This is a genomic window from Pedobacter polaris, from assembly GCF_005116505.1.
Taxonomy (GTDB): domain Bacteria; phylum Bacteroidota; class Bacteroidia; order Sphingobacteriales; family Sphingobacteriaceae; genus Pedobacter; species Pedobacter polaris.
Genome location: NZ_SWBR01000001.1, coordinates 403,698 through 519,040, shown reverse-complemented (window position 1 = coordinate 519,040; position 115,343 = coordinate 403,698). Strand labels below are relative to the sequence as shown.

Below are 115,343 nucleotides of genomic sequence, written 5' to 3'. Positions count from 1 at the left end.
AACGCACGGGAATTATTTCGGAATTTAAAAGACGTTCGCCATCTAAAGGTTTGATCAATGGTACAGCAGATGTAGCAGAAGTAACACAAGCTTACAATTTAGCTGGCGCTTCTGCACTTTCTGTTTTAACGGATACAGATTTTTTTGGTGGTAAGGCTGAAGATTTGTTTCGAGCAAGGGCAGTTAATCAAATCCCAATTTTACGGAAAGACTTTATGATTGATGAATATCAAATCTTGGAGGCTAAATCTTGGGGAGCAGATATCATTTTATTAATTGCTTCTATTTTAACACCACAACAAATTATAGATTTTGGTAAATTGGCTCAAAGCTTAGGTTTAAATGTTTTATTGGAAGTTCACAATTTGGAAGAATTAGAAAGGTCTATTTGCCCGCATTTAGATGCCATTGGAGTTAACAATCGAAACCTAGGCGATTTTACTGTAAATATTCAAACATCGTTCGATTTAGTGGACAAAATTCCAAGTGAGTTTTTGAAAATATCTGAAAGTGCAATTGATAATCCGGCTGTAATCAAGGAGCTCAGAGCTGTAGGGTATGATGGATTTTTAATAGGAGAAAATTTTATGAAAACTGATAATCCAGGGCAGGCAATTATCGATTTCGTTAATAAATTATAGTTTAAGTTAAGTTTGTTAACTACCTGATTAAAAGTGTTTTACGTGTTAGTGTTGGCATAATTTTTGTTTTTAAGTTGTTGTCATTTAAATAACTTAATTACAAAACTTATGAAAAATTTAGTAAAAGTACTTTCCTTATCGTTTGCTGTTTTAAGCGCAACTCTTCTTTTTTCTTGTAAAAAAGATAAAACATCATCTCACGTTGTAGAATACAAAGTTTCCGTTTCTTCTGGAACTTTAAGCACAGTAGTTCATACGAACAGCCAAGGTAATTCGACGACAATAACAGGTGTAGGTAATACAACATGGTCAAGTGGGCAGATTACAATCCCATCATCTGTACAGGTGGTTAATATAGCTGCTGATGGAAATTCATCTAGTGCGGCAGCAGCAATGACGGTGCAAATTATTGTAGATGGAGTATTGAAAAAGGAAAATACTACGATAGGTTCAGTTATGTCGTCACAAAGTAGCTATCAGTTCTAACATTTATCTACTAATTTTAAAAGTCGCTCTTATCAGCGACTTTTTTGTTTAAAATCAAACTTTAATCTCTATGTAAGGTTTTATAGGTAAAAAAGAAACGAGATTAGAATTTGTATCTTTGTACTTATACATGGGAAAACAGAAAACTTATGATACTGCCCTTAAGCAAGAACGTGCTGTACTTGTTGGGGTGATTACACCTGGTGAAAAGCCAGAACAAACTAAAGAATACTTAGACGAATTGGCTTTTTTAGTCGATACGGCTGGTGGTAAAGTAGAAAAAAACTTTACTCAAAAAATGTTAAAGCCTGATAGAGCAACATTTGTTGGGACTGGTAAATTAGAAGAAATACAGGCTTACGTTAAGGCAGAAGAAATTGATATGGTAGTTTTTGATGACGAATTATCGCCATCGCAACTGCGTAATATTGAACGAGAATTACAAGTTAAAATCTTAGATAGAAGTAACTTAATTCTCGATATTTTTGCTGGTAGAGCACAAACTGCACAAGCAAAAACACAAGTAGAATTAGCACAATTACAATATTTGCTGCCTCGTTTAACACGTTTATGGACTCACTTGGAGCGTCAAAAAGGTGGTATCGGGATGCGTGGTCCAGGTGAGACACAAATTGAAAGTGATAGAAGGATGATATTAGAAAAAATCTCCTTGTTAAAAGAACGCTTGAAATTAATTGATCGTCAGAACGAAACGCAACGTAAAAATAGAAGCGCGTTAATTCGTGTGGCTTTAGTGGGCTATACCAACGTTGGTAAATCTACCATCATGAATATGTTGGCAAAATCTGATGTGTTTGCAGAAAATAAACTATTCGCTACACTAGATACCACAGTTAGAAAAGTGGTAATAGAGAATTTGCCTTTTTTACTTTCAGATACAGTTGGATTCATTAGAAAACTGCCCCATCATTTAGTAGAATGTTTTAAATCTACTTTGGATGAAGTTAGAGAAGCCGATATTTTAGTTCACGTAGTGGACGTATCTCATCCAAATTTTGAAGATCAGATACACACAGTAAATGAAACTTTAAATGATTTGGGCGCTAGAGATAAAGATACAATCATGATTTTTAACAAGATTGATGCGTATGTTACACCAGAAAAAGATGAGTTTAATTTAGAAGAAGAGGTTGCTCCTTTAACTTTAGCAGATTTTAAGAAAAGTTGGATGGCTCATAATAATGCTCCCGCAATTTTTATTTCGGCAACACAAAAAGAAAACGTAGAAGAGTTTAAGGAATTGTTGTATGAAAAAGTAAAAGCAATTCATGTTAACCGTTTTCCATACGATAAGTTATTATATTAGCTAAACAAATCCCTGTAGTGATGAAGCACCTCCTTTTGCTAAGTGTTTTTTGTACTTTATTTTTTACTGCTAATGCTCAAATTGTAAGTTTAAATAAAGCTGAATTAACTAAATTAAAAAGTTTAGTTAAAACTGATGATGCTAAAATGCACTGGGAAAGCCTGCTGAAAGATGCTAATGAAGCGTTAAATTCAGCTCCAAATCCAGCTGATACGATTTTAACTGAAGGTATTTTACAGGGCGATCCGCGTAAAATTAAAACCTGGAAATCTTTAGAGGATATGCAAAAGGTGTATGCACTGGCTTTTGCATACAAAATTACCGGAAACCAAAAATACTTGGTTAAACTTAGTGAGTTTTTATTGGCTTGGGCAAAGAGAAATCAACCACAAGGCAACCCAATTAATGATACCAATTTAGACCGCATCATTTTTGCTTATGATTTAGTGAAAAATGATTTAACTACTGATTTAAGTTTAACCACAAGTGCCTGGTTATTGAAAGTGGGTTTACAAGAAATAAAATCTTTTAACAAAGCAGAAAAAGGTGGAAGTTTAACCTATATGAATAATTGGAACTCGCACAGAATTAAAGAAGTGGCTGCGGTTGCTTGGGCAATTAATAACGATAGTTTAAAAAATTGGAGCATTGATGCCTATAAAAAACAAATCGCAAAAAATTTAAAGCCTGATGGAAGCAGCTTCGATTTTCATGAAAGAGATGCTTTGCATTATCATATTTATGATGTAGACCCATTAATGGTAGCAGCAACTATTTTGAAAAGAGATGGTAAGTTTGGCGATAACCCTTATAGCTATAAATCTGCTGAAGGAAGTTCGTTAAAAGGTTCTGTAGATTGGTTGGTTCCGTTTTTTACGGGCGAAAAAACACATGCAGAATGGGTAAACTCTAAGTCAGCTTTTGACAAAAAGAGAGCAGCCAATGGTGAAAAAGGTTATATTGCAGGAACACTATTTAAACCACAAGAAGCTAGAACAAGCATTGCATTGGCAAATTATTGGGATAAAGGAATGTTGACAATTTATCAGCAACAAGCTGAAACTAAATCAAAATATCCCACTTGGCAATTCGTTTTAAACGAGGTAAAAAAATAAAATAACACCTTGAAGTGTCCTTCGACTACGTTCAGGATGACAATACAATACAATAAATTATGGAAAGTAAAAGACAACAGAAGTTTGCAGGATTATTACAGGAAGAGCTTGCTGCTATTTTTCAACGGGAAGGATCGGCATATTTGCCAAATACCTTAGTTACCATTACCAAGGTTCGCGTTTCGCCTGATTTAGCAGTTGCTAAAGTATACTTAAGTTTTTTTAACACGAATAATACAAGTTTATCATTAGCTACTGTAAACTCACACTCTAGTGAAATTAGATATAAATTAGGTTCGCGTATTCGCCATCAGGCAAGAGTTATACCAACACTTTCATTTTTTGTAGATGATACGAATGAATATGTTGAGCACATGGATAAAATCTTCGATAAAATAGCTAGAGAACGCAAAGACACAGACGAAGAAACCGATGAGCAACAATAGGTATATCAGAGAACCTGGAAACTTTATTACTCACCTTGTTCCTGCGCTTTTAGCAATCCCAGCGTTATACCTGCTGTTGCAAAAAGCAACCTCTATAATTGAATATAATGCAGCTTATATATACGGAATTGGAATCATAGTTCTCTTTGGTGTAAGTGCAATTTATCACAGTGTGCCTAAAACGGATTATGGCATTAGGTTTTGGCAAAAATTTGATCATTGCTGTATTTATTTAATGATTGCTGGCTCATTTACACCAACAGCTTTATTGGTTTTTGATGGATCGTTACGTTGGGTGCTATTTGGTGCAGTTTGGTTAATCGCATTAATAGGTTGCTTGTTAAAAATCTTTAACCGATTAAAAAACCAAGCTGTTTCTACTGGATTATACATTGCAATGGGCTGTTTGGTTATTCCATTTTTGCAAAAGATGTTGCAAACATTACCAATAGCAGCCATAGCTTGGTTAATTTTGGGTGGTTTATTTTATGTTGGTGGAACCTACTATTACGCAAAAGATAAACAGATGAATAGGTTTTTTCACAGTCACGAGTTATGGCATGTGTTTGTGAACTTTGGTGCGTTATCGCATTTCATCTATAATTATGTTTACATTTTTAATGCCTGATGTCATCAAGAGCAAAGCTAAGGATCTAACACAGCAGATTCCTCCAAAGTCGGAATGACAATTGTAGGACTTAAAATATTTCGAGATGAACTCACTCCAAAAACTTCAAAATTTCTTAGTAAATAACGTCATAAGTAAAGTTGTTGACTTCAATCCTTCAACTGACAAGTTATTACCTTTAGACTTTACTTCAAATAATACAGAATTAACTACTGAAGTTTTAGCAGACACTGAAATTTTCTCCCATTGGGTAAATAAAAAATTGACAGTTAACAGCTCTAAATATGGCATTGGGGGCTATAATGAACACCGAACAATTTACAGCAGAAGTGAACATTTTGATACGGTAGAAGAACCTAGAAGATTACATTTAGGAATAGATATTTGGGGTCCTGCGGAAACGCTTATTTATAATTTTTATGAAGCTACAGTGCACAGCTTTAAATTCAATGATAATTTTGGAGATTATGGTGCAACAATTATTTTGCAATATCAATTTGATGATTTAACTCTATACGCACTTTACGGACATTTAAGTTTAGCTTCTTTAGCAGGGTTAGCAGAAGGACAAATCATCCCCGCTGGAAAACAATTTGCAAGCTTTGGCGTTAAAGAAGAAAATGGTTATTGGCCTCCGCATCTCCATTTTCAATTGATGTTTGATGTAGAAGGAATGAAAGGCGATTATCCAGGTGTATGTCAATTTTCCAAAAGAAATCGTTATTTAGAGAACTGCCCTGATCCAGCATTAATTTTAAAACACACCTTTACATCGGCTTTGTCATAAAATGCGTAAATTTAATAATGTACAAATTAGCAACGGCACTTCTAATCTTAATTTCTTTATCGGCTAGGGCACAACAGCCAGAACTGAAAGGAGGGCTAATGACGTTTGTAAAAAATAATACCATTTATCCAGCCTATTCCTTACATAATTGCATACAAGGTATTGTAAATATTGGCTTTAAATTAAATGATAGAGGAGAAATCTATTACTCTACCATTACTTCTGGTGTAGGAACTGATTTAGATGATGAGGCTTTACGTCTAATTAGAATGAGCAGTAAAAAATGGACCGTTCCAAATGACCATGATACTACAACCCTATTGGTTGTTCCTATAAATTTTTCTTTAAGTGGTTATGATTGTGATAGGAAAAGCAAAGGCGATATTGCTTTGGCTATTAAAGCATATAAAGATAATGAGGAATTAACTAAAGTAATTACTAATTTTTACCAGAATAAAGAAAAAGGAAACTTTAAACCTGAAGATGAAGCTAAAATAGCCCAGATTAAAAGCCAACTCGGAATTGATGATGAATATTTAGATGAAATGGTAAATAATGGCTTAAAAAAAATAAAACAGGGTGATAGACAAGGTGCCTGCGAAGATTTTATATTTGTAAAATATATGGGCTCTGATAAAGCCAATGATTGGCTTACCAAATACTGTAAATAATATGCGCTTAATGCTACGCTCTTTTGCCATTTTAGATTTAATTTCTTTAGTTTTTATGGGCATGCAATTATGGCAAATTTCTCACCATTTTAGCGAAATAGTTAAACAATCTGAAAAGCTAGAAGCAGTGTTAATGTTCCCTATGTTTTTATTGCTACTAATTGGGGCAATTGGTTTATGGCTTTCGAAAAAAATTGGATTTATTCTTTATTACATCCAATTCCCATTTAGACTTTATTTGTGGGTTTTTACCTTAGGGTTTATCACTTTGCTGCCAGAAGCCTTTAATCATTATGAAGATAATTGGTTTGATATTTTACTAAAAGTGTGTATAGTAGCAGAATTTATAAGGTTATACCTAACAATTAGAGTTAATCTAACTATCTCAAAAAAACGTCAGCCTGAATTTATTAAAGATTTTTATAAGGAATAACTAGAAAGATGCTGAATTAAATTTAGCATGACTATTATACGATTACGGTTATTGCCTGCGGCATAATTTTAGCTTCAACAGTACTCACTTTTCCTTGATATTCTCCATCAACTTGAAAATGTGCTTTATGTTTAGTTGTTATTTTTAAGTTCGAAGACTGAAATCTTTCAATCTTTTTTGGGTTCCAAGGTAATTTGCTAATCCATATTTTAATGATTTCCATCACTGCATATTCTTTGACAATAATCACTTCAAACAATTCATCATCTAGTTTCCCATCGGGATTTATTTCAAAACCTGTTCCATATTGTTTGGCATTCGCAATCGCAACCATCGCAGCCTTTTCTTTAATTGTCTTATTACCGATTTTAAACTCCACATCCATTTTTCGATGGTACCAGAATGCATGCCAAGCTGCTTTGGCATAAGTTACCATTCCTCTTGTAGATAGTTCGTCAAACTTTTTAACGAGATAAGCATTAAAGCCGATATCAGCCAAATGAATACATAATTCATCATTAATTAATACCGTATGGATTTGCTTTAGTTTACCAGTAATTGTCAATTCTAAAGCCTTATTTAATTCTTGTGGAATACCTAATTCTTTAGCCATCCCGTTTGCAGAACCAGCTGGGATAATTCCTATAGGTATGTTAGTTTCTAGTAAGCATTCTGCAACTAATTTTAACGTTCCATCTCCACCAACAGCAATTACTCTATCCGCTCCAGATTTTTCTATTATTGATTTAATTTTAGTAAGGGAACAGTTTTCAGACAATTGGTAAATCTCTAGTTGTTCATCTTTTGATTTAAAAAATGATTCGATTTCTTTCTTATAATCAACATCCTTACTTCCCGAATTTGGATTTACAATGAAGAGCAGTTTTTGTATTTTTAATTTCACAGACAGTTATTTGTTCTATCTTACAAACAACTGAGGGGTAACTCTGTTTTAAATATATCATGAGTAATGCAACAAGTGTAAAAGTATATCATGGCTATGGGCATACGCACAATTTGGTTGTTTATGGGCATGTTTTTAGATTTAAGGCAAAAACTACCCAAAATTTTAGCACTAATCTATTCGTAAACATAGTTCACCTTTTTAAGCTTTTTGTGGTTAAACCAGCCCCGTTCGCAAAGGTTAGGTTATTGTTTTACAATCAGACTATTTATCAGCAAACTGAATATGATGGTTTCTTTAAGTTTGAATGGAAAGCAGAAAGTGAGGTAAGTGCAGGATGGCACGATGTGAAGGTAGAAGCATTAAATGAACAAAATGAAGCCATTGTAACTGGAGAGGGGAAAATTTATGTGCCTCATAAAACCCAGTTCGCTTTTATTTCTGATATTGATGATACTGTAATGATTTCTCATTCAGCCAAAGTTTACAAAAGGTTCCGGCAGCTTTTCATTAAAAATCCTAGAACTAGAAAAACCTTTCCTTCTGTAAAAAACCACTATCAATTACTGGCAAATGCACATACCAAAAGTGATCAGCCAAATCCATTTTTCTATGTTTCTAGTAGTGAGTGGAATTTATACGATTATTTAGTAGAAACTTTCAGATTTAAAGAATTACCAGAGGGAACTTTTTTATTAAACCAGCTTAAACGGTGGAAAAGTTTATTTAAAACAGGTAAAACTGGGCATGAAGGAAAATTATTAAGGGTAATGAGAATTATCGATGCATTTCCAAATCAAAAATTTATCTTTTTTGGCGATAACTCACAACAAGATCCTTCTATTTATCACGCCATAGCAGAAAAGCATCCAGCTAATATTGTTGCGGTTTACATTAGAAATGTAAGGCTATCAAGAAAAGAACATACGGAAGAATTATTAAACAAAATAGAACAAAAGCAAATTGCAACCTGTTTATTTACGCATAGCAGCGAAGCAATTGCTCATTCAAAAAAAATCGGATTGATTATTTAAATTTAATATTATGAAAAAATTAGTTTTAGGAGTTTTCCTTATTGTAGTTATACAGGCATGCTCACAAAAAATAGGTGTGGCTACAGTTGCAAATACGAAATGGATTTTAACAGAGTGGCCCGGAAAAGCTTTGCCAACAACAGTAAAAGCAACTTTAAACTTTGATGCTGAAGGGAAAATTGGTGGTAATTCATTTTGCAACGGCTATGGTGGAAATACAACTTTTGAAAATGGGGGTATTAAATTTAGCCAAATTTTTGGAACTAAAATGTACTGTGAACAAGTTGGAGATGCAGAAAATAAATACACCACGGATTTAGAAGCCGTAAATGGAGCAAAACTTGTTGGTGAAAAGCTACAATTGTTAAAAGATGATCAAGTTTTAATGATCTTTACTAAAGCTGAGTAATTCTAAATTTGGATGGTTAACTAATTGACTTACCAAAAGGAGAAAAAGCCAAATTCATCAGTTTAAAATGTTGTAAGCCAAAAGGGATACCTACAATGGTTAGGCAAAATAATAAACCAAAAACAAGATGAGTTAATACAATCCAAATTCCTCCGAAAATCAACCAAATGATATTCATAATGGTTGATAGGCACCCAACATTTGAAGAAGTATCAGTTATTTTAACACCGAAGGGAGCTAAACCTACTATAGCAAATTTAAAGCATTGAATACCAAAGGGAATGCCTACAATGGTTAAGCACAAAACCAATCCACCAAAAATATATTGGAAGAAAATAAATATCCCACCAAAAATAACCCAGATTACGTTACCTATAAAACTCATATCCTTTTTATTTTAAGAGTTTTTGTTTGCTCAATTGTTACATGAAAAATTAGCTTTAAAATTTTAATGAATTAGGTAAAAATTGTAATTTGCTTTACACACAAAAAACCTAAAAGAATGAAAAAGTTAATTGTTTTTTCGGCTATTGCCGTATGCCTTACTTTGTCTAAAGTTAAGGCCCAAACTGTAAATGGAGTTAGATTAAGTGAAATTCGTTCGGAATACATTGAAGTTTCCGAATTCAGGCGTTACCTAAGTGACAAAATATTTATTAAGCTAGAGTATGGGCAGAAAGTTGAAGACTTTAGAAAAGATGCTGTTATTAAAGATGATGATGGGAAAGACTTAGAGTTTAATTCTTTAATAGATTGCGTTAACAAACTGAAAAGTTATGGCTACGAGCTTTTTCAGGCCTATACCCAAAAGTTTGAAGAAAATAACGCAATAAAGATTTACATCCTTAAGAAGAAATAAAATTGAGTTTTTTAATGCTTAACAAAACGTATAGTTAAACCACATAGGTACATAGTATACAAAGTAACACTAATAAAGCTTATGGTTTTCTATGTGCCTATGTGGTAAAAGCTATCATGTAATTTTCCTTAATGCGCTACCTTCAGCCTTAAATAAAGTCCATAGTTTGAAAACGCTTATTTAAAATTTTTTGGTTATTTACATCTAACCATTTATCTAATATAGTTCCATAAACCTCCCTAAAATCAACTTGATATTTTAAATCGCCATTATCTAAATTGACTAAATTTGGTGCTTCATTATAAATGCCTTGTTTATTTAGTTTTCCACCAAATAAAAACATATTATTTGCAGTTCCATGATCTGTTCCATTACTCGCATTTTGCTCAACCCTACGGCCAAATTCAGAGAAAGTGATTACTAGAGTGTCTTCAAGTTTGTTATGCGCCTTAAGGTCTTTTAAAAACGCTGAAATGCCTTCTGCATACTGCTTTAATAAATTTCCTTGTTGCTGGATTTGATTTACATGTGTGTCAAAACCACTTAATGAAACATAATAGACTTTAGTTTTTAAACCAGATGAAATAAATTTTGAAACTGTTTTCAGTTGATTTGAAAAACCTGTATTTGGATAAGTAGCTTTACTTTCGTAAACTTTAGAAGTTTGCTGAATGTAGTTTGCAGATGATGAAGTTTCAATCATTGTCTTGTACAAATAACCTAAATTGTTCTCATCTAAATGATCTTTGCTTTGGTTAACCATTTGTTTAAAAAATGCCTCATTTGTATTTCTGAATAAAGTAGCAGGATCTTTTAGTGCAATTCCTTTTTTTGTACCTCCTTTTAATGCTAAAGATAAACTGTCATCAACCTCAATTGCAGTATATGGAAAATTACATGTTTCACAATTCGAATCTAAGTATCGGCCTATCCATCCAGTAGAAAGAAATTGATTGCTGTCACTTCCGGTTTGCCAGATATCCATTGAACGAAAATGAGAACGATCTGGATTAGGGTAACCAACATCATTAATAATGGTCATCCAACCTTGGTCGTAAATCTCGCGTAAAGCAGATAAATTAGGATTTAACCCCTGCATGTCGTTTAATTTCATCACATCTTCAGGTTTAATGGCTATGTTTTTTCTTTTTTGATAATAAATGTCGTTTCCAAATGGCACAACTGTGTTTAAACCATCATTACCACCAGAAAGCTGTATTACAACTAGGTTTTTATATAAACTCAATTCATCTAATGCCAAAGCCTCGAAAGGTTTCATAAATGCAGGAACAAAAATAGTTCCAGCAGCACCAAGGGCAGAATTTCTTAAAAAATCTCTTCTTTTCATCTTATTTCATTTTGGTGAAAACTATTATCTAGCTAGCAAAGTTGATACTCTGGCAAACTTGTTACTTCTATAGCAGTGCTCTTTAAACCTTGATTGTTAGCTACCATGTCTATAATCTTTTGATTTAATGTAGGCTGTAACAAAAATTTTGCTAGCTCTAACGGTTTAATGTCTTTTGGTAAGCCAGTTAAAAATTTAGTCCAATTGCTTTGCGCATCAACATAAGATTTTGGTTTAGGTTTAGCGTTTGCCGGCTTATTTAATGCAATTACAGCTTCATCTTCCGGATCGGCCTTTCCACTAAAATCAATCTGTCCATCATTTAAAACCATCGATGGTATTTTCATTCGCAACATTAACGAAGAACTGTCAATCCAACTTTTCCCCCCTGGCCAGCCAGCTACATTTGGAGGGTTAAATAGATATTGGCCTAAGCTACTTTGCAATTGAATTAGCACTTGTGGTTTGTTGTAAGTAACAAAAAATTCCCTGCTTAAATTTACCAAAAACTCGGCAGGGGATTTAATTTTTGTACCCACATTTGTTGCTGCATAAAACCAATCTGAGGTAAACATCTTTCGCAGCACAGCGGATATATCATATTTTTGAGCATAAAAATAATCTGCTAATTCTTTTACATGAACTTCATTTGGTATTTCATGTACAAAAAAGGTATAAAGTTTTCTCGAAATAAAAGTTGCAGTTTTAGGGTTTTCTAAAATCATATCGATAATAGATTCCCCATCAAAATTACCTGTTTTACCAAAAAAGGTTTTATTTCCTTCATCATGAAAGGCGGGTCTTAATTGGAATTGTCCATTTTTATCATACGTCCAACCTGTAAATGATCTAGCAGATTCTTTAATATCTTGTTCCGTATAATTACCAATTCCTAAGGTAAAAAGCTCCATTAGTTCTCGAGCAAAATTCTCATTCGGCCTACCTTTTCTATTTTGCTGGTTGTTTAAATATTGTAGCATTGCCGGAGATTTAGAAACCTCAACCAATAGCGTTCTAAAACTGCCGAGCGAGTGTTGTCTTTGAATATTGTTAAGCTGTTGGGCAAACATTGGATTATTAGATCTGCAAGCAAAATGCCCATGCCAAAATAGGGTAACCTTTTCTCTTAGTGGCGCTGATGTATTAATCATACGCATTAGCCAATCTATATTTAAAGTTCTACTTCGCTCATTTTGAAGCCTTGTAATCTCTTGCCTTTGATCTTTTTCTTCTTGTGTTAGTTCTTTTTTAGCACCAAGAGTAGCTTGCAAAGCCATTTGTTGCCGGATCTCATTTTCATCAACACTTTTTAAATCATCGATTTTTAATGAACTTTTAAAAAGTCCATCTACCACTTTACTGATGTTTTTCTTGCTTAAATTTTTAAGATTTGGATAAGAAATTCCAAACGCGGCACGGCTGTATAAATGCTTTACGGAATTAAAAATGTCTTTTTTTTCCATGGCAATAAGATTTGTGAATTAGATAATTATAAAACGTATGGGTTTAACTATTGTTTTGTTTGCTATAATTGTACATGGTTTTTAGGCTATTAGAAAAGGAACTCATTTTTCCAAATACTGCTTTGGCAGAGCCAGATGGCTTATTGGCTATTGGTGGCGATTTAAGTGTAGAAAGATTACTTTTAGCTTACGAGAACGGCATTTTTCCATGGTTTAGTGAGGGTGATCCTCTTCTTTGGTATTCCCCACACGAAAGATGTGTAATTTTTCCTGATGGTATTAAAATCAGCAAAAGCATGCAGAAAATATTACAGAAAAATGTTTTTGAAGTAACAGAAAATCAGGTATTTGAAAAAGTTATTGAGCATTGCGCAAAAACACCAAGAGTTGGACAAGACGGAACTTGGATTACTAATGAAATGCAGGAAGCTTACGTAAAAATGCACCAAAAAGGCTTAGCTCATAGTGTGGAGGTATGGCTGGATAAACAATTGGTTGGCGGTTTATACGGCATTAAAATTAACAATGTCTTTTGTGGTGAAAGTATGTTTAGCCTAGTAAGTAATGCTTCTAAAATTGCCTTAATTCATTTGAGTAAGAATATGGGATTTGATATGGTTGATTGCCAATTACCAAATGATCATTTAATGAGTTTGGGTGCGGAGATGATAAGTAGGGAGAGATATTTGGAGATCCTAAACCCCTAAATCCCCTAAAGGGGACTTGCCGTGTAATTGCTTAAACTTTAATGCCTAAAGGGCTATCCATAGTGCTTTGGATTTATTCTAGGTTAAGGATTCAAAATTTTATCAACTTCATCTCTAGTCATCCCAGGTTTAATAGCTTGCAAGTACAAAGCAGAGATAATATGGATATCAAAATCTTCAATTTTATAGTTATCGCTTTTAGTATTGAATATGCTATTTGGTGCAAGTTTCGAATCATTTTCAAAGCCCAAACCTTTAATGATGTTTTTCTTAACAGCATTTTTAATATTTATTCTATCTCTAAATTTTTTAGTATTAATTAAACTATGTGCCCGTTTTATTTCTGAGTTGGAAGTAACTCTTTTTCTATAGGACGCTGCCGCTTCTAATGGTGCTTTAGATAGGGTATATTCTTTAAAATCGCCTGGTTTTGTTCCGAAAACAATAGTAAAATTCTCTTCATCCGCATTATCTGTTTTTTTAATGTCATAGGATGTGATTTTCTTTATCAAATTAAAGAATGAATCAACTTCTTTTACAAGATAAGAAGAAGTATCTCCATAGATTTTATACCTAATAGGTATTGCCCACTTAGACAATGTCTCATATTCCCCAACCTTTTTTCTTTTGTAAACAATTTCATCGAAAACTGTTTTTTCATTTTCTGTTAATTTTTGCGCATAAGCATCAATGCTTATTGCAACAAACAAAAATAAAATGAGCTTTAGTTTTAACGTATCTAATAGTTTTATAATAACTAAAAGTCCCCTTTAGGGGATTTAGAGGTTAGTTTAACAATTCTCTAATATCGTCCTTGCTCAACGATTTAAAGAAACTTTCTTCAGTTGTAATCAAAGAATTTGCTAAAGATTTTTTACGTCTTTGTAAAGCCAATATCTTCTCTTCAACTGTATCTTTTGAAATGAATTTGTAAATAAAAACCTTTTTATCTTGTCCAATTCTGTGCGTTCTATCTATCGCTTGTTGTTCTACTGCTGGGTTCCACCAAGGATCTAAAATAAACACGTAGTCTGCCTGCGTTAAATTTAAACCAACTCCACCGGCTTTAATTGAAATTAGAAATACTTTTAAATCCTTATTTTCTTGAAATTCAGCTACAATTTCCCCGCGATTTTTTGTTCCACCATCTAGATAAGCAAATGGAATGGCTTGTTTTTCGAAACAAGCTTTAAATATGCTAAGGTGTTTTACAAATTGAGAGAAAATCAAAACTTTATGACCGCCTTTTAATACGTTATCCAAAGTGTGCATTACGTTTTTAAATTTTCCAGAATCTGAAGTGTAATTTTCGTCAATCATCACAGGGTGATTGGCCAATTGCCTTAGTGCTGTTAAACCCTGTAATAACTGTACTTGCTTTTTAGCATAAGTACCATTATCCATACTAGTTAACAAATCATTTCTATAAGCTGATTTAGTCTTTTCATATTCTGCAGCCTGATCTTCGCTCATATCGCAATAATAGATCTGCTCTGTTTTAGGTGGTAACTCTGCAGCAACCTGCTCTTTCGTTCTACGCAGTACAAAAGGTTTTATAATTGCCTGTAATTTCTTAGCTTTTTCTTCGTCTTTACGTTTCTCTATAGCTTGTACATATTCTTCATTAAAGAAGGATTGTGTGCCCAATAAACCTGGATTTAAGAAAGTTAGTTGGGTCCATAAATCGCCAACAGAGTTCTCTACTGGCGTACCGCTCAATACCAATTTGTGCCTAGATTTGAGCATTCTAACGGCCTTAAAAGATTTAGAAGATGGATTTTTTATATTCTGACTTTCATCTAATATGATATAGTTGAAGTAGAATTTACTAATAATTTCTGAATCTACACGGGTTATCCCATAGGTCGTAATTACCAAATCGTATTTATCAAAAAGACTGATGTCTTTATTACGGAAAGTTCCGGTATGTGCGTGAATTTTTAGTTTGGGTGTAAACTTTTTAGCTTCATTTAACCAGTTATAAATTAATGAAGTTGGCATAATAATAAGCGAAGTACTGTGCGTTCCGTTTAATTCATCTTCTTCTTTAAGCTTCTGCAACATAGCCAAAGTCTGGATGGTTTTACCCAAACCCATATCATCTGCAAGGCAGCCACCAAAATTATATTCACGTAAAAAACTAAACCAATTGTAACCTGCTTTCTGGTAATGACGTAAATCTCCTTTAAAGTTAACAGGCATTGCTGTATCAGCTATATCTTCAAAATCATTTAGTCTTTGTAACTTCCTATCTAAGGTTACATTAGCTAAACTATCGTCGGCTAAATCATTTATTAAGCCGATGTGGTGTTTTTTCAGTTTTAGGTTTTTAGTTCCATCTGCTAAACTGAATATGCTACTGTATTGTGTAAACCACTTTTCTGGAATAATAGCAATATCGCCATCAGGTAAAATAAATTCTCTTTTTTTATGAAGGATATGCTGTTTTAAGGCGATAAATGGAATTGGATGAATACCAAAATAAACAATTGCATTGATGTCAAACCAATCATTATCTGCTGTAATTTCGAAATCGATTTTATTTGCACCGAATACAAAACGTTTGCTACTGCTGGCTTGTTCAATTTCAAAACTCTGTGCTTGCAAAGTTTCAATGTGCTCATTTACCCAAGTAATAATTGCATAAGATGGATTATCATTTTCACCTAAGTTTGGCAATTCTAAGTGATGAAAAAGTGCACTGATTTTTTTCAAGCCTAGGCTTTGTAAGAAGGCGAATTTCTCTTTTTCCCAGTCACTATTTCTTTTGATACGAGTAAATGTGTAATTGTCCTCATCTTTACTTAAGCGCACAGTAACTTTATTCTCATTACCCATTGCAAAAGCATAATTGCCATATTTAAAATAGAGTTGAATTTGAGAAACACCACCATCAACAAAGATAACTTTGATTACAGGAGTGGCTTCGTGTTTTTCTGTTTTGATTTCGAAACCTTCGGCGTAAACATGATGCTTTTCTATCAGCGGTGCTACAAATTTCTCGAAATAAGTTTCTTCTGTTGCTTTGGAGATTGCGATGTATCGCTTATTTAAAAACGGAACAAATTTCTTACCCTCAATATCACCTTCAAAGAAATAAAGCACATCGTTTAATAACATCCAAGCTGGTTGATTGCAAACTACTTGGGCATCCTTAAACATAAAATCGATGCGTAAGCCTTGATACTTTATAGTTGGGAAATACCTGGTTTCAGTTTCGCTTCTTCTAAAATGGAAAAGCACAGTTGCCGGCTCAGTTGCTAGTTCAATTTTTCGCTCTGCTGGCCAGCCATCTTTGTCCATTAAATATAAACCATCTTTTACCTTAAGTATTTCTAAAACTTCGGCTAATTTCTTTTCAATTTTAGGGCGAACATTGTCATAAAATTTCTCATCATAAAACTTGCTGAAGAATTCAAACGGTCTTATTGCTTTTTTATGGTACTTTTTGATGATGTAATCTTGTTCAGTTTCATCTAAAATTTTGATGAGCTTAAAATCAACATCGGTTAAATGTTTGGTAAATTCTTTGGCAGTATGTGTAAATAAACGTTGATAAGTTAAAGAAAAATCGCCCTGTGGATTAAGTTGGACAATATGCGGTTCAATTAAATAGCCTAGAAACTCATGCTTACATAAGGAGTATACAATTTTACATGGTTTGGAACTATCTACGCGTAACATTGGTTAAGGGCTAAAAGAAAGAAAAGATAAGCATCTAAAAATTTCTAAACTTACATTATTTCAATTTCTAATCAAACTGAAAGAACATATTATTTGAAATTTTATTTGTTTATTGGCTCATTTCTTCATTAGATAGGGTACGGAATAGCAAGGTTTGATTAACTAATCCACAGGACTAATGACCAATGAACAAATTTCCCATCCCCGTTCGTCGAAAAATTACAGCCGTTCGTCGTGAGTTACCTACTCATGGTCTAAAAGGAGGGAATTCGCTGCAACCTTTTGCCCTTAATGTAGTCTTATTAACGAAACCTACCAGCAAGGAGCTAGCAGGAAAACAAAACAAAAAACAATTATAAATAACAGATTAACAATCACATAAAATATTAAAGTTATGAAAACTTCTATTAAAAACTTATTCGCAGCAACATTAACACTAGTAGTATTAACAAGTTCTGCATTCGCATCAACAGATGTAAAACAAAACAATGTAACTGTTCTAAATCAAGTAAAAAACACCAACAAAGTTGTAGTTAATGGCAACGTTGAAGTTATCTTAGTACAAGCACCGGTAGAAAGTGTAAAAGTGTATGACAGCTATTATTCAAAAAATGCTTTAGTACAACAACAAGAAGGTGTTTTACGCATCAGCTCTTTCCAAAAAGAAACTTTAACTGTTGTAGTTTATGTGCGTAACCTTTCTACAATTGAAGCAGGAGATAATTCAAGTGTAAAAACATCAGGAAAAATGAACTTCTTAAGCTTAGATGTAATTTTAAATGGTAATTCAAAAGCCGACATTAATGCAAACACTGTTAACCTAACAACTTCAGTAAAAGACAGCGCAAGCTTAAAATTAGGTGGTTCTACTACAGATTTTTATGCAACATTAGGCACTCAAGCAAAAATAAACATGGATCAGTTTACTGCAGATTGCTTAAGCTTAAATTCTATCTCACCAGTTTATGCAAAAGCAACAACAGTTAAAAAACCAACTTTAGAAAGTATAGTATTAACAGATGAGTTAGCTAAGTAAGTTTAAAGAACAAAAATTATAACTCTATCATATATCTAAAAAAGAGTGCCGATTTTAATCGGCACTCTTTTTTTTAAACTTGTCATTCAGAGCGCAGCGTCTACTTGTCAACTCTTCAAACAAATTCCTAACAAGTTTCAGAATGACAAAAAATTTAGGGGTTATAAATCAAACTTAATACCTTGTGCTAAAGGCAAAGTGTTTGCATAATTGATTGTATTTGTTTGCCTACGCATGTAAGCTTTCCAAGCATCAGATCCACTTTCTCTACCCCCACCTGTTTCTTTTTCACCACCAAAAGCACCACCAATTTCAGCGCCAGAAGTGCCAATATTAACGTTTGCAATACCACAATCAGAACCTTGAGCAGATAAAAACTGTTCTGCTTCTCTTAAGTTCAAAGTCATAATTGCAGAAGATAATCCTTGTGGAACTCCATTTTGTAAAGCAATTGCTTCATCTAATGCTGTATACTTGATTAAATATAAAATTGGTGCAAAAGTTTCATGTTGAACTATTTTGTAATCGTTTTTAACTTCGGCAATACAAGGTTTTACATAACAGCCAGACGTATAATCTGCACCACTTAAAACGCCACCTTCAACTATAAATTTTCCACCTTCAGCTTTGCATTTTTCTATTGAATCTAAATAGCTTGCAACAGCATCTTTGTCAATTAATGGACCAACATGATTATGCTGATCTAAAGGATCACCAATTCTCAATTGCCCATAAGCTTTAACTAGCTTAGCCACAAAATTATCGTATACACTTTCATGGATAATTAACCTTCTTGTTGTAGTACAACGTTGTCCGGCAGTACCAACAGCACCAAATACAGCACCAATAATAGACATGTCTAGATCTGCATCTTTTGAAATGATAATAGCATTGTTACCTCCCAATTCCAATAGGCTTTTGCCTAAACGAGCACCAACTGCTGCACCAACTGCTTTTCCCATCCTAGTAGAACCAGTTGCCGAAACTAAAGGAACACGACCATCATTGCTCATTAATTCGCCAACAATTCGATCGCCAATAATTAAATTACATACACCTTCTGGAACTTCATTAGCGATTAATACTTTTTCTATAATATGTTGGCAAGCGATTGCCGTTAATGGTGTTTTTTCTGATGGTTTCCAAATGCAAACATTACCACAAACCCATGCTAGAGCAGTATTCCATGCCCAAACAGCAACTGGAAAATTAAATGCAGAGATAATACCAACAATTCCTAGCGGATGCCATTGTTCATACATTCTATGATTGGGTCTTTCGCTATGCATAGTTAGTCCATACAACTGACGTGATAAACCCACTGCAAAATCGCAGATATCAATCATTTCCTGCACTTCTCCGAAACCTTCTTGCAAACTTTTGCCCATTTCATAAGAAACTAAGGTGCCTAAGGCTTCCTTGTTTATTCTCAGAGCTTCACCAAATTGGCGTACCATTTCCCCACGTTTTGGGGCCGGAACTTTGCGCCATTCTAAAAATGCTTTTTGTGCAGTTTCAACCACAAAATTATAGTCTTTCTCTGCTGCAACTTGAACCGATGCAATCTTTTTTCCATCAACTGGAGATTGACTTTCTATGGCTTTTTCACTATTAGTTTTACCCCAATTACTTCCTGTACTATAAGCTGGGTTAATCTCCTCAATTCCTAATTGTTTTAATACAGCATTGATATTTGTTTTCATAAGATTGTGCAATTCGATTTTTACAAAACAACAAAAAATTAAGCAGTAAAGCCAAACTTATATATTCAAGATAAGTTTGTAGCTTTATACAACACTGTGTAACTTTTTTTTACCAGATAGTATCAAATACAAAAATATAACTATGAAGAAAAAATTAATAATTGGGTTGTTTAGCTTAACAATCTTAGCAGGTATTTCTACAGTTAATGCTCAAGAAGCAAAAGTAAATCCTACTTATAGGGTCACAGCTCAAAAAGTAAATGATTTAGTACATACTAAACTCGATGTAAGTTTCGATTACGCTAAGCGATATTTGTATGGGAAAGAGTGGGTAACACTAAAACCTCATTTCTATGCAACAGATACTTTAACTCTTGATGCTAAAGGCATGGATATAAAAACTGTTGCAATGGTTGGCGCAAAAGCAAATATACCTTTAAAGTTTACCTACGACAATGAAAAATTGTTCATACAACTGAATAAAAAGTATGTGAAGGATGAAAAATATACTGTTTACATTGCTTACACAGCAAAACCAAATGAACTAGTAATTAAAGGAAGTGCAGCAATCACAGACGCAAAAGGCTTGTACTTTGTAAATCCTGATGGAACTGAAAAAAATAAACCAACACAAATCTGGACGCAAGGGGAAACGGAAGCATCCTCTGCATGGTTCCCAACAATTGATAAACCAAATCAAAAAACAACATCAGAAATTTCGATGACTGTACTGTCAAAGTACACTACATTATCTAATGGTAAGCTAACTTCTCAAAAGGCTAATGCAAATGGAACTAGAACTGATACCTGGATAATGGAACTACCACATTCACCATATTTATTTATGATGGCTGTTGGAGATTTTAAAATCACAAAAGAATTATGGAAAGGGAAAGAAGTAAGCTATTATTTGGAACCAAAATACGCAGCCTATGCGAAAGCTATCTTTGGTAAAACTCCAAAAATGCTAGATTTTTTCTCTCAAGTTACTGGGGTGCAATATCCATGGAATAAATATTCACAAATTGTTGTTCGTGATTATGTGTCTGGAGCTATGGAAAATACCACTGCCACTTTACATGGCGAAAGCGTACAAGCAACAGATAGAGAATTATTAGATGGTAGTGGCGAAAGCACAATTGCACACGAATTATTTCACCAATGGTTTGGAGATTACGTAACAGCAGAATCATGGTCAAACATTACAGTTAACGAGTCATTTGCAGCTTTCTCAGAAATTATATGGAAACAACATGATGTAAATAAAGATGCAGGTGATAGAACTAGATATGAAAAGTTGAATACATATTTAAACTCAACTCAAAAAGGCCAAAGCCCAATTTTAGTGCGCTTCAATTACAATGATAAGGAAGATGTTTTTGATAATATTAGTTATCCAAAAGGTGCGGTAATTTTATATGCACTTAAGAACCAAATGGGTGATGATGCCTTTTTTAAATCTCTAAATCGTTACTTAACAGCCAATGCTTTTAAAAATGGTGAAGCTCAACAATTACGCTTAGCTTTTGAAGAAGTTACTGGTAAAGATTGGTCGCAATATTTTAACCAGTGGTATTATGCCGGCGGTCACCCAATTTTAGATGTTAAATATGATTATAAAGATGGCAATGCAACAATTGATGTTAAACAAATTCAAGATGCATCTGTACAGACCTTTACATTGCCTTTAAAAGTAACAATTCATGCAGGTGGGCAAAAAATAGCGAAAGATATTTTAATCAATAATAGAGAGCAGAGTTTTAGTTTTCCAGTTTCGGCAAAACCAGATTTAATTGATTTTGATACAGATAAAATTTTAGTTGGAGAGGTTAAGGACAATAAAACCTTAGAGAATTTTATTTATCAATATAACAATGCCCCATCTTTTGCGAACAGAATTAAAGCGGTAGAATTTGCAGTTTCAAAAAATAAAGAAGCAAGTGGTCAACAGTTTTTATTAACCGCTTTAAAAGATCAAGATGATGCAATTAGAGCTGCTGCTGCAAAAGGATTTAACTTAAAAGATGATGCAGTAAAAGCGATGGTTGGTTCTACTTTAGCAAATATGGCTAAGCAAGATAAAGTTTCTAATGTTAGAGCAGTTGCATTGGCAAGATTAGCAATGTCTGGTGATAAAACATACCTTCCTATTGCACAAGAGGCATTAAAAGATCGCTCTTATAAAGTAATTGGCGCTGCGGTTCAAAGTATAAATATGCTTGAGCCAACATCACTACCTGGTGTAGTTGCTAGATTGGATGAAGATACAAAAGCGCATATCCCATCTCAATTGGCACAAGTTTACGCGGCTTTAGGCAATGATGAGTACAACGATTTTTATTTAAACATTATTAACCATGCAGACATTAATAAACTTGCTCAAGTAGTTGGTGGTTATGCTACTTATTTAGCTAAAAATACAAATCCTAAAATTACCCAAGCTGGTTTGCAAGCTATCATTTCCAATATGGATAGAACTAAATTGACCCAATATTATGGCAAGCAATTCGCTACAGTATTTACAGGTTCAGAGCAGGCAAAGTTAAAGGCAGCAGAAAGTGCAGCAACAGGAACAGTAAAAGATGACTTAATAAAACAAGCCGCTTATTTTAAAGCAGCAGCTGATGATTTAGCTAAAAAGTAAAACCAATTCTCCTCCTTAGGAGTGTCAGCTTTGCTAGCAGAGTTATTAATTAAGCCACAGATTCGAAGAGTGTCATCCTGAGTGTAGTCGAAGGAAATCTACGAATCTGTGGCTTTCTTTATTTTATAAGGAAGCTAGTTTAATTACAATTATCTTTCCTTCTGGTATCGATAAGGTAGATAATTTTCCAACCATCTTCCCCTTTAAAAAGCTGAAATGAATTCACTCCACAATGACTAAACTTATCACCAACATAGAACTTGTAATCAGTCCAAACGCTAGCTAGGTTGGCATCTATTAAAATTTTTGTAAAAACTATCCTTTCATCGTATTTCTCGGTATGAGGTGTTCCAACACTTTTAATAAAATTGTTTAGGTTTTCCGTACGCACAACAAATTTTCCATCTTTTGTTTTTGCGATGGTTTCCATGGTATTTTTTCCTGCAAAAGCCTTTCTTAACATTGTTGTATCAGCATTTCTCATGCCATCAAATAATAAATTAATTGTTGCTTTTACGGCTTCTTCTTCGCTTTTTGCTTGTGCAAAGCTTTGGTTAAAACTTAAAACAATAAGTAGTAATAAAAGGGAAATCTGTTTCATGACGTGAATTTTACTGATTTTAACTTAAATATATGCTATTTTTGTAAACAATAAAAAGAACAACATCTCTATAGACTAACAAGCCTAGCGGCCATCTTCAGCTAACACCTCTAAATCTTTTATTACTAGTTAATTACCTCATTTAAGTGTGTGTATGTTGAAAATTATTTTCGTTACTCGCTTTATAAATATTTAAACTTATAAGGATTTTAAAATAATAGGGTTGTTCTTTAAATATTTAATACATGGAAGAAGAATTTGAATTTGGTTTTAATAGTGATGCGCAACACTCTGTAGAACGTTACGAAGAAATGATCCGAAACCAGGATCAATATTTTTTCGATGCGCAAGCATTTGAATACATCATAGATAATTACATAGAAAAGAACGATCCAGTTAAGGCATTACAAGTTGTAGAATATGCTTTAAATCAACACCCTTATGCTGCGGTATTTTTAATTAAACAGGCACAATTACTGCTATTTACTAATCAAGTAGATAAAGCTTTTGCTGCTTTAGAAAAAGCAGAAATGTTAGAGGCCTCAGAAGCTGATATTTATGTCTTGCGTGGTAATATCTATCAAAATTTGGATCGTCATGCGGAAGCTTTAGAGAATTTTGAAAAAGCTTTAGGATTAGCAGAAACTACTGATGAGATTTTATTGCAGATGGCTTATGTATATCAAAATATGCATGATTATGAAACAGCAATTGTTTACATCAAGCGAAGCTTAGAACAAAACATGGAAAATAAGGATGGTTTGTATGAATTAGCTTTTTGTTATGATATTTTAGATAAACAAGAAGAAAGTATTCAGTTTTACCAAGAATATATAGACAATGATCCATATTCTTACGCTGCATGGTATAATTTGGCAAATTCTTATCATAAGTTAGATTTGTTCGAAAAAGCTATCGATGCTTATGACTACGCTATTTTAATTAAAGAAAACTTTGCTTCTGCTTATTATAACAAAGGCAATGCTTTGGTACAATTAGATAAATACCAAGAAGCAATTGACGTTTACAAACAAACTTTTGAGTACGAACCACCTAATGCTGATACTTATTGTGCCATAGGTGAATGCTATGAGAAGCTTGAAAAAATGGATGAAGCACGTTCTTACTATAAAAAATCAGTAAAAATGGATTCTAAAATGGCTGATGCCTGGTTTGGAATTGGTGTTACTTTGAATTTTGAAGAACGATTTTTTGAATCTTTACATTTTTATAAAAAAGCTTTAGAATTAGACGAAGAAAATCCAGACTTCTGGTTTGCAATGGCTGATGCTTATTACAAGCTTGGTCAAATCGAAGAATCTGTTGAAGCTTATTATAAAGTTTTAGAGTATAATCCTTTGGATATAGAGGCATGGTTAGATTTTTCTACCGTATTATATGAACAAGGAAAATTGATAGAGGCTTCTGAAACAATGGCCGATGCGATTAAAAACAATCCAGATGCCGCAGAATTGTATTATAGAATGGTAGCTTATTTATTTGCATTAGGGCAAACAAATGATGCACTTGCCTATTTAGAAACAGCTTTAGTTACCGATCCAGAAAAGCATTACATCCTTTTCGAATATTTACCTCAATTACAAGATAACGGACTAATTATTGATGTAATTAACAGGTACATTAAATAAGTGATATCACGCATTTATAACTAAAATTTAAAAAATAGCAGAGTTTTTTTAACCTTTGCATCCTATATGAATTACAAATTAAATGATATTCCAGAGCGTCCTGCAAAACCTCGTCAAAGTGGTTTAACGATGGTGATGGATAAAGGCCTGAGCCTTAGACAAGTTGAAGATTTTATCGAGGTAGCAGGCGTACATACAGATATTGTTAAATTAGGTTGGGCTACATCATATGTAACGCCTAATTTGAAAGAAAAATTAGCACTTTATCGCAGTGCAGGCATACCAACATATTTTGGCGGAACATTATTTGAGGCTTTTGCCATTCGTAATCAGTTTGATGATTACCGTAGAGTTTTAGAAGAATTTGGGATGGAATATGCTGAAGTTTCTGATGGCTCTATGGATATTGAACATGATCAAAAATGTGAATTTATCCGAAAATTATCAACCCAAGTAACTGTGATTTCTGAAGTAGGCTCTAAAGATGCCGCTAAAATATTTGCACCGTATAAATGGATTGCTTTAATGAAAGCAGAAATAGAAGCGGGTTCTTGGAAGGTAATTGCAGAAGCCCGTGAAGGTGGAAATGTTGGTATTTATCGTGGTACAGGTGAGGTGAGAGAAGGGTTAGTAGATGAGATTTTAACTCAAATACCAGAAGAAACCATTATTTGGGAAGCACCACAAAAAGAACAACAGGTTTGGTTTATTAAGTTAATAGGTACAAATGTAAATTTAGGTAACATTGCACCTGCAGAAGTTATTCCTTTAGAAACCATTCGTTTAGGGTTAAGAGGAGATACTTTTGATTATTTCTTAAACAAAGGAAAATAAATATATAACACTCGTCATTGCGAGCGTAGCGAAGCAATCTTTTTAACAAGAAGGATTGCTTCGTCGTTTACTCCTCACAATGATGCAATAATTTACTATGAGAACATTCGGATTAATTGGCTTTCCATTATCACATTCATTTTCAAAAAAATTCTTTTCAGAAAAGTTTACGAAAGAACAAATTACTGATTGTAAATATGAATTATTACCGATAGAAAGAGCTGATGAAATGGTGGAGTTAATTGCAAAAAGACCATCACTCTGTGGGTTAAATGTTACTATACCACACAAATTAAATGTAATCCCTTTTTTAAATGAGATTGATGTTGCTGCTAAAGAAATTGGTGCTGTAAATTGTATTTCAATTCAGCAAAAAGGTAAAGTGCCTTTTCTTAAAGGATACAATACTGATGCTTATGGTTTTGCTGAATCGCTAAAACCATTATTAGAAAAACAACATCAAAAAGCATTGATATTTGGAGACGGAGGAGCCGCCAAAGCAGTAAAGTATGTATTAAAGCAATTGCAAATTCCTTATTTAGTAGTGGTTAGAAATCCAGTAGAAAATGCAATTTTATATTCTGCAATTAATGAAGAGTTGTTAGATGAATATAAATTATTGATCAATACTACACCACTTGGAATGTTGCCAAATTTAAACTCATATCCAGTATTTCCATACCAGTACTTAACGCCTCAACATTTGGTGTATGATTTAGTATATAATCCAGAAGAAACGGTATTTTTAGCTAAAGCAAAAGAGCAGGGAGCTAAAATTAAAAACGGATTAGAGATGTTATACTTACAGGCAGAACGTTCTTGGTATATTTGGAATTCGTAATGCATCAGATACGTCACTCTGAATTTATTTCAGGGTCTTTGTAGCAGGAAAAATGCTGAAATGAATTCAGCATGACGGGAAGGTTTATAGAGAATATTAAAGAAGTATTTTATTTTAAGATATCAATCATACAGATGAGAAGATTTATTATTCTTTTGGCTGCTTTTATTATAATTGCTATTGCTTCCTGTACAAGTGAAAACACATTTGCTCCAAAGCCAAAAGGATATTTTAGAATAAAATTCCCTAAAAAAGCATATCAAACTTACAATTCAGCTTGTCCTTTTACATTTGAATACCCAGTTTATGCTCAAATGGTTATCGATAGTGATAAAAATGCACAGCCATGTTGGAATAATTTAAATTTTCCGCAATTTAACGGCCAGCTCCATCTTACGTATCATGGCGTTTTTTCGGCTAAGGGATATAATAAAATGACAGAATTGGCAAGAGAGTTGGCTATGAAACATACCATTAAGGCAAGTTCAATCGATCAAAAAGTAATTAATTATCCTGATAAGAAAGTATATGGAATTTATTATGCTATTGAGGGAAATACAGCATCATCAGTTCAGTTTTTTTTAACAGATAGTGCTAAACATTATTTCCGTGGCGCTTTGTATTTTAATGAACGCCCACAGTACGATTCTATTCAGCCTGTTGTTAAATTTATTAAAAAAGACATAGACAGATTAATTGAAACTTTTAGGTGGAAGAATTAATGAGCTCGCCAATTGTTAAATTCCGAAATTGTTTTACTTTTAATATTACAGTCGTTTAAACCGTTATTTATAACCATAGTCTATGATCAGTCTCAAGAAATTTACCTTCAATCCCTACCAAGAAAATACTTACGTTTTATATGATGAAACTGGGGCATGTGTAATTATAGATCCAGGCATGTATGATGGAGCTGAGCAAAATCAGTTGGTAAACTTCATTAAAGAAAATCAGCTTAAGCCAGAACTTTTACTAAATACACATTGCCATATTGATCATGTTTTAGGTAATAAATTTGTTTTTGACAATTGGTCTTTAAAGCCTCAATTTCATAAAGGAGAATTGTACATTTTGCAAGCAGTAGCAGGTTATGCGCCACAAATGGGCATGCATTATGAACTTTCTCCAGAACCTGAAATTTTTTTAGAAGAAACAGGGGTTATTACTTTTGGCAATAGTAAATTAGAATTGGTTTTTGCACCTGGACATTCACCAGCTCATTTATGCTTTTATGCAAAAGATGAGAATTTTTTAATTGGAGGAGATGTTTTATTTTACCGTAGCATAGGTAGAACAGATCTACCTGGCGGAAATCATCAACAATTGATCAACAGTATCAAAGAGAAGGTATTTAATTTGCCAGATGACTGCGAAGTCCTTCCAGGTCATGGGTCTTCTACAACCATCGGTTTTGAGAAAATAAATAATCCTTTTTTAACGTAGATGAAGAACGTTTAGATTGATGTTTTAACACCATCTTCAGTTTAGCTCTTACATTTTCCCTATCTTTATAGCGTGAATACTGCACTTTACATCGCCAAAAGATATCTTTTTGCAAAGAAATCAACTAATGCTATCAATATCATTTCGGCAATTTCTATGCTAGGTGTTTTTGTTGGGAGTACGGCTTTAATCATCATCTTATCAGTATTTAATGGCTTTGAAGAGGTGGTACTCAAAATGTTTAATACCATTACTCCTCAAATCATTATTCAGCCTTTACAAGGCAAAACATTTAACCCTAATACGGTATATTTTAATGAACTGAGAACAAACAAGTCTGTTTATTCATTTACAGAAGTACTCTCAGAAAATGCCTTAATTTGGTATAACAATAAACAAATGCCTGCAATGGTTAAAGGCGTAAGTAAAGATTTCGTTAAAAACCAATCTTTAGATACCATTATTATTGAAGGTCATTTTATTTTACAGAATAAGAATGGCCCGGCTGCGGTTATTGGCTCTGCACTGCAAGCTTACTTAGGTGTAAATTCTGCAGATCCTTTTGAGCAGTTGCAAATTTATTCTCCAAAAAAGGGAGTTCAAGCAAGTTCAATAAATCCGATGGACGACTTTACTGTCCTAAATATTCCTCCTTCTGGAGTATTTGAAGTGCAGCAAGAGTTTGATAATATTGTAATTGTGCCAATTGAATTTGCTCGACAACTTTTAGGTGAAGAGAAAAATGTGTCTGCTATTGAGATAAATGTAAACGATGGGATAGACGCAGAAAAGCTTAAGGATGAAATTGGTAAGACATTAGGAACTAATTTTGTGGTTAAGAACAGAATTCAGCAAAATCAAGCATTGTATAATGTTTTAGGATCAGAGAAATGGATGGTTTACATCATTCTAACCTTCATTTTAATTATTGCTATATTTAATATCATCGGTTCCCTAACTATGCTTGTAATAGATAAATTAAAAGATATCTCAATTCTACATAGTCTAGGAGCAGGGAAAAAATTAATCAAAAGAATATTTTTGGTAGAAGGCATGATGATAACGCTAGCAGGTTGTATATTTGGATTAATAATAGGATTTGTTTTCTGTTTATTGCAACAACGTTATGGCTGGTTTAAGATGGGCGAATCTAATTTATTAATCTCCAATGCCTATCCCATAGCTTTAAAATGGCAAGATTTTATACTCGTTTTCGTAACAGTTAGTATTTTTTCTCTCATCGCTTCAGCTTTGGCATCAAATTTAAGTGTAAAGAAAATAGACCATCTAAATAAAGATCTTTAATTATGAATAGCTATAAAAAATCAATCTTTACCTTATTTGCAGCTATGCTTATGTTATCGGCTTGCAATGACGATAAAAAAACTGACGACAACAATAAGCCTGTTGTAGTAAAAGGTCTTTATAGCTTTGGGCCTGAGGTGAAATCTTTCACTAATTGTGAAGATAGTAGAGAATATTGGGTTATAGACAGCGCTAAAACATTAGAGCTTGCTTATAGTGACCTAGGTTTCGAGAAGCCATATACCCCAGTTTATATTGAAGTGGAAAGTCATTTTGTGAAATCAGATACAACTGCTGTTAATGGCGATTACGACTCTACAATGGTGGTAACAAAGTTGCTAAAAATTAGCAAACAAATTCCCGACGGACCTTGCTCACAATAAAAGATGCCATTTAATTGAGACGTGTTGAAAATTAATCATCCTGCTTTAATAAACTTTTGCAACAAGCATATTAGGCAGAGAAGGCCGCAGCCTTTGCATATATCGGCAATGTTAAAACTGAAGTAGAAAAATTAACTATAACGAACGTATAAATCTTCTTTGAAATTAGGAATGACTTTATTTTTAGTTGCCATATCAAATAAGGTATCAATTGCTTTTTTACCTTCTTCTCCTAAATCAATAGAATATTTGTTAACGTACAACTCTATGTGTTTGTACATTACAGCTTCATCCATTTCTTGAGCATGTTCCTTAATAAAATCTAAACCAGATTTTGGGTTTGCAAAAGCAAATTCAACAGACTTTCGTACCAATCGATTTACTTTCTGTTGAACCTCCACTGGTAACTTTCTATTGATAACTATACCACCCAAAGGAATAGCACAGCCTGTTAGTTCTTCCCAATAACTTCCTAGGTCAACAACTTTATGTAAGCCCTTATCCTGGTAAGTAAAACGATTCTCATGGATGATTAAACCTAAATCGATTTCTTCATTTAACAAGGCATTTTCAATTTCAGAAAACACCATCTCTTTTTTACTGGTTAATTGAGGATAAGCAACACCTAGCAAAAAGTTAGCAGTTGTGTATTTGCCTGGAATACCTACTTTAAGTTGAGGGTTTGGATTTAAGAGTTGAGCGCTAATTTTATCGATGTTTTCCTTTTTGCAGATTAATAGTGGCCCAACGCCAAAGCCTAAAGCACTACCAGCATTTAAGAGTGCATATTTTTCAACTACATAAGCAAAAGCATGGAAACTCAATTTGGTAATGTCTAATTCCCCACGCATTGCCTTTTGATTCAGTGTTTCTACATCGTCAAAAGAAACAGCGAACGATAAACCTTCAGTATCAATTTTACCATGAATTAGGGCGTCGAAAATAAAAGTATCGTTTGGACAAGGGGAAAAGCCAAGTGTAAGTTTCATGGTGTAAAATTAAGGCTAAAAGTTATTCCAATCGTCATTTTTACCTCATTTGATTTTCTGAGTAATGAAATCAATAACCCAATCATTCAAGTTTTTTATAGCCAAGCCAATTTCCCAGGTTTCCTTCGCCCTTGGTGTAACATAATTAGAAATACTCCTTATTTGTAAGCAAGGAATACTGAGCTGCTCGCAAGCGTAAAATACAGCAGCCCCTTCCATACTTTCTACTTGTGGCTGAAACCTTTTTGTTATCGTTTCAATGCTTTTAGAATTGCCATGAACCTTATTAACTGTAATGCCTTTAACCTTTGGTAAATTGTTAATTTCATAATTAGATTGGAAAGTATTTTTTCCAAAACCAAGTTCATCTATAGTTAAGAAATTATTATTATCTTCTGCGCCAAGTTCAGCAAAGGTATCCTTGTAAATATTTACTAAACCACCTAATGGGATATTTTTATCAAAACTTCCAGCTATGCCAACATTTAAAACTAAATCATAGCTTTTATCAAGTCGCTGTCCTAATGAAAATGCAGTAGTAGTCATGCCAACTCCAGTAATCAAAATGTCAAAGTTTGGAGTTTTAATAAAATCCTGCTCTGCTAAGTCAAAATGCTCGTAAACCTTTGTTAACTCTTTTTGGGTTGCAGCAACAACTAGTAATTTCATTCTTCTAAATTAAAAATTATGATTGAGAATTTACGTTTTTAGCTTTTAGCTTTTTTCTTTAGTCTTTTAGCATGAACCTTATCCGTATATTTGCTTTTTATTTGATGAATAATGATTTATATTACAAGAAGGGAAAGTTTTAATGCTGCTCATAAATTATCGAGAACAGATTGGAGCTTAGAAAAAAATATTGAGGTTTACGGTAAATGTGCAAATCCAAATTGGCACGGACACAACTATCAATTGTATGTAACTGTTAAGGGAGAAGTTAACCCAGAAACTGGATTTTTGGTTGACCTGAAATGGCTGAAAGAGATTATCAATACAAATATTGTTGATAAAATAGACCATAGAAACCTTAATTTAGATGTAGATTTTATGAAAGATAAACTGGCTTCTACAGAGAACTTGGCTATAGCAATTTGGGACATTTTATACCCTCTCGTTCAAGTAGATGGAGCACAATTACATTGCATAAAAATTTATGAAACTGAAAACAATTTTGTAGAATATTTCGGCTAATCAATTATAAATGGAAAACGATAAATACAATCATGACGACGAAGTTTTGGGCTACCAGAAAATCGACAGATATGATGATGAAAAAATTAGTTCTGTAGCTATACACTATAAAGATATTTTAACTCAATTAGGTGAAAATCCAGAACGCGAGGGTTTATTGAAAACACCAGAGCGTGTGGCTAAGGCATTGCAATACCTTACGCATGGGTATGATGTAGATCCTTCAGAAATCCTTCGTTCGGCAATGTTTAAGGAAGATTATAGCCAAATGGTAGTGGTAAAAGACATTGAGATTTTTTCAATGTGCGAGCACCACATGCTGCCTTTTTTTGGTAAGGCACACATCGCTTATATTCCAAACGGACATATTGTAGGGTTAAGTAAAATACCAAGAGTTGTAGATGCATTCGCTCGCAGATTACAGGTTCAAGAGCGTTTAACAAATGAAATTAGAGATTGTATTCAAGATACATTACAACCAGCTGGTGTAGCAGTTGTTATGGAATGCAAACACTTGTGCATGGCTATGCGTGGAGTGCAAAAACAAAACTCTGTTACTACAACGTCGGCATTTACAGGTGGATTTTTAAGTAACGACAAAACAAGAGCAGAGTTTTTAAGGTTAATAACTGCAAACCTACATTAACCCCAAACCCCTAAAGGGGCTTTGGATAATTGGACAAATTTTTAACAAATATAAATTTCCCCTTTAGGGGATTAAGGGGTATGAAAGCATATATTTTTCCAGGGCAAGGAGCCCAATTTGTAGGAATGGGTAAAGATCTTTATGAAAATCCATTAGCAAAAGAATTATTTGAAAAAGCAAATGACATTATTGGGTTTCGCATAAGTGATATCATGTTTAGTGGAACTGATGAAGAGCTAAAACAAACTAATGTAACACAACCAGCTATATTCTTACATTCAGTAATTTTAGCTAAAGTTTTAGGTGATGATTTTAAACCAGAAATGGTTGCTGGACACTCTTTAGGAGAGTTTTCTGCTTTAGTAGCTGCTAATGCTTTATCTTTTGAAGACGGTTTAAAATTAGTAATCACCCGTGCTAATGCAATGCAAAAAGCTTGTGAGTTGCAACCTTCTACAATGGCCGCTATTTTAGGCTTGGCAGATGAAGTAGTTGAAGAAGTTTGTGCTGGTATTGATGCAATTGTGGTTCCAGCCAATTATAATTGCCCTGGACAACTTGTTATTTCAGGTAGCATTGAAGGCATTGATGAAGCATGTGAAAAATTAACTGCTGCCGGAGCGAAAAGAGCATTAAAGTTAAATGTTGGTGGTGCTTTTCACTCACCATTAATGGAGCCAGCAAGAAGGGAGTTGCAGGCAGCTATTGAATCAACTGCTATTTCTTCACCAGTTTGTCCAATTTATCAAAATATAAATGCAAAGCCAACAACAGACCCATCAACAATTAAAGAGAATTTAATTGCACAATTAACAGGGGCAGTAAGGTGGACACAAACTGCTACAAATATGATCGCAGATGGCGCAAATGAATTTGTAGAAGTTGGACCTGGAAACGTTCTTCAAGGTTTAGTAAAAAAGGTGAGCAGAGAAGTGCAAACAAGTAGTGCGACTATTTAATATTATTAAGTTTATAAAATAGGTTCAATGTGGGTATAGGAGGTAAAATAAGGTTTCTTTTATTGCTTTTAGGCATTTGTTGTATTGCTACAGCTTTGTCTTTAAATAATTCAATTACCCAAAAAGATCTCCTAGTACACGAAGCCAAAACCCTCCAACAAAATTTAGCGATAAAGGAACGTATTGTTCAAAGTTTTCTTTCTAATCCTGATAAGTTAAAGGAGTTAAAGGGATTTGATAAGAATGAGCAACAATCTTTAAATTTCATTAATACCTATAGGGATAATGGAATTAACGTATTAGTTTATAAAGATCAAAAACTTCATTTTTGGAGCTCTGCTATTGCTTTCCCTCAAAATATTAGCCGCTTAAAAGAAGGTCCTTCATTTCAACAATTACCAAATGGTTATTATGAAGTAATAAAGAAGACTTCAGATGATTATGTTGTTATTTTTTTAATAGGTGTAAAGACACAGTTTGGCATTGAAAATCAGTACCTTAAGAATAGAATTGTGCCAGAGCTTTTTCCAAACAATAGTTTAGATTTAGCCTCATTTACCGATAAGGATACTAAAGAGATTTTCAACATCAATAAAGAATATCTTTTTCCTGTTAAGTTAAGTGAAGAATATTCGAAGAATATCTACGCAACAGTGCAATTATGGCTATGGATTGTTGGACTATTTAGTATTTGTTTATTTGTAAACTCCTATTGCAAGTGGCTAGCCAATAGGGGCTTTATATATTCTGCTACGTTAGTGCTAACTGTCTTTTTCTTTGCATTCAGATTGTCTGATTTGCAGTTCTTTTGGTTTAATCACCAGTTTAACCTCGAGATTTTCAGCCCCTCTATATATGCGCAGAGTGAATTTTTACCCTCATTAGGAGATTTATTATTACATGTAATTTGCCTTACATGGATTACGCTTTTCATTTATGTACATCGAGGTAAGTATGTTTTACCAAAGTGGATAGTAAATAATAGACTTGCTGGAATTTTATTACATATAATTTTATTGTTAATTATATCAAGTTTTGCATTTATAATTGATGATGTATTTCATGGATTGATTAACAATTCGAAAATAAATTTTGATATCACCAACATTATAAATTTAGGGTGGATTAGTTGGATCAGCATTTTGATACTTTGCTTGGCATGGTTTAATGTTTACCTAATTACAAACATCTTTATTGAAATTACTAAACAGTTAAACTTTAGTAATAAGGATAGATTAATACTCTTTATTCTACTGTTAACAGGATATTTCATATATAAGCTAATAGACGATTTTAACGTGTTCTTTTTGGTTTATGCACTTTTATTATTTGTAATTGGATGGAATAATTATGTTCAGAAACGTCAGTTTTCTATTGGTGTATTTGCTATACTTTTCTTGTGTATTGCATTTCTAACCTCTCTTAAATATATAAAGTTTATTGACTTAAAAGAACGGAACAATAGAGGGGGGATAGCCCGAAAGCTAGAAAATTCAGATGATCCAAAGGTGATCAATTCAATTAGCAGTTTTGAATTACGCATTCCATCTGATTCGATGATCGTAAAATATTTCAAAGACCCTAAACTTATTAAAACTTTTAACTTTAATAATTATGTCACAAAAAAATATTTAGACGGTTATTTATCCCGCTTTGAGTATAAAATTTTTGCTTACAATAGCCAAGATTCTGTTTTAAAGCAAGAGGAAAGTGTTCCGATTTCTAAGTATAAAGATTTGGTTAAATCGGGTGCATTTAAAACGCCTGAAACGATTTATTCCTATCGAATTAATGACACTTTCGGTTACCAAGATTATTTTGGCATCATCCCGATTTTTGATGATAAAGATTTATTAGGGACATTAGTTATTGATTTAAAATCTCAATCTTATGATTACAATAGTCACTTTCCTGAACTATTAATTGAAGGGAAATTAAAAAGTGATGAAGATTTTAGCGAATATTCTTTCGCGTTTTATAAAGACAATAAGCTATCAATTCAATCGGGTAAATTTACTTATCCGATGATGAATACTGAGTTTAAAGGAGTGGTAGATAAAGTTGAATTTAAAAATGAAGAGACAAATGATTACAGTTATAACCATGCCATTTATAAAGCTAATAATTCGAAGTTAATTGTAATTAGCAAAGAAAAAATGCCTTATGTAGTTAGGTTAGCTACTTTATCATTTTTCTTTTTGGTGTTCATTTTATTTGGGATAGCTGTTTACATTATGCTTTGGCTGGCCAAAAATATAGAAGATACTAATGCCGGATGGTTTAGGATTAATCGGTACCTCATGATTAATGCCAACAAAATTCTATACAAAACACGTATTCAAGTTTCTGTAGTGCTATCTGTTGTGGCAACTTTATTAATTGTGGGCTGGACAACTTTTTCTTACATTAAGGAGGAGTACTTAAAGCAACAAAAAGATTCGATTCGAGAGAAGGTTAGGAAGGTACAGCTCTCTTATGAAAAACAAATTTTGAATACCGGAGCTATAAAAACAGATGATGAGGCTGAATTTGAATTCAATAAATTTGCAGATATAAATGCGGCTTATTTAAATCTTTACGACATCAAAGGAAATTTGGTGCTAACATCCTTACGTAAAATGTATGATTACGGAATTGTAGGGAAACAAATGAGTTCAGATGCATTTATTAATTTAAGTCTAATGCAACGGTCAGAGTTCTTAAATCCTACAGAAAAAGTTGGAGAATTTACCTATGCCGCTGCTTATGCGCCAATACGTAATGGACAAAATCAAACAGTTGCGTATATAGGGTTGCCTTATTATGCGAATGAAATTGATTATCAAGAAAAGATAGGGTTGTTCATAAATACACTGATTAACATATATGCCCTCGTATTTGTGCTTATAGGTGTGCTAGCTGTGTTTTTAGCTAATCAGATAACTAATCCCTTAACTTTCATACAAGAAAGCATCAGGCGCACCAAATTAGGGCAAAAAAACCAACCAATTATTTGGCATAGGCAAGATGAGATTGGTTTGTTAATTAAAGAGTATAATAAAATGATTGCTGCGCTCGAAATAAGTGCCGCAAAACTAGCTCGATCTGAAAGGGAAAGTGCATGGAGGGAAATGGCAAAACAGGTTGCGCACGAGATTAAGAATCCGCTTACACCATTAAAACTCGGAGTGCAATTGCTAGAGAAATCTTGGAAGGAAAATGATCCAAATTTTGAGAAGAAATTTGCAAGTTTTAATAAGTCTTTTATCGAGCAAATTGATAGTTTAGCTACCATAGCATCGGAGTTTTCGAATTTTGCAAAAATGCCTGATACCAAGCTTGAAAAATTAGAACTATTGCCTGTTATTGAACAAGCTATCGCAGTATTTAATTCTTCAGAAAATGTGGAGATTATAGTACTTAATCGAACCAATACAAAAGTTATGGTATTAGGAGATAAAGATCAGTTACTACGTACATTTAACAACTTGCTTAAAAATGCAATAGAAGCAAGTGAATACAAAGATAAGTGTGCAATTAGGATAGGAATTATAAATGATGAGAGGCAAGTTTATGTTGAGGTGGAGGATAATGGAAAGGGTATTGATGAAGCACTAAAAGACAAGATTTTTGTTCCGAATTTTACTACAAAATCTTCTGGTACTGGATTAGGTTTAGCCTTTGTTAAACAGGCAGTAGAAAATGCAGGTGGAACGATAGAATTTACATCAAAAATTGGTCAGGGAACTACATTTTATTTTACTTTTCCTCTTATATAATTTCTTCTACCTGAGAGAGATTTGGCTTTTCCCCATTACATAGCCGTCAGCATATAAAATAATTGAGTAGACGCCTTTCATAAATTCTTTTGGGTTAGTCCAATCTATCTTATATTCAGTCTCATCATCGTTATAATAGAATTCTATAGCACTGCTATATTGCATTTGTTGACCATCAATTTCAAATAAGTTACTCTCATCTGCTATTAAATTTCCAGCAGGGTCAAAAACTCTTAAAAATACTTTGTGGTAATTTTTATTTGCTAATGGATTGGATACGATCGCAAACTTTACTGTTAATTTATTTGTAGTACTTGCTCTGGTAACTAAAATGTTCTTACCGCTGCTTTTAACCTTATATGCTTGAATATCAATGTTTGATGCCTTTAGTGCTGCGCCAACTTTAACTTTGGCATTAAGGTTTTGATTTTCTTTTTCTAGAGTTTCAGTTTTTTCACTATAAGAATTTACAGTTGTTTTTAAGCTATCACGTTCTGTTTTTAAGTAAGAATTTTCCTTCTCTAAACGTATAATCTGATCGTTATAGTTTTTAACAAATTCTCTTAGCTCTTTAATCTGATCTTGCGCTTCATCTAAATCACCCTGTGTAAGTTTCCCTTTCTGTAAATCAAGTTTTAATTCGGCAATTTTCTCTCTTGCAAGTTTTTCCTCTTGAGCTAATTTATCACTTAAATTAACATTAAGTAAGGTTACTTTATCAAGTTCTGCCTCTATTTTTTCAACTTCTAAATTTAATCGTTCTTTTTCAGTACTTACAGTTACAAATCTACTGCTTTGTTGCTTGTCCTTAACATACAAATAGGCATTTATGCCTAAAAGTGCTGCTATAACTACAATTAAAAAATAAACTTTATTTCTATCAACCTTATTGACAGGGTCTTGTTCTTGCATATGTATTAAAATTTTCCTTTTACCATATTTTAAGGTCAAAGAATTAGATCTTACAGGACAGCTAACATAATATAAAAAAACGAAAAGTGTTAAATTTGTAGCACTTTTGTATCAAAATTCTTAAAATTTACGTTTAACGTAATTGATTAGAATTACTTGTGCATTAAAAACTACAAATCAAAAAGAACAAAATCCCTTATACTAAAATCATATAATGAATAAAAGCTACATCTACGCACTTTTACTCTCACTAGCTGTTCCACTTTTCTCAATTGCCCAAAACACCACAAAAATTGCTCCAAAACGTGAGTTTAGAGGTGTTTGGATTGCCTCAGTAACCAATATAGATTGGCCGTCAAGACCCGGGCTTTCTGTAGATAAACAAAAGCAAGAATTGATTGGTATTTTAGAACAGCATAAAAAAAGTGGTATTAACGCTATTATGCTTCAAATAAGACCAACCGCAGATGCTTTATATGCTAAATCTAGAGAGCCTTGGAGCCATTGGTTAATGGGTAAACAAGGGCTAGCACCTGCTGCAGGATATGACCCTTTGGAATTTGCAATTAAGGAAGCTCATTTTAGAGGAATGGAACTACATGCATGGTTTAATCCTTACAGAGCAACAATGTCTGCTGGTCAACTTACAAGTTCTGAACATATCACAAAAAAAAGACCTGAATTATTCTATAGATATGGAGGTCAGATTCTTTTCGATCCAGGTTTGCCTGAGGTTAGGGAATATATAACTCAAGTTATTTTAGATGTGGTTAAAGAATATGATATTGATGGTGTTCACTTTGATGATTATTTCTATCCTTATCGTATTGCTGGGCAAACTATAAAAGATAACACCACTTTTACCAAGTATGCTAATGGTTTTACCAATATTAACGATTGGCGTAGAAATAATGTTGATATGCTTGTTAAAATGGTAAATGACAGTGTTCACCATTATAAAAAACACGTAAAATTTGGAGTTAGTCCTTTTGGTATTTGGAGAAACTTTAGAGAAGATACTTTAGGATCCAGAACAAATGGTTTATCTAATTATGAAGAGCTTTATGCAGATTCGAGAAAGTGGATTAAAGAAGGATGGGTAGATTACATTAATCCCCAAATTTATTTTACTTTCAAAAGAGCAGCAGCACCTTTTGGTACCTTACTAGATTGGTGGGGTAATAATACTTTTGGAAGACATCTTTACATAGGTCAGGCTGCTTATTTAGTAAATACACCAACAAAAGTAGATCCAACGTGGATGAAAATAAATGAAATTCCTAATCAGATCAGGTATTTAAGGGCAAATAATCGTGTGCAGGGAAGTATTTTTTTTAGTTCAAAATCACTTTCTACAAATGCAAAATCATTAACAGATACGCTAAGAAATGACTTGTATAAATATCCTGCCCTGCCTCCCCAAATGCCTTGGTTAGATGATGTAATGCCAAACACTCCTCAAAATTTAACTGCAGACGCACTAAACGATGGGATAAATATAAAGTGGGTTAAACCTTTAAAAGCTGTGGATGGTGAAACCGCCTCTGGCTATGTTGTCTATCGCTTTAAAGAAGGTGAAAAGATTGGGATTCTTGATGCAAAGAACATACTTCATATCAGCTTTGAAGACTTTACATTCTATTTAGATACAGATGTTGAAAAAGGTAAAAGATATAATTACTTAGTTACAGCGTTAGATAGGTTGAAGAATGAAAGTGAACCTAGTGGGCCAATTGGTGTACAGGCTAAGTAAAAGCAAAATCTTTACTGATAAACCCTTTTTTTTGAATTTCGTTTAAGGCAAGATCTAACTGCAAATCTCCAAGGCCAAAGATGCTTTCTTGCGCCCAGAATTTCTCGTATATTTCAGATTTGTTTGTCATTCCGGCGTTAATGAATCCTAGTAATACCTCATGAATATGATTTAAACCATTTGATTTTTCAGACCTCATCAAATGTGCTGCTAAGGCTTTTTTTAGCAATGCTAGCTTACCAAAATCTCCTTTTAAAAAGGTTGTGATTCTTGTTGAATCATTTTCTATATATAAATCCCAAGCTTTTGCTGCTAAATCTAAATCTACTAAGCTTAACTTTATCTTTGTTGGCAATAGTTTCTTTAATTGTGTTGGTGATAGCTCACCTAATCCCCTAAAATTTGGTAATCCATCAAATTTATCTGGGCAAATTAAATAAATAGGAATTTCATAATTGATATTTTTTAATGTAGCAAGAACGAAAATCAAATTAATCTGGCAAACTAAATCATATTCAAACCATAAAATGATTTGATCATATTCAGTTAAAGAATTGAGTTTATTTACTTCATTAATTACTTTTTCTTTATAACTATCATAATTTTCTCCAAAAGTCTCATAAATCCACTTGGAACGCAATTGAAATAGGCTATTCTTAGTGACTGGTCCTTCGGATAGTATTTCTCTCCAAATAAGAATATCACCACTTATTTCTGTTTCTTTAAAAACATTCATAGTGGCATCACCATTTAAAACATGTAGTGTTTTAGAATTCATGCATGTTAAATTAATTAAAAAACCCATCTAAAAATAATTAGATGGGTTTCTAAAGTAATACTTTTAATTACTTCTCTGGCACTAATACTACACGAATATAGTTTTCTCCGTTTAAATATTTTTGTGCGGCAGCCTTACTGGTTGCAACGGTTACACCGTTAATTCTATCTTTATTTCCTAATAATTGTTCAACATCATCACCATACTTTAAGCGATTGGCTAAATAATTTACCCAATATCCATTTTCTCTGAGGCTTAATTCTTCCTGACGAATTTCTTCAGATTTAAATTTCTTTAGGTCATCTTCGGTTGCGCCGTTTTGTTTAAAAGAATTAACTTCTTCTAGGGCAGCTGCAATTAGTTTTTCTACGTTAGCTTTTGAGCAGTTAAAAGAGATAGTAAAGTAGTAGTGTGCAGATGGATATTTCTCTACACTTAAACTAACTCCTGGGCTATAAACCCCACTTTCTTTTTCACGTAAACGCTCTAGTATTTTTATTTCCAAGGCACTTTTTAAAGCATCTAATTGTACATTGTTGGCTGCATTATATTCGTAGTCATCATGGAAAAATAATTGCACCGTAGCTTTGTCTTCCAAACCTTTATAAACAGTCTTGCTTACTTTGCCTTTGGGTGGACGAACGCCATTGTCTACAAAAGTTTCATTTTTATTTAAAGCTGGTAGGCTAGCTAAATATGTAGTTAAAAAAGGTTTTATTTTTTCAACTTCAAAATTACCTACAAAAACAAAAGTTTGTCCACTAGCATCGGCAAAACGATCCTTATAAAAACTGTAAGCTTTATCTAGAGATATTTTATCAATGTCTGATAAATTTATCGGCATGCCTCGTTTGTGATAATTTGCTAATACGGCTTGTAAAGTATCTGCATAAACACTATTTGGATTGCTATTTTTGTTAGCGGTAATTACCTTATAATCGCTTATGTTTTTGTTAAAAATTTCTACATCCTTGCGTGGGTTTGTTGCGTAGGCATAAATTAATTGAAATGCAGTTTCCAAATCTTTTGGAGATGCACTGCCAGAGAAACCTTGGTATTCTGAATCTATGTAAGAACGAGCAGTAGCAGTTTTGCCAGCTAAATATTTACTTAACTGAGTAGGGTTAAAATCACCTACTCCAAATTGTGCAATTAAACTTGAATTTTCTGCTGATAGATAATCATCATTACTAGCTATTGATGTACCGCCTTTACCAAAAGAAGTGAAGATAACTTGGTCGTTTTTAAAATTTGTTGGTTTGAGCACTACTTTTATACCATTACTTAAAGTTAAAGTTGTGATATCTAATTTCTCATTCTTACTTTCGTTAATAATTTTACCTGCTATTGGCATTGTAGCAATTAATGGTTTGTTAACGGTATTGTCTATGTATGGAGTAATGCCATTACCTGCGGTTTTTAATGCGCTAAGCAATTGTGCCTCTTTTGGTAAATCTGCAGCTTCCTTTTCTGGTGCTTGTACAATTATGGTGATGTTGTTTTTGGTAATTAAGGTTTTAGCTACTGCATTTACCTCATTTAAAGTAACAGTTTGGAGCAATTTTTTAAACTCGGCGTAATTATAATCTGCAGACTGAATACTCGAACCCACTAAAAAATGATCTAAATAATCTTGCACATAAACGGCAGATTTTGTTTTGTCTTTCTCTTTGTATTGTTTTTCTACACCTGCTTCAAGTTTCTTTTTAATAGTTTCGAACTCACCTGTTGTAAAACCAAATTTTACCATACGCTCATTTTCTGCAAGTGCAGCAATAAGAGCTTTCTCCAAATCTTTTGCTGATTTAGCCACAGCAACAGTCTGTAAAGCACTTTCACCCCAAACTAAACCTCCTTGATATGGTGAGTATGAACTTTGTGCGAATAAAAATGGAGCAGTTCCTTTTTGAGTAAGTTCTTGTATGCGAGAAGCTAACATGCTATTGATCATAGATTCGATTGCATTTCTTCTAAAATCTGCATCTGTTTTTACAGGGCTAGATTTTTGTCTATAAATAACCTGTGCAACATTGTATGGCTGTTCCTTATCAGTTACAATTTTAACATTAGGGGTTATATTATCTGGCAAGGTATAGTTAAGACGAGGCTTAGGGTTGGCAGGGTTTTTTAGACCTGAGAAATTTTGCTTAATCAATTGTTCAACTTCTTTAACATCAAAATCTCCTACTGCAATAACAGTTTGTAAATTAGGTCGATACCAATCTTTATAAAAGTTACGAATTTTGTCGTGTGTGAAGCTTGTTAATACTTCTATTTTACCTATCGGGATACGTTTTGCATATTGCGAATTACTCAACAAGAAAGGTAAGAGCTGATTGCTCATTCGTTGCTGTGCATTTTTTCCTCGTTGACGATCTTCTTCAACAATAACTCCACGCTCATTGTCAATTTCCTTACCTTCCATGGTAACTTTTCCGGCCCAGTTAGCTAAAATTTTAAATCCAGTTTTAAATACCTCTACGCTATCTGTAGGTATGGGTAGCTGATAAACAGTTTGGTTAAAGCCTGTATAAGCGTTTAAATCTGCACCAAAACGAACCCCCGCTTTTTGCAGGTAATTGATCATTTCGTTTTTTGGAAAGTCTGTGCTGCCATTAAATGCCATGTGCTCTGTAAAGTGAGCCAAGCCTAACTGCTCTTCAGTTTCCATTAAGGAGCCAATTTTGTTGCCTAGGTATAATTCTGCCCTATTTTTTGGCTCTGTATTTTTACGAATATAATAGGTTAGTCCGTTAGGTAGTTTACCAATAATAACGTCTGGATCATTGGGGATTAATTTAGCGACAACAGCTTTGGTTGAAGCTTTAGTTGTGGTGGCTTTTTTTTGTGCTAAAACAGGTTGAATAAACAAACCTGTTGAAAGTACAACAATTAGAAAGTGTTTTTTCATAGATGTAATGATGTTAGTATTGATTTATTAAACCTTAATAATGATGTTCTTCTTATACATTAACCAAAGTATGACAAAGAAAAACAAAATAAAGACAATTGCGTAAGCTAACGAAGCATTTATTGGAGAAAAATAAGGAACAAAAAATGTCTGATAAAACCAACTCAATGCTCCAGTTTCACTGCCATCTGGTTGTTTAATTTTTATCATATTTAACAATCGAGGCATCAAGCCAGATACAAAAAAAACTGTTATAGCATTTACGCCATAAATTACAAAGGGTTTTGTAAAACGATTGTATTTATTTACATCAATTATCCAATACGAAAGCGCTAAAACAATTGTAGCCAAGCCACCGGTATAAAGTACATAAGAACTTGTCCATAAAGCTTTATTAATAGGGAATTCCAAATCCCATAATAAACCGGCCAATGTTGTAAAAACGCCTACAGAAAATAGCCAAGCAATTTTTGTTGCGGGTTCAACATCTTTTCGCTTCAAATAAACTCCTACCAAAACTCCAAATAATCCTGTTGCAACAGCTGGTAAGGTGCTTAAAATACCTTCTGGATCCCAAGTTTTGGCAGATTTCCATAAATGTGCTTCCGTTAAAATCGTTCTATCTAACCATGCTCCTAGGTTTGTCTCTTTTTCTAGGTTTGCGTAGCCAACTTCTGGAACAGGGACAAACATCATTAATGCCCAATAAGTAAACAGGATAATAATGATAATCCTGAAAATTGTTTTTTCAGATGACTTTAAAAAAATAACAGAAGAAATAAAAAATACTACTCCAATTCGTTGTAAAACGCCTGGTATACGGATATTTTTAAGAGATTCTACAAAGTCAAAAGTGCTAAAATTTCTAGGGAAAATTGCTAGGAGAAGACCTAATCCAAATAAGATAAGTGCTCTTTTAAATGCTTTAAGAATCGTTTTATTATGGCTCGCAGAATCTAGTTTTTTATTACTCATTGCATAAGCAATGGAAACACCAACTATGAATAAGAAAAAGGGGAAAACAAGGTCGGTTGGGGTACAGCCGTTCCATTCAGCGTGTTCTAATGGGGTATAGATATGGCCCCAGCTTCCTGGATTGTTTACCAAAATCATCGCGGCTACTGTTAGTCCGCGAAAAAAATCTAGGGATAATAAGCGTTGAGGTTTAGATTCCATTTTAAGCTAAAAAATTATCTGCTATAAACTTTATCTCCAATTTAATAAGGAGATTTAAGAACTAATATATAGAAGAAAATCTAAAAAGCTTTATAGAAAACCAATGAAGTTTGCTTAGGTGTTCTAATGCAAACTTCATTGGCAATTTTTTAGAATTTATAACGAACAAAAGCTTCCATTGCTTCGTAGTTTGCTAAACCCAAACTATCGTAAGCTTTTGCTGTTTCTCTATTCCGATCTTCAGCTCTTTGCCAAAATTCTCTAGCATCATCGCCTGGAAAAACAGCTCTATCTTTTTGAGATTGATGCTTGAAGATAGCAAACTTTTTACGTTCAACTTCTTGTGGACTAAGTGGTACTGCCATCTCTATTTCATGAGTTTCAAATTCAAGCCATGCACCACGATACATCCATAACCAACAATCTTTTACCCAAGTTTCTGTTTTTGCTAATCTTTTTAAAGATTCTAAAATAATATTAAAACAAACAATGTGTGTGCCATGAGGGTCCTCAAAATCTCCTGCTGCAAAAACCTGTTGTGGTTTTATTTTTTGAAGCAGCTCCATGGTTAATAATACATCAGCTTCTGTTACTGGATTTTTTTGATTTTTACCGCTTTCATAAAAAGGTAAAGCCATAAAATGGATATGATCGTCTTCTAAACCACAATAACGAGCACCAGCAATTGCTTCTCCTTTTCTTATCAATCCTTTAACGGTTTGTATTTCTGGGGTATCAACTTGGTTAGGTTTTTTATGCTCAATAAATTGGCGCATTTTATTGTAGGTCTCAGACATTTCTGGATTTGCCACTCCCATCTTTTCTGCAAAATCCATGTTAAACTCAACAAAACGCAAAACATCATCGTCCCAAACTGCTGTGTTACCAGAAGTTTGATAAGCAACATGTACATCGTGCTTTTGGTCTACTAATCGGATAAATGTACCACCCATAGAAATTACATCATCATCAGGGTGAGGAGAGAAAATTAAGACACGTTTTTTGTCTGGAGTTGCTCTTTCTGGTCTTTGGGTATCATCTGCATTCGGCTTGCCTCCAGGCCAACCTGTAATGGTGTGTTGAAGTTTATTAAATATATGAATGTTAATATTGTAAACCGGACCTTTTTCAAGTGCCAGCTGAGCCATACCATTATTGTTGAAATCGTCTTCGGTTAATTTTAAAATTGGTTTATTTAAAGTTGTAGCTAACCATATTACCGCTTTCCTAATTAATTTATCTGTCCAAATGCAATCTTTTACTAGCCAAGGAGTATCGTATCTTGTTAATAATGAAGCAGCATCCTCGTCTAAAATAAATTCAACATTTTCAGATAATTGCAAATAAGTAGCTGGTACATCACTAGACATTTCACCTTCAACAGCTTTTTTAATGATGGATGCCTTCTTTGTATTCCAAGCCATTAAAACAATTTCTCTGGCTTTAAAGATGGTGCCAATTCCCATTGTAATTGCCTTAGTAGGCACAAAAGACTTTCCTCCAAAATCACGAGCAGCATCCCTACGTGTAAGGTCATCTAGAGTTACTAAACGTGTTCCCGAGTTTGGCGCAGAACCAGGTTCATTAAAACCAATGTGACCAGTTCTACCAATACCTAAAATCTGCATGTCTAAACCACCATATTCTTCTATTTTGCGCTCATAAGCTAAGCAGAATGCAGGAATGTCTTCAAGTTTAAGTGTCCCATCTGGGATATGGACATTTGCTTTGTCGATGTCAATGTGGTCGAACAAATTTTCATTCATAAATGAAACATAACTCTGAGCAGCGGTTGGCAGCATCGGATAATATTCATCTAAGTTAAATGTAACCACGTTTTTAAAGCTTAGACCTTCTTCTTTGTGTAGTCTAACTAATTCTGAATAAACTGCTATAGGCGTTGCACCTGTAGCTAAACCTAAAACTGCTTTTAGGTTATTTTCTTGTTTGGTTTTAATAATTTTCGCAATTCGATGCGCTACGTTAATAGAAGCTTCTTTTGGATTTTTAAAAACAGTAACTGGGAGTTTTTCGAACCTCGTTTCTTCTAATAGATTTAATCTTGCCATTAATTCTGTTATTATTTAGTGAACGGAGCGGTAAATATAGAGAGTAATGCTTAGTTTTTACCAATTGTTATTTACTTTTATTGAAAGTATTTTTAGAGATTGCGTTACAGCATTAAATCAAACGTTTGTTTTACAATATTAAATTTTTATGAACAATTCTGTACAAAACCTTTATGCTATTGCAAGTAAAAGGGAGAGATTAATTATTGGATTAATGTCTGGTACTTCAATGGATGGATTAGATATCGCGCTGTGTCTTTGTACAAACAGTGGAAGTGAAACAGAAATAAAATTGCTAAACTTTATTACCATTCCTTATCAGGATGATTTTAGAGCAGATGTAAAAAGCATATTTTCTCGCAGAGATGCAGATCTAGAAAAAGTGTGTTTATTGAATGAGTTAATAGGGATAAAACATGCAGAATTAATTTTAGAAGCATTAACAACATGGGGCATTAACTCAAACGAAATTGATATCATTGCAAGCCACGGACAAACAATTTTTCATGCGCCAAAATCCTTACACGGGAAAAAAGGCTACCCAAATGCAACATTACAGATTGGAGATGGAGATCATATTGCAGTAAAAACAGGAATTATAACTATTGCCGATTTTAGGCAAAAACACTTGGCTGCAGGGGGTGAAGGAGCTCCACTTGCTGTTTATGGAGACTATTTAGTTTTTTCTAAAAAGGACGAGGATAGGATAATGTTGAATATTGGAGGTATAGCTAACTTTACATTTCTGCCAGGAAGTAAAGATGCTTCAAAAGTTTTTTCAACAGATGTTGGCCCAGGCAACACCTTAATGGATCAGTTTATACAGCTGCATTATCCGGGTATATATTATGATAAAGATGCCCTAAAGGCAAAGTCAGGGAACCTCAGTGATAACTTATTGAAAGCCTTATTGAATAATGAGTTCTTTAAGATCGATTTCCCAAAAACAACTGGTCCTGAATTATTTAATCTTACCTATTTGCAAAAAGCCCAAGAGCAAAGCAAAACAATAGATTTAGCGAATGAAGATGTGCTGGCAACCCTATGTCACTTTTCTGCACATGGAATTATTGAAGCCATAAAAAGAACAGTCAAATCTTCATCAATGCCAAAAATATTTATGAGCGGCGGTGGTATGCATAATCCTTTATTAGTTACGCTTTTAAAAGCGGCATTACCTAATGCTACTTTTAGCACAACCAATGAATTAGAAATTAACCCAGACGCAAAAGAAGCCGTGCTTTTTGCACTCTTAGCTAATGAAGCTTTAGCTGGAAATCCCATCAATTTTGGAGACCGAGAAGGTGTGCCATCCGTATGTATGGGCAAAATCAGTTTGCCTAACTAAATGTTAGTTTGTTTATAAGTTTTATTAAAGTTTAGACAAAACATTTCGTCATCTTTAATAGGTTTTTCGATTCAGTTAATGTTTTGAAAAATAATTAATCAGCTTTGCTGTATTTCTAACCAATTTAAATTTTTAAGTATGATGAGATTTTACACATTACGGTGTTCAAAACTGCTTTTATTGTTTTTAACACCAATCTTTTTGTTGCTCCTGTTTTCATCAGCAAGCGCACAAACAAACCGTTATATAATTAATGGTAAAGTAATAGAGGAAACAACTATGTCTCCAATTCCAGGTGCTGGCATTAAAGTGCAAGGAACTAACTTTGCTGTGGCTGCTAATAATGATGGTACCTATTCCCTTATAGCAAACCTTGCTCCGGGAAACTATCAACTTTCAGTTACATATATCGGTTATAAAACTATCACCAAACAAATTACCTTGGGTAGTAACAATAATGTAACTGTCGATTTTTCTTTATCACAAGATGCAATGGGTTTAGATGAAGTTATTGTAACAGGTACTTCACAAGGAACTACCAGAAAACAACTTGGTAACTACATTACATCAGTTAAAGGAGATGATCTAAATAAAGCACCTAGTGGAAACGTACTTTCGTCAATGCAAGGTAAAGTTGCAGGAGCTCAGATTAGTCAAAACTCTGGCGACCCAGCTGGCGGAATGTCAGTAAAGTTACGTGGGATTAGCTCTGCAAATTCATCAACAGAACCTTTATATATAATCGATGGGGTTATTGTTAATAATTCAACTTCTAGAGTAACAAATACTTCCACTAATTATGATGGTGGTAATTTTGTTGGTGCAATTGGGCAAAACAGAATGGTTGATATTAACCCTGCCGATATAGAAAGGGTAGAAGTGCTTAATGGCGCATCTGCGGCAGCAATTTATGGTTCAAGGGCTAATGCTGGAGTTATTCAGATTTTTACTAAAAAAGGTGTAGCTGGCAGAACACAAGTTAGTTTTAATACTAATTTTATGATAAGTGAGTTGAGAAAAAAGATAGAAGTTAATCAATCGCCAGTTAAATTTGGAGGTAGTGTAGATGCATTTACACAAGATGTGATTCAAACAACCGGCACTCCGCCAGCGCTTTTAACAAACACAACTCCTGTAACTCGTTACGATTATCAGGATTATATCTTTAGAACGGGATATGGTACAGATAACAACTTGTCTATTTCTGGGGGTAGTGAAAACACAAAAGTTTATTCTTCTTTTGGTTATTTTAGCAATCAAGGTATTATCAAAAATACCAATTTCAGGAAATACAATTTTAGAACCAACTTAGATCAAAAAATAAACAACTGGGCTAGTTTATCAGCTGGCTTAAATTACATTAAGAGTGCAGCTAACGAAAAACCGGATGGAAACTCGTTTTTCTCGCCTATGAACTCAGTAACAATTCTTGGTAACTTTCATGATATTTTTAGGAGAGATGCAAGTGGGAATCTAATGGCTGTAGGAGAAAGAGGTCGTGTAAATCCAGTTTCTGTAATTGAGGATATTAAGCAAAGACAAGAGGTAGATAGAATTATTGCCAATTCAACTTTGAAATTAAGTCCGATTAAAAATCTAACAGTAGATTTAACTTTAGGTGTGGATAATTCGTCGCAAAACGGGACAACTTATATCCCTCCATATACTTATAATGTAAATCCGGATTTTTTTGGTGGCGGAACTACCATAAATGCAACTCAAAATGGTTACGCTAGTGCAGGAAGTAACAAAGTGTTTATGTTTAATAATGAAATCAATGCTACATATCAGGCAAAAATTTCTGATTTATTAACCTCTGTTACACAGGTTGGATATTCTTATCAATATGAAAAAGGTCAGTATGGGTTATTACAGGGCAGAGGACTTGCGCCAAAAATCACTACAGTAAATGGTGCATCTACACCTTTGCCGAGTGTTGATATAAGAACTGAACTTTCTATTAGTGGGGCTTATATTCAACAAAATTTTAAATATAAAGATCATTTGTTTGTAACGGGAGCCTTGCGTATGGATGAATCATCCGTATTTGGTAAGGATAATAGAAATCAAGTGTATGTTAAAGCAAGTTTAAGTTATGTTTTGTCTTCAGTAGATTATTGGAAAAAGACAAACTTATCATCGTGGTGGGATACATTTAAGCTAAGAGGCGCTTATGGACAATCAGGTAACTTAACCGGTATTGGTCCATACGATCGTATTAATGGTTACAATGGACAGGCATTTTTAGGCTATACATCTTTGTTTAGCAGTTTCCAGTTAGCTAATGAAAATGTGAAACCTGAGCGTCAGGATGAGCTTGAAGTAGGTACTGATTTAGGTTTTATGAAGAATAGATTAACCTTAAGTGTAAACTATTACAACAAAAAAGTAAAAGACTTATTATTGGCTCAAGTTATTGCGCCTACAGAAGGTTATACTAGTTTCTTAAACAACATCGGCTCTTTAAAAAATACAGGTATTGAGGTTGTGTTGGGAGGTACGCCAATTAAAACCGATAATTTTGCATGGACCGCATCAGCAATTTTTAACAGAAATAGAAACGAGGCATACAATATTGGCGCTATGAGACTGTTAAGTACAAACCCAGGTGCACCTGTAGCAATTATTGATGGCGAGCCATTAGGTGTTTTTTATGGTACTTATTTCGCAAGAAATACTGATGGTAGTTTAGTGACTAATGCCTCAGGTATACCCCAACAAGCAAGAGATGGTGCTGGAAATCCGTTAAGAAAAGTACTTGGAGATCCTAATCCAGATTATAATTGGTCTCTTGTAAATGATTTTAACTATAAAAAATTTGGTTTACGCATTCAGCTTGATGGAGTACAGGGTGGTGATGTATGGAATGCAGATTGGAGAACTAGGCAAGGTGTAGGAGGTGGTAAGGTGGCTGAGCAGGAGCAAATGGGATTATTACCTAGAGGATATGTTGCTGGTGTTTATGCCATAGAAGAATGGAGAATTGACGATGGTTCTTTTGTGAAGTTGAGAGAAGTTTCATTAAGTTACAACATTGGAAAGGTTAAATCTATCAGTAATTTAACAGTTGTATTAAGTGGAAGAAACTTGATTTCTTGGGATAATTATAAAGGTTATGACCCAGAGTTAAATTCTGCAGGTCAATCTACCATTCTAAGAAATATAGATTTTGGTTCGGTGCCAATTCCAAGAACATTTAGTTTAGGCCTACAAGTTAAATTCTAACAGTTTAATAAAATAGATGATGAAAAATTTTAAAATAAAATCAATATATATAGCTTGCGGTTTGTTAACGTTCGCAAGCAGTATTTCATCTTGCAAGAAAGATTTTGAAGATCCTTCTAGGGCAAGTGTAGATGTTGCGCTAGGCTCTAGTCAAGCTTTATCTGCTGTAGCAGTAGGTATTCAGCGTACATATACATTAAATAGAACGGGTGTTCTTTTTAATTCAATTACAGCATCTGGTTTTTCTGGCAATGAATTAAAGCTGTTAAATTCTGGTAATATTCCTGAGTTACAGTTGAGTACTGGCGGCAATGCTGTTGATGGAACGAATACTATATTGTTCAATATGTGGGCTTCATCTTTTAAGGTGATAGACGAGAGTAATAAAGTAATTGCTGGTGCTGAAGCACTTGGCGATAAAGCTTATGCTTCTGGATTGATAGGTTATGTAACTATCTTTAAGGCACTTTCCTTGGGTACCATATCTACATTTTGGCAACAAGTACCAGTAACGATAGGAAAAAATGTGCCATTTGTGAATAGAACTGATGGGTATAAAACTGCAATTGCAGCGATAGACAATGCCTTGGCTAAGATTGCAGCTAATCCAATTTCAACTCAATTTTCTGGTACAGTCCCAAACCTGAATATAGAGAATACCTTGCATGCTTTAAAAGCTAGATATGCACTTTTCAGTGGGCAATATGCTTTAGCGCTTACCGAGGCAGGATTAGTTTCGCTAAGTAGCGGTTCATCCTTCACATTTGACAATGCGAATATTAATATTCTAAACTCGGTTATTGCTTCAAACAACGTTTTTCAACCAATAGATGCTAATTTGGGTTTAGGAGGCGCTTTTGCTCCTGATGTAACGGATAAACGCCTTGTATTTTACACTAAGATGGAAGGTTCTCCAGCTACAATTAGAATGAATGGTTTTGCCGCAACAACTACAACGCCTATTCCTATTTTCTTGCCAGGAGAAATGATTTTAATTAAAGCGGAAGCTTATGCTAGGCAAACTACGCCAGATTTAAATAATTCGTTAATTGAATTGAACAAAGTTGTAACAAAAACAACTGATATCTTTGGTGTTACAGCAAGTTTACCTGCACTAGTAGGGCCTTATACTCAAGCTCAACTGTTAGATTTAATCTATAAGCACAGAAGTATTGAGTTATATGCATCAGGGTTAAAATTAGAAGATATGCGAAGATTTGGGCGGCCGGTTTCAGAAATGAAACGAAGCTTTATGCCTTATCCTTTTCAAGAGAGAGATAATAATACCAATACACCAGCAAATCCAACATTTTAATTAAAGAAAGGGAGAACGTGAGTTCTCCCTTTCTTTAATAATAAGCAGCAAAAATTGTAAGCAGTTTAAAAAAGCTTCAAACCTTTAACTTGGTAATCATCTAATTTTTGATCTGTTGGATCTAATTCGGTAATTAGATAATTAATATTTTCAAGTGACGCAACCTTCAATCGTAATGAAATATTCAGCTTTTCAGAAATACATAATACAGCTGATTTTCTAGAGGAATTCATCATGGTCTTTTTTAGCTGGTTAATTTCCCAATCTGTATCTGTCAAACCATCAACGGGGTGAAGTGCGCTTGTGCCCAATAAACATAAGTCAGCGTTTATCTCAGAAAGCTGACTGATCACATGACCACCATAAGTTATTTGTGAATTTTTAGAAAATAAGCCACCAATCAAAATTACTTCAACCTTCCTATATTTTGCAAGTTCTACAGCAACAAGTGGACTTATGGTAAAGAATGTAGCTTGTAAATTTTCAGGTAATTGTTTTACAAGTTCTATAATTGTTGTTCCGCCACCAGTTAAAACAACCATTCCGTCTTTTATTAAAGGAATAGTTTTTTTTGCAATAATTATTTTTGCATCCTTAGCATAAACCGTACTATCATCAAAGGTAGAATGGTAAGACTTCGAAAGGGCGCCGCCATGAACCTTGTATAAAAGGTTGGCGTCAGACATCTCTTGAAGATCTCTTCTAATGGTATCTTCAGAAACATTTAATAGCTGGACTAAATCTGAAGTCAACACTCTGTTATGCAGGTTTATCTGACGCATAACTATATCATGTCTTTCTTTTTTTAACATATTTTATAGCTGTTGGGAGTACTAATATATAAAAAATAAAATATAATGCGGGTTTTTGCGGGTTTATGCAACAATAATTTGCCATTGCTTATCAAATTAGTTAAATAAATTTCTTTAAACTAAAAAATATTTATGATATTTACTTGTTAGTTATTATTATGCGTGATTATGCGTGTTTAATAACAGCCAAGATATAAACAAAACAAAACTTAAATTATTAACCAAATTCACGTTTATGAAAAAAAAATTACTCATGCTGTTTTTGGGCACGTTTCTGTTGGCTATCCAAGCGATAGCTCAGCAAGTTACGGTAACTGGTAAAATTACTTCCGCAGAAGATGGATTGCCCATTCCAGGTGCTTCTGTAAAAATTAAAGGAACCGACATCGCTGTGCAAACGAGCCCTGCTGGTTTTTATTCAATCAAAACTAAGCAAGGAGACGTGCTTCAGTTTATCTATTTGGGAATGGCTACAAAAGAACAAACTGTAGGCACTACCACAGTATTGAACATTGTTCTTAGTACAGATTCTAAATCATTAAATGAAGTAGTGGTAACTGCTTTAGGTGAGAAAGTCCAAAAAAGATCTTTAGGAAATTCTCAACAAGAGGTTAAAGGTGCAGACATTGCTGGTACGCAAAGAGAGAATTTTATCAATGCTTTACAGGGTAGAGTTGCAGGTGTAGAGGTAACCAATACTACTGGTGTTCCTGGTGCATCAACATCAATTACAATTAGAGGCGTAAGTTCTATAAGTGGAAGTAACCAACCTTTGTTTATAGTAGATGGTTTGCCAATTGATAACAAAACGCTGAACACTTCTGCTTTCGTTTCTGATAATAGTGCAACCACAGCATTATCTAATAGAGGTGTAGATTTTACAAATCGTGCTGCCGATATTAATCCAGAAGATATTGAAAGCTTAGTGGTGCTAAAAGGTCCAGAAGCTGCAGCTTTGTATGGTATCGAGGCTGCAAATGGTGCAATTGTAATAACTACAAAAAGAGGAAAAGCGGGTAAAGGATCTATCAATTATGGAAATAGCTTTAGGGTAGAAAAAACAGGAAGGCTTCCAGAGGTTCAAGGAGTCTATGGAATTGGTTCTGGTGGTGTCGCAGCTACAGGATCACTGAGTTATTTTGGTCCCCAATATGCCCCTAATATACAACTCTATGATAATATTGATGGGTTTTTTAGAACTGCTTTTACGCAAAAGCATAATCTTTCTATGGATGGTGGTAGCCAAGATGTATCCTATCGTGTTTCTACTTCTTATACCAATCAGAATGGTGTAGTACCAAACTCAAACTTGGAGAAACTAACTTTAAATGGCTCAATAAACGGTAAATTGAACGACTGGTTTAAAATAGATTTATCCTTAACTTATGCTTATGCATTAAACAATCAACCACGCAATGGTGCTGGCGGCCCTCTATTAGGCTTATTACTTTGGCCTCGAGAAGATGATGCTAAAAATTATTTGACCCCAGCGGGTACTAGAAGAAGATTTACTACTGCAACAGATTTAACATCAGAATTAGAAAACCCATATTTTAGTGTAAATAAGAATAGACTAAACTCCATTAATAACAGAATTACTTCAAACTTTGGCTTTACAATTACCCCAGCCAAATGGGTTAATTTTAAATCAAATATTGGTATTGATGCTTACAATAATAGGAATCTATTGTTAAGCCACCCAGAAAGTTCAAGAGGTTTAAATCGTAACGGAATACTAGATATTGCGAATGACAATACTAGAAACATTAATGTTCAGAATTTATTGAGCTTTACCAAGCAGAACATTACAAAAGATTTAACTTTTGATGCAACCTTGGGTAACGCTATTTCTTCTGCAAAGTCTGCGATTGATTCACAATATGGCGAGGGATTTTTAGATCCAAATTTCGAGTCAATTAACAACACAACTACAACATTAAGGAATGCAAAATCAACAGTATTCCAAAAAAGAGTTTTTAGTTTCTTCGGACGTGCAACATTAGCGTATAAAAATTATCTTTATTTAACAGCGACAGGTAGAAATGACTGGACTTCAACTATTCCTGATGGTGCGAATTCTTTCTTCTATCCCTCGGTTTCAACAAGCTTTGTTTTTACGGATGTTCCAGCATTTAAAGGCTTGCAGAATATATTCACGTCTGGTAGATTAAGAGCAGCTTTTGCACAGGTTGGTAGAGACGCAAGGCCTTATGCTTACATTCCAGCTTTGGAAAGTAAAGCAACTACTGGAGGTGGATTCGGATATGGTTTTACTGGGCCTAACTTAGCATTGGTGCCAGAATTTGCTAGTTCTTATGAAGTAGGTGCAGACTTAGCTTTCTTAAATGATAGGTTAGGAGTAGATGTTGCATTGTATCGCAAAATCACTTCAGAGCAGATTATAAACGACATTAGAGGTAGTTATGCAACTGGTTATGTTTTGTTTAATCTAAATGGTGGTAAAACACGTAACCAAGGTATTGAGTTAACAGTTAGAGGTAACCCAATTAAGAGTAAAAACTTTTCTTGGAATGTTTTGGCTAACTTCGAGTCTGCAAGAGGTACTGTATTAGAACTTCCTAATTCATTACCAGAAACTTATGTTTCAGATACTTGGTTATATGGTAATGTAAGAAACGGAAATAGTATCGGTTATTCTACAAGATCATTAACAGGTTATTTTTATTTAAGAAATAATGCTGGTGAAATTTTAATTAATCCAGCAACAGGTTTACCTGTAAGATCAAATATCTTTATTCAAGGTTATGGAGAAGGCTATGATAGACAGCCAGATTTTACAGTCGGTTTAACAAATACATTTACGTATAAAAACTTCTCATTATCGTTCTTACTAGATATGAGAAAAGGTGGTGATGTATTAAATGGTACTGAAAACTTCTTAGTTCAAAGAGGATTGAGCCCTAGAACTTTAGATAGGTTAGAACCTCGAATTGTAAAAGGTGTATTCCAAGATGGTTTAGAAAATACAGCTAATCCTACAGCTAATAACATATCGGTAACACCATTCTATCAAAATGCCTATTACACTAGCCAAAGTGAAGAGTTATACATCGAAAAAGATATCAATTGGATTAGAATGAAAGACGTGACTCTACAATATAAGTTATCTCAAACATTACTATCTAAACAGAAGTTCTTAAAAAGTGCGAGTGTATTCGTAACCGCTACAGATTTATTTATCATTACAAATTATTCTGGATTGGATCCAGTAGTAAATGGAAATACTGCCGCTGTAGGTGGATCTGGTGGCGCTGGTATTGACTATGGTAATTTCCCAATGCCTATTGGAATTAACTTTGGAATTAAAATTGGATTATAACAGGAGAGATTGAACATGAAAAAATTATTTATAACATTTTTGGCATTTGGTCTTATTTCCTTAAGTGGATGTAAGAAGTTTTTGGATGTAAATACCAATCCAAATGCACCACAAGTAGTGGAAGCCAACTTATATTTATCCCCAATGCTACACTGGATGGCCACTGGTCCTCAAGTTGATGGGATAGTAATAGCAAGATATAACCAAAATTGGGCAATTAATGCTAATCTTGATAATTGGGATAGGATGGGCCACGCTCAAAATACAACCGCACCAGATAATGGAGGACAATTATGGAGGACTGTTTATTTTGATTTTGGTCAGAATTTGGTTGATATGACTAAAAAGGCAGAAGCAGAGCAACGTTGGGATTTATTGGGTGTTGCAGAAGTTCTAAAGGCTTGGGGCTGGTTACAGTTAACTACAGTTAATGGTGAAATTATCATCAAAGAAGCTATAGATGCAAGCAAAACTAAATTTAGTTATGATACTCAAGAATTTGCTTATCAAGAAGTTTTTAGGCTTTTGAATTCAGCAATTACCAATTTAGCAAGAACCGATGGTGCAGTTAATGCAGGTTATTTAGGAAAAACAGATATACTATATAAAGGAAATAGAGCGGCTTGGACAAAATTTGCTTATGGCTTAAAAGCAATGGCTTTGAATCATTTTAGCAATAAAACAGGGGTTTATAAACCAGATGATGTAATTGCTGCTGTTGACTTATCTTTTTCAAGTAATGCTGATGACCCATTGCTAGCATATACTGGAACCGCGAATGATGATATCAATTATTTAGCAGGAGCTAGAAATAACATTGCTTCTGTTAGACAAACAAGGTTCGCTTTGGGGCTAATGGATGGTACACAGTTTCCTGGAGCGGTTGACCCTAGGTTAACAAGGATGCTAGCACCTTCGCCTGATGGAGTTTATAGAGGTATAGATCCAGTAACAGGGGTAACTGGATTAACAGCTGCACAACAACCAAATAATCTTTGGGGATATACAACACAAGTAGCTGCGGTTAGAACACCAGCTAGATATATTTTCTCTACAAAAAGTAAAATGCCAATAATCACCTATGCGCAATTACAGTTTGTAAAAGCAGAAGCTGCTTATAAGAAGGGGGATAAAACGACAGCTTTAAATGCCTATAAAAATGGTATTTCTGCAAGTATCGATTTTGTAAATGCAAGGAATACTGATGACGGGCAAGTTCCAACCCAGATTACAGCTACAGAAAAAGCAACGTTTTTAGCATCAACTTCAATAGTTCCAGCTACGGCGAATGCGCTTACATTATCTCAAATCATGTGTCAAAAGTTTATTGCACAATGGGGATGGGGTCATTTAGAGCAATGGATGGACATGAGAAGGTACCATTATATTGATGTAGATCCTGTTACAGCTAAACAAGTGTTTTTAGGATTTGCACCACCAACAAACCTATTTCCAGATAATTTGAACAAATACGTGTATCGCATCAGACCTCGTTATAATTCAGAATACGTATGGAACAGAGATGCATTAAACGTAATAGGTGGTTTGGATATTGACTATCAAACAGATGAAATGTGGATTACTAAACCTTAATAGTTCAACAGATGAAAAGAAAACATATTATTTTAGCAGTAATTCTGCTTTCAACCATAATTTACTCTTGTAAAAAGAATGCAGTACAAGAGATCTCTGGTCCTGTATCCGGTGCGCAAGTTAAGTTCTTTAATTTTGCATTAAATGGACCTTCTGTAAATTTTTACGCAAATAATTTAAAAATTTCTGCAGTAACATCCGCAACAGGAGTAGAATTTGCCTCAGGCACAAATTATTCACTTGTATTTCCTGCAACAAATAACTATGCAGTGATTGCTCCTGGTACTTATAATTTAAAATCGGTAACGCCAACCACAGCAGCTGTTAATCCTAATACCATCATCTCTAGTTTGAGTAAAAATATAGAAGATGGTAAGTTTTACTCGTTGTATACTTGTGGTTTGTATAATACAACTGCGAAAACTTCGGATGCTTTTATTTTAGATGATGCTTTGCCTCCTATTGATACTTCAACAGCTTATGTTCGTTTTGTACATGTTTCTTATAATGCCAATCCTTTTGATTTTATTATGAAAAATACAACAACACTTGTTGAAACCACAGTAGCAACCAACGTTGCCTTTAAAACAGGATCAGCTTACGCAAAGGTGCCTTCTGGAGTTTATGATTTGATTTTGAGATATCCAAATACTACAACGCCTATCGTAATTAGAACGGCAGTTGGTTTAGTTAAGGCAAATACTTACTCCTTTAGTTTAAGGGGGGATATTACAATACCCTATACTGCAGCTGCAACTGTTGTAAATAGACCTTTCATAGATAATACGCCAAATAGGTAACTATTATGCGACTATAATGCTTATTTATTGCTGCAAATGAGAAAAAGCCCGTTTAGATTTTCTAAACGGGTTTTTTTGTTTTCTGTTATTCCTAACCAAAATCAGCTTTAAATTTTATACTTTTGTAGCAAAGAATTAAACAATGGCAAGCTTTACACTTACTCCTGAAACCTGGGAAAGGGTTAAAATTAAATTTTTAAGAAAATACCGCGATTTAACTCAAGCTAATCTTTCTTTTTCTCCCGGACAAGAAGATCAGTTGGTGCAACAACTAATGACTTTAGTTAAAAGAGACCAAAAATATATCGAATTTACTATCCTTAAGGCCTTAGCAGACCCAGAAGGCAACCGATTATAATACAGCTTTTAAATCATATTGCTTTTTTGTAAGTTTACCCTTATATAATATAAGGTAAATGAAGAAAGCTAGATTTGGTATTTTAATAGCGGCAATTGGTTTAGGGTCAATCACTCTTGCTTTTAGAGAAGACTTATTCCTTGTCTCTAAAAACCTAGATATTTTCGCATCCTTATATAAGGAGATTAATATCAACTATGTAGAAGAAACTAGCCCTGGCGATTTAATGCGAACCAGCATTGATGCAATGCTAGAGGGGCTGGATCCTTACACCGAGTACATTCCAGAATCTGAAATTGAAGACTATAAATTAAAATATGTAAGTACACAATACGGCGGTATTGGAGCTGGCACCTTATTTATTGATGGTAAATTATTTGTAAACGAAGTAAGTGAAGGCAATCCGGCTAATAAACAAGATGTTAAGCCTGGAGATCAAATCTTAAAAATTAATGGTATTGATGTTAATGGAAAAGACCGTAACCAAATTAGTCAGTTGTTGCGTGGACCAAAAGGATCATCATTAACGCTCGCATTATTAAGAGATGCAGCAGTAATTAATAAAACATTAGTTAGAGAAGAAATTAAGCAGCCAAATGTATCTTATTCAGGAATGATTGATGGTCAGATAGGATATATTAAATTAGATAAATTCCTCGAGAATTCTGGCAAAGAAGTTAAGGATGCCTTAGAGTTGATCAACAAAGAAAAACCAAAGGGAATTATCCTTGATCTACGTAATAATGGGGGAGGTATTTTACAAGAAGCAGTAAAAATTGTTAATTTATTTGTTCAAAAGGGGATTTTGGTTGTGGTTCAAAAAGGGAGAAATCCTGAGAAGACCATTTCTTATGAAACTTTAAATCAGCCCATCTCTCCTCAAATACCTTTAACCGTATTGATCAATGGATCTTCTGCTTCTGCATCAGAAATTGTAGCGGGTGCATTACAAGATTTAGATAGGGCAGTTGTAATAGGCCAACGTAGTTACGGTAAAGGACTTGTGCAGCAAACATTCAATCTTCCTTATAATAGCTTGGTTAAAGTTACTGTAGCTAAATATTATACACCTTCTGGAAGATGCATACAGGCATTAGACTATGCACATAAGGATAAAAACGGAGAGGCTGAGAAATTCGCTGATTCTGTAATGACGCCTTATAATACCAAAGCAGGGCGTACAGTTTATAATGGTAACGGAGTTTTTCCAGATGTTTTTGTTGAGCCTATTAAGTATAGCCCCATTACAATCTCTTTAGCGGGCAAAAACCTTTTCTTTGATTATGCAAACACCTATAAGAAAGTAAATGCAGCAATTCCAAATGTTAAAACTTTTCAATTAAGCGATGCAGATTACACCAAATTTGTAAATTCAATGGCAAATAAAGACTACAGTTACGTATCACGTACTGAGCGATTATTAGCTGAACTAAAAATTGAAGCAGAAAAAGAAAATAAAGCATCAGCAGTAAAAGTAGATTTAGAAGAATTGAAAGCAAAAATGTTAAGCGCTAAGAAAACAGATCTAGTTACACACAAGGATGAGATTAAAAAAATACTAGAAACTCAAATTATTAGCAGATACTACTTCGAAAAAGGAAAGATTGAGCAAGCCTTCCAGTACGATAAGGAAATCGCGCAAGCTAAACTTATCTTTAATAATCAAAACCAAATGATGGCTATTTTAAATGGCACTGGGAATTACAAAATTATAGGTAGCCCTATCAAATCTTCAAATAATTAAGCCTTAAATTATTCTTCAGCTATAAAAAAGTTGCCTTAGTGTTAATATTTCTTTAACTAAAAATTAAGTTATATTTATATTTCTCAATTAAATTAACTAAAACAAAACATATCAAGCAATTGTTAAAATATGTTAAAATTTAACTACTTAGTTTTCAGATAGTTAAGTTTTTATGGATTTTTTTTAACGGTCTAAAATTTTGATTCTTATATAGTTATTGCCATATTTAAAGATTAATTAACTATTAACTAACCTAAATTTTATTAATTTATGAAAAAACTTGTACTAAGTTTATTCATCTTGTGTACACTAACTGTGGCTGCATTCGCTCAAGAACGCACAATAACAGGTACAGTAAAAGCAAGTGAAGACGGATTGCCAATCCCAGGTGTATCTGTAAAAGTAAGAGAGGCTACAAATGTTGGCGGAACAACAGGTGTAGATGGTAAGTTTTCATTAAAAGTTCCAGCTACGGCTAAAACTTTAGAGATTTCTTACTTAGGGTATTCTACTCAAGTAGTATCTATTCCTTCAAACAATGTTTTAAATGTGTCTTTAGTGCTAGACTCTAAAGTGCTAGACCAAGTTGTAATTACGGCGGGTGGTGTTACGATTAAACGTCGTGAGCAAGGTAACCAGTCTACTACAGTTGGTGCACAGCAATTAACTCAAGCAAAAGCATTCAACGTAGCTAGTGCACTTTCTGGTAAAGTAGCTGGTTTACAGGTAAATGCTGTTAGTTCAGGTGTTAATCCAAGTGTTCGTTTGGTATTACGTGGTAACCGTTCGTTATTAGGAAACAACACTGCTTTAGTTGTTGTTGATAACGTAATTGTTCCATCTAGTATCTTGGGTAACTTAAACCCTGAGGATGTTGAAAATATCCAAGTTCTAAATGGTGCTGGTGCTGCTGCTCTTTATGGTTCTGATGCATCGAATGGAGCACTAATTATCACTACTAAAACTGGTAAAAGAGGTGTAACTCAAATTAAAGTTGGCCATACGACAAGTTTAGAGCAAATTTCTTATTTGCCTAAATTGCAACAAACATATGGTTCTGGTACTGGCCCGGATGATGTCCCGACCTATACTGCATATGAAAATCAGCAATATGGCCCTGCTTTTGATGGTTCAATGAGAGTAATTGGTAAACCACTTGTAGATGGTTCTATACAAACTGTTCCTTATGAGTGGAATACAACTGAAGGAAAACAACAATTCTGGGAAACTGGTGTAAACAATCAGACAGACTTTAGCTTGTCATCAGGTGATGAGAAAGGTTCTTATTATTTATCATCTCAGTATTTTGACCAAACTGGTACAGTTCCTGGTGATAAATATAACCGTTTCACTATTCGTTTAAATGGTGCTAAAGATTTAATGAAAGGCGTAAGTTTTGCATTTAATGCTAACTATGTTCAAAACAGATTTAATTTAGGAGACTCTAATAATGCATTTAACAACGTATTAATGTCTCCAGGTCAAATTCCTTTGACCCGTTATTCTGATTGGAGAAATGATGCATTTTCTAATCCAAATGGTTATTATAATGAATATTTTGATAATCCTTATTTTACCTTAGATAATAACAGGACTTTAACAAGTAACGATTATTTAACTGGTAATGCTCAGATTAAATACAATCCATTTCCTGAACTATCATTATTGTTCAGAGTATCTATGTCTAATAGAAATGTTAGAACTAAAGCTTGGTCTGATAAATTCACTTTCTCAGCTTATAGATTTGGATTAAGTGGTGCTGCAATCGCTGCTCCTAGAGTTGGTAGTGTTTCTGACGGGGCAACTACTGAGACTCAAATTAACCCTGAGTTCCAAGCACAATATATTAAACAAATAAGCTCAGATTTCTCTTTAAATGCAATCTTAGGATCTAGTGTACGTGATAACTATACTAAATCAGTAAATGCATCATCTTCAGCGATGGTAATCCCTGGCTTATATAATGTTAGCAACACTACTGGTAACACAGCGGGTAGCGAATCAAATACAAGAGTTCGCCAAATTGGTGTGTATGCTGATGCTCGTTTGGGCTATAAAAGCTATTTGTACTTACACTTAACAGCAAGAAATGATTGGAGATCAGTATTGGCACAAGAATTCCGTTCTTTATTCTATCCTGCTGCTGATATTTCATTCATCGCTTCTGATGCAATTCCTTTCTTAAAAGAATCTAAAACTATTAATAGTTTAAAATTAAGAGGTGGTGTATCTAAAGTAGGTTTGGTAAACTTAGGAGCTTATAGATTACAACCAACATTTGGCCAACAAGCTGGTTATCCATATGCTGGTGTTCCAGGATTTGGATTTAGTAACGCTCTTGTATCTCCTAGTATTAAACCAGAGGTTACAACTTCTTATGAAGGTGGTTTTGATTTAGAAATGTTCCAATCAAGAGTTAACCTTACTGTTACAGCTTATAAATCAAATACAGTAGACCAAACAGTATCAGTAGGTATTCCTTCTTCTACAGGTTATACAGGGTATTTAACAAATACTGGTGAGGTTGAAAACGAAGGTTTCGAAACTTCATTACGTTTGGTGCCTGTTCGTACTTCGTATGGTTTAGAAGTTTCAGTTGGCGGTAACTATACTTATAATCAGAATAAAGTACTTTCGATTTCTACTGATCAAACATTTATCAGCTTAGGAACTTTCGGCACTGCTAACTTGGTTGCGGAAGTAGGAAGTTCATTCCCGTTGTTGAAAGGTACAACTTATAATAAAGATTCTCAAGGTAGAATCATTGTTGATCGTGTTACTGGTATGCCAAGTGCAACTACGTTAACTTCTGGTTTAGGAACTACAGAACCAAAACATCGTTTAGGTTTAGATATGTCAGTAGACTATAAAGGTTTCCGTTTAGCAACAGTATTTGAATACCGCACAGGTAACGTAATTTTTACGGGTGCTAGCACAGGTTTCGATTTCTCTGGTGCAGGTATCAGAACTACTTATTTCAATAGAGAACGTTTTGTTGTGCCTAACTCTTCTTATTTAGATCCAGTTACTAATACGTACGTAGCTAACACAAATATTACTACTAGAACTGGTGGTGTAGATTTCTGGACAAATGGTCCTTCAAATACTGCAGTTAATGCAAACTATACTTATTCTGCAGCTTTCTGGAAAATGCGTGAATTATCGTTGTCTTATGATTTACCAAAATCAGTATTCAGTAATATTAAATTTGTAAAGGGTGCTACTGTAAGTGTACAAGGACGTAATTTGTTCTTGTGGGCACCTAAGACTAACATTTATACAGATCCTGAATATAGTGCTTTTGATTCACAAAGTAATGCGATAGGATTCACTTCATTGAGTCAAACTCCTCCTGGAAGATTTTACGGATTAAGTTTATCAGTAACTTTATAAAAATAACAGATATGAAAAAAATATTTAAATATATATTGATGGGTGCGGTTGTTATTGGAGTAAGTTCTTGTAAAAAGTACTTAGATATCAATACCAATCCAAATAACTTTACTTCATCAACTCCTGCTCTCGTTTTGCCTCAGGCAATTGTAGCAGCAGCGGCTAGTAATGTTTCATTTAGCCAAACATTGGCGGATATTTCTGGAGCTAGAGCAAATGCTGGTGGATTCGGTGGATTCGGTGATGTAGTAACATATGACTTTAATACTAGTACTTTCGCTGGACTATGGACACAGAGTTACGATAATGCAAACGATTTTCAATACGTAATTAATGAAACCTCGGCTGATCCAACTGCAGTATTTTCTACTTCAATTGCAAGAATTATGAAAGCATTGGTGTTTGAGCGTTTGGTTAATCAATTTAACGACGTTCCTTATAGCGATGCATTGAAAGGTGTAGCTAGTTTACAACCAAAATATGATAAAGGACCTGATATCTATAAAGCTTCTATTGCTGATTTAGATAAAGCAATTGCAGATATCATTGCTGGCCAAGCCGCAGGTACTTCTAAAATTACTGCAATTCCGGCCACTGCTGATCCATTATTTGGGGGTACAACTGTAACAGCAGGTGTAAATGGTATGGACAGATGGAAACAATTTGCACAAACTATTAAATTGCGCATGCTAATTAAAATGGCTGGTGTACCTGCACATAGTGCTTATGCAACTGCTGAGTTTGCTAAACTTAGTGCGTCAATTGGCTTCCTTACCGCTGATGCTGTAGTGCAACCAGGTTATGTACAAAGAGATAGACCTAGCCCTGTTTACAGTGCTTTAGGTTTCAGCGCTACCGGTACTAACGTTTTAACTAGCAGAATTCCTTCTAAATGGATATTTTCTTTCTATAGTGGAGCGAAGATTATTGATCCAGGAAGAGGTTCGGTTATCTATAGAAACTTTAGCTCTACCACAGCTCCTACACCAATTAACCAATTAGGTGATGAGTCTGCAGGTGTTCCTCAAGTTCTTGCGGCAGGCTCAACTTGGAATACTTCTACGGCTAACACTAATACTATAGGTATTGCTAAAAGCCCAACACAAGCTACACCAATGTTGTTGTTAACAGAAAGTAAGTTTTTGCAGGCTGAAGCTGTTTTACGTGGTTACATTACTACAGCTTTAACAGGTGGTTCTAGCGCAGAAGCACTTTATTCACAAGGAATAACAGCATCATTTAACTATTTGTATAAAGACGGTACTGGTGCTGTACCTTCTACTAAGAATCCAACTACTGATGCTGCTACTTATTTAACTGCTAACTCTGTAGCAGGAAATATAATAGGAAACAACTTGACTAACTGGAACGAACAAAGGACACAAAATCCTACTACCTCTGTAATTACTACAGCAGTACCTACAACAGAGCAAAGAATTGAGCGTATCATTACTCAGAAATACATTGCTTTAAACAGTATTGCTAATGACGAAAACTACAATGAATTTAGACGTACAGGATACCCTGCAGTTGTAAATAATGCTGCAAACGATCCATTGTCTACTTTTGCTTCCAGACAATCAGTCTCTACGCACTCAGATAAATTACCTACTAGAGTTTTATATCCTCAGGAAGAGTACAACTTGAATCCTGTGAATGCACCTGCAGGTATCAACAAATTTTCAAGTCTTATTTTTTGGGACCTAAATTAATTATAGAAGATGAAAAAGATATTTAATAGAACTTTGGCAATGTTAGTTGCTGTTACAGCATTAACATCTTGCCTAAAAGACGATTCAACGGTATTAGATCCAGATAAATCAGTAGGAAATGTGATTGAATTCGCTAACCCTAAAGATATATCTGTGCATGGTAGTACTACAGCAGCTTACATTTTCAGCTACGATAACGTGCCTACACCAACAAATCAAACCATTTCCGTGAGCTATTCGGGACCAGAAGCTGTGGCTCCTAAAGATATAGAAGTTGAAATTGGTCTAGGTCCTCAAAGTGTAATTACTCAGTATAACACCGAACAAAATGGTTCAATGATCATGATGCCTTCTGATAAGTATGTCATCAATGCAACTAAAGTAGTGATCCCTAAAGGCAAAAGGACTGCCTCTTTCACCATTTCTTTCAAAACGAGTACTTTTGTTGTAGGTGATTTATATGCATTGCCATTGCAGATCAAATCTGCATCTCATGGTATAATCAGCGGGAACTTCAGCAACATCATCTTAAATGTAATTCCAAAAAATCTTTGGGATGGTATTTATTCTGTTGAGGCAGGTACGATTACCAGATACACCAATCCTACTACTCCAGCTAACGACGCATTGAGCGGAAGTATGGCTGGTAACCCTGATGTAACTTTGCAGACCAAAACCGCTAATAGCGTAACAGTTGTTGGTTTGAATTGGGCTAATAAAGGTGGTGGTGTCGGTGGTGTTGATCCAATTACAATGACGATCAACGCTAATAATACACTTTCGTTCTCGTCAGGAGTAACTACTACCTTGCTTAAGGAAACGACGGGTAGAACAAATACTTATGATCCTGCTACCAAAACATTTACCATCAATTTCGATTGGAATCCAGCCGGAGCAAAAAGGGAAGTGGTAGGTCTGGTACTTAAGTACAAAGCTTCAAGACCATAATAGATTAAGCTATCTAATTTAAAAAAGGGATGTCTTTCATTAGACATCCCTTTTTTATTGAAGTTTTAAACAGGTAATTGTTACTGTAGTTTATATTATATTTTGTTGGGCATTTGAATTGCATTTCATTTTCCAGCCTCTCACTCGATTAAGTCGATGAAAGAGTTGGCAAATAAAAAATGGGCTACTTGTAGGTAGCCCATTTATCATAACACCAATTGAAAGGAGATTAATCCATCGCATGTAAACGAACCTTAAGGCCGTCCATAACTGGGCTTAATTGCAATTGGCAAGCTAATCTAGAATTTGGCAATAGATCTGGTAAAGTGTCAAGCATGGCATACTCATCGTCTGTCATTTCATTTAGCTTTTCTTCGCCTTCCATTACATCTACACAACAAGTAGCACATAAGGCCATACCACCACACGTAGCTAAAATATCATATTCGCTCGCTTTTAAAAACTCCATTAAGCTTAAGCCCATGTCAGTTGGAGCAGTTAATGTGCTCACATTTCCTTGGCGGTCTTCAACTTCTATTGTAATGTCTATTGCTTCCATTATTAAAATTCTGTTACACCATTAACTGTAGTATATTTCATGGTATACTTAATACCAGGGTTCATGTATTGATAAGCGCTATGGCTCATTAATGCTGCCTCATGAAAACCACACAATATTAACTTTAATTTATTGGTATAAGTATTAATATCTCCAATTGCGTAAATACCTGGGATATTTGTGCTGTAATCATCTGTATTAACTTCGATAGCACTCTTGCTTATATTTAAATTCCACTGCTCTATAGGGCCTAATTTTGGGCTTAAACCAAATAGGGGAATTAGATGGTCTGCTTCATAGGTAGTAGTTTCCATGGTACGGTTATGAATTACTTCTACTTTCTCTAATTTACCCTCTCCCGTAACAGAATTTAAGTTGCTATTTAAAACAAGGTTGATTTTACCACTTTCTGCCAATTCCATTACTTTATTTACTGAATCTGGAGCACCACGGAAACTTTCGCTACGGTGAACCAAAGTTAATTCTGAAACAACATCTGCTAAGAAAATAGTCCAGTCTAAGGCAGAATCTCCACCCCCAGCAATTACCATTTTTTGACCACGGTATTTCTCTGGGTCTAAAATCATGTAATTTACACCACGGCCATTTTCAAATTGCTCTAAGCCAGCTACTGCAGGTTTACGAGGTTCAAAACACCCTAAACCCCCAGCAATTACCACAACTTTAGCCTCAATAATGGTTCCCATGTTTGTAGTGAGCACAAAATCTGCTTCACCGCGTTTTTCTAAACCTTCAATTCTTTCTCCTAAAGTATAGCCAGGATGAAATGGTTTAGCTTGTTCAACCAAATTATCTATTAATTCTTGGGCTAAAACAGTAGGATAACCTGGAATATCATAAATTGGTTTTTTAGGGTATATTTCTGAAAGTTGACCACCAACTTGAGGTAGATAATCAATTAAATGACAACGCATTTTTAATAAACCTGCTTCGAAGATGGCAAACAAGCCAACCGGTCCAGCGCCAATTATGGCTATATCAGTAGAGATCATGCAAAAAAATTTGATGCAAAGTTACAAAATCAGACACACTATTTAGACATATTCCAGATTATTTTGATAAAATCTATTAATTTGGTAGTTTATGGTTTCTCAGCTAAATAATCAGCCTTTTTAATTCTGTGTTAATAGGTAATTCCCAAATTCTGAAATACAAAACTCCAAACATCTGCAGCTTCTTCAATCATTTTTGTAGTAGGTTTACCTGCTCCATGGCCGGCCTTAGTCTCAATTCTAATTAACATTGGGTTTTTACCTTTATATTTTTCTTGTAAAGTCGCCGCAAATTTAAAAGAGTGTGCAGGCACAACACGGTCATCATGATCAGCTGTTGTAATTAATGTTGCCGGATAATTTACACCTGCTTTAATGTTATGCAACGGAGAGTACTTAATTAAATAATCAAAGTCTGTTTGGTTATCACTACTTCCATATTCTACAGCCCAGCCCCAGCCTACTGTAAATTTATGATAGCGCAACATATCTAAAACCCCAACTGCAGGCAAAGCAACTTTAAAAAGCTCTGGTCGCTGTGTCATGCAGGCGCCAACTAATAAACCACCGTTCGAGCCACCAGATATTGCAATTTTGCTAGGGTTGGTATATTTTTCCTTAATTAGATATTCTGCAGCACCAATAAAATCATCAAAAACATTTTGTTTCTTTTCTAACATACCTGCCTTATGCCAAGCCTCACCATACTCACTACCTCCTCGTAAACTAGGTTGAACGTAAATACCACCTTTTTCTAAGAATAACATTCTAGATAAGCTAAATCCAGGGGTTAGTGAAACTTGAAAACCACCATAAGAATACAAGTAAACCGGGTTGTTTCCATCGAGTTTAATTCCTTTTTTATGAACGATAAACATGGGTATTTTAGTTCCGTCTTTTGATGGATAGAAGACCTGCTTAGTTTCGTAATTCTCTGTATCGAACTTCAACTCTGATTTCTTAAATAAACTTGACTCCCCCTTCTTAATATCATAACGATAAATAGTGCCTGGTGTAGTAAAGTTGGTGAATGAATAAAAGAATTCTGTATCGTCTTTATAGCCGCCAAAACCTCCAACGGTTCCAATATCAGGCAATTTTACCTCTTTAATTTTTTTGCCAGATAGATCGAATTGAACAATGTTTGTGCTTGCATCTTTTAAATATGAAGCCCATAAAAAGCCTCCGCCAGTACTTGCACCTTCTAAAGCTAATTTTGATTCCAGGATAATTTTTTGCCAGTTTTTGGGGTCTGAATTTTTTGGATCAATTAAAACAACCTGCTTGTTCGGAGCGTCTAAATCTGTATTTATCAATAACTTGTCGCCAATATTATTAATAACACTATGGTTATTTTCAAATCCTTTAACCAATAAGTTTATTTTACCATTAGGGTCTGTTAGGTCTTGGTAATACAATGCATTGCCTGATGTACCGGCACTTGCATATAAAGTTAAAAAATGTTCATCCTCAGTTACATCTGCACCAAAATATAAATTCGGATTGGTTTTGTCTTCAAATATCAACTGGTCATCTTTCTGTAAGTCGCCCAGTTTATGGTAATATACTTTTTGAAATTTATTGGCTCCAGATAGTTCCATGCCTTTTTTAGGTTCATCATAGCGGCTGTAATAAAAACCATCGCCTTTCCATCTTGCTCCAGAAAACTTAGTCCACTTCAATTCGTCAGCTAATTTCTTTTTACTTGCAATTTCCATTACATAGATATTGCTCCAATCAGAACCAGATTGTGCAATAGCGTAAGCCACATATTTTTTGTTAGGAGAAAAACCTAATAAAGAGATAGAAGCTGTTCCATCTTTAGAGAGTGTATTTGGATCAAGAAATAACTCCTCTGTGCCATTTAAGCCCTTTTTAATAAACCAAACACTTTGGTTTTGTAGACCATTGTTTTTAGTTAAAAAATAATATTCACCAACTTTAAAAGGGGCTGTTTCTTTTGGATAATTCCATACTTCTGTTAATCGCTTTTTAATATCGTCCCTGTATGGAATTTGTGATAGGTAATTTGATGTGATTTTATTTTCTGCATCCACCCATTTTTTTGTTTCCGCTGAAGTGTCATTTTCTAGCCAACGGTAAGGATCTGCTATAGTTGTACCAAAATAATTATCTGTAGTTGAGTCTTTTTTTGCTTCTGGATATGTCATTAAATTGATTTTTTCTGCTGGCTTTTTACCTTGGTTACAGGCAAAAAGTACAATTGCAAATAAGCTTAAAATGAGTGGCTTTTTCATGTCAAAATAAATTTATTTACTAATATATGTTTTTCGAAGCTTAAAATTTAAACTACAAAAGGAACAAAAAAAACTAAAAGTTATTGATGTTGTGGGCATTAAGCTTTGGTCTTTATGCTTTCGGCTTTCAGCTTTTTGAATTACCTTTGAGATTGTACATGACAAAGAACATTTATTTCGCTTCAGATTTTCACTTAGGTGCACCAAATTATGATGAGAGTCGTAAAAGGGAAATGCACATTGTAAATTGGTTAAATTCTATTGAATCTACCTGTGAGGAGTTGTTTTTAATGGGTGATATTTTTGATTTTTGGTTTGAATATTACAAAGTTATTCCAAAGGGATTTATTCGGTTGCAAGGGAAGCTTGCCCAAATGGCGGATGCTGGTATAAAAATTTATTTCTTTAAAGGAAACCATGACATGTGGGTAAATGATTATTTCATCAAAGAAATTGGAATAGAAATTATTAGTGATGAATTGATTATAGAGAGAAATGGAAAGAAGTTTTACTTGCACCATGGAGATGGATTAGGACCTGGCGATGCGAAGTATAAGTTTTTGCGTAAGATTTTTAGAAATCCTTTTTGCCAGTGGCTTTTTTCTGTATTACCCCCTCGAATTGGAATGTTTGTTGCCAACGGCTGGTCTGGAAATAGTAGATTAGCTAACGACAAGAAAGAAGTGTTTTTAGGTGAAGAGCAAGAATGGCTTGCGATTTATGCGAAAGAACAACTACAAAAAGAACATTTTGACTATTTTATTTTTGGGCACAGACATTTGCCCTTAGATATTAAATTGAACAGTAATTCTAGATATGTAAACCTTGGCGAGTGGATTAATTATAACTCTTACGGAGTTTTTGATGGACAGGAGTTGAGGTTGGAATACTTTAAGGGTAATTAGTATAAAGTATCGAGTATCAAGATGTCAAGGTTACAAAACTGTTAACGGAAAACTGCAAACTGAGGATTTTTCCTTATTTTTGTATCTTTATTTGCACAGGTTTGTGTTTAATAAACCCGATTGAAGTGGAATTTTCTTTTTCTGAAAATTTTAAACGTAAAGCGGGACTTGCTTTGTTTATTGTAGCGAAGCAGATTTTCAAAAGAATTTAATACTATGTTAGAAAAATTAGAAGCGATAAAACTGCGTTGGGAAGATGTGGAAGAGCAATTGAGCAATCCGGATACTATGCAGGATATGAAGCGTTTTGCAGCTTTAAATAAGGAGTATAAAGACTTAGGCAAGATTGTGGATGAATACAAGATCTACAAAAATGTAATGAGTAATATTGATGCCAACAAGGAGATTTTGAGTACTGAAAAGGACCAAGAAATGCGTGAAATGGCAAAAGAAGAACTGGATATGTTATTGGAACAACAAGAAAAGATGGAAGAAAATATCCGTTTGATGTTGATACCAAAAGATCCGGAAGATGCTAAAAATGCAGTTTTTGAAATTAGAGGTGGTACCGGTGGAGATGAAGCAGCTTTATTTGCTGGCGATTTGTATAGAATGTATAGCCGCTATTTTGATACCAAGGGCTGGAAAGTAGAAACTGTAGACGTTACTGAAGGTACAGCAGGTGGTTACAAAGAGGTGATTTTAAAGGTAAGTGGCGAAGATGTGTATGGCCAATTGAAATATGAATCTGGAGTTCATCGTGTACAACGTGTGCCAGATACAGAAACACAGGGTCGTGTGCATACCTCAGCTGCTTCTGTAGCGGTTTTGCCAGAGGCTGAGGAGATTGATCTATACATTAACCCTGGTGACATTGAGTTACACACTTCTCGTTCTGGTGGTGCTGGTGGACAAAATGTAAACAAAGTTGAAACTAAAGTGCAATTAACGCATAAACCATCGGGTATTGTTGTAGTTTGTCAGCAAGATAGATCTCAGTTGGGTAATCGTATCATTGCAATGGAGATGCTACGTAGCAAGTTGTATGATATAGAATTACAGAAAAAAAATGGTGACGTTGCTGCTCGACGTAAAACTATGGTATCAACTGGAGATAGGTCTGCAAAGATCAGAACATACAATTATCCACAGGGAAGAGTAACAGATCACCGTATAGGATTGACGCTTTATAACCTAAATAATGTGATGGATGGAAACGTGCAGGAGCTAATTGATGCCTTACAATTTGCAGAGAATGCAGAAAAGATGAAAGAAGGTGCTGTAATTTAAGCGCTTACAATTATTTTAAAATATTTGTTGTAAAATAAATTAAAGACACTATATTTGCAATCCCAATCCGAAAGTGATTTCGTTTTGAGGAAAACGGACCGGTAGTTCAGCTGGTTAGAATGCCGCCCTGTCACGGCGGAGGTCGCGGGTTCGAGTCCCGTCCGGTCCGCTGAAAGCCTTAACGAAAGTTGAGGCTTTTTTGATTCTGAAGATTCTTCAAAAAGGTTCAGTATTTCCGATCGTTTGGTTAGTACTAGCCGAGAAATGAGCTGTAAGTAATGATATGCCGTTGCTCAGAGAAAATTCGTAATAAATTTCTAAGTGAAATATGCATTCTTACATATAATGTGGAACCAGTTGTTAAGATGGCTATCATTTCACAATCAGTTCGAAAGCATTCATCCATTCTTTGATGGGAATGGACTTACAGGTCGTATCATTAATATTCTTTATCTCGTTAAAAGAGGATTTGTTAAGACTGCCTATACTTTATTTAAGTTGGTAGATTAACCAAAATAAGCAACTTATCGTCTTTTACAAAAAACTAGGGATCTGACAATTGGGAGCCATGAATTCTTTATATGCTCGATGCTGTTGAGGAAATTGCGCTTTAAACTTCTCATATCATTAGGGAGATTAAAAAGCTTATGACTTCTAAGCAAAAGATCAAGTTAGAACTGCTAAATCTGCTAGTTTTAACACATAACTCTGATCATATCAAAGGATTAATTTTAGCGTTGACGGATTGTAGTTACCAATTATGTCATGTCAATAAGTTTGTTGGACACGAAAAAATAGCTTTATGTCCAAAAAAGTGGTGTATATCTCCTAATTCATTTAACTTCATTTAATCTTTCCAGTATCATGAAATTTATTTTTGTTATTTGTATTGTATTAATAGGATGTTATTCGGCTGATAACAACAATTTGAGCTCGTATGATTTAAGCAAAAGGTCATCTAAGGACATTGAAGTTGATACTTTATCGAAGATATACGTGCCTAATCCTACGTACGATTTTGGTAAAATTAAAGTGGGGTCAAAAGTGAAACATGTCTTTTATGTTGTTAACAGAAGCAAAGTTCCACTAATTATATACAATGCAGCGACAAGCTGCGGATGCACGGTGGCATCAGTTCCACGAAAGCCTATACTTTATAATCAAACAGATTCGATAACAGCGGTTTTTTCAAGTGCTGAAACAGGTATGCAAAATAAAGTAATAAGCTTGTCAACTAATACTAATGATTCACCTAAATCATTGACCCTTATTGGTAATGTAGTGAAGTAGTATAAAATTTTGTCGTAATAATTGCAAAACTTCAATATAGTATTCTAAATTTTTCAGGAATTATCTTTCTAGGTAGACTATTTCTAGCAAACACTCAAGGAGGCTCTATATTAAAAAGCCACTCGTTATTACAGTCTTACTCTTTAACATTATCAATTCAATTTCCATAGAAACCTGTGACTAACTTGTATTACATGGTTTGGCTTTATTGACTTTTATTTCATAAATATTTCATTGTTAGATAGATGGCTATAGTCTTATGGTTGTATAATTAGGTGTTTTATCCATTCGTCATGTCATATAGAATATTGGGCACGGAATGAGACTTTTATGTGTAGGATTGATTTTTGTGTTTTCATTCTTCTTAATTTAGATTATGTTAATAACACATTATTTATGAGGATTTAGTTATGATTAGGAAAGTTTTGATGTTTTGTTTTGTAAATGTAATATGTGTAATTATTGTTTGCCTTGCAACCCTTGATGTGATGAATATCAACAAGCAAGCGATAATTAAATTAAGGGATATTCAAAAAATCGAAATATCCAATATTGTGGATATAGAGAATGCGAAAGCTGCAGAAACTGAAGGAGAAGTTTCGACTTGTGAAGTTGGGAGTAGCTGTCCATGCGGAGCGACCGGAAGTGAATGTACAGTTACTTTTAATGGACAACCTTTCACAATTAAAGGTAGAAAAGATTAATAAATGTACCTAATCTTATTACGTGCTATGTTTGTATTGAAATAAAGATAATATTGATCGACTGCTGACTTATAATGCCAAGGTCTTTTTGTAACGTAAAATTAAATGATCCCCAGTGAATGTAGATTCTTAGAAACCTTAAGAAACAAATCTTATATAATATTTAATAACGATGTTTTATAGAATACAATCAATCTAATCATAAACTAAATTTAAAAATCATGGAAAAATTTTCTAAGAAAAAACTGATGTTAAAAGCTGGAATGCCAGTGTTGGCTTTAGCTATGTCTATTTGGGGGTTAAGTAACCTTAATGGAAACGAAGCGAACAGTCAAACGCAAATTAAACTAAGAGATGTTTCTGCCGTTGCATCTAACAGTCAGTTTGCGATTTTAGATGCGAAGGCAACTGAAAAGGAAGATGAAATTGGCGTTGGTGAAACTGTAAATTGCAGTGAGAATGGAAGTGAATGTACAGTTACCTATAACGGGGGATCTGCCACAATTAAAGGTAAGAAACAGTAATCTCAAGAGCTTCAAAGTTGAAGGCTAAATACTTTAATGAAGTAACTACAAAAACCCAGATTTTTCATCTGGGTTTTTTTGCATATATATTTATAAAATATGAATTAACAATGTGTTTACATCTATTAGTCATGTAAAATTGACTGTTCAAAAAGAAATTTAGGCTTTATGTGTAGGATTGGAACAGCCAATGAGTTTTCTAACTACCTTGGATAAGGTAACTGCTGGCCTGAAATTGTTGTTAAAAAAGAAAACTAGGTTTAGAAAAGATGTGATGAGTTGTAATTTTGATTATTGTTAGTGATTCTATAATGAGTGAAACTAAGAATTTGATTTAAGAGACTATATCATGCTAAAATGATATACTGGCCTAATTAAATTATTCCTTAATTGATAATAATAGAAATCATTATCTGATTTCTATTTTGTAGGCTACAACACTTTAGCTTTAGGTCATGCCTAATGTATTAATATTTTGATCATGTATTTTACACAATCAAATTCAACTATGAGAATTACTTTTGTTAAAACTTTACTGTTAGTATCACTTGTTATAATTGGCAACGGCTGCGACCCTAGCAGAGATGAAGAAGATCCCTTAAATGATTTCATTACTTTGCCTAAAAAATCTTTGGTCGGAACCGATATAATATTAAAAAGTGATAGCGTTTTATATGATCCTAGAACTATACATGTATTTGATTCGTTAGCTATTTGTTATGATAACAATGGTTATACAGCCTTCTCCATAGTTAATTTAAATAATGGTAGCCTTGTAAGAAGATTTGCTCAGACTGGTAGTGGTGAAAATCAATATAATATAAATAGTCTGGGATTGAATCGGATAATTAAGGATCAACAGCACTTTACAGTTTATGAAGCATCAACACCACACCGGTTTTTTAAATTTGATTTAGATAGCTTAATCAAAGACAGTCATTATGCTCCAAGGCTAATTTCCGTTCTTCCAACGGAGTTTACTTTTATAGACCCAATTTTGCAATCTGATTCGATAATTACTGGTAATATTAGTTTCTCACAGCTTGACAGTAAAGTAATTGGTCGATATAATGTGATAAATAAGAAGTTGATTACTGGAATTGATTTAGCCAAGTCGCAGAATGATATATTTAAAGAATACTACGATATAGATAATATTGGATGGACTAAAAGTGTACTAGGAGGAAAGCTAGCAGCTCATCCGAAAGGACGTGAGATAGCTAATTTCTCAGCGAGAGGTGCAATGTATCAGATTTTTAACATCAAGGAAAATAATCCGAAATTGATAAAAGAAAAATTATATTACTTACCTAGATTTAAAATTTTGGATCTAGGACATGGTACCATGAAATCAAAATTCACTCCAACCAATAGGTATGGATTCAACAATATTACTGTTACAAATGATTTTATCTTCGCTCTATTCAATGGCAAATTAACAGAAACATCTGAGGCAAATTCTTTATCCTCCAATATAATTTTGGTTTACGATTGGAATGGCAATCCGGTAAGGAAAATAATATTGGATAAAGATTGCTATCAGATAGCAATAGATCCTCAAAACGCAAATATCCTTTACGCTTTAACTGCATTTAAAAATGTAGGCATACGTAAGTTCACTCTTGATTAGTTAGATGAAAATTAGAATAAAAAAAAATCTAAAGAATATAGTTGTCACTTTTTTTCTTTTTTTTTCAACCCTTTTGGTTATTAGATCTTGCTTTCTCGATGTTTTCAATATACCAAGCAACTCAATGAATGACAAGTTGTTTGTCAGTGATAAGGTGATAATCAATAAAACTCATTATTCTGGATTATTATCTGGAATCTTAAAATGGTTAAATGCCAAGGATGATCTTCAGCCTAGGGATATACTCGTATTTAAATTAGACTCTAACGAAAAATCATTCTACATAAAGCGTTGTATAGCTTTACCGGGCCAAAACATCGAAATTTTAAATGAAGATGTAAAAGTTAATGGAAGCAAATTTAACGAAGATTCGCATGTCTTATTTAGATTTAAGATATTTTATAAGTCATACCATAGATTAGAACGATTTTTCAGCAAAGCTGGCATAGATTATTTTAATGCTGATCTGGTAAGAAACTCAAATTATTTAAGTTTAAATTTGAATTTAGGTGAATACAAACTTCTTATTGAATCAATGGAAGTAGACTCTATTCAGATAGATGTTCCAACTACTAAAACAGCGAAATCAACAGCTTCGAAAAGAAAATTCGATGTTAACAATTTACAACTAATAAAAATCCCTTATAAGGGTATGACTATAAAGTTAAATGCTAAGAACTATAGGGTATACAATGTTTTAATTAAGAAATATGAAGGCTTTATAATTAAACTTTATAATGATGAATTTCGGTTAAATGGGAAAAAGATTACAACTTATACATTCAAAAAAGACTATATTTTTGTATTAGGGGATAATAGAAATAATTCAAAGGACTCAAGGCATTATGGACCTATCCCAATATCAAATGTAACAGGGAAATATATGTTTAAACTTGCTAATAATTTCTAAAACAAGGATCGCCTTCTAATAAAATTTAAAAGGCTAGAAGGCTTTATAGCCACCTCCTTTTTAAAAATTTCTTCCAACTCATAATTGGTGACTTTTTTGCCTGCCAGTTTACTAGTAGATAGTAATTGCATATTACGATCGGGGGAATAATTTTTTGCAAACCAAGTTATATGCTCATTTGGAAGAGCTATTCCTAAAATCATTCCTGGTAATCCTGCGAAAGATTCTGGGCCACCCTTTGGTATAATTTGATCAGTATAAAAAGCTACAACATATATCGAGTCGGAAACAAGTCCATTTGCCCTTCGACAAAGAAAACCAGCAATTTCTCTAGTTTCTCCTGTAAGCTTCCAATTTATTTTTTTAATGGGATCATTTAATAAATAATTAACACCTAAAATATTCTTTTGAGCATTGTAAGTTTGTTTTCTAAAATCCATTCTGACGTTGTTTTCTGAAGAATATTGCGACAAAAAGTCAATTTTTAATTCTGAATTAGATTTAGGAATAAATACAGATTGATTAATGTCAAACTCTAAGACAAAAGAAGTGAGCTTAAATTTTGGATTGTTATTTTTATATTCATCTGCATATTTTTTCATGTCACCCTCCAATGTTCCGTAATAATTGTCTAAATAGAAATAAACATTCTCAGATCTCTCAAATTCAATAGTCCCGCTTTCTATAATCCCTCGGTTTTGACATTTAGAATTGAAAGGATGAACCAGTACGAAAAGCAGTAAGTAAACAGTTTGCAGATGCTTTTTTAAGAAGTTTGTCATAAATTATTTAGCTGAATTAAATTTTTTGAAATTCCAAATGCAAGATAACATGAAATAGCGCTTTATTGTATCATATGTGTTTTGAATAACTAAGTTTTGAGTAATATACCTTTCAAACCCCCTATTTTGATTTAAAGCATCATTAAGCGATACCTTAATAGAGAGCTCATTATTTTTAAAAAAGTCTTTTTGTAAATAAGTATTCCATAAAACCCTGCTAAAATCACTTGTAAAACTTGTCGTTTTTCCTTGGAATAAATAGTCGACCTCAGTGTGTAGACTCATTTTAAATGGCAAATAAAAATCAAGATTTGGTCTTGTTTGATAACCCCACGATTCGTTTCGTAACAGAGGTTGTAAACTGTTTTTATTCGAGTTGTAAATTACCCCAAAGCTTACCCCGCAATTGTAAAAGTTTTTCTTAGCTTTTCCGAACCCTAGTGTTAGCTTATACATGTTTAGTTGGTTTTTTGACAACCTTGAGTTTACGATATTATTTAAACGATTACCCTCCATACTTCCATCAACAGTGAAAGAAATATCACTAATTTTTAAAGGTGCTCCAAATGAAAATGAAGCAGAATACCTTAGGTTCGAAACAGTACTTAAGTTATTATACTCATAGATACTTAAGCCCTCCAAATCTGTAGTAACGACTGCTGATATTGGGTTTTTGATTTGTGATAGGTTAACATTTCCGCTAATAAAGATATTGTTTGCTTGTTTAAAAGCTATATAATTTAGTGATACATTATTTGAAAATGATGGATCTAAATTAATATTGCCAATAATCAGATTTAATGGGTCATTATTGTTTATAATTGGCTGTAGCTGCTCAATTGATGGTAATGTAGGGTAGCCGTTATATTTCATCGAAAGGGTCTCCATAGCCGAAAAATTATAGGCAAATTCAGCTGAAGGATAGAAATTGTAAAATTCTCTTTTTAAGAAAGAATTCATTGATACATTTTTCTGATTAAAATTTATATGAGCGAAATCTGTACCAGCTTGTAATCTTATTTTTTTAGTTGAAAAATAATAATTTAAACCTCCTCTCTCGAAAACTTGTTCAAGATGATAATTATTGCTTAATGAGTTATTTAATAATTTGTTCCCAGAATTTTGTTCTTGATCAAACGTCTCACGATTGAGTGCACCGGAATTATGTATCCAAATCAGGGTTGCAGAGATTGTAGCAGACTTTGATAAAGGCTCTGTATAAACAGATTTTAAGTTTATTATTGAGGTATAATCTTTATTATACTTTAGCTGGTTTAAATCGGTGGGTGTTTCCGTCTCGATGTTCGAAATTAAAGTTCCTGAAGACGTCGATGTTGTATGGAAAATATTAAGTCCAATAGATATTGTTCTTCTTTCCCTATCTAATTTTTTTAGATACAAAAGATCTGTTGCACCAGCATATTTATCGGCGGAAGTTTTAAAAAGTCTAGAATTTGAATTAACAATATTCTCGCTTGAATCCCGAGCCTCTGATCTAAAATCATTAAATGTTTTTCGACTGATTTGTCCAGCATTTATTTTAATTGCTAATGAGGAACTTGTATCTAGGATTATTTTAAGGTCACTGTTTAAATTGTTCCTTTGCTGATTGTTGTCAAATTTTCTAACAGAATTGCTTAATAAGTATAAAGCTGGTAGATTCTCTTGGCGTTCAATAAAGTCATTTCCTGACACATTTAGATGATTATAGCTATAATTGATGTTCATACTTAATTTTCCTTCGTTAAATTTATTACTGAACTGACCACCTAAACCAGTAGAGTTTGGGATACCTTTACCACCATAACTGCCATTCCATGAATCTATATCGAAGGTATTGTAAGTTGCTTCAACTCCACCATCTGAATATTGCTGGCGATCTCTTCGGCTTAGGCCTACAATTCCTGTGTTGTTTGAAAATAAATATGCTGCAATTTTTTTGTCATTATGAAAGTGATTATAGAAACCCTGTCCTTGATAAAATCCAAAATTTCCTGCTGCTAATTCCACTCGCCCAAAATTTCCAATTTTATTTTCCTTTTTAAGCTTCAAATTGATTGTTTTACTCTCCTTTCCATCATTAATTCCTGTAAAAGCAGATTGATCGCTTTTTTTGTCAAATACTTGGACCTTATCGATCATATCAGCCCGTAAGTTTTTTGTAACCAAAGTCGGATCGTTACCAAAGAATTCTTCACCATCTACTAATACACGACGTACTTGCTTACCTTGTGCTGTGATATTGCCGTTTCTATCCACTTGCATACCTTGAAGTTGCTTTAAAAGATCTTCAACTGTCGCATTTGGTCTTAAATTGTATGCAGCTGGATCATATTCTGTTGTGTCCCCCCTTATTTTAATACCCAATTTTTTGCCCTTAACTACTACTGAGTTTAATAAAATGGCCTCATCCATTAAGTTTATTGTCCCCAAATCCATCAAACTGTCTTTCTCTAAATTCAAAGAGAGAAAAAAATCGACGTATTTTGGATATGAAATAATTAAATGATATTGGCCTTTAACGACATTTTGGAAGGTAAATATTCCATTTACGGTTCTTGTGTCAGCATAAATTATTGAGTCTTTTGATTTGACAAGAACTACCGATGCCTGGTTGAATTTTAAGTTCTTACTAGTATCTTGAACAGAACCAATAATTTTAACAGATTGAGCCAAGACTATGCAAGAGTTACAAAAAAGTCCAAAAAATATTATATAAAATTTCATAGGTGTTTCGTGTTTTGACCAGATATTGTATTGCTCCAGCTTATTTAATGCTGACCTTATGTCATTCAAAATTCTTTGATAAATATTTACTATTGAGATTTAAAAACGCTGTCACATTAATTATTATCATTAATAATGAGAAATAATACAGTCCTAAAGAGACGGCTATCCCAATATGCAGCAGGCAGATTAGGATGAGTCCATAATTGCGTATATTCGATTTAAAAACTAATAGGGGGTAAAATAATTCAATGAGCAAAACACTCCAAGAAAACAAGATTGCTAAAACTGGATAATTGCCGATAACATCATAGTTTACATCTAATAAAATGTTATGCCGTATTTGATGTATGGCTTGCCAAATCGCCTCCCCACTTCGCCAGTCCATTCCCGTAAGTTTTACAAAACCTGAAGAAACATAAATTAAACAAAGGTGTAGTTGAAGTATTTTTCTGTACGGACTAGGTGATACGATTTTTTTATCAAATAATATATGATCAAGGGAATACATTGTACCTAAAGGAAATACAAAACAGTAAAACAATGCAATAGATGTTATACTGTCCGCCCCATAACTATATAATATTGATCCTTTAAAAATTATTATATGCAAGATGATTAGGAAGAAAGCAGCATAACGCGTTAGAAAACCTAAAATTAAAAATACGCACAAAATTGAGTAGATGATAACAACTATTGACATGGTGGCTTTATCTGAGAGATTTGCCCACCCTAATAAAAAGTCAGTTGTTTGGGTAAGATTGGGGATAGTTGCGGGTTTAAATGAGCTCATGATCGCTCCATTAATTATGCTATCTTTTCCATAAAGTGTACCGAAATCTGGAATTATTAATAAAAAATGTATCAAGCTAAAGAACCCAATTGCTATACGGAAAAACGGGAGGAAAGAAACATCTTCCACCCGATTCCTGAAAAAGAATCTTATTAGTGATTTTGACTTTTTATTTTTCAAGGGTTGTTTTTAAATTAATTTTTTTTATATTAATCATAGTAGGTTTTATCCCCTTTTCGAAATTGGAAAGACTAGGGTATACGTAAGTGGAAAAATTTAACTCTACAAATGCAGTTTTATGTGTCTTACTGGATTGAAGGATTTTTAGCCCCACCGCTTGGGTAAACATATGATACAAATTGTCTTTTTTTGCCGTGTTCATTTTTTTAGCAGCATTGTTGAAATTGCTTAATGAAACGGAATATCTCTGTATGCCTTCATGTGTTTTTAGTGAAAGAGGATAATATAATCTACTAATTTCCATTCTTTCACTATCATACTGCACACATTCTAAAGAGACGCTTCTAGCTACTTTTGGAGCAAAGTAATTATAACCAGCGTCGCAACCGCTAAATAAAGAGTAATGATATATTCCTGGTAGTGTTAAAGTCTCACGAAGACATTTTTTTGCTCGGCTGACCATATCTTTTGAATCTATTTTAATTGACGTTTTACTAGCAAGTAAATACTGCATTCCAGTAATGGAATCTCCAAGAACAACCAATAGGATTAAGGAAAGATGGAAACAAGCGAAATAAAATAAACTTAATTTTATAAAACTAGTTTTTTTCATGAGATAGCTAATTTAGCAACCGTTATAGACTAACATTTCATTTCTAATTTAAATAGAATTGTATTTTAAAACTCATTTCTACACGTAAGACAAATATTCCTTGTTAAGTCAGCGTTTTTCCTTGATGAACACGGGGGATGGAGTAGTCAAATTATTACTTAACCTTTTAGATACTAAGAGTGATAATGCAAATATTGGATGGCAATTATCTAATATCAACTACTGTTTTAGCTTTCCAGGTAAATGAATATTCAGAATTATTTTATTGAATAGGTATAGTTTGTATTATCGTCCTCTTTCTGTTCTTATAGAATAGTTGGCTAAAAATTCCAGAAATGAATGGCGATATGAATCCCCTACGTTGAAACGTAATCCCTGAGACATGCTAATCGAACTTCCATCTATTGAATTAATATGATTAATACCAATCACAAAACTGCGATGGAACTGAGCAAATCCAGATTGGTTTTGAAGTATCACAATCATTTCAGCTAAAGTCAGGTAAGCAGTTACATCGCATGAAACAGTGTGTATTTTAATGTAATTCTTTTTGCTCTCTACAGCAATAATATCAGCAAATATAACTTTTTGCATAACGTAGTTGTTGTCTTTGTTCTTTACCATAAAAAACTCTCTGGACAACTGCGTCGGCTTGGTAAGGAGCTTGTTTGCAATTAATTTGCTTATAGTGAGTTCAAATTTTGAGAAGCTGTATGGCTTTAATAAAAATGCATCTCCTTCAAGTTCAAAAGCCTGATATCCATATTTGGTATGTGCGGTTGCAAAAACGAGACAACGAACTTTGTGCCTAATCATCGCCGCTATTTCGAGTCCACTCAGCTTAGGCATATCTACATCGAGAAATAAAAAGTCTATAATGTCCCCATTCTCAATATCTCGTACAGCCAATTCTGGATCAGTATAACTTTTAATCAAATGCAACTGTGGCATTCCAGAAATATAATCCGAGAGTGAAGAAATTACACGCTGTTCATCATCTATTATTAAGCAGGTATACATGTGTAAATTGTTTTTGGATATTATGATGTGAATATATTGGTAAAAGAATTAATGCTGAATATCTGTGAATATTATTACAAAGGGGTTTAAAAATTCTAAATGACCATCATAACTCATCTACCTAATTAGTTTTTATTACTCACTGATCTCAAGAGCTCTAAAAAAGTAACGATTGCCATTTTTTCAATACGATAGTGTTTTCTTTACTTAGAATTAATATCTATCTTGATTTGGAAGGCCAATCTGAAATTGCAATTTATGTAACGATTTTGTAATAATCAAAAAACTTTATATAAAGGTGCTTTTCCTACATGAAACTAGGTATTCATTACACAAGTATCTAACCCACTATATTTATTAGTTATAATTAAACAGCTGAATGGTATTCAAGAATTGTATTGATTTATAGTTGCTAGTTCAAACATCTTAAGATTTACGTTTAAAATTCTCTATTATTTTACCATTAAACCATATTAAAAATTCACTTACAAATCAGAAAATAATTAAAATGTTGGACAACTATTGCTCTGAGAAAGTAAAACAAAAAAATCTATCATAGTATTTGATTGCGTTTGTTACCTATGAATGGATTTATACAATTTATACTTGATAGTGATCCGGATGCCTATTTCTGTTTTGCATCTTTACAAAGTGAGTTTGCGGAGAGTTTAAGGTTAAAGTTGATATAAAAGGTTTTGATTTAATAGATAGTGTTGTTCTCTTGGAAAATGGAAAGGTTTATTATAGATCAACAGCTATATTAAGGATAAAAAACTCAATGGACAAGCTTATGAAGGTAGTTCATAACTCAATAAATTTTTTTGAGCAGCGTATCTATTTTTGTTGTCAATTCTTCTTCCAAGGAGTTACTATAGCCGCTTATGCTTGCTACGATTCTGCCATTCGGATCAATAAGGTAAAAATTGGGTGTACCCACAGTTTTAAATTTGGCTCTTAGTAATCTAGTTCCAAAAAAAACCGGAAATTTTAAGCTATTATTTTGTACATATTTTGTAATCTGCTCCACTTTGTCCCCTGTGTAAATATTCACTATGGAAAATGGCTTCGTGGAATATTTAGAATGTAACCGATTTAACATTGGGTTTGATAATGGATTTGCCGAACAAGTAGTGGAACCGAAAACAACTAACTTAACTGGAGCTTTCAACACGCTAATATCATTTAGCTCATCATTAGCTATTGGAATTACATCAATTGGTGGGGCAATTTCACCGACATTCAACATACTGGTGTTGAGCTCATGAAAACCATCAGTTTTAATTTCAGTATCAACTATTAATTCATTTACCTTAATATCTATAAAGCTCTTTTCAATAAAAAATTTTAACCTGCCTATGGGAAAACCATCTTTAAAAGCAGTTCCAGCACCAATTTCTTTGTAATAAACAGGCATCAATGAGTGTTTCTCAATTAAAACAGTTTTAAAAGTATAATCATGATTGCCATTTGCTAGGGTGTCATAGGCTTTGATCAAAAATTGGTAGCACTTCTTTCCATTAAACAATGTGTCATTATATTGAAGAATTTTAGAAGGGTTTTTCCGCAAAAGTATTAGGGTGCCTGAAATGATTTCATGCAGTTCACTTTTAACTCCACCTTTAATATCATCTTTAGTATAGGTACTATCAACTAAATCAAAAGTATGGAGCTTGCTATTGTTGTATATTTCTCTTGTAAATATCTGTCCCAAATTTATGTTTCTTTCCTCTTTTTTGAAATTAACAGAACTATTATCATTGTATGAAATTTGGCTTTTGGTTGTGCCCCTAAAGAAATCTCCGGGATTAAAAGGATTTTCCTCGGTAAAATTAGTACAATAACTAAGGCTCTTGAGTGCTTTCAAATTGGCATAACTATTATTCAAAACTTGAGGTATTTGTGCTTTCAAATTTTCAATATTAAAAATTAGAATGAAAAAAAAGAGGCAGCAATTTCTTTGCATAATTCGGTGATTATTTAGCAATATAAAGAAAATTAATTGTCCTACGAAATCGCCGTAAGGTAAATACTTATGTTTAGAATCTTTGGTAAATTATTTAAAAGCGGGGATTTATATGAAACCGCAGGAGCGTCCAATCCTATATTAATATCCAACCAATTTTCTAGGGATTCATATTTCCCAGCACAGATTCGGTTATGATATCGATAGTTTGATGTAGTACATTTGGAGTTCTCTAACTTATGTTTGCAAGTATAACTGTTTAACCAGTACCATTGCCTTTCTGAGCTCTAGCCAAAGTAGGCTTGCAGCTCTCTTATTTCTATCCTTCTATTACCACCCGATAAGTGTTTTGTCTTCAGGCATTACCAATAGTGGAAGATGAACAGTTTGTGCCAGTTTTTGGGTATGGCTACCTTCTAAAATTCTGGCGAACATGCTAGGATGACGATGGATCATGCCCAACATATCAACTTGCCCATTTTCGGCAAGCCATTTTAGACCTTCCTCAACATTGGTAGCATTAATGTGTCTATAATAAATCTTTGAATAATTGATGTTACACGTTACCCTATTTAGGAAAAGGTTTGATTTGCTTCTAGGCTCATGAAAATCAGAAAACTCATTAGCCACATGCGCCAATAGAATTTCTGGATCGTAAAGGCAAAATAACCTAGCAATAGCATGGATAGAATTCAGATCACTTTCATTCAAATCTGTAGCAAAAGCAATTTTTTTGAGTGGCCTATAAACGGTTGCTTTGGGAACCAATAGTATCGGAATATTTGTTTTCTCAATTACATCACGACTGTTGCTACCCAAGAAAAATCGTTGGAGTTTACCTGCTCCTGCTAGGCCCATTATAACAAGATCGAAATGTTGCTCACCTTTTAGTTTGTCTACAATCTGTTTGACCGACCCTGTTTCACTACTAAATGTAATGTTCGGGAAATAGGGGGTACTAAGTAGGGTATTGTTTTTTAATTTGTCGATATATTTTTGCAAATCTTTATCAGAATCTTCTTTGATTTCGCTAAAGTTTTCCGTTGGCCACATCATTATTCCAGCCATAGGAATGAGTTCTGAAACTTCGAGTCCGTGGCAAAGATGAATCTCGGCATTAATTTTTTTTGCAATTTCAATGGCATAATGAACAGCATTATCCGAATAGGTAGAATAATCTATTGGAACAAGGATCTTTTTCATAACAATGATATATTTAATAGCTCACACCCACCGAAAGATGAAAGGTAAGCTGCAATAACAATATGATAATTCCAATAATTAGTATGGTATTGGTATCATCTTTCTTTTTAGTGGACGACGCCGTGTAATATGTTTTCATGTGATTTGGTTTGATAATGTAAAGTTCTGCAAACCTGTTCTTCGAAATACTGATGATGATCACTTCTTAAAATGATTATTGCCAATTGCAGAATCTCGCTTTATGCACACCATTTTACGTTCAGTTCAGAAAGAGTGACCAAGATCATTTTTTTTGGTGATGTAACCTCCAGCCGGATTTGAGGAGAGCCAATACTTTTGGGACATAAACAGCAACAACATCAAATGGTACACAAATTTCATATCCCAGTGCTAGGCCTTGGTTTTTCAATCGATACGCCACTTCAAGTGGCTAAATATGGCATTTCCTCAGTAGTATCAATTGTAGACGATGAACTCATCGAACGCATGAGAAGCTATCATAACCAAAAACGAGGAGATATATATGTGCCAATTGTTAAAGGAAGCCCTGATAGTAGGGCAAGAAGAATTACCTGTTACCTTAATCTACTAGATCAAATTGTAAACAAAGATTTTGAAGCCTTAAAACAACTTCCATTTGAAGAAGGAAACGAGCTTTGTCGCTATTTTGAAATGCTCCCAGACGATTCGCAACTGAAGCAAGGATATGAGCTAATGATGGACTATCCAGCAGGCGAACGAAAAATCATTTTTCAAAATATCTTGCGCAATCGGATGGAAAAAGGAGCCATAGACGTTAATATCATGGCTAAGGTAGATCGTGTCAATCACGAAAATGGTGCTGAAATTACTGGAGATGAGAATAGTGATGCCTTATCTGCACTTCGTGGATTTGCAAACAGCAGGTTAAATTCATCTGTAGTGTTATCAGCAGGGATGAATCCACGTTTATATAGTTACCTCGAGCAATTTGATGATTTCTTCCCAAATGAAAATAAGGTGTTGAAAAAGAGGATCATTTTAAAAGTTAGCGATTTTAGATCGGCATTTATACAGGCCAAGTTTTTAGCAAAAAAAGGACTATGGGTTTCGGAATTTAGGATAGAAAGTGGATTGAACTGTGGAGGGCATGCCTTTGCTACAGCAGGCTACCTACTTGGGCCCATACTGGAAGAATTTAAGCAAATGAAAAAGCAGATGATTGAAGAACTTTTTTCATTGTATTGTGCAGGTTTGTTAACAAAAGGAATCGACTCGGTTACTTTACCCAGTCAGCGCGTAAGTGTTCAAGGAGGAATTGGTACAGCAGCAGAAAACGAATTTTTACTTGTGCATTATCAATTGGATTCCACCGGTTGGGGAAGTCCGTTTTTGTTAGTGCCCGAAGTAACAAATGTTGATGAATCAACTCTAGATCAACTGGTTAATGCCACCGAAGATTCTTATTACCTTAGCAATTCATCACCCTTAGGTGTGCTTTTTAATAACTTTAAGGGCAGTGGTATAGACAAGGAACGGTTGGAGCGGATTAAAAAAGGACGACCGGGAAGCCCCTGTACCAAAAAATATCTTTGTACCAATACCGAATTTACAACTGAGCCTATTTGTACTGCCTCAAGGGAATATCAGCATTTGAAAATTAAGGAACTTAAGGATAAAGAACTCTCTGTTATAGAATTTGAAAAGCAATTGGATAGAATAACTGAAAAGGTGTGCCTTTGCGAAGGTCTCTGCAGTTCTACCTACCAAAAAGTTGGAATTCTTAAACCAAAAGAAAGCATGGCAGTAGCCATTTGTCCTGGGCCAAATTTAGCTTATTTCTCAAAAACTTACTCGTTAGATGAAATGGTAGGTCACATTTATGGCAAATATAATTTATTAGAAACAGTGAAACGCCCAAATATGCTGATCAAAGAATTAGAACTCTATGTGAATTACCTCCAAACTGAAATTAAGATCATGCTGGAGGATTTTACCGGCAAGAAGGAAACTCAACTCATTAAGTTCAAAACGCAGTTATTAGAAGGAATAGACTATTACAAGCAGCTTTTTAGCCAATTTTCTATTGATGGACAACTTTTTGAAAACAAGTTTTATACCCCATTGCTTTCGGCAGAAACCAAGTTAAATGGGCTAACCATCTAAAGCAAAATTTGAGCTATATTTGAATGGAAACTTTAGCAATGGAAAGAGAAAAGTTATTGATCGCGATTATCGAGAATGCGATAGATGGTATAATTACGATTGATGATCGGGGATTGATAGAGAATATTAATCCAGCAGCGCTCGAACTGTTCGGCTATCCAAGTAGAGAAGAATTGTTGGGCAAAAATGTTTCGGTACTCATGCCTGAACCAGATAAACGCAGGCACGATAGCTATTTGGCTAATTATGAGCAAACCGGAAAGAAAAAGATCATAGGCATTGGCCGCGAGGTTACTGGCCAGCGCAAAGATGGGAGTATTTTCCCTTTTAGGCTAGGCGTAAGCGAAATTAAATTCACTGATCGAAGGATCTATACTGGATTTATCCACGACCTGAGTAGACAGAAAGAAGATGAAATCAAAATCAAGAGTTATACCGAAGAACTAGAGTCGAAGATTAAAGAACGTACGCAAGAGCTAATTCGATCAATTAATGAACTCGAAACTGCAAAAGAACATGTAAATGCACTATTTCAGAAAGAAAGAGAGCTAAACCAATTAAAAACTAGGTTTGTTTCTATGGCTTCTCATGAGTTTAGAACACCATTAAGCTCCATACAACTGTCAGCTTCGTTAATCAACAAATATGTGGAGAAAAATGATGTAGATAGTGTAGAGAAACATACAGCAAAAATTAAAAATGCTATCAATAACCTCACTACCATCCTCAACGATTTCCTTTCTTTGGAGAAATTAGAGGCAGGAAAGGTAGAGCCGACTGCACAATGGTTTGATATCTTTCCTTTTGCAGAAGAAATTGCCGAAGAAATGCAGTTGATGACCAAACAAAAGCAGTTGATCGTTTATGAGCACAAAGGTACTACTGGCCAAGTGTTTTTGGATCAGAACCTGCTTAAAAACTGCATCATTAACTTAATTTCGAATGCCATTAAATATTCTGGAGAAGATACGATGATTCAGTTTAACAGCATTGTGAATGAGCATGAGCTCATTATAGATGTAAAAGACAATGGAATTGGGATACCGTCAACAGAAATGAATAATTTATTCGAACCATTTTTTAGAGCACATAATACTGGAGATATCCCAGGAACTGGATTAGGGCTAAATATTGTAAAACGTTACGTAGGTTTGATGAATGGAACCTGCACCTGCGAAAGTGAACAAAATATTGGGACTACCTTTAGGCTTCAATTTAAATTTTAATAAGGATAAGCTATCAAAATAATTTCATTGCAAAATGAATAAATTGATAGCTTCCTCACCTTTAAAACACATTATACAGATGAAAAAAGCATTGATTATTGAAGATAGCGACGATATCAGAGAAAGCACTGCTGAGATGTTGGATTTGGCTGGATATGAAACTTTTACTGCAAAAAACGGTAAAATAGGTGTAGACCTAGCTATTAAGCATATTCCAGATATTATTTTGTGTGATATCATGATGCCAGAACTCGATGGTTATGGGGTATTGTACCTGTTACAAAAAAATCCACAAACGGCAAGTATTCCCTTCATTTTCATGACCGCGAAGGCCGAACGGGCTGATATGCGTAAAGGCATGGAAATGGGTGCTGATGACTATCTGACTAAACCTTTTGATGATGTAGAGCTTTTTAATTCGATAGAAAGTCGACTTAAAAAGAGGAACAAACCAGTTGGTTTTAAATCTGCTGGCGGTGATAGAGATTCTCTCTTCGAATCACTAAAGGCAAAAGGGAAAACGAGATCTTTTGCCAGTAAACAAGTTATTTATGTGGAAAATGATGATCCTTCTCATCTCTACTTTGTAAAAAAAGGACAGGTTAAAACCTATAAACGCGCCAAAGATGGAAGGGAACTTTCTTCTACTTTGTACAGTGAGGGCGATTTTTTTGGCTATGAAAGTTTATGTAGGTCATCATTGTATGCAGAAAATGCAGCAACATTAAACGATACCGAGCTCATTTTAATTGCTAAGGCCGATTTTTTAGAGTACCTACTTAATCACCAAGAAATTGCTAATGCTTTTATAGGAATGCTCTCAGGTAGTGTACAAGAAAAAGAAGAACAAATGCTGCGATTGGCCTATTTTTCGGTACGTAAACGTGTAGCTGACGCTCTAGTTCAGGTAGCCAGTAAATTTGGAGAACCGAACGCTGATACTTGTACCTTAAAAATCTCTCGAGATGATTTGGCTGCTTTGGTAGGTACTGCAAGTGAAACCGTTAGCCGCATGTTGGCTGATTTTAAGGATGAAAAATTGATTGAAAAAAGTGGAAATGCCATACAGGTTTTGTCCATTGAGAAGTTGAGAAATGTGAAGCAATAGGTATTAAGATATAGTTTTAATGTCTCCTATTATTTGGAATCTTGAGTGTACCACAGTTGTGCTATTTAACAACTTGCTGCACTCGTTCTATGCTGTCTAACTTATTTAACGATAACCGTACAATGCTATCTTCTTCTGCTTTAAGATCATGAGATACATTGGCATCTAGTGCAATAAGCATCCCCTTATCTAAGATATATCTTTGCTGATCTACTCCAAAATCAATACATCCCTCTATAACAGCCACAACAATGGGATAACCAGCCTGATGTGCCTTCATTTCCTGTCCCTTTTTAAAGCTAATCCTTATTTCTTTAACTGCAGGCGTATTTAATAGCACTTTTATAGCAGGTTGTTTATCTTGGTATTCAATGTCTTTTAAAATTGATGCGATTTCCATAAGTTATATGATAAGTTTATTTTTTTACTACCATTATTTAATGCCCATTGACTAATTTTTTTGGCGTTCGAATAGTGATGCTCCGAGTATAAGCAATGCAGTTATTTTTATAGCTTCAGTAGCTACATAATAGAAATGTACATTGCTTGGAGGTACTTGAACACCTTTGATATACAATTCTGCACGGGCATCTAGCATAGGCAATAACCATAGGGTTTGTGCCAAAACAATTAAGGCAGCTATAGATAATGATATTTTGCTGGTAGTGCTTGTTGTTTTAAATGGAAACAGCGATACCAGCATACTTAATAGTAATACCCATTCCATTTTATTCAATGCGGCAAATACCAAACGACCAATGCCAAGACCTATGGGTAGGGTAACACCAGGAGCTCTAAATTTGAGCCAAGCCTCCATAAAACTAATGGCCCCTACAAAGCCTATCCAGGTATAGACAGCTGCTATTCCGATATTTTTGCTCATAGTAGCGGCTTTCTGTTACTTTCCTTATAAAATTCAATTTTAGAAAGAAACATTTCTGCCATTACATCGCCTCGCCATTTCGCTTCCTCAGCTTTTTCTCCTTCAAAATATAAATCTATGGTTGCCTTCCAGATGGAGAGCCAACGGTTAAAGTGATCGGCAGTTAATGGCATTTTTGCATGTGGCGGAAAGGGGCTACCACTGTAGGTATGCTCCTCTAGCAAAACTGTTTGCCAGAAACGGTACATCTTTGCCAAATGAGCTGGCCAATCGTTGATTGCCCCCATAAAAATGCCTCCTAAAAGTGAATCTTTCTGCACTTGTTCATAAAACGTATTAACCAATTGTTGGATATGCTGTAGGTTTTTAATATCGTTTTTCATTATGTATTTTTTCTGAAAAGTCTAAGGTCATCGGTGATTTGCCTTTATTAGTTATGATGATAATCGTCCGTGATTGATCTTGCAAAGTTCTAATTATCTGCCCTCCCAAATATGACTTTGATTACTTTTTGGGTTGATTTAAAGCAGGAAGCGATGACGAAAAAAGCACTGCAATTTGGGATTTCAGTCAGATTTAAACATTCATTCCTTACCCTTGGGGTTTTCTGACGAATATCATTTTTTCTCGTAACCCATCTCACTAGGCCTGGAGTAAAATCAGCCTAGTTTTGTAGGTAGAAAAATATGCATATGAAGGCTATCGCTTATAACATCGACCCTAAAGAGAAGGAATGGCTTGTTTTGGCCAACTATAAAAAACATGACATTACCATTATCGCCAATAGTTTAACGCTGGATACAGTAAATTTTGCTGCTGGTAAGGAGGCGCTTATTGTTTTTAATCGCGATCTGATTGATGCACCTATTATTGAAGGACTGAAGAACCTTGGAGTTAAATATATTGCATCCTCTACATATGGTTATGATCACATAGATCTGAATGCGGCAAAATCAGCTGGATTAAAAATTGCCAACATCCCTTTTAAAGATGGGGAAGCCCTTGCCAACATGCACCAGGTAATTGCTAATCTGGATAACTGGGCGGCAGGAAATTGTGTTGGCAAGGCCTGCCTGTGCCAAAGAGATTGTGCCATCAAAATAAAAAGTTAAAAAGATGGATACTTCAGCATTGCTTAAAAAATACAATATTGCTGCACCTCGCTATACCAGTTACCCAACGGTGCCCTATTGGGAAAACGAATCATTTAGCCAGGATAAATGGCTGGGTTCACTAATTAAAAGCTATGCAGCGCAAAAGGATGAAGGCATAAGTTTGTACATTCACCTACCTTTTTGTGAAAGTTTATGTACTTACTGTGGCTGTAATACCCGGATTACCAAAAACCATGGAGTAGAAATTCCTTACATTGATGCGGTAATTAAAGAGTGGGAAATGTACTGCCAAGTTCTTGGCGAAAAGCCAAAAATTAAAGAGCTGCACTTGGGTGGTGGAACACCTACTTTTTTTAATCCGCAGAATTTACAACGCTTAGTTACAACCATACTAGGCGAAACTAACAACAACATAGCCTGCTCTTTTGAGGGGCATCCAGATAATACAACTCAGAATCATTTACAAACACTGCATCAATTAGGTTTTAAACGTCTTAGTCTTGGTATTCAAGATTTTGATCCTAAAGTGCAATTCATGATCAATCGCTTTCAGACCCCAGCCCAGGTACATCATATTACCAAAGAAGCAAGAAAGCTGGGATATGATTCGATTAATTTCGATCTGATTTATGGTCTACCTGGGCAAACAACTAAAGGAATAGCCCAAACCATTATGGAGATAATAAACATGTGGCCAGAAAGAATAGCTTTTTACAGTTATGCGCATGTGCCTTGGATGAAACCCGGGCAAAGACATTATGCTGAAAAAGATATTCCACAGGGTAATGAAAAATTTGCACTATATCAAATTGGTAGGGATCTGTTAATTAGCAGTGGTTATCAAGAAATAGGAATGGATCATTTTGCACTGAAAAAAGATAGCCTGTATAAAGCAAGTGAAAAATACCAATTGCATAGAAATTTCATGGGTTATACAGAACAGTATACGAAAATTTTGATTGGACTGGGTGTTTCGTCTATTAGCGATTGCGAAATGGCATTTGCACAGAACAGCAAAACCGTAGAGGATTACCTATCGAAAATTAATAGTGGTCAGTTTGCAGTTGAGAAAGGTCACCTGTTAAATGAAAACGATCTTTCCATCCGTCAGCATATCTTAAACCTGATGTGCAATGGCATAACTAGTTTCAGGAGAGAAATCCCATTGGAAATTAAACAAAGGCTAATGCCATTATTAGAAGATCATTTGGTGGAAATAAACAACCAAGAAATTCGAATTCTTGCTGCTGGAAAGTCTTTTTTGAGGAATGTATGTATGGCTTTTGACGAGCGCTTGTGGGAACGACAGCCGCAGACGAGTTTATTTAGTAGTGCGGTTTAATTAGGATTAATAAGATTAAAATGATAGAACACCACAAAATTTTAAGTGCAAGTATATGCTATCACTGTGGGGAAGAAATTACAGGAATTGATCGAGTAATTGACGACAAACATTTCTGCTGTGCCGGATGCCAAGGGGTTTATCAGATTTTAGCAGCAAATAACATGTGTGCTTATTACTCCTACAATGATGCTCCAGGCAAACGTTTAAGCCATACTAGCCATTTTGAATATTTGGATGAACCTAGCGTCATTAAACAACTGATCGATTATCAGGACGAAAAAAGTACAATAGTAACCTTCTATATTCCAGCTATCCATTGCAGTTCTTGCATTTGGTTGTTAGAGCATTTATATAAGATAAACCCTGCTATTTTCAGCTCAAGAATAGATTTTTTGAAGAAACAAGTAACCATTAGTTTCAAAAATCAAGGGTTAAGTTTAAGGAATGTTGTAGAAACCTTGGTAGAGATTGGCTACGAACCTGCTATCAACCTACAAGATGTAGTTAAAGAAAATAGTAATTCAGTAAACAAAAGCCTGATCCTTAAAATTGCGATTGCCGGCTTTTGCATGGGCAATGTGATGTTATTTAGTTTTCCAGAATATTTTGGTCTTTCTGGTCTGGAGCGACAGTTTCAGTCCTTATTCGGCTGGCTTAATTTGGCTTTCTCTATTCCAGTAACGTTTTATTGCGGTCGTGATTATTTCGTATCCGCTTGGAATAGCCTCAAACACAAACATGTAAATCTGGATACGCCACTCGCTTTGATTATTGCAGTACTGTTTTTGCGCACTACATATGCTGTGGTTTTTAATATAGGACCAGGTTTTGCCGATACGCTTACTGGCCTTGTTTTTTTGCTCTTGATGGGCAAGTGGGTTAAACAGCGTACTTATCATCACATTTCATTTGATCGCGATTATCGTTCTTATTTCCCCATTGCCATTACCACTTTACAAGATGGAAAAGAAAAGCCGAAGGCAATTAACGAATTGACAATTGGTGATAGGTTATGGATTAGGAATGGCGAATTGGTACCTGCTGATTCTATTTTAATGAAAGGCGATGCTTGGCTTGATATGAGCTTTGTAACTGGCGAGACCGAACCCCAACAAAAGGTTCTGGGGGAAATTATTTACGCTGGGGGCAAGCAAATGGGTGAGGGAATAGAAATTGAAGTAGTGAAAAATCCATCGCAAAGTTACCTGACCAGTTTGTGGAACAAAGCGCACTATACCGATAATTTTAAACATAATTTTAATGATAGTGTAGCTAAGTACTTCAGTATAGCTGTATTCATTATCGCATTTGCAGCTATGGGATACTGGTTTTTTAACAGTAATACCACAAAAGCTTGGGCTGCATTTACTGCAGTAATTATTGTAGCTTGTCCATGTGTGTTAGCGCTGAGTACACCTTTTACTTTATCGGCAATTTTATCAGTATTTGATAGAAGAGGCTTTTATGTAAAAAATACCGATGCAGTAGAGGAATTAGCAAAGTGTAGTGCTATTGTTTTTGACAAAACGGGAACTTTAACCACTACCGAAAATGCCAAAATTCATTTTACTGGCACACTTGATCAAGAAGAAAAGAAATTAGTGGTGTCTTTATTGAACCATTCTTCACATCCTTTGAGCAGACAGATTTTAAAAAGCCTTTCGTTTAACGGATTTTATGCCATTTCTAAATACAAAGAAATCCCTGGTAAAGGGATTAAGGGTTTAGTGAATAACCAAATGGTGTATGCCGGTAATCAAGCTATCTTGCCCTTTGATATTAAACCTATTCAACAAAGTGGGGTTCATATTGTAATTAACAGTGCCTACAAAGGTACTTTTGTAATTGAGCAGCAATGGCGTGAAGGCCTAGATAAACTGATTTCAAAACTAGAAGACAGTTTTAGATTAACTGTTTTATCTGGCGATACCAATAAAGACCATGAAGCATTAAAAAAATTATTCCTACCCAATGCAGTAGTTAAATTTAAACAGAGTCCGCATGATAAGCTCGAAGCGATTTTAATACAACAAAAAACAGGAGAAAAAGTAATGATGTTGGGAGATGGGCTTAATGATGCGGGTGCTTTAAAACAGAGTAATTTTGGGATTGCCATCACCGATAACATTAATAATTTTACACCGGGTTGCGATGGCATTCTAAAAGGAAGCTCGCTAAATGATTTGCCCAATTTTCATCAGCTTAGCAAAGATGGACTGAAAATCATCAAAATCAGTTTTGCCATTGCAATAGCTTACAATTGCATAGGACTATACTTTGCCGTGCAGGGAACGCTTTATCCTTTGGTTGCCGCAGTGCTCATGCCAATTAGTACCATTACAATCATCAGTTTTACAACCATCGCCACTAGATTTTTTGCACGTAAAAACCATTTATTATGAATATCCTGTATTTTTTAGTCGGCTGTAGTGTGCTGATGGCATTGGTTTTTTTAGGGGCTTTTATCTGGTCGCTTAAAAACGGACAACACGATGATGTGGTAACGCCCGGGATGAGGGTATTGTTTGATGATGACGAAGTGGAATAGGAGTTCTCTTCTAATAACTATCAAAACTCCATTCTGAGTGCTTGTTTAACTTAATATTCTGATTGTCTAGCGTTATGTCTTGCCTCGGTTTGGCATGCTGTGAGCGGATAGTTTAGTGAATTAAATTATGATATCAATCACTTTTTCCTCTAAGCTTTATCACCAGCCATTGGGGCTTCACTAAATACTTTTGTTCCATTACAAACAAGCAATTTCTATTTCTTATGCAGTTAGAAAAATTTACTTACGATAACAAGATTGTCCGCAATTTCGGGCTTGCCACTATTATTTGGGGCATTATCGGGATGACCGTTGGACTTCTTGTTGCCATGCAGCTTTTTAAGCCAGCCATGAACTTGGGCAACCAATACACCACTTTTGGTCGTATTAGACCATTACACACCAATGCGGTAATTTTCGCCTTTGTGGGCAATGCTATTTTTATGGGTGTTTATTATTCTTTGCAACGATTGTTAAAAGCAAGGATGTTTAGCGACCTGCTTAGCAAAATCCATTTTTGGGGATGGCAACTGATTATTGTATCGGCCGTAATAACCTTGCCACTTGGCTTTACTACCTCCCACGAATATGCGGAATTAGAATGGCCTATTGATATTGCCATTACTTTAATTTGGGTGGTATTTGGTATCAATATGTTTGGTACAATTATTAAACGCCGAGAGCGACATCTGTATGTAGCCATCTGGTTTTACATTGCCACCTTCGTAACCATTGCGGTACTGCACATTGTAAATTCATTTGAACTGCCTATTTCCTTTCTAAAAAGCTATTATGTATACGCTGGTGTACAAGATGCACTAGTGCAATGGTGGTATGGGCACAATGCGGTGGCATTTTTCCTCACCACGCCTTATTTGGGCATGATGTATTACTTCTTGCCTAAAATGGCTAACAGGCCAGTTTATTCTTACAAATTGAGTATCCTTCACTTCTGGTCGCTTATATTTATCTATATCTGGGCGGGTCCACACCATTTGTTATATACCTCTTTACCAGGATGGGCGCAGTCTTTAGGCGTTGCCTTTTCTATTATGCTAATTGCTCCAAGTTGGGGTGGGATGATTAACGGACTGTTAACCTTACGTGGTGCATGGGATAAAGTGCGTGAAGATGTGACCTTAAAATTTATGGTCGTAGCCTTAACCGCTTATGGTATGGCCACTTTTGAGGGGCCACTGCTATCTTTAAAACAAATTAATGGTGTTGCCCATTTTACCGATTGGATTGTAGCCCATGTGCATGTAGGTGCTTTGGGTTGGAATGGCTTTCTAACTTTTGGAGTTTTATATTGGCTTATCCCTCGTATTTACAAAACAGAATTATATTCTAAAAAAATGGCTGCTTTCCATTTTTGGATCGGCACTCTGGGAATCTTATTTTATGCAGTACCGATGTATTGGGCTGGTTTTACACAAGGATTGATGTGGAAAGAGTTTACGCCAGAAGGTCTATTGAAATATCCTAACTTTTTAACCATCACTTTACAAATTATCCCTATGCATGTTTTGCGTGCTATAGGAGGAGCGCTTTATTTAGCTGGTGTAATTGTAATGACAATTAACTTGGCTAAAACAATGTTGCGTGCTAAATTAATAGCTAATGAACCTGCAGAAGCCATGCCTCTGGAAGAGGTAATAGTGGAAGATGCAGCCGATAAAAAATGGCACCGAAAACTGGAGCGTAAACCCATTAAATTTATGGTGCTTGCTCTTATTGTTATCTTGATTGGTGGGATGGTAGAAATGATGCCAACATTTACCATTCAATCTAACATACCAACTATCGACAGCGTAAAACCTTACTCAGCATTAGAACTGCAAGGTAGGGATATCTATATCAGAGAAGGCTGTGTGAATTGTCATACCCAAACAGTACGTCCATTTCGTTCAGAAACCGAACGCTATGGCGAATACAGTAAAGCTGGAGAGTTTGTGTACGATCATCCATTTTTATGGGGAAGTAAGCGTACCGGGCCAGATTTACACCGCATTGGTGGGAAATATTCAAATGCATGGCATTTTAACCATATGTTAGATCCAACCTCAATGTCGCCAGGAAGTATTATGCCTGCGTATCAATGGTTGATTAGCCAAAAATTAGATACAACAACCACAGCTAGCAAGATAAGAGCTATGCAAAGTTTGGGTGTACCTTATAAAGAGGACTATGATAAAATTGCCAATGCAGATTTAAAAATACAGGCCGATTCGGTGGTAAAAAATCTCAAACAAGATAACATTAAAGTAACCAGCGACAAAGAGATTATAGCCATTATCGCTTATCTACAACGCATGGGTACCGATATCAAAGCAAATAAATCTACAATTCCTTCAAACCAATAATCATGTTCAAACAAATTAAAGACTTAGCTGGAGGCGAATTTTACCTCATTACTTCCCTGCTCATTTTTATGGTGTTTTTTATTCTGGTTGGTGTTTATCTCCTTAAACTAAATAAAAACCATATAGCCATGATGAGCAATTTGCCAATCGAAGACCAAAAAGTTCAAGACCATGAAGAAAATTAGCCTAACATTCGCCATTTTATTAATCAATCTACAATTATTTGCCATTGCAAAAGAAACAGCTCTGCCAGCAAGTAGCCGTAGTATAGAATTGAATTTTGCCGATTTACTGGTTATTGCATTGCTTTTATTTGCCGTTGTTGCTTTGCTTGCCACAGTGGTATTGTTGAAAAGCCTTAAGGTAATGGTTAAAGAACGAATGCATCCTACACCGTTTGTGAAATACAAAGCACCCGCATCATTGGAATATATAGAATGGATAGAGTTGAAAAAAAGTAAACCCAATATCTGGACTAAACTTTTAAGCCTTAAGCCAATTGAAGAAGAGGAAACCTTGATTATTCCACATGCTTACGATGGGATTCACGAACTCAATAATCCAATTCCGAGGTGGTTCAATGTATTGTTTTATGGAACTTTGGTGTTCGCAATCTGCTATTTTTATTATTATCACGTTGGCGATGGTTTAAGACAAGACCAAGAATACGCCGCTGAAATAGTAAAAGCTGACCAAGATAAAAGAGTCTTTTTGGCTAAAGCAGGTGAAAAATTTGATGAAAACTCTGTTAAGCCAGATCAAACACTAGTTGCCAATGGAAAAGCCATATTTATGGCCAATTGCGTTGCTTGCCATGGCGAGCATGGAGAAGGCCTAGTAGGTCCAAACCTAGTAGACGAATTTTGGTTGCATGGTGGTAGCATCAGCGATGTGTTTAAAACCGTTAAGTACGGGGTTCCCGCAAAAGGAATGGCCAGCTGGGAGAAGAATCTAAGTTCAAAAAACCTTGCTGAAGTAGTCAATTTCATTATGTCATTGCAAGGCACTACTCCTGCCAATGCAAAAGCCCCACAGGGTGAAAAATATGAAGTTAAAAGTGAGAAGGATACCGTGAATAATGAAATCATCACCAAAAACTAATAGTTCTAAAAGCAAGGGTAGGGAATTTATCTATCCTAAAAAACCTTCGGGCAAATTGTATGCTTACCGTAAATGGGTAAGTTATGTGCTGCTTATTTGCTTGTTTTCTTTTCCTTTTGTGAAATTGGATGGCGAACAATTGGTGCTGCTTAATTTTTTGGAGCGAAAATTTGTGTTTTTTGGATTGATATTTACCCCTCAAGATTTTTATCTCTTCGCACTCGCAATGCTCATTTTTATCATCTTTATTGTATGTTTTACAATAGTACTTGGTAGGTTATGGTGTGGCTGGGCCTGCCCGCAGACCATTTTTATGGAACTAATTTTTAGGAGGATTGAATATTGGATAGAGGGTGATGCCAACCAGCAAAAGAAATTAGATGCGCAACCTTGGACTGGTAAAAAGATTTTTAAAAAAGGCAGTAAACATTTCCTCTTTCTGCTCATTTCTTTTGGTATTGCCAATACATTTTTGGCCTATTTGATTGGATCTGATGTACTTTATAAAATTGTTACCGAACCCATCAGTCAGCATGTTTCTGGTTTTTTCTCCATTTGGCTTTTCACCTTCGTTTTTTATGGGGTTTTTGCTTATGTGCGTGAAATAGTTTGTACGGTTATTTGTCCGTATGGGCGTCTACAGGGGGTGTTGTTAGATAATCAGAGCCTAATTGTAGCCTATAATGAAAAAAGAGGAGAGCCTCGGGCGCATCTCCAAAAAAATGCTTTAGACCTAAGCAAAGGAGATTGCATTGATTGTGGGTTGTGTGTGCAGGTTTGTCCAACTGGAATTGATATCCGCCAGGGCACACAGCTAGAATGTGTAAACTGTACCGCCTGCATTGATAGTTGTAATGAGGTGATGACCAAAATAAATAGACCATTAAACCTAATTGGTTTTTACAACCAAGATTTTATCAAACAACAAACACCTTTTAAACTTGGCTTAAAGGCTTATGGATATGCGGGGGTACTGCTTGTGTTACTTTTTGTTTTTTCGAGCCTAATTTATAAAAGGCAAGATGTACAGACAACTGTGTTAAGAGCTAGTGGAACACTATATCAGCTCAATAAAGATGGTACGGTAAGCAATTTGTACAACGCTGAGCTAATTAATAAAACCAATAAGGCAATTGAGTTCAGGTTTAGATCGCTGGATGATGCTGATGTAATTAAGTTTATTCAGAAACCAGAAATTTTGCCGAAAGATGGCTCAACACGTTTAACATTCTTTCTTATTAAAAAACAAAAGGATATAACAGAATTTAAATCTAAGATAGTATTTGAAGTAATTGCTGATGGAAAAGTAATCAGCACTGCATCGACCACGTTTTTTTCGCAGCCTTAGGCAGTTTATCAAAAGCTGCAAAGTCTTCGTTTAGCAATGTAAAAATTTAATATCGGAACTGCTTACAATTAAACACTGAAAAAATGAACTGGGGAACAAAAATAGTTTTAGGCATGATCACTTTTATGCTTTTCATCATATGCATGGTAGTTTATATGTTTAGTGTGCATGGAAATGATGCGCTTGTAGATGAAGATTATTACGAAAAAGGTATCAATTATAACCAAGAATATAATGCCAAGCAAAACGTAATAACTGATGGTGCACAGCCTAAAATAACAGTGAGCAATAGCCAAATCATTATCCAATTAAAAGATAGTGCTAACTATGAGCTGAAACTAATGCGACCTTCTACCACAAAAAATGATATAAAAGATAAGGGTAATACAGTGGGCGATTCGAATCTCATTTTAATAGGTACCAAAAATATGCACTCTGGTCTTTGGTTTTTAGAGCTCAAATGGACGTGCAATGGTAAAAATTACTTTTTCAAAAAAGACATCACATTGTGACTTATTTACCTCTAGCATTTTTACTTGGCCTATTGGGCAGCTTGCATTGCGCTGTAATGTGCGGCCCGCTAATGCTTAGCTTACCAATATCGCAAAAGAATTATCTTAAATCGGCTTTGCAGCTGCTACTTTATCAATTAGGTAGAGTTTTAGTGTACACGTTATTAGGGCTATTGGTAGGTCTAATTGGTAATAGTATGGTTATAATCACCAATCAACAAACGTTAAGCATATTGGTGGGCTCATTGTTAATTCTTTTTACTTTACTCCATTTTTCGGGTCGATATTTCAAATTGTTCAATCGTTTTCAATCTAAATTAATCTCACCCATTAGCAAATTGATGGGCAAGGTATACGGTTTGCCATTTTGGGGCTTTTTTGCAGGAATGTTAAATGGACTTATCCCATGTGGAATGGTTTATTTGGCTTTGGCAACTGCTCTAAATTCGGGCTCGATTAAAGAATCTGCCAGCTTCATGTTGCTGTTTGGTTTGGGAACCACACCACTCATGTTACTAATTTCTTTGAGTGGAATTTACCTAAAGCGCTATATCCGATTCAATCCAAATCGGCTTATCCCATGGTTTATGCTTTTTATGGGTACACTTTTTATTTTACGTGCCACTGAACTAGGAATTCCTTTTCTATCGCCAGCTCAACACCTACAGCACGGTTCTGCTATAGAATGCAAATAACTTTTTCATGAAATGAAGATAAAGTTAAACCTGATGAGCATCAGTTTTAAACCTGTTGCCTATCAGCTAGCGAACAGTGTGGCTAAGGTACTTTTGAGGTATCAAATAAAGGAAAATCATCATGAAAAAAGTACAACAACACCTAGGAATATTGACCAGCATAAAAATCGCAGTCTTGTTCATTATGTTATCGCCTATGGGGATAATGGCACAATCGGTTTATAAACTAGCGCCTGGAAAAAACAATAATATCAAAGTGGCTGGTACATCAAATGTACATGATTGGACAATGACAGCTAAAGACATCGAAAGTACAGGAGCATTTAAGTTCAACAGTCGTGATGAGCTTATCGATGTTACTTCACTTAAGTTTACTGTGGTTGCAAAGAGTTTGAAAAGTGACAAATCATCAATGGATACCAGAACCTATAAAAGCATAAAGGCAGATGAGTTTCCTAAGATCAGCTATCAGCTCACTTATGCTACAGTTACCATGATACAAGCTAACAAATATGCTATCCAAACAACCGGTATACTTACCATTGCTGGGAAAACACAAACTATTAGCATGAAAGTAATGGCCTTGGTTAATGCCGACCGCTCTATCAGTTGCCATGGAACAGAAAAGCTAATGTTAACAGATTATGGCATACAGCCTCCCAGTTTTATGTTAGGAGCCATGAAAGTTGGAAACAACCTTACAATCTCATTCAATATCGATTACACTAATGCCGCTACAGCTAAATAACTTCTTACCCATTATTATAAAAGTCATGAAAAATAAATTTACTACCCAGAAACTAACCGTTATTGCACTATTTGCACTTAGCATAGTCAGTGCTCATACCATGGCCCAAGTAACCAACCTTAGGCCGTACGATAAATCAGGAATCAATGTATTTGAGGCTCCGAAAGATAGCAGCGCAGTATTCGAAAAATTAAAAGTTCAGTTCGGTGCAGGTTTTACCCAATCTTTCCAAGGTTTAAAACACGAAAATACATCGGGTGGATTATATAAAATAAGCCCGGGGTTTAATACTGCAAACGCCAACTTGTTTATGGATGTGCAGCTGGCAGATGGAATTAGATTAAACTTAACTAGTTATCTTTCTTCTCGTCACCACAATGAAACTTGGGTGAAAGGAGGTTATATCCAGTTTGATAAACTTCCCTTTAAAGGTACAGTTTGGGAAGAGATCATGAAGGTTGCCACTATTAAAATTGGCCATATGGAAATCAACTATGGTGATCAACATTTCCGTAGATCAGATGGCGGACAAACGCTGTATAATCCATTTATCGAAAACTATATTATGGATGGTTTTACTACTGAAATTGGTGGAGAAGTTTTAGTGAGGAAAAATGCATTGTTTGGAATGATCGGTGTTTCTAACGGTATGATTAAAGGAAATATAGATAGTTTAGTTGCTACTGCGCAAGATGCAAATACCCATAAATCACCAGCTATTTACCTGAAAGGTGGTTTCGACAAACAAGTAAACACAGATTTAAGAGTTCGTTTAGCTGGTTCTTATTATACCAATAGCAGTTCTGGCGGCCAAACCTTATATGGTGGCGATCGTACTGGATCAAACTATTTTATGGTGCTAGAAAAATTGGGTGCCACTACAGCAGCTAATGCATTTTCTGGACGATTTAATCCGGGTTTTACCAAAAAAGTAAATGCACTTCAATTAAATGCCTTTGTGAAATTACAAGGTTTGGAGTTGTTTGCAACCTATGAAAATGCCAAAGGCAGATCTAAAACCGAAACCAGTGTAAGAGGGGCAGAGCAAATTGCTATTGATGGTGTATACAGATTTGGAGCATCAGAAGACTTTTTTATCGGTGCAAAGTATAATGTGGTTACTGCAGAAATGGCTAATGTAGCAGCCGTAGGTACTACCCCTGCAATTACGTATACTAGTGATGTAAAAATAGATCGAATTGCATTTGCTGCGGGTTGGTTCATGACCAAAAACATTTTGTTGAAAGGCGAATACGTTACCCAAAAATATAAAGATTTTCCAACAGCAGATTACCGCAGTGCCGGAAAATTTAAAGGCTATGTAATCCAAGCTGTAGTAGGATTTTAATTGATCTTAAAGAGGGAGGGAGCTTAAGGGCGTCTTCCCTCTTTTTTATTCCAAAATATCATGATGACGAAGATACTTCTACTTGTTATTTCTTTGGTAATGCCTAATCTACAATTAGTAATGGCTCCAATGTCATATAAGACAGCAACCAAATGGGTCATTCGAGAAAATAGTAGCCTAAGAGTTAAGGGCAGTACCAATGTCAACCAATTTTCGTGTGCAATATCAAGTTATCCAAAAACAGATACAGTAACCATAAGTACAGAAAGGGGAAGTCCGATGGTGCTAAGTGGTAGAGTTAGATTAGATGTGAAGAACTTTGACTGCAATAACATGATGATGACAAGAGAGCTCCGTAAAACCTTAAAAGAAGATAAGTTTCCTTATTTACATGTTGCTTTTTTATCCTTAAAAGAAATTCCTTTAACCAATCAGACTGATAATATCGTTAAAGGTATAGTTGAAATTGAAATAGCAGGCGTAAAAAAGAAATTCGAAATCAGTTATCAGCTAAAAAATAATAAAGATCAAATTACCCTGCTCGGTTGCCAAACCATTAATTTTTCTGATTTTAATTTGACCCCTCCAAAAAAAATGGGAAAGCTTATACAGGCGAAAGATAAATTGAGTGTGATTTTTGAGCTTCACTTGCAGTTGGTAAAGCCACTGTAATCCATATCATTTTTTTGTCTGACACAAGTCCACTATTAAACCCGGCCTAACACCGAAATTTGTTAAAAATAGCTATCATGATTATTACACCAGATTTACAATTATCACAAGAACTGCAAGAGCTGTATCTTGAGAATAAAGAGTATATGTCTCAGCTTCTTTTTTTGGAAGATGAGTATCGTTTCTTTCTTCAACTATTTGAAACCCGATATACTGCAATAGGAGAAAAACATAGCGAAGAAGAGTTGATGTTTGTTGGTGCCAGTTTAGACGAGCTAAAAAGTCAGATGGGGAAGTTAAAAAACTTGATTTCCAAACATCAGCATTTGCTCGAAACTATATTAAAAAATGAAAAGCAGACTATTGGATTCGAGCTTATCGAAGAAAACAGTATCATCGCTCAAACAATAGCTACGCTATTGGATAGTGATAAAAACATAAAGAAAGCACTTTTTGAACTTGTAGCTACAAAATAATATGTTCACACCAATTTACCTCAATGAAGATCAGGCATTAATGAAAGTGAAGTCTGGGAACAGGGTTTTTATCCATGGTGGTGCCGCAACTCCAGTTTGTTTGGTAGAGGCATTGCAACGCAGACATCATCAGCTCAATAACGTTGAGCTCGTTAGCATTACAACATTAGGAAATGTTAATTTCGATAAACCTGAATATCGTAAAGCTTTCTTTTTCAATTCGCTATTTGTATCTGCGGCAACCAGAAATGTGGTTAATAGCGAAAATGGTGATTACGTTCCGATATTTTTAAGCCAGATTCCTTTGCTTTTTCGTAGAAATATCTTGCCTATAGATATAGCCCTGATTCAAGTTTCTCCTCCAGACGTACATGGTTATTGTTCATTGGGAACATCGGTAGACATTGCACGGGCTGCTGTAGATATGGCGAAACATGTAATAGCTCAGGTAAATCCTTTAATGCCAAGAACACATGGTGATGGTTTCGTCCATATCAGTAAGATTGATTCAATGGTATGGTATAATGCAGCACTACCAGAAGTAAACTACGAAAACCAATTAAATGAGGTTATCGAAAAAATTGGCTATAATGTAGCCTCTTTGGTTGAAGATGGGGCTACACTACAAATGGGCATTGGCGGTATTCCTGACCAGGTTCTTAAAAATTTGGGTACGCACAAAGACCTTGGCATTCATACAGAAATGTTTTCAGATGGCATAATTCCACTTATTGAAAACGGGGTGATAAACAACAGTAAAAAGAAGCTAAATGTAGGTCGCTCGGTTACTTCTTTTATTACAGGTACGCGAAGGTTATATGATTTTGTTAATGATAATCCAGCCATTCGGGTGATGGACATCAGCTATGTAAACGATACGAGCATCATCAGGCAAAATCCAAAAGTTACCGCTATTAATAGTGCAGTAGAAATTGATCTAACCGGTCAAGTGTGTTCAGATTCTATTGGGACTTATCAATATTCTGGCATTGGAGGGCAGATGGATTTTATACATGGAGCCTCCCTATCTGAAGGCGGCAAGCCTATTATTGCAATCCCGTCTCAAACAAATAAGGGGATAAGCAGGATTGTACCTTTTTTAAAGGAAGGTGCAGGTGTTGTAACCACTAGGGGCCATGTGCATTGGGTTGTTACCGAATATGGGATAGTAAATCTGTTTGGCAAAAGCTTGAAACAAAGGGCTAAAGCATTAATTTCTATTGCACATCCTGATCATCAGGAATTGTTAGATATTTCTTATCGTGAACGATTCGGCTACAACATGGTAGGTGTTCTGTAATTTGCTTTAATGGCGATATTCACTCAATAAAAACTGTCAATATATTAAATACTAAAAAGCCTTAACTTTTAAGTTGAGGCTTAATTGATTCTAGAAATTAAAATAAAGTCTCTAGAATAGTGTCATTGTAATCTTTTACAAATGCAATGATGTTTTTATAGTTGATAAACTCTTCTTTTTCATGCATTGTAGTTAGCACTACACAAGGCATATTTGCATTTTCTGCTGCTTCAACACCTTTTGGAGCATCTTCAAAAACTATACATTCTGATGGCGCAATACCTAAAATTCCTGCGGCTTTAACGAATGTTTCAGGATCTGGCTTACTAATTTTCACATCATCTGCACTTACAATGGTCTCAAAATAATCCCTAATCTGTAACCCATCCAATACAAAATTGATGTTAAATGGAATAGCTGCAGATCCAATTGCCATTTTGATATGATTGGCCTTAGCCTTTTTTAAAAAATCAGGCAAGCCATTTATTAATGCTAAACTAGCCGCATATTCTTTTTGGTAACGACGTTCTTTTTCTAAAGACAATTCATCTTCACGCTCCGATGTAAAATGCTCACTTCCAAAAATGCGGTGCAATAACTCCCTGTTTTTACCATACATTTCTTTTTTAACATCAGCATAACTTAAGCCAGCATTCAGATCTTCATTTAATATAGAATACCAGGCTCTTGCATGGTACTCCATATCATCAATCATGGTTCCGTTAAGGTCGAAAAGAAAAGCTTTGGGTTTAAGCATCATGTTATCAATTTTTTTGATGCGAAGTTAATAAAAACTAGTTGTCTATAGTGCTTTCAAACAATTTGCATCTACAGCCATTTTTTATTTCAATAGAGAGATAAACAGTATTTCACTAAAACTTCTCAAATTTTAACTCTTCATAAATTGATGCAAAAAATTAGACATATTTGTTTGATTTAAAATTTATTAAGATGAATATTTCCATTTTGAAATCACTACTTTTTGCTATCATTTGCTGCCTTACCCTTAACGTGAGTGCGCAAACAAACCTTATAAATGCTAAAAAATTTACTTTAGCAGATACGCTTAGAGGTACATTAACTCCAGAAAGAACTTGGTGGGATGTACAGCGTTATGAGTTAGATTTTAAACCAGATTTCGTAGATAAATCAATCGCTGGATCTAATGAAATTGCTTATAAAGTAGTTAAAGCAAACAATGGAAGTATTAAAATGCAAATTGATTTGCAAGAGCCTTTAATTATAGACAGTGTTTTATATAATGGAAAGCAAAAATTAAGCTTTAGTAAAAAGGAAAGTGTTTGGTACGTGAAAGTTCCTGCTCAAAAAATGGAGGCGTTAAATAAAGTAAAGCTCTTTTATCATGGTAAAGTTCATCAAGCCATAAGAGCTCCGTGGGATGGTGGTTTTATTTTTGGAGTTGATTCATTGTCGAGACCCTACATGACCGTAGCCTGCCAAGGTTTGGGCGCATCTATTTGGTACCCAAATAAAGACCATCAAAGTGATGAACCAAATAAAGGAGCTTCATTAACCATGACAGTTCCAGATACATTGGTAGCTATTGGAAATGGAAGAATGGTTTATAAAAAAGAGAATAAAAATGGCACAACAACTTATAAGTATAATGTTGTAAATCCTATCAGTAATTATTGCATCATCCCTTATATTGGGAAGTATGTAAATTTTAATGAGGTATACAAGGGAGAAAAAGGACCTTTAACTGTTAATTATTGGGTATTAGATTATAATTTAAAAAAAGCTAAAAACTACATGCCAGACCAAGTGCATAAAATGTTTAAAGCCTTTGAGCATTGGTTCGGCCCGTATCCATTTTACGAAGATGGTTACCAATTGATAGACGCTTCGCACACAGGTATGGAACATCAATCGGCTGTTTCTTATGGTAATGCGTACAAATTTGGTTATCGTGGAAGAGATGCATCTGGGTATGGGTGGGGCTTAAAATGGGATTTTATCATCATTCATGAAAGCGGACATGAATGGTTTGGGAATAACATTACCACTAAAGATTTAGCGGATATGTGGGTTCATGAAGGTTTTACCAATTATAGCGAAACACTTTTTGTAGATTATCATTTTGGAGAAACTGCCGGAAATGAATACAATTATGGAATAAGAAAAGGGATTAAAAACGATAAAACAATTATTCCACCTTATAATGTCAATGCACAGGGTAGCGGAGATATGTATCCAAAAGGAGGAAATTTATTGCATTCCATTAGACATGGTTTAAATAATGATGTGCTTTTTAGAAATATTTTAAGAGGTTTAAATGCTAAATTTTATCATCAAACAGTAACTTCTGCCCAAGTAGAGGCTTATATTTCAGCAATGGCTAAATATAACTACAGTAAAGTTTTTGACCAATACTTAAGAACTACACAAATACCTACTTTAAATTATTACTTAACAAACGGAAAGGTATATTATCGCTATACCAATTGTGTTGCAGGATTTAATCTTCCATTATCCTTAAATAAAGATAAGTTAAGTATGAAGATAATACCTACAACAACTTGGCAAAGTACTACTTTAAAAGCCGGCCAACATGACCTGTTTACAGTAGATGGTATACAGAAAATGTATTATATCAATGTGGTAGAAGGGAAATAGCTTACTTAATTTTCTTGGGTAAAAAAGTTAAGATAATACCTTTAAATTTTGCTAGGATATCCCAAAATTTACGGTTGCTATCTACTTCATATTCGCCGCAATCTATGGTGTCGCTTCGGTTAATGATAAAGTCAGCTACGTTTTCAACGAGTTTAAGTTTAACCAGATTTTTCATCGCTTTTGCAAAATAACTTGCATAAACATGTCCCCAGATCTCAACGATTAAAGAGTCGTTTGTTATCTCAAATTCTTTACCTATAAAAAGAAAGTAGTCTTGTTTAATGTAATTTGCAAGCACCTCAGATCTGATATCAATATCGGTTGATAAAAATTTTTGTAATGCCTTCGGCTTTTTAAGCCTAACTAATTGCTCATCAAATACTACTAAAAGCTTATGCCCACTTAGCTCATAAATTTTTTCCGTTGGCATAAACTTTTTTCATGTAATTAAATACTTCTTCGTTAATATCATCAGGTATCATAATCCTTAAATGATGATTGTAATCATTGCTTCCTGGAACTAAAGCCATCTTACGGAAACATAAATTATCATCAAAAAGTTCTTTAAAAGGGAAAACTACATCGACAAAAGTTTTGCCCAAAGTAATAATGTAGGCAAATTTTACATCTGCAGAAATTACAATCATTGATTTTGTAGCCTGCAGTTTTACTGGCCCTATTTCCTCAAATTTTGAAATTAGATGGTCAAATAAATGAATTGCAATTGCTGTTTTTCCAACCAGAAAATCACTGACAGCTTTATCTCCACAATAGTGAATTTGGTTGTTGTTTTTGAAAGAACGGCTACATAAAGTGCAAGTCCACATTGATATTCCTTTTAACCACTATTCAAATTTAATAATAATCAAACGTTTGCGCACAATTATAATGGAATTTAAAAAACCAAAATTTCTATCTTACATCCTAATAACTAAAAGTAATAACAACCTAAATTACAAATGGAAAGAAGAGATTTTATTAAGACAGGTACTTTAACAGCTGCAGGGTTTACTATTTTGCCCACTGGAACATTGTTTGCAAAAGACATTAACAAGGTAAGGCTAGGCTATATTGGCGTAGGCGCTAGAGGTATGAGCCACATTAGTGAAGGTGTTTTAAGAGATGATGTAGAAATTGTAGCCATTTGCGATACACAAGAAAGTTCACTTAAAATTTGTAGAGATTTTATTGCTAAAAGGGGCAAACCTGCTGCAAAAGAATATACTGGCAGCATTGACGCCTATAAAGAAATGATAGCAAGAAAAGATCTCGATGCAATCATTATTTCTACCCCTTGGCAATTTCACCATGCGCAAGCCATTGATTCTATGAATGCAGGCAAATATGTAGGTTGCGAAGTTATAGCTGGATTAACTGTAAAAGAGCATTGGGATATTGTAAATACTTCTGAAAAAACAGGTATGCCTTACATGACACTAGAAAACGTTTGTTACAGACGTGATGTAATGGCTGCATTAAATATGGTGAGAACTGGTTTGTTTGGAGAGCTTATTCATTTAGAAGGTGGCTATCAGCATGATTTAAGAGAAGTGCTTTTTAATGATGGAAAGAGTTATTATGGTGGTGGTGTAGAATATGGTCCGAAAGCTTTAAGTGAAGCACAATGGAGAACACAATTTAATATAGATCAAGATGGAGATTTGTACCCAACCCATGGTGCTGGTCCAATAATGCAATACGCAGATATCAATAGAGGTAATCGCTTTACTAATTTAGTTTCTTTCAGTTCTAAAGCTAAAGGTTTAGCTAACTATGTTGAATCTAAATCTCCTGGTCATCCAAATGCAAAGCTAAATTTTAAAAACGGAGATGTAACTACAACATTAATTAACTGCGCAAATGGAGAAACTGTAATGTTGTCTCATGATGTTCACTTGCCTCGTCCTTATTCTTTAGGTTTTAGAGTGCAGGGTACAAACGGACTTTGGATGGACGTAAATAAATCTATTCATATTGAAGGTAAAACTAAACCACATGCTTGGGATCCGGTTAAAGAATGGTTCGAAAAATATGATCATCCACTTTGGAAAAAATACGAGAAAGAAGCTGTAGGAGCAGGGCATGGTGGTATGGATTGGTTTGTATTTAATGCATTTATACAAGCAGTAAAAGGTAAGAAGCAAACGCCAATAGATGTTTACGATTCAGTAACCATGAGTGTAATCACGCCACTTTCTACAAAATCATTAAAAGAAGGAAATAAACCACAAGAGTTTCCAGATTTTACAAAAGGTAGATGGAAAGATAGAAAAAATACTTTTGCACTAGATGATAGTGGATTTTAAGATTTTGTTTTGTTTGGGAAATGAGCCGGTAAATCCGGCCATTTTTATTTTATGACCTCTTGTTCTCCACCAATTCAGATTCTACAGTCACTTTATAAAAGGCTTGTTTATCTCGTTGTTCATTGCTCATTAAATCAAACAAAACATCAATAGCCCTTTGAGCCTGGATTTCTGGAAACTGCTCAACTGAAGCTACAGGCCCATTTTCCATGAAATTAATCATCGGTGTATTTGCATAGCTTACAAACTCTAAGTTTTTTACCGAATCACTTTCTAAATTCTTTGTGTGTTTAATGGCAAAAGCTGAAACGTAATCATTAAAAGTTACGATTGCAGTTGGTCTACGTTTATTCGAAACTAAGTTTTCTAAAGCAGCTCTAGTGCCTTCAGCTGTTAAATCACAGTTAACAATTAATGATGGATCGAATTTTAATCTGTTTTTTTGTAAGGCTCTAATGTAACCTTCCTTCCTTTGCCCGCTAGCCAAAAGTGTTATTGGGCCATTAATTAGCCCTATGCTTCTATGTCCTCTCTTTAGTAAATAATCTACCGCAGCAATACTGCCGGTTTCAATATTACAGGCCACAAAGTGGATATCTTGTAATGGAGGAATTCTATCGAAAAAAACAACAGGAATATTGTAACGATCTAACAATTTAAAGTGATCGAAATTAGATGTAGTTTTAGCTACCGAAATTAATAAACCATCAACCTTATGGCTTTTCATTTTTTCTACTAATTGTTTTTCCCTTTCCTCATCATCATGAGATTGAGATAATAAAATAGTGTAGTTCTTTTTATAAGCGCAATCTTCTATTTTGCTTAGTGCAGATGAAAAAAATGATTCAGCTAATTCTGGTAAAATAACACCAATTGTAAATGTTTTGCCCTTTTGAAAGAGAATAGCTCTTTCATTTGGTTCATAATCCAGTTCGGCAGCAGTTTGTTTAACCCTTTCTCGGGTAGGTAAGCTGATGCTTGGATGGTCATGTAAAGCTCTTGAAACTGTAGATGGTGAAATCCCAAGTTGCTTTGCGATTTGCGTAATTGTTGCTGGTTTAGTTATCAATTATATCTTTTTGATTTAAAGATATAAAAAAATATTTTAAGCAAACGTTTGCGCAATAAAAAATAAGCGCTTAATATAAGCGCCTATTTTTAAGAGAAAAGTTCTTGTTCGTCTCGGTCGGCGACCGGAAGTTTTTTCAGAAAATCATCAAATGCTGGGCCATCATTATCCGAGTAGGTTCCGTAAGCATCTAACATATATCCAATATCTCCATCTTTATCTTCCACTAAATAAAGTACAGAACTATCTGCCGGATCAGACATGCCTTCAAAACGGTAAGTCTTTACAATGGTTAGGTCTTCTGGTTTGTATATTTTATTAAGACTAGCCGATTGCATTTTTCCGTGGTCAGACATTCTAATTTCGTTATCTTTTCCTTTAAGTCTAAGTTTCTCTAGAATTTGACTTAACGTATTCATTTCTACTGGCTGTTCCATGATTTTAATGTTTATATATCTTAAAACAAAGACGACTAGAATTGGTTTTTAATTTCATTAGAATAATCAGAAAACTATTATAAACCAAACCTTTAAAGTTTTTGTTATTTATTAAACTTAAAATAATAGACATGAAAAAATACCTAACCATTGCCGGAATTGGACTTGCATTAGCCCTAGGATCTTGCACAAAAGAAGCTAAAGAAATAGCAAGTGCAACTCTTAATTCAACTGCTACTAGCCAAACAATTGGTAAAGCTAAATTTTACAGTTTAGCTGATGGCAAAATTAAAATGGACTTAGAAATTAACATGCCGGAGAGAGCTGACAGCACTGTTGCAGTACATTTTCATGAACATGGAGATTGTGGCAACATGGGAGAAAATACCCATGGACATTGGAACCCAACAAATGAGCCACATGGTAAATGGGAGTCTGCTAATTATCATTCAGGTGATATTGGTAATATAAAACTAGATAATAAAG

102 protein-coding genes and 1 tRNA gene (2 of these 103 cut by a window edge) are annotated in these 115,343 nt (G+C 34.5%); 68 read left to right on the top strand and 35 right to left on the bottom strand.

Going from position 1 to position 115,343, the window contains the following annotated elements; genetic code table 11:
- From trpC to FA048_RS02275, 9 genes are all read left to right on the top strand, one after another.
- Positions 1-641, top strand: the 3' portion of a protein-coding gene (gene trpC, locus FA048_RS02315; RefSeq protein WP_136838549.1) for an indole-3-glycerol phosphate synthase TrpC. Its footprint begins 163 nt before the window's first position; 641 of the gene's 804 nt are visible here — the last part of the coding sequence; its start codon lies beyond the left edge, outside the window; it ends in the stop codon at positions 639-641.
- 108 nt (positions 642-749) lie between these two features.
- A complete protein-coding gene (locus FA048_RS02310) occupies positions 750-1,127 on the top strand; it encodes an MmpS family transport accessory protein (protein WP_136838547.1) in 378 nt (125 codons plus the stop codon).
- 130 nt (positions 1,128-1,257) lie between these two features.
- The gene (gene hflX, locus FA048_RS02305; RefSeq protein WP_136838545.1) at positions 1,258-2,454 is read left to right on the top strand and encodes a GTPase HflX; all 1,197 of its coding nucleotides are present in this window, start codon (positions 1,258-1,260) and stop codon (positions 2,452-2,454) included.
- Between the two features lie 20 nt (positions 2,455-2,474).
- Positions 2,475-3,569: an alginate lyase family protein gene (locus FA048_RS02300; RefSeq protein WP_136838543.1), complete on the top strand. Its 1,095-nt coding sequence runs from the start codon at positions 2,475-2,477 to the stop codon at positions 3,567-3,569.
- A 59-nt stretch (positions 3,570-3,628) separates the two neighbouring features.
- Complete coding sequence (rbfA, locus tag FA048_RS02295) at positions 3,629-4,015, top strand: 30S ribosome-binding factor RbfA (protein WP_136838541.1); 387 nt, start codon at positions 3,629-3,631, stop codon at positions 4,013-4,015.
- Complete coding sequence (trhA, locus tag FA048_RS02290; protein ID WP_136838539.1) at positions 4,002-4,643, top strand: PAQR family membrane homeostasis protein TrhA; 642 nt, start codon at positions 4,002-4,004, stop codon at positions 4,641-4,643. The genes rbfA and trhA overlap by 14 nt, the downstream gene beginning before the upstream one ends.
- Before the next feature lie 85 nt (positions 4,644-4,728).
- Entirely contained in the window at positions 4,729-5,430 is a 702-nt protein-coding gene (locus FA048_RS02285) for a peptidoglycan DD-metalloendopeptidase family protein (protein ID WP_136838537.1), read from the top strand.
- Between the two features lie 17 nt (positions 5,431-5,447).
- Positions 5,448-6,101 (top strand): energy transducer TonB, encoded by a 654-nt coding sequence (locus FA048_RS02280; RefSeq protein ID WP_136838535.1) that lies wholly within the window; start codon positions 5,448-5,450, stop codon positions 6,099-6,101.
- Positions 6,073-6,534, top strand: a complete 462-nt coding sequence (locus FA048_RS02275) for a hypothetical protein (RefSeq protein ID WP_136838533.1) — start codon at positions 6,073-6,075, stop codon at positions 6,532-6,534. The genes FA048_RS02280 and FA048_RS02275 overlap by 29 nt, the downstream gene beginning before the upstream one ends.
- Before the next feature lie 34 nt (positions 6,535-6,568).
- Here the strand turns inward: FA048_RS02275 and FA048_RS02270 are convergent, their stop codons facing one another.
- On the bottom strand, positions 6,569-7,438 hold the full coding sequence (locus tag FA048_RS02270; RefSeq protein WP_225872457.1) for a diacylglycerol/lipid kinase family protein: 870 nt from the start codon (positions 7,436-7,438) through the stop codon (positions 6,569-6,571).
- A gap of 59 nt (positions 7,439-7,497) precedes the next feature.
- On the opposite strand from FA048_RS02270, the gene FA048_RS02265 reads away from it, so the two are divergent.
- The gene (locus FA048_RS02265; protein WP_136838530.1) at positions 7,498-8,472 is read left to right on the top strand and encodes an App1 family protein; all 975 of its coding nucleotides are present in this window, start codon (positions 7,498-7,500) and stop codon (positions 8,470-8,472) included.
- 10 nt (positions 8,473-8,482) lie between these two features.
- On the top strand, positions 8,483-8,881 hold the full coding sequence (locus FA048_RS02260; protein WP_136838528.1) for an META domain-containing protein: 399 nt from the start codon (positions 8,483-8,485) through the stop codon (positions 8,879-8,881).
- Positions 8,882-8,897: 16 nt separating this feature from the next.
- On the opposite strand, the gene FA048_RS02255 is transcribed toward FA048_RS02260, so the two are convergent.
- A complete protein-coding gene (locus FA048_RS02255) occupies positions 8,898-9,266 on the bottom strand; it encodes a YccF domain-containing protein (RefSeq protein ID WP_136838526.1) in 369 nt (122 codons plus the stop codon).
- Positions 9,267-9,383: 117 nt separating this feature from the next.
- Between FA048_RS02255 and FA048_RS02250 the strand changes: the two genes are divergently transcribed.
- A complete protein-coding gene (locus FA048_RS02250) occupies positions 9,384-9,740 on the top strand; it encodes a hypothetical protein (protein ID WP_136838524.1) in 357 nt (118 codons plus the stop codon).
- Between the two features lie 148 nt (positions 9,741-9,888).
- Here FA048_RS02250 and FA048_RS02245 read toward each other — a convergent pair whose 3' ends face one another.
- Together FA048_RS02245 and FA048_RS02240 are read right to left on the bottom strand one after the other, a co-directional pair.
- Entirely contained in the window at positions 9,889-11,088 is a 1,200-nt protein-coding gene (locus tag FA048_RS02245) for a DUF1501 domain-containing protein (protein WP_136838522.1), read from the bottom strand.
- A gap of 32 nt (positions 11,089-11,120) precedes the next feature.
- Positions 11,121-12,551: a DUF1800 domain-containing protein gene (locus FA048_RS02240; RefSeq protein WP_225872456.1), complete on the bottom strand. Its 1,431-nt coding sequence runs from the start codon at positions 12,549-12,551 to the stop codon at positions 11,121-11,123.
- Between the two features lie 74 nt (positions 12,552-12,625).
- Between FA048_RS02240 and aat the strand changes: the two genes are divergently transcribed.
- Positions 12,626-13,258 carry a leucyl/phenylalanyl-tRNA--protein transferase gene (gene aat, locus FA048_RS02235; protein ID WP_136838518.1) on the top strand — a complete coding sequence of 211 codons (633 nt, stop codon included), beginning with the start codon at positions 12,626-12,628 and terminating at the stop codon, positions 13,256-13,258.
- An 83-nt stretch (positions 13,259-13,341) separates the two neighbouring features.
- Here aat and FA048_RS02230 read toward each other — a convergent pair whose 3' ends face one another.
- Positions 13,342-13,968 (bottom strand): DUF2927 domain-containing protein, encoded by a 627-nt coding sequence (locus FA048_RS02230; protein WP_169306797.1) that lies wholly within the window; start codon positions 13,966-13,968, stop codon positions 13,342-13,344.
- Between the two features lie 76 nt (positions 13,969-14,044).
- A complete protein-coding gene (locus FA048_RS02225) occupies positions 14,045-16,942 on the bottom strand; it encodes a DEAD/DEAH box helicase (protein ID WP_136838514.1) in 2,898 nt (965 codons plus the stop codon).
- A 394-nt stretch (positions 16,943-17,336) separates the two neighbouring features.
- On the opposite strand from FA048_RS02225, the gene FA048_RS02220 reads away from it, so the two are divergent.
- Entirely contained in the window at positions 17,337-17,978 is a 642-nt protein-coding gene (locus FA048_RS02220; protein WP_136838512.1) for a GIN domain-containing protein, read from the top strand.
- Positions 17,979-18,139: 161 nt separating this feature from the next.
- Here the strand turns inward: FA048_RS02220 and amaB are convergent, their stop codons facing one another.
- On the bottom strand, positions 18,140-19,681 hold the full coding sequence (amaB, locus tag FA048_RS02215; RefSeq protein ID WP_136838510.1) for an L-piperidine-6-carboxylate dehydrogenase: 1,542 nt from the start codon (positions 19,679-19,681) through the stop codon (positions 18,140-18,142).
- 142 nt (positions 19,682-19,823) lie between these two features.
- Here amaB and FA048_RS02210 point away from each other — a divergent pair, with 142 nt between their 5' ends.
- Complete coding sequence (locus FA048_RS02210; RefSeq protein WP_136838508.1) at positions 19,824-22,325, top strand: M1 family metallopeptidase; 2,502 nt, start codon at positions 19,824-19,826, stop codon at positions 22,323-22,325.
- Positions 22,326-22,464: 139 nt separating this feature from the next.
- On the opposite strand, the gene FA048_RS02205 is transcribed toward FA048_RS02210, so the two are convergent.
- Positions 22,465-22,926 (bottom strand): nuclear transport factor 2 family protein, encoded by a 462-nt coding sequence (locus FA048_RS02205; protein WP_136838507.1) that lies wholly within the window; start codon positions 22,924-22,926, stop codon positions 22,465-22,467.
- 245 nt (positions 22,927-23,171) lie between these two features.
- Between FA048_RS02205 and FA048_RS02200 the strand changes: the two genes are divergently transcribed.
- The 7 genes from FA048_RS02200 to FA048_RS02170 all read left to right on the top strand — a co-directional run bounded on the left by FA048_RS02200 (position 23,172) and on the right by FA048_RS02170 (position 29,381).
- Complete coding sequence (locus FA048_RS02200) at positions 23,172-24,575, top strand: tetratricopeptide repeat protein (protein ID WP_136838506.1); 1,404 nt, start codon at positions 23,172-23,174, stop codon at positions 24,573-24,575.
- Positions 24,576-24,641: 66 nt separating this feature from the next.
- Positions 24,642-25,409 carry a phosphosulfolactate synthase gene (locus FA048_RS02195; RefSeq protein ID WP_136838504.1) on the top strand — a complete coding sequence of 256 codons (768 nt, stop codon included), beginning with the start codon at positions 24,642-24,644 and terminating at the stop codon, positions 25,407-25,409.
- A 97-nt stretch (positions 25,410-25,506) separates the two neighbouring features.
- Positions 25,507-26,250 carry a shikimate dehydrogenase family protein gene (locus FA048_RS02190; RefSeq protein ID WP_136838502.1) on the top strand — a complete coding sequence of 248 codons (744 nt, stop codon included), beginning with the start codon at positions 25,507-25,509 and terminating at the stop codon, positions 26,248-26,250.
- A gap of 134 nt (positions 26,251-26,384) precedes the next feature.
- Positions 26,385-26,972, top strand: coding sequence for a gliding motility lipoprotein GldD (gldD, locus tag FA048_RS02185; protein ID WP_136838500.1), 588 nt, complete (start codon positions 26,385-26,387; stop codon positions 26,970-26,972).
- Between the two features lie 82 nt (positions 26,973-27,054).
- A complete protein-coding gene (locus FA048_RS02180) occupies positions 27,055-27,693 on the top strand; it encodes an MBL fold metallo-hydrolase (protein WP_136838498.1) in 639 nt (212 codons plus the stop codon).
- 72 nt (positions 27,694-27,765) lie between these two features.
- Entirely contained in the window at positions 27,766-28,998 is a 1,233-nt protein-coding gene (locus FA048_RS02175; protein ID WP_136838496.1) for an ABC transporter permease, read from the top strand.
- A gap of 2 nt (positions 28,999-29,000) precedes the next feature.
- Complete coding sequence (locus tag FA048_RS02170; RefSeq protein WP_136838494.1) at positions 29,001-29,381, top strand: hypothetical protein; 381 nt, start codon at positions 29,001-29,003, stop codon at positions 29,379-29,381.
- A 131-nt stretch (positions 29,382-29,512) separates the two neighbouring features.
- On the opposite strand, the gene FA048_RS02165 is transcribed toward FA048_RS02170, so the two are convergent.
- On the bottom strand, positions 29,513-30,370 hold the full coding sequence (locus FA048_RS02165) for a menaquinone biosynthesis family protein (protein WP_136838492.1): 858 nt from the start codon (positions 30,368-30,370) through the stop codon (positions 29,513-29,515).
- Between the two features lie 45 nt (positions 30,371-30,415).
- Positions 30,416-31,039: a futalosine hydrolase gene (gene mqnB / locus FA048_RS02160; RefSeq protein ID WP_136838490.1), complete on the bottom strand. Its 624-nt coding sequence runs from the start codon at positions 31,037-31,039 to the stop codon at positions 30,416-30,418.
- Positions 31,040-31,150: 111 nt separating this feature from the next.
- Here mqnB and FA048_RS02155 point away from each other — a divergent pair, with 111 nt between their 5' ends.
- The 4 genes from FA048_RS02155 to FA048_RS02140 all read left to right on the top strand — a co-directional run bounded on the left by FA048_RS02155 (position 31,151) and on the right by FA048_RS02140 (position 36,924).
- Positions 31,151-31,561, top strand: a complete 411-nt coding sequence (locus FA048_RS02155) for a 6-pyruvoyl trahydropterin synthase family protein (protein WP_136838488.1) — start codon at positions 31,151-31,153, stop codon at positions 31,559-31,561.
- 10 nt (positions 31,562-31,571) lie between these two features.
- On the top strand, positions 31,572-32,207 hold the full coding sequence (gene folE / locus FA048_RS02150; RefSeq protein WP_136838486.1) for a GTP cyclohydrolase I FolE: 636 nt from the start codon (positions 31,572-31,574) through the stop codon (positions 32,205-32,207).
- Between the two features lie 80 nt (positions 32,208-32,287).
- Positions 32,288-33,166 (top strand): ACP S-malonyltransferase, encoded by an 879-nt coding sequence (gene fabD / locus FA048_RS02145; RefSeq protein WP_136838484.1) that lies wholly within the window; start codon positions 32,288-32,290, stop codon positions 33,164-33,166.
- 29 nt (positions 33,167-33,195) lie between these two features.
- The gene (locus tag FA048_RS02140; protein WP_225872455.1) at positions 33,196-36,924 is read left to right on the top strand and encodes a sensor histidine kinase; all 3,729 of its coding nucleotides are present in this window, start codon (positions 33,196-33,198) and stop codon (positions 36,922-36,924) included.
- Positions 36,925-36,930: 6 nt separating this feature from the next.
- Here FA048_RS02140 and FA048_RS02135 read toward each other — a convergent pair whose 3' ends face one another.
- The gene (locus FA048_RS02135) at positions 36,931-37,836 is read right to left on the bottom strand and encodes a hypothetical protein (RefSeq protein WP_136838482.1); all 906 of its coding nucleotides are present in this window, start codon (positions 37,834-37,836) and stop codon (positions 36,931-36,933) included.
- Between the two features lie 214 nt (positions 37,837-38,050).
- Between FA048_RS02135 and FA048_RS02130 the strand changes: the two genes are divergently transcribed.
- Positions 38,051-39,589: a glycoside hydrolase family 10 protein gene (locus FA048_RS02130; protein WP_136838480.1), complete on the top strand. Its 1,539-nt coding sequence runs from the start codon at positions 38,051-38,053 to the stop codon at positions 39,587-39,589.
- On the opposite strand, the gene FA048_RS02125 is transcribed toward FA048_RS02130, so the two are convergent.
- The 4 genes from FA048_RS02125 to nagB form a co-directional block, all read right to left on the bottom strand.
- Complete coding sequence (locus tag FA048_RS02125) at positions 39,582-40,394, bottom strand: DUF1835 domain-containing protein (protein WP_136838478.1); 813 nt, start codon at positions 40,392-40,394, stop codon at positions 39,582-39,584. The two genes, FA048_RS02130 and FA048_RS02125, sit on opposite strands and share 8 nt — an antisense overlap.
- Positions 40,395-40,434: 40 nt before the next feature.
- A complete protein-coding gene (locus FA048_RS02120) occupies positions 40,435-43,278 on the bottom strand; it encodes a M16 family metallopeptidase (RefSeq protein ID WP_136838476.1) in 2,844 nt (947 codons plus the stop codon).
- Positions 43,279-43,305: 27 nt separating this feature from the next.
- Positions 43,306-44,454, bottom strand: a complete 1,149-nt coding sequence (locus tag FA048_RS02115; protein WP_136838474.1) for an acyltransferase family protein — start codon at positions 44,452-44,454, stop codon at positions 43,306-43,308.
- 149 nt (positions 44,455-44,603) lie between these two features.
- Entirely contained in the window at positions 44,604-46,523 is a 1,920-nt protein-coding gene (gene nagB, locus FA048_RS02110; RefSeq protein WP_136838472.1) for a glucosamine-6-phosphate deaminase, read from the bottom strand.
- Positions 46,524-46,671: 148 nt separating this feature from the next.
- Here nagB and FA048_RS02105 point away from each other — a divergent pair, with 148 nt between their 5' ends.
- The 3 genes from FA048_RS02105 to FA048_RS02095 all read left to right on the top strand — a co-directional run bounded on the left by FA048_RS02105 (position 46,672) and on the right by FA048_RS02095 (position 52,411).
- Positions 46,672-47,871 (top strand): anhydro-N-acetylmuramic acid kinase, encoded by a 1,200-nt coding sequence (locus tag FA048_RS02105; protein ID WP_136838470.1) that lies wholly within the window; start codon positions 46,672-46,674, stop codon positions 47,869-47,871.
- Positions 47,872-48,009: 138 nt separating this feature from the next.
- Positions 48,010-51,096 carry a SusC/RagA family TonB-linked outer membrane protein gene (locus FA048_RS02100; RefSeq protein ID WP_136838468.1) on the top strand — a complete coding sequence of 1,029 codons (3,087 nt, stop codon included), beginning with the start codon at positions 48,010-48,012 and terminating at the stop codon, positions 51,094-51,096.
- A 16-nt stretch (positions 51,097-51,112) separates the two neighbouring features.
- A complete protein-coding gene (locus tag FA048_RS02095) occupies positions 51,113-52,411 on the top strand; it encodes a RagB/SusD family nutrient uptake outer membrane protein (protein WP_225872454.1) in 1,299 nt (432 codons plus the stop codon).
- 65 nt (positions 52,412-52,476) lie between these two features.
- Here FA048_RS02095 and FA048_RS02090 read toward each other — a convergent pair whose 3' ends face one another.
- Positions 52,477-53,223 (bottom strand): DeoR/GlpR family DNA-binding transcription regulator, encoded by a 747-nt coding sequence (locus tag FA048_RS02090; protein WP_136838466.1) that lies wholly within the window; start codon positions 53,221-53,223, stop codon positions 52,477-52,479.
- Between the two features lie 235 nt (positions 53,224-53,458).
- On the opposite strand from FA048_RS02090, the gene FA048_RS02085 reads away from it, so the two are divergent.
- From FA048_RS02085 to FA048_RS02050, 8 genes are all read left to right on the top strand, one after another.
- Positions 53,459-56,563 carry a SusC/RagA family TonB-linked outer membrane protein gene (locus FA048_RS02085; RefSeq protein ID WP_136838465.1) on the top strand — a complete coding sequence of 1,035 codons (3,105 nt, stop codon included), beginning with the start codon at positions 53,459-53,461 and terminating at the stop codon, positions 56,561-56,563.
- Between the two features lie 15 nt (positions 56,564-56,578).
- Positions 56,579-58,156 (top strand): SusD/RagB family nutrient-binding outer membrane lipoprotein, encoded by a 1,578-nt coding sequence (locus tag FA048_RS02080; protein WP_136838463.1) that lies wholly within the window; start codon positions 56,579-56,581, stop codon positions 58,154-58,156.
- Positions 58,157-58,167: 11 nt separating this feature from the next.
- Positions 58,168-58,956 (top strand): DUF4397 domain-containing protein, encoded by a 789-nt coding sequence (locus FA048_RS02075; protein ID WP_136838461.1) that lies wholly within the window; start codon positions 58,168-58,170, stop codon positions 58,954-58,956.
- 142 nt (positions 58,957-59,098) lie between these two features.
- Entirely contained in the window at positions 59,099-59,314 is a 216-nt protein-coding gene (locus tag FA048_RS02070) for a hypothetical protein (protein WP_136838459.1), read from the top strand.
- Positions 59,315-59,372: 58 nt separating this feature from the next.
- A complete protein-coding gene (locus FA048_RS02065; RefSeq protein ID WP_136838458.1) occupies positions 59,373-61,058 on the top strand; it encodes a S41 family peptidase in 1,686 nt (561 codons plus the stop codon).
- Positions 61,059-61,328: 270 nt separating this feature from the next.
- A complete protein-coding gene (locus tag FA048_RS02060; RefSeq protein ID WP_136838457.1) occupies positions 61,329-64,451 on the top strand; it encodes a SusC/RagA family TonB-linked outer membrane protein in 3,123 nt (1,040 codons plus the stop codon).
- An 11-nt stretch (positions 64,452-64,462) separates the two neighbouring features.
- Positions 64,463-66,163 carry a SusD/RagB family nutrient-binding outer membrane lipoprotein gene (locus tag FA048_RS02055; RefSeq protein ID WP_136838455.1) on the top strand — a complete coding sequence of 567 codons (1,701 nt, stop codon included), beginning with the start codon at positions 64,463-64,465 and terminating at the stop codon, positions 66,161-66,163.
- Positions 66,164-66,172: 9 nt separating this feature from the next.
- Entirely contained in the window at positions 66,173-67,111 is a 939-nt protein-coding gene (locus FA048_RS02050) for a BT_3987 domain-containing protein (RefSeq protein ID WP_136838453.1), read from the top strand.
- 229 nt (positions 67,112-67,340) lie between these two features.
- On the opposite strand, the gene FA048_RS02045 is transcribed toward FA048_RS02050, so the two are convergent.
- From FA048_RS02045 to FA048_RS02035, 3 genes are all read right to left on the bottom strand, one after another.
- Positions 67,341-67,670 carry a 2Fe-2S iron-sulfur cluster-binding protein gene (locus FA048_RS02045; protein WP_136838451.1) on the bottom strand — a complete coding sequence of 110 codons (330 nt, stop codon included), beginning with the start codon at positions 67,668-67,670 and terminating at the stop codon, positions 67,341-67,343.
- Between the two features lie 2 nt (positions 67,671-67,672).
- Positions 67,673-68,683: an NAD(P)/FAD-dependent oxidoreductase gene (locus FA048_RS02040; protein ID WP_136838450.1), complete on the bottom strand. Its 1,011-nt coding sequence runs from the start codon at positions 68,681-68,683 to the stop codon at positions 67,673-67,675.
- 131 nt (positions 68,684-68,814) lie between these two features.
- Positions 68,815-70,941, bottom strand: a complete 2,127-nt coding sequence (locus FA048_RS02035; protein WP_136838448.1) for a prolyl oligopeptidase family serine peptidase — start codon at positions 70,939-70,941, stop codon at positions 68,815-68,817.
- 158 nt (positions 70,942-71,099) lie between these two features.
- Between FA048_RS02035 and FA048_RS02030 the strand changes: the two genes are divergently transcribed.
- The 9 genes from FA048_RS02030 (at position 71,100) to lepB (ending at position 78,194) form a co-directional block, all read left to right on the top strand.
- A complete protein-coding gene (locus FA048_RS02030) occupies positions 71,100-71,846 on the top strand; it encodes a UDP-2,3-diacylglucosamine diphosphatase (protein ID WP_136839385.1) in 747 nt (248 codons plus the stop codon).
- Between the two features lie 216 nt (positions 71,847-72,062).
- Positions 72,063-73,136 carry a peptide chain release factor 1 gene (prfA, locus tag FA048_RS02025; protein WP_136838445.1) on the top strand — a complete coding sequence of 358 codons (1,074 nt, stop codon included), beginning with the start codon at positions 72,063-72,065 and terminating at the stop codon, positions 73,134-73,136.
- A 95-nt stretch (positions 73,137-73,231) separates the two neighbouring features.
- Positions 73,232-73,305: transfer RNA gene (locus tag FA048_RS02020), tRNA-Asp, on the top strand.
- A 152-nt stretch (positions 73,306-73,457) separates the two neighbouring features.
- The gene (locus FA048_RS19890) at positions 73,458-73,646 is read left to right on the top strand and encodes a Fic family protein (protein ID WP_136838443.1); all 189 of its coding nucleotides are present in this window, start codon (positions 73,458-73,460) and stop codon (positions 73,644-73,646) included.
- A 354-nt stretch (positions 73,647-74,000) separates the two neighbouring features.
- Positions 74,001-74,426, top strand: a complete 426-nt coding sequence (locus FA048_RS20080) for a DUF1573 domain-containing protein (protein ID WP_136838441.1) — start codon at positions 74,001-74,003, stop codon at positions 74,424-74,426.
- Between the two features lie 410 nt (positions 74,427-74,836).
- On the top strand, positions 74,837-75,130 hold the full coding sequence (locus FA048_RS02005) for a hypothetical protein (protein WP_136838439.1): 294 nt from the start codon (positions 74,837-74,839) through the stop codon (positions 75,128-75,130).
- Positions 75,131-75,351: 221 nt separating this feature from the next.
- The gene (locus FA048_RS02000) at positions 75,352-75,654 is read left to right on the top strand and encodes a hypothetical protein (protein WP_136838437.1); all 303 of its coding nucleotides are present in this window, start codon (positions 75,352-75,354) and stop codon (positions 75,652-75,654) included.
- 481 nt (positions 75,655-76,135) lie between these two features.
- A complete protein-coding gene (locus FA048_RS01995) occupies positions 76,136-77,284 on the top strand; it encodes a BF3164 family lipoprotein (RefSeq protein ID WP_136838435.1) in 1,149 nt (382 codons plus the stop codon).
- Positions 77,285-77,288: 4 nt separating this feature from the next.
- Positions 77,289-78,194 carry a signal peptidase I gene (gene lepB, locus FA048_RS01990; protein ID WP_136838433.1) on the top strand — a complete coding sequence of 302 codons (906 nt, stop codon included), beginning with the start codon at positions 77,289-77,291 and terminating at the stop codon, positions 78,192-78,194.
- On the opposite strand, the gene FA048_RS01985 is transcribed toward lepB, so the two are convergent.
- The 8 genes from FA048_RS01985 to FA048_RS19995 all read right to left on the bottom strand — a co-directional run bounded on the left by FA048_RS01985 (position 78,191) and on the right by FA048_RS19995 (position 87,614).
- The gene (locus tag FA048_RS01985) at positions 78,191-78,976 is read right to left on the bottom strand and encodes a GLPGLI family protein (protein WP_136838431.1); all 786 of its coding nucleotides are present in this window, start codon (positions 78,974-78,976) and stop codon (positions 78,191-78,193) included. The genes lepB and FA048_RS01985 overlap by 4 nt on opposite strands.
- 3 nt (positions 78,977-78,979) lie before the next feature.
- Positions 78,980-81,703, bottom strand: a complete 2,724-nt coding sequence (locus FA048_RS01980) for an outer membrane beta-barrel protein (protein WP_136838429.1) — start codon at positions 81,701-81,703, stop codon at positions 78,980-78,982.
- Between the two features lie 61 nt (positions 81,704-81,764).
- A complete protein-coding gene (locus tag FA048_RS01975; protein WP_136838427.1) occupies positions 81,765-82,676 on the bottom strand; it encodes a hypothetical protein in 912 nt (303 codons plus the stop codon).
- Complete coding sequence (locus FA048_RS01970) at positions 82,666-83,289, bottom strand: hypothetical protein (protein WP_136838425.1); 624 nt, start codon at positions 83,287-83,289, stop codon at positions 82,666-82,668. The genes FA048_RS01975 and FA048_RS01970 overlap by 11 nt, the downstream gene beginning before the upstream one ends.
- A 285-nt stretch (positions 83,290-83,574) precedes the next feature.
- A complete protein-coding gene (locus FA048_RS01965; RefSeq protein ID WP_136838423.1) occupies positions 83,575-84,309 on the bottom strand; it encodes a LytR/AlgR family response regulator transcription factor in 735 nt (244 codons plus the stop codon).
- A gap of 808 nt (positions 84,310-85,117) precedes the next feature.
- Positions 85,118-86,218, bottom strand: a complete 1,101-nt coding sequence (locus FA048_RS01960) for a TlpA family protein disulfide reductase (RefSeq protein WP_169306795.1) — start codon at positions 86,216-86,218, stop codon at positions 85,118-85,120.
- A 384-nt stretch (positions 86,219-86,602) separates the two neighbouring features.
- Positions 86,603-87,475, bottom strand: a complete 873-nt coding sequence (locus FA048_RS01955) for a universal stress protein (RefSeq protein ID WP_136838419.1) — start codon at positions 87,473-87,475, stop codon at positions 86,603-86,605.
- Between the two features lie 13 nt (positions 87,476-87,488).
- Complete coding sequence (locus FA048_RS19995) at positions 87,489-87,614, bottom strand: hypothetical protein (protein ID WP_262709714.1); 126 nt, start codon at positions 87,612-87,614, stop codon at positions 87,489-87,491.
- A gap of 224 nt (positions 87,615-87,838) precedes the next feature.
- On the opposite strand from FA048_RS19995, the gene FA048_RS01950 reads away from it, so the two are divergent.
- From FA048_RS01950 to FA048_RS01940, 3 genes are all read left to right on the top strand, one after another.
- Positions 87,839-89,620, top strand: coding sequence for a hypothetical protein (locus tag FA048_RS01950; RefSeq protein ID WP_136838417.1), 1,782 nt, complete (start codon positions 87,839-87,841; stop codon positions 89,618-89,620).
- A 38-nt stretch (positions 89,621-89,658) separates the two neighbouring features.
- Positions 89,659-90,846: a PAS domain-containing sensor histidine kinase gene (locus FA048_RS01945; RefSeq protein WP_136839384.1), complete on the top strand. Its 1,188-nt coding sequence runs from the start codon at positions 89,659-89,661 to the stop codon at positions 90,844-90,846.
- A gap of 79 nt (positions 90,847-90,925) precedes the next feature.
- A complete protein-coding gene (locus FA048_RS01940) occupies positions 90,926-91,954 on the top strand; it encodes a response regulator (protein ID WP_136839383.1) in 1,029 nt (342 codons plus the stop codon).
- 61 nt (positions 91,955-92,015) lie between these two features.
- Here FA048_RS01940 and FA048_RS01935 read toward each other — a convergent pair whose 3' ends face one another.
- Genes FA048_RS01935 through FA048_RS01925 form a run of 3 tightly spaced genes read right to left on the bottom strand, consistent with a single transcriptional unit; the run spans position 92,016 to position 93,220 of the window.
- Positions 92,016-92,354, bottom strand: coding sequence for a cupin domain-containing protein (locus FA048_RS01935; RefSeq protein WP_136838415.1), 339 nt, complete (start codon positions 92,352-92,354; stop codon positions 92,016-92,018).
- A gap of 51 nt (positions 92,355-92,405) precedes the next feature.
- A complete protein-coding gene (locus FA048_RS01930) occupies positions 92,406-92,837 on the bottom strand; it encodes a hypothetical protein (protein ID WP_136838413.1) in 432 nt (143 codons plus the stop codon).
- Positions 92,834-93,220, bottom strand: a complete 387-nt coding sequence (locus tag FA048_RS01925; protein ID WP_136838411.1) for a group III truncated hemoglobin — start codon at positions 93,218-93,220, stop codon at positions 92,834-92,836. Before FA048_RS01925 ends, FA048_RS01930 begins: the two co-directional genes overlap by 4 nt.
- Positions 93,221-93,529: 309 nt before the next feature.
- On the opposite strand from FA048_RS01925, the gene FA048_RS01920 reads away from it, so the two are divergent.
- From FA048_RS01920 to FA048_RS01850, 15 genes are all read left to right on the top strand, one after another.
- Positions 93,530-93,949, top strand: a complete 420-nt coding sequence (locus FA048_RS01920; RefSeq protein ID WP_169306794.1) for a Rossmann-fold NAD(P)-binding domain-containing protein — start codon at positions 93,530-93,532, stop codon at positions 93,947-93,949.
- 4 nt (positions 93,950-93,953) lie between these two features.
- On the top strand, positions 93,954-95,294 hold the full coding sequence (gene hemN, locus FA048_RS01915) for an oxygen-independent coproporphyrinogen III oxidase (RefSeq protein WP_136838407.1): 1,341 nt from the start codon (positions 93,954-93,956) through the stop codon (positions 95,292-95,294).
- A gap of 20 nt (positions 95,295-95,314) precedes the next feature.
- Positions 95,315-97,699: a heavy metal translocating P-type ATPase gene (locus tag FA048_RS01910; protein ID WP_136838405.1), complete on the top strand. Its 2,385-nt coding sequence runs from the start codon at positions 95,315-95,317 to the stop codon at positions 97,697-97,699.
- Positions 97,696-97,845, top strand: a complete 150-nt coding sequence (gene ccoS, locus FA048_RS01905) for a cbb3-type cytochrome oxidase assembly protein CcoS (protein ID WP_136838403.1) — start codon at positions 97,696-97,698, stop codon at positions 97,843-97,845. The genes FA048_RS01910 and ccoS overlap by 4 nt, the downstream gene beginning before the upstream one ends.
- Positions 97,846-98,069: 224 nt before the next feature.
- The gene (gene ccoN / locus FA048_RS01900) at positions 98,070-100,208 is read left to right on the top strand and encodes a cytochrome-c oxidase, cbb3-type subunit I (protein ID WP_136838401.1); all 2,139 of its coding nucleotides are present in this window, start codon (positions 98,070-98,072) and stop codon (positions 100,206-100,208) included.
- Between the two features lie 2 nt (positions 100,209-100,210).
- Positions 100,211-100,393 (top strand): hypothetical protein, encoded by a 183-nt coding sequence (locus tag FA048_RS01895; RefSeq protein WP_136838399.1) that lies wholly within the window; start codon positions 100,211-100,213, stop codon positions 100,391-100,393.
- Positions 100,380-101,309 carry a cbb3-type cytochrome c oxidase N-terminal domain-containing protein gene (locus FA048_RS01890; protein WP_136838397.1) on the top strand — a complete coding sequence of 310 codons (930 nt, stop codon included), beginning with the start codon at positions 100,380-100,382 and terminating at the stop codon, positions 101,307-101,309. Before FA048_RS01895 ends, FA048_RS01890 begins: the two co-directional genes overlap by 14 nt.
- A complete protein-coding gene (gene ccoG, locus FA048_RS01885; RefSeq protein WP_136838395.1) occupies positions 101,287-102,657 on the top strand; it encodes a cytochrome c oxidase accessory protein CcoG in 1,371 nt (456 codons plus the stop codon). Before FA048_RS01890 ends, ccoG begins: the two co-directional genes overlap by 23 nt.
- 83 nt (positions 102,658-102,740) lie before the next feature.
- Entirely contained in the window at positions 102,741-103,169 is a 429-nt protein-coding gene (locus tag FA048_RS01880; protein WP_136838393.1) for a FixH family protein, read from the top strand.
- Entirely contained in the window at positions 103,166-103,864 is a 699-nt protein-coding gene (locus tag FA048_RS01875) for a sulfite exporter TauE/SafE family protein (protein WP_136838391.1), read from the top strand. Before FA048_RS01880 ends, FA048_RS01875 begins: the two co-directional genes overlap by 4 nt.
- Before the next feature lie 121 nt (positions 103,865-103,985).
- Positions 103,986-104,612, top strand: a complete 627-nt coding sequence (locus FA048_RS01870; protein WP_136838389.1) for a YceI family protein — start codon at positions 103,986-103,988, stop codon at positions 104,610-104,612.
- Positions 104,613-104,637: 25 nt separating this feature from the next.
- Positions 104,638-105,960: a hypothetical protein gene (locus FA048_RS01865; protein WP_136838387.1), complete on the top strand. Its 1,323-nt coding sequence runs from the start codon at positions 104,638-104,640 to the stop codon at positions 105,958-105,960.
- 60 nt (positions 105,961-106,020) lie between these two features.
- Positions 106,021-106,632, top strand: a complete 612-nt coding sequence (locus FA048_RS01860) for a YceI family protein (RefSeq protein WP_136838385.1) — start codon at positions 106,021-106,023, stop codon at positions 106,630-106,632.
- A 77-nt stretch (positions 106,633-106,709) separates the two neighbouring features.
- Entirely contained in the window at positions 106,710-107,108 is a 399-nt protein-coding gene (locus tag FA048_RS01855) for a hypothetical protein (protein WP_136838383.1), read from the top strand.
- 1 nt (position 107,109) lies between these two features.
- Entirely contained in the window at positions 107,110-108,408 is a 1,299-nt protein-coding gene (locus FA048_RS01850) for an acetyl-CoA hydrolase/transferase family protein (RefSeq protein ID WP_136838381.1), read from the top strand.
- A gap of 97 nt (positions 108,409-108,505) precedes the next feature.
- On the opposite strand, the gene FA048_RS01845 is transcribed toward FA048_RS01850, so the two are convergent.
- A complete protein-coding gene (locus tag FA048_RS01845; protein ID WP_136839382.1) occupies positions 108,506-109,165 on the bottom strand; it encodes an HAD family hydrolase in 660 nt (219 codons plus the stop codon).
- Positions 109,166-109,359: 194 nt separating this feature from the next.
- On the opposite strand from FA048_RS01845, the gene FA048_RS01840 reads away from it, so the two are divergent.
- Positions 109,360-111,045: a M1 family metallopeptidase gene (locus tag FA048_RS01840; protein WP_136838379.1), complete on the top strand. Its 1,686-nt coding sequence runs from the start codon at positions 109,360-109,362 to the stop codon at positions 111,043-111,045.
- Position 111,046: 1 nt separating this feature from the next.
- Here the strand turns inward: FA048_RS01840 and FA048_RS01835 are convergent, their stop codons facing one another.
- Entirely contained in the window at positions 111,047-111,475 is a 429-nt protein-coding gene (locus FA048_RS01835; RefSeq protein WP_136838377.1) for a hypothetical protein, read from the bottom strand.
- Positions 111,453-111,872 (bottom strand): DUF5655 domain-containing protein, encoded by a 420-nt coding sequence (locus FA048_RS01830; protein WP_136838375.1) that lies wholly within the window; start codon positions 111,870-111,872, stop codon positions 111,453-111,455. Before FA048_RS01830 ends, FA048_RS01835 begins: the two co-directional genes overlap by 23 nt.
- 132 nt (positions 111,873-112,004) lie before the next feature.
- On the opposite strand from FA048_RS01830, the gene FA048_RS01825 reads away from it, so the two are divergent.
- Positions 112,005-113,351, top strand: coding sequence for a Gfo/Idh/MocA family protein (locus FA048_RS01825; RefSeq protein ID WP_136838373.1), 1,347 nt, complete (start codon positions 112,005-112,007; stop codon positions 113,349-113,351).
- Between the two features lie 49 nt (positions 113,352-113,400).
- Here FA048_RS01825 and FA048_RS01820 read toward each other — a convergent pair whose 3' ends face one another.
- Together FA048_RS01820 and FA048_RS01815 are read right to left on the bottom strand one after the other, a co-directional pair.
- Positions 113,401-114,420 carry a LacI family DNA-binding transcriptional regulator gene (locus FA048_RS01820; RefSeq protein ID WP_136838371.1) on the bottom strand — a complete coding sequence of 340 codons (1,020 nt, stop codon included), beginning with the start codon at positions 114,418-114,420 and terminating at the stop codon, positions 113,401-113,403.
- Positions 114,421-114,509: 89 nt separating this feature from the next.
- Complete coding sequence (locus tag FA048_RS01815) at positions 114,510-114,857, bottom strand: hypothetical protein (protein ID WP_136838369.1); 348 nt, start codon at positions 114,855-114,857, stop codon at positions 114,510-114,512.
- A 131-nt stretch (positions 114,858-114,988) separates the two neighbouring features.
- Between FA048_RS01815 and FA048_RS01810 the strand changes: the two genes are divergently transcribed.
- Positions 114,989-115,343 carry the 5' portion of a superoxide dismutase family protein gene (locus FA048_RS01810; RefSeq protein WP_136838367.1) on the top strand. The gene runs 173 nt beyond the window's last position, so the window shows 355 of its 528 coding nt (coding positions 1-355); it begins with the start codon at positions 114,989-114,991; its stop codon lies off the right edge, out of view.

Bases quoted from the DNA above. Each gene is read 5' to 3' on its own strand.
- FA048_RS02045 (WP_136838451.1), bottom strand. From the start codon at position 67,670: ATGGAAGCAATAGACATTACAATAGAAGTTGAAGACCGCCAAGGAAAT.
- FA048_RS02240 (WP_225872456.1), bottom strand. From the start codon at position 12,551: ATGGAAAAAAAAGACATTTTTAATTCCGTAAAGCATTTATACAGCCGT.
- FA048_RS02090 (WP_136838466.1), bottom strand. From the start codon at position 53,223: ATGTTAAAAAAAGAAAGACATGATATAGTTATGCGTCAGATAAACCTG.
- FA048_RS02220 (WP_136838512.1), top strand. From the start codon at position 17,337: ATGAAAACTTCTATTAAAAACTTATTCGCAGCAACATTAACACTAGTA.
- FA048_RS02055 (WP_136838455.1), top strand. From the start codon at position 64,463: ATGAAAAAAATATTTAAATATATATTGATGGGTGCGGTTGTTATTGGA.
- FA048_RS02245 (WP_136838522.1), bottom strand. From the start codon at position 11,088: ATGAAAAGAAGAGATTTTTTAAGAAATTCTGCCCTTGGTGCTGCTGGA.
- FA048_RS02285 (WP_136838537.1), top strand. From the start codon at position 4,729: ATGAACTCACTCCAAAAACTTCAAAATTTCTTAGTAAATAACGTCATA.
- FA048_RS02200 (WP_136838506.1), top strand. From the start codon at position 23,172: ATGGAAGAAGAATTTGAATTTGGTTTTAATAGTGATGCGCAACACTCT.
- mqnB (WP_136838490.1), bottom strand. From the start codon at position 31,039: ATGAAATTACTAGTTGTTGCTGCAACCCAAAAAGAGTTAACAAAGGTT.
- FA048_RS01925 (WP_136838411.1), bottom strand. From the start codon at position 93,220: ATGAAAAACGATATTAAAAACCTACAGCATATCCAACAATTGGTTAAT.
- FA048_RS01965 (WP_136838423.1), bottom strand. From the start codon at position 84,309: ATGTATACCTGCTTAATAATAGATGATGAACAGCGTGTAATTTCTTCA.
- FA048_RS02280 (WP_136838535.1), top strand. From the start codon at position 5,448: ATGTACAAATTAGCAACGGCACTTCTAATCTTAATTTCTTTATCGGCT.
- rbfA (WP_136838541.1), top strand. From the start codon at position 3,629: ATGGAAAGTAAAAGACAACAGAAGTTTGCAGGATTATTACAGGAAGAG.
- FA048_RS02050 (WP_136838453.1), top strand. From the start codon at position 66,173: ATGAAAAAGATATTTAATAGAACTTTGGCAATGTTAGTTGCTGTTACA.
- FA048_RS19995 (WP_262709714.1), bottom strand. From the start codon at position 87,614: ATGAAAACATATTACACGGCGTCGTCCACTAAAAAGAAAGATGATACC.
- FA048_RS02075 (WP_136838461.1), top strand. From the start codon at position 58,168: ATGAAAAGAAAACATATTATTTTAGCAGTAATTCTGCTTTCAACCATA.
- FA048_RS01880 (WP_136838393.1), top strand. From the start codon at position 102,741: ATGAACTGGGGAACAAAAATAGTTTTAGGCATGATCACTTTTATGCTT.
- FA048_RS02095 (WP_225872454.1), top strand. From the start codon at position 51,113: ATGATGAAAAATTTTAAAATAAAATCAATATATATAGCTTGCGGTTTG.
- FA048_RS02085 (WP_136838465.1), top strand. From the start codon at position 53,459: ATGAAAAAAAAATTACTCATGCTGTTTTTGGGCACGTTTCTGTTGGCT.
- FA048_RS01850 (WP_136838381.1), top strand. From the start codon at position 107,110: ATGTTCACACCAATTTACCTCAATGAAGATCAGGCATTAATGAAAGTG.
- hflX (WP_136838545.1), top strand. From the start codon at position 1,258: ATGGGAAAACAGAAAACTTATGATACTGCCCTTAAGCAAGAACGTGCT.
- gldD (WP_136838500.1), top strand. From the start codon at position 26,385: ATGAGAAGATTTATTATTCTTTTGGCTGCTTTTATTATAATTGCTATT.
- prfA (WP_136838445.1), top strand. From the start codon at position 72,063: ATGTTAGAAAAATTAGAAGCGATAAAACTGCGTTGGGAAGATGTGGAA.
- FA048_RS02125 (WP_136838478.1), bottom strand. From the start codon at position 40,394: ATGGGTTTTTTAATTAATTTAACATGCATGAATTCTAAAACACTACAT.
- FA048_RS01830 (WP_136838375.1), bottom strand. From the start codon at position 111,872: ATGTGGACTTGCACTTTATGTAGCCGTTCTTTCAAAAACAACAACCAA.
- FA048_RS02035 (WP_136838448.1), bottom strand. From the start codon at position 70,941: ATGAAAAAGCCACTCATTTTAAGCTTATTTGCAATTGTACTTTTTGCC.
- FA048_RS02000 (WP_136838437.1), top strand. From the start codon at position 75,352: ATGGAAAAATTTTCTAAGAAAAAACTGATGTTAAAAGCTGGAATGCCA.
- FA048_RS02190 (WP_136838502.1), top strand. From the start codon at position 25,507: ATGAGAACATTCGGATTAATTGGCTTTCCATTATCACATTCATTTTCA.
- FA048_RS02105 (WP_136838470.1), top strand. From the start codon at position 46,672: ATGAACAATTCTGTACAAAACCTTTATGCTATTGCAAGTAAAAGGGAG.
- FA048_RS02210 (WP_136838508.1), top strand. From the start codon at position 19,824: ATGAAGAAAAAATTAATAATTGGGTTGTTTAGCTTAACAATCTTAGCA.
- FA048_RS02080 (WP_136838463.1), top strand. From the start codon at position 56,579: ATGAAAAAATTATTTATAACATTTTTGGCATTTGGTCTTATTTCCTTA.
- FA048_RS02170 (WP_136838494.1), top strand. From the start codon at position 29,001: ATGAATAGCTATAAAAAATCAATCTTTACCTTATTTGCAGCTATGCTT.
- folE (WP_136838486.1), top strand. From the start codon at position 31,572: ATGGAAAACGATAAATACAATCATGACGACGAAGTTTTGGGCTACCAG.
- FA048_RS01945 (WP_136839384.1), top strand. From the start codon at position 89,659: ATGGAAAGAGAAAAGTTATTGATCGCGATTATCGAGAATGCGATAGAT.
- FA048_RS01825 (WP_136838373.1), top strand. From the start codon at position 112,005: ATGGAAAGAAGAGATTTTATTAAGACAGGTACTTTAACAGCTGCAGGG.
- FA048_RS01840 (WP_136838379.1), top strand. From the start codon at position 109,360: ATGAATATTTCCATTTTGAAATCACTACTTTTTGCTATCATTTGCTGC.
- FA048_RS02115 (WP_136838474.1), bottom strand. From the start codon at position 44,454: ATGGAATCTAAACCTCAACGCTTATTATCCCTAGATTTTTTTCGCGGA.
- FA048_RS01895 (WP_136838399.1), top strand. From the start codon at position 100,211: ATGTTCAAACAAATTAAAGACTTAGCTGGAGGCGAATTTTACCTCATT.
- FA048_RS02195 (WP_136838504.1), top strand. From the start codon at position 24,642: ATGAATTACAAATTAAATGATATTCCAGAGCGTCCTGCAAAACCTCGT.
- FA048_RS02275 (WP_136838533.1), top strand. From the start codon at position 6,073: ATGATTGGCTTACCAAATACTGTAAATAATATGCGCTTAATGCTACGC.
- FA048_RS02065 (WP_136838458.1), top strand. From the start codon at position 59,373: ATGAAGAAAGCTAGATTTGGTATTTTAATAGCGGCAATTGGTTTAGGG.
- FA048_RS01930 (WP_136838413.1), bottom strand. From the start codon at position 92,837: ATGAGCAAAAATATCGGAATAGCAGCTGTCTATACCTGGATAGGCTTT.
- FA048_RS01860 (WP_136838385.1), top strand. From the start codon at position 106,021: ATGATGACGAAGATACTTCTACTTGTTATTTCTTTGGTAATGCCTAAT.
- FA048_RS02165 (WP_136838492.1), bottom strand. From the start codon at position 30,370: ATGAAACTTACACTTGGCTTTTCCCCTTGTCCAAACGATACTTTTATT.
- FA048_RS02300 (WP_136838543.1), top strand. From the start codon at position 2,475: ATGAAGCACCTCCTTTTGCTAAGTGTTTTTTGTACTTTATTTTTTACT.
- FA048_RS01845 (WP_136839382.1), bottom strand. From the start codon at position 109,165: ATGCTTAAACCCAAAGCTTTTCTTTTCGACCTTAACGGAACCATGATT.
- FA048_RS02265 (WP_136838530.1), top strand. From the start codon at position 7,498: ATGAGTAATGCAACAAGTGTAAAAGTATATCATGGCTATGGGCATACG.
- FA048_RS01835 (WP_136838377.1), bottom strand. From the start codon at position 111,475: ATGCCAACGGAAAAAATTTATGAGCTAAGTGGGCATAAGCTTTTAGTA.
- FA048_RS01970 (WP_136838425.1), bottom strand. From the start codon at position 83,289: ATGAAAAAAACTAGTTTTATAAAATTAAGTTTATTTTATTTCGCTTGT.
- aat (WP_136838518.1), top strand. From the start codon at position 12,626: ATGGTTTTTAGGCTATTAGAAAAGGAACTCATTTTTCCAAATACTGCT.
- trhA (WP_136838539.1), top strand. From the start codon at position 4,002: ATGAGCAACAATAGGTATATCAGAGAACCTGGAAACTTTATTACTCAC.
- fabD (WP_136838484.1), top strand. From the start codon at position 32,288: ATGAAAGCATATATTTTTCCAGGGCAAGGAGCCCAATTTGTAGGAATG.
- FA048_RS02060 (WP_136838457.1), top strand. From the start codon at position 61,329: ATGAAAAAACTTGTACTAAGTTTATTCATCTTGTGTACACTAACTGTG.
- hemN (WP_136838407.1), top strand. From the start codon at position 93,954: ATGGATACTTCAGCATTGCTTAAAAAATACAATATTGCTGCACCTCGC.
- FA048_RS02130 (WP_136838480.1), top strand. From the start codon at position 38,051: ATGAATAAAAGCTACATCTACGCACTTTTACTCTCACTAGCTGTTCCA.
- FA048_RS01980 (WP_136838429.1), bottom strand. From the start codon at position 81,703: ATGAAATTTTATATAATATTTTTTGGACTTTTTTGTAACTCTTGCATA.
- ccoN (WP_136838401.1), top strand. From the start codon at position 98,070: ATGCAGTTAGAAAAATTTACTTACGATAACAAGATTGTCCGCAATTTC.
- FA048_RS02070 (WP_136838459.1), top strand. From the start codon at position 59,099: ATGGCAAGCTTTACACTTACTCCTGAAACCTGGGAAAGGGTTAAAATT.
- FA048_RS01995 (WP_136838435.1), top strand. From the start codon at position 76,136: ATGTATTTTACACAATCAAATTCAACTATGAGAATTACTTTTGTTAAA.
- FA048_RS01935 (WP_136838415.1), bottom strand. From the start codon at position 92,354: ATGGAAATCGCATCAATTTTAAAAGACATTGAATACCAAGATAAACAA.
- FA048_RS02225 (WP_136838514.1), bottom strand. From the start codon at position 16,942: ATGTTACGCGTAGATAGTTCCAAACCATGTAAAATTGTATACTCCTTA.
- FA048_RS02205 (WP_136838507.1), bottom strand. From the start codon at position 22,926: ATGAAACAGATTTCCCTTTTATTACTACTTATTGTTTTAAGTTTTAAC.
- FA048_RS02180 (WP_136838498.1), top strand. From the start codon at position 27,055: ATGATCAGTCTCAAGAAATTTACCTTCAATCCCTACCAAGAAAATACT.
- FA048_RS01890 (WP_136838397.1), top strand. From the start codon at position 100,380: ATGAAGAAAATTAGCCTAACATTCGCCATTTTATTAATCAATCTACAA.
- FA048_RS01910 (WP_136838405.1), top strand. From the start codon at position 95,315: ATGATAGAACACCACAAAATTTTAAGTGCAAGTATATGCTATCACTGT.
- FA048_RS02120 (WP_136838476.1), bottom strand. From the start codon at position 43,278: ATGAAAAAACACTTTCTAATTGTTGTACTTTCAACAGGTTTGTTTATT.
- FA048_RS02030 (WP_136839385.1), top strand. From the start codon at position 71,100: ATGACAAAGAACATTTATTTCGCTTCAGATTTTCACTTAGGTGCACCA.
- FA048_RS02310 (WP_136838547.1), top strand. From the start codon at position 750: ATGAAAAATTTAGTAAAAGTACTTTCCTTATCGTTTGCTGTTTTAAGC.
- FA048_RS01955 (WP_136838419.1), bottom strand. From the start codon at position 87,475: ATGAAAAAGATCCTTGTTCCAATAGATTATTCTACCTATTCGGATAAT.
- FA048_RS01940 (WP_136839383.1), top strand. From the start codon at position 90,926: ATGAAAAAAGCATTGATTATTGAAGATAGCGACGATATCAGAGAAAGC.
- FA048_RS02250 (WP_136838524.1), top strand. From the start codon at position 9,384: ATGAAAAAGTTAATTGTTTTTTCGGCTATTGCCGTATGCCTTACTTTG.
- FA048_RS02260 (WP_136838528.1), top strand. From the start codon at position 8,483: ATGAAAAAATTAGTTTTAGGAGTTTTCCTTATTGTAGTTATACAGGCA.
- FA048_RS01950 (WP_136838417.1), top strand. From the start codon at position 87,839: ATGGTACACAAATTTCATATCCCAGTGCTAGGCCTTGGTTTTTCAATC.
- FA048_RS02100 (WP_136838468.1), top strand. From the start codon at position 48,010: ATGATGAGATTTTACACATTACGGTGTTCAAAACTGCTTTTATTGTTT.
- FA048_RS20080 (WP_136838441.1), top strand. From the start codon at position 74,001: ATGAAATTTATTTTTGTTATTTGTATTGTATTAATAGGATGTTATTCG.
- lepB (WP_136838433.1), top strand. From the start codon at position 77,289: ATGAAAATTAGAATAAAAAAAAATCTAAAGAATATAGTTGTCACTTTT.
- FA048_RS01855 (WP_136838383.1), top strand. From the start codon at position 106,710: ATGATTATTACACCAGATTTACAATTATCACAAGAACTGCAAGAGCTG.
- FA048_RS02005 (WP_136838439.1), top strand. From the start codon at position 74,837: ATGATTAGGAAAGTTTTGATGTTTTGTTTTGTAAATGTAATATGTGTA.
- FA048_RS01920 (WP_169306794.1), top strand. From the start codon at position 93,530: ATGAAGGCTATCGCTTATAACATCGACCCTAAAGAGAAGGAATGGCTT.
- FA048_RS02040 (WP_136838450.1), bottom strand. From the start codon at position 68,683: ATGATCTCTACTGATATAGCCATAATTGGCGCTGGACCGGTTGGCTTG.
- FA048_RS01865 (WP_136838387.1), top strand. From the start codon at position 104,638: ATGAAAAATAAATTTACTACCCAGAAACTAACCGTTATTGCACTATTT.
- ccoS (WP_136838403.1), top strand. From the start codon at position 97,696: ATGAATATCCTGTATTTTTTAGTCGGCTGTAGTGTGCTGATGGCATTG.
- FA048_RS01985 (WP_136838431.1), bottom strand. From the start codon at position 78,976: ATGACAAACTTCTTAAAAAAGCATCTGCAAACTGTTTACTTACTGCTT.
- nagB (WP_136838472.1), bottom strand. From the start codon at position 46,523: ATGGCAAGATTAAATCTATTAGAAGAAACGAGGTTCGAAAAACTCCCA.
- FA048_RS01870 (WP_136838389.1), top strand. From the start codon at position 103,986: ATGAAAAAAGTACAACAACACCTAGGAATATTGACCAGCATAAAAATC.
- FA048_RS02155 (WP_136838488.1), top strand. From the start codon at position 31,151: ATGATTTATATTACAAGAAGGGAAAGTTTTAATGCTGCTCATAAATTA.
- ccoG (WP_136838395.1), top strand. From the start codon at position 101,287: ATGAAATCATCACCAAAAACTAATAGTTCTAAAAGCAAGGGTAGGGAA.
- FA048_RS02135 (WP_136838482.1), bottom strand. From the start codon at position 37,836: ATGCAAGAACAAGACCCTGTCAATAAGGTTGATAGAAATAAAGTTTAT.
- FA048_RS02255 (WP_136838526.1), bottom strand. From the start codon at position 9,266: ATGAGTTTTATAGGTAACGTAATCTGGGTTATTTTTGGTGGGATATTT.
- amaB (WP_136838510.1), bottom strand. From the start codon at position 19,681: ATGAAAACAAATATCAATGCTGTATTAAAACAATTAGGAATTGAGGAG.
- FA048_RS01815 (WP_136838369.1), bottom strand. From the start codon at position 114,857: ATGGAACAGCCAGTAGAAATGAATACGTTAAGTCAAATTCTAGAGAAA.